Below are 101,971 nucleotides of genomic sequence, written 5' to 3'. Positions count from 1 at the left end.
CGTTGATCTCGACGAAGTTCTGTTGGACAGTGACTTCTACACCAGGGAAGTTCGCGCCGAGATCGACGGTCGTGGCTTGCTGTACACGATGCCAGTGCCGAGATACGAGCCGGATTACCAAGCGATCAAGAAAATCAAGAGCAAAGAGGGCGTTGACGCGGCTGTCAATCACGATATCCCCGTCGGGACCGACGGGGATATCGATCACACCGCCGAATACCTGTACGTTCCAGCAACCAGTGATGATGCCGAGGGAACCTACGCGGTGTTTGTAACGAACCGCGATCACGTCGATCCCGACGAGATCGCTCACGTCACCAATAGTTACAGCCGTCGCTGGGATATCGAGAACCAGTACAAGTCAGTGAAGGCGTTCCTCCCGAAGACCTCGTCGAAGGACTACCGCGTCCGGTTGTTCAACTTTACGTTTGCAGCACTGCTGTACAATCTCTGGCGGCTCACCGACTTTCTGGTGAAAGTCGGCATGGATCAGGAAATCAGATCGCCACCGGTCGTGACCGCCAGGACGTTCGTCCGGGCGGTCGGCCAGTCACTCCGAGAGGGTGGATGAGGAAACACTCTCCTCGCGCTCGCCTGCGGCAAGCCGCAGGACTCGCGTTCTGCACGTGAGTTCGGCTGCTGTCTCCCAATCGAGCCGTCTTTTCCCATCAGCTAGCGATGGAAAGAGAGACCGACCCCGATCACTCCTCAGATTGCGTTTGATTCCGCCGATATTCGTTTGTAGACGCTCTACATCCCGGAAACGTGGTGCGCAGACTTTCGGAGGATGGGGTTCTGATGCGTGCCTACCGGCAAGATAGGTAGGGGATTGTTCGAGTAGAGAATCGGCAGACGTAACTCAATTCATCGTGAGTAGCGTGAAAAGAAGGCACGCATCACCCGGCTAAACTCCGAAGTTGTGGGTGCGATGCCACTTCTGAGACGGCGGAGAGAGCGCCGGAACCCCCGTCGTCACCGACGCCATCTACGTCCCGATTTCCGGCGACGACGATGGGGTCGTGGCGCTCGACCTGGCATCCGGTGAGGAACGCTGGCGTGTTCCCATCCGTGACCTCGGAGGCTCGTGTCTCTCGTCCGCCGTCGACGACGCCGTTTACATCACCGACCGCGACGGGTTCCTCTACTCGCTGTCCGTTCCGGAGTGGTTGGCGTGGCGAGCGGACGTCACGGGGACGGTCGCCGTCGACGACTCGGTGTACGTAGCAGGTGGCCAACTGCTCGCGCTCGACACGGAGACTGGGTCGAAACGGTGGTCTGCGGACGGCGGAGAGACCCTTTCGGTCGGGGATTTCCTCTACGTGACGAACGGCGCGACGGTTCGCGCTTACGAACGAGACGGCAGCCAATGCTGGCAGACGGGGTGTGACGGCGAGATTGCGTGCGAGCCAGTCGTCACGAACCAGCGCGTCCTCGTCGGCGGCGATGGCTGGGTCAGTGCGTTCGACACGCGGTCGGGCGAGCACTGCTGGACGTACGACGGTGGCTGTGACGGACTCGGAACGGTCGATGTCCTCGCCGCACGCGACGAACTGGTGTTCGCGGCCGTCGACGGACGAGTCGTCGCATTCGATTCGTGCGGGGAGGTGTGGTCTGCTGGAGCGGACGTCTGTGCTCTCGCGGTGGACGACGCAGTGTACGTCGGAACGGAGGAAAACGACGTCGTCGCCTACGATTTCGACGGACGCGAGCAGTGACGAGGTCGAGAGCGTCGCGGTCGGCGAACGGGTGTACGCGTCGAGTGACGCAGTGTACGCCTTCAGATAGCCCTTCGCGTTTCTGGGTTGAAGACAGAGTCTTACTCCCCGAAGAGTTCACACGAGTACCGCCCATCGAAGAGGGGTCCGTGGTCAACTCCCACTCGGCGATAGACGACGGAAGGGATGGCGATGTCCGCGAGGAATATCTCGCCGGGAACGTCGGCGAGCCCAGTTTTCGGGAGCGCGAGCGTGAGCGTTCGGTCGGGCGTGACGGCGACGCCCGGCGTCTCTCCGGTCGAGGCGTCCACTCCCGATGGAACATCGAGTGAAAGAACCCTGTCCGCATCGTTACTCGCCTCTACGAGGTCAGCAGTACGACCGCGTGGCGAGCCGTCGAGACCGTATCCGAGCACGGCGTCGACGACGAGCGAGGTGTCAGCCCGTGATTCCGTCGTGAAGGGAACGTCCATCGAGTCGATGATTCGATACTGGGTGCGGGTCGCGCCCGTGAGTTCGTCGGGACTACGGTCGAGGACGACACGCACCGAGACGCCGTGGTTCGCTAGATGACGGGCCGAACAGAGGCCGCCGCCACCGTTTCCACCAGCACCTGCGAACACGACGACCGCCCCATCCGAGAGGTCAAGTGCGTGTCGAGCGAGCGTTCGTCCCGCATTCTCCATCATCGAGAGCAACGGCAGACCGACGTCCTCGACCGCCACTCGGTCGATTTCCCGCATCTCGTCCGCGGTGACTGCTGGCACCGAAACGCCGGATTCGGTTCGAAATTCGACCATGGTGAAACGACGTGGGCGTCCGACAGAAACCTCGCGGCCACTGCACACTCGAGACGGCAGGACAGCCGAAACCGGCGGGGGTTTCTCGATACTGGCGGTTTAAGCACGCCGAAGAGATTCGGGCGGAGAAAGCACAGTTCGCACACCGGATGGGAGAGTCCGATGATGACAACATTTCGCGCGCCGAGCCGTTTCGGATGTTCCAGTGAGTCACGACGGTGGTCGCTCGGACGCCTCCCGAACGACCGTAATCGTCGGGACACCACCGACCGGGCGGCGTTCCATCGGACTTATTCACACCAAACACGAACCGAATATCGATGGAGCGAAGCGTGGCGATCGAGCGCGTCGAGGAAATCGTAGAGACGGTCGAAAACGAGACCATGCCCGTCCCGGTCCGCGAGATATGGGTGTACGGCGACGTCGCGCTGGGACTCGACCCCATCGACCGACTCGACGTGTACGTGACGAAAGACATCCTCCTTCGGAGTGACGACCCGGACCGCGAAGCCGAGTTCGAAACCACTCACGGCGTGAAAGGCATCGGGAAGACGGTCCGTGCTGCGTGGGCCGACGAACATCCCGACCTGATTCGGGCGAACGACAATGGCTATGCCGCCCCGGAGAAGTGTCTGGCGACCCACCTCCTCCCCGAGGACGAACCGGTCCACCTCGAAGTCTGTAATTCGAGTTTCGAGGACAACGTCACGCAACGTCTGCGTGGTGCGATGGCTCGTGATGCATACGAACAGATTCTCGACCCACGCGGCGTCTGTCTCTGGGTAGACGGTCAGCGAAGCGAGGAAGCCTTCCGGAAGCTACACGCAAGCGAGTTCGCCTTCCCGACGCTTCCAGACGCGCTGGAGATGCTCGGGATGGACGAATCGGAGACGGCCGATGCCGCCGAAGCGGTCGAGTCCTATCGACGCCGACAGGACGGAGCGACGGTCCGCGGCGACGTGGTGTAGGTGTCGAAGGGCGAACGGGCGGCACGCTGTCCGCGCGAGGGCCGGGCGGTCGTGCGGCCCTCGCGCGGTGATTCTCAGGTCACGCCGACGTTGGGCACGTTTCGGTATGTAAATTCTCGGGCGTTCAGACGCGGCCGGTCGTGACGTAGAACGGGACGACCTCGGCCCGCCGATACTCGTCCGTTCGCATCTGGTCTACGACGGCACGGCCCATCTCGCGCCACTCGGTGCGGAGTCGGTCGTACTCTTCGGTGGTGAGTGGCCCGACCAGCGTCTCGCGCCTGTCAGCCAGTGCCCCCGCAGTCGCTTTGCGTTTCGCGGCTTCTACGTCGGATTCCGAGTAGGGCGGTTCGACCGTCTTCGAGTGATGGTGCGTCCGGGTCGAAACGGCTTCGAGTCCAGCGGCGTGGAAGGCCTCTCTCGTTCCCTCACCGCCGAGCGCGACGTCGGTCTCCACGCCCGCGACGTACGCCTCGCGTGCGCGGCGGGAGAGGTCTCTCTCCGCGGAAACCGTCGATTCGACCGACACCGCCGAGTTGTCCGGTTCGATGGCTGCGACGAGGTCTGAGGAGACGCGGGCGAACTCCCGCACTGCACGCTCCGGGTCGGGCAGGTTGATGAGCAAGGCCTGACAGACGACGAGGTCGAAACTGTCGTCCGGGAAGGGAAGGCGGTTGGCGTCACCGGCGACGACGGGGACGTGCTCTCGCGCGACCGAGAGCAATCGTGGGTCGGCATCGACGCCGACGACTTCGCCTGGCGTCTCTTCGGCGAGGACGGCGGCGAGTTCGCCCGTCCCACAGCCGACGTCCAGCATTCGCTCTCGGGTGTCGAGCTGGAGGTCACAGAGCGACTCGCGGGACTCCCACATCCCTGCTCGCGTTCGTCGGAGGTAGTCGGCGGAGAACTCGCGCACGGTCTCGTCTCATCGCTTCGAGCAGTGGCACAAAAAAACGGGGTGGTTCGGGTCGACGGCTTACCGACATACCAAGGTTGATAGCCGAAAGCGAACCTACGGTGAGACAGTGTCGTCATCACGCACCGATTTCCTCTCCGGCGTTCGAGTCACCCTCCCGATACTGCTCGGGGTCGCTCCGTTCGGAATGGTCGCTGGCGTCGCCGCGGTGAACGCCGGTATCCCAGCCATCCAGGCGATTGCGATGTCGGTCATCATCTTCGCTGGCGCGTCGCAACTCGCCGCTGCGGACCTCATCGGACGGACTGCACCCGTGGCGGTCGTCGTGTTTACCGCCCTCGTCATCAACCTCCGGATGATGATGTACAGCGCGTCCATCGCACCCTACTTCAAACGCCAGTCGGCGCGGTGGAAGGCGGGGCTCGCGTACCTGCTCACCGATCAGGCCTACGCCGTCTCCCTGCTAGAGTTCGAACACGACGAGACGACGAGTCGGCGGTGGTACTACCTCGGCATCGCCGTCCCCCTCTGGGTAACGTGGCAGATCGCCACCGTCGCCGGTATTCTCCTCGGGACGAGCGTCCCCGCGAGTTGGCGACTCGAGTTCGCCGTCCCCCTCGTCTTCCTCGCGGTGCTCGTCCCGAGCGTGACCGACCGCGCGACGACCGTCGCGGCCCTCGTCGGCGGGACGGTCGCCGTCGCCGCCAACGGGCTACCGTTCAATCTCGGACTCGTCACTGCGGCAATCATCGGTATCCTCGCGGGGATGCTGGTCGAGGAGGTGGCCTGAGTGCCACAGACGGAGTTCGGTACGGGGACGCTCTGGCTCATCATCGTCGCCGCGGGGCTCGGAACCTACGCGATTCGGCTGTCCTTTATCGCCCTGTTCGGTCGACTCGACGCCGTTCCGGAACGCGTCGAACAGGCGCTTCGTCTCGTCCCCGCGGCGGTACTCTCGGCGCTGGTCGTCCCACAGCTCGTCTACGTGGACGACACGCTCGCGCTCTCGCTCGACAACGCACGCCTGTTCGCGGGCGCGCTCGCGGTGCTGGTCGCGTGGAAGACGGAGGACATCCTGGCGACGCTCGTCGTCGGGATGGGCGCAATCTGGCTGTTCGGATTCGTACTGGCGTAGGAGAACGCAGATTTCGTCCACGAACTCGATTGGTCACCGAGCACGCAGAACCGTCGCCACGACCGCGACGACGACACAGACGATGGCGATGCCCGTGACGACCGGATTCTCCGTCGAATCGAATCGCCAGTCGAAGACGGTGTAGCCGACTCCACCGACGAGTTGGAGGAGTTTCGACTGAGAGCGCACACCGGGCGGTTTCAGTCGGGTGGCAAAATTATTTGCAGGTGGCGATTCTCAGCAGTCGCCGTTCTCGCGCAGTTCTTTCACGTGGGCGATGTTCCACGCGAAGCCCTTCCCGTTCTCGGTCGGCGTTTCGAGGACGAGCGGTACGTCTTCGAGTTCGGGGTGGTTGATGAGCGCGTCCATCCCCTCCTCGCCGATGAGACCCTTCCCGATGTGGGCGTGTTCGTCCTTGTTGGTTCCACACTCGTGTTTCGAGTCGTTCAGGTGGATACACTGGAGGTGGTCGAGGCCGACCACGTCGTCGAACTCCTCGACGACGTCTGCGACACCGTCGCGGGTGGAGAGGTCGTACCCCGCCGCGAAGGCGTGTGCCGTGTCGAGGCACACGTCCAGGTCCTGTTCCGACCGGGAGAGCACTTCGGCCAGGTGTTCGAAGTCGCCGCCGAGTTTTGTCCCGCTTCCGGCGTCGCTCTCGACGAGGACGGCCACCCCGTCCGGAACCTCCAGTTCGTCCAGCGCGCTGGCGGCGTTTTCGAGGCCGCCGTCGACGCCCGCGCCGGTGTGCGCGCCGAGGTGGACGTTCACGTACTCGACGCCGAGTTTCTCCGCGGCGTCGACTTCGGTCTGCATGCTGGCGATGGATTTCTCGCGGAGGTCGTCTTTGGGCGTACAGAGGTTGACGAGGTACGACGAGTGGATGACCCACGGGCCGTCGAGTTTCTCGTCGGTTTCGGCTCTGAACAGTTCCGCCTCCTCGTCGCTTATCTCCGGGTCCTTCCACACCTGTGGCGAAGTGGTGAATATCTGCCCACAGTTGCCGCCGAACGCGACCTGCCGGTGGACGGCGTCGGCGATGTTCCCGTGTGGAGGTTTCGACTCGTCACTGGAGACTTTCGAACTGGAGATGGAAACGTGTGCTCCGACTCGCATGTACGCCGACTACTAATCGGGGCGTCAAAGGTACTTCGAAGCGCGTGCGAATTGCCGAATCCGTAGATATTTAGACTGACAGAACAGTAGCGTGTTCGATTCGACGAAACCGATGGGAGACGGTCGCGAGTTTGGTCTCCACTCGTCGGAAATCTACGCTGTCGGGTCGGTACGCCGTTTCGTCCACGCGTCGCTTCCGAACTTCGCGTCCGCGTGTTCGCGCGCACAAGACAACTCGTCGTCCGTCCACGACCCGTCTTCGGCGTCCCCCCAGTCACGGAGCGCGTTTTCGAGGGCACTGACGGCTTCGTCGCGGTCGATACTCGCCCGTTCGTTTATCGTCGTCACGCGCTCGTGGAACGTCCTGGGCGTCGTTTGCGGGTCGGCGAAGGTCGACAGATGACGTTTCGCGTCGAGTGCGAACTTCAGCGACCCGTGCTGGATGACGGCGTCTTTCCGCCGGTACTGGGCGTTGCCGCTTATCTTCCGCCCGTTCGCCACGACGTCGTGGGCGGGGTGCAGTTCCCGAAGATAACACGCCGGTTCGTGGAGCACGGGCAGCGTTTCGTCGGTGAACTGGGCGTCGACTCCCATGCGCTCGAAGGCGTCGAAGATGGGGTCACAGAGCAGTTCGTACGTCTCCATCAGGTCGCCGGGGAGTTCCTCGGCGGGAGCGACGATGGAGTAAGAGATGTCACCGAAGTTGTCGTGATAGATGCCACCACCACCCGTCGGTCGTCGGGTGACGGTGATGCCCTCGCGCTCGCAGAACTCCCAATCGACCGTCTCGGGGTCCTGTCGGTAGCCCAGCGAGAGCGTACTCGGGTCCCACCGATAGACGCGGAGGGTACGCGGGCCGCCCTCGGCGGCCGTTTCGGCCGCTATCTCGTCCAGCGCCATGTTCAGTGGGCCGTCCCACGACTCCTCTCGAATCAATCGCCACTCCCTGTCCGCCAGCGTCATACACGTCGATTGGAGTAGACGGATAATGTGGGTTGCGGACGACGGATGGGCACGGGCGAGAAACGAAAGCGGAGACTCAACGCTCGAACGTCCCCGTGAACTGCGTCTCCGCGATTCGAACGCCGTCGAGTGCGTCGTCTACGTCGCGGCGGGGGACGCCCGGTTCCACGTCCAGCATCTCGGAGAGCGCGACGAGTCGGAACCGGTACTCGTGTGGACCGTGTCCCTCCGGTGGGCACGGTCCACGGTAGCCCAGTTCGCCGAAGTCGTTTCGGCCTTGACACGCGCCGTCAAGCGTGCCGACCGTCTCCGTCGGGGGGACGTCTTCGTGTATCTCGACGGTATCCGGCGGCAGGTTCCAGAGCAGCCAGTGGGTGAACGTCGTGTCCGGCGCGTCCGGGTCGTCGACGATGACCACGAGCGACTCGGCCTCCTCGGGGACGTTCCCGACGGTCAGCTCCGGAGAGACGTCCGCTCCCCCGCAGGTGAACTTCTCGGGTATCGACTCGCCGTGGGTGAACGACGACGTGCGAATCGAGAGGTCTGTCATGCGTGGGAGTTCGCCACCGAGTTCAATAGGCGTGACGGCCTCTGTGAGGGGGTCACCTACCCCGGCGTAAACGCCGAGGCTTGTGTATGGCCAGACCAGGCCAGGAACACAACTTCTTACCGGTGTTCTCTCGCTCTACCCCTGCTACGCACCCATATAGGGCTTCACAAGGACCGTCTCGGACGTGTCGCGGTCATCATTCCCGATTCCAGGGGGCAGGTGACAGTTACCCCGTCTCGACAAAGAACAGTCGCGTGGTCCGACCGAGAACGATAGCGACTGTAACCGCGTTCAGCTCTTTGGCCCTGCCGAGACTTGCTGTGGTTGCGCAACCAACGAAATCAGCGTCGACGACTTGTTCTGCCGCCTTCTTCCAACAAGAGTAGTTATGTAACGAGGGGTCCTAAGCCTGCCGGTTTCGGCGGTTGCGTAGTGAAGTTTACGCGATTCCCGCCCGGCCTAAAAGGCCGGGATTCCCTCGCTGATTGAAGATGGCGACGGAGATGGCGCATTCACCATCGTCGAAAGAGGAATCTTCCGCAGTAATCATTCAGTGGTCTGACCGGGAACGAAGACGACGTCCACGACGACGTCCCGTCCAGTCTCTCTGGTCATTCTGTCGTCGATTCGCCGTGCCACGTCGGGTGGAATCTCTTCGTTCGGGCGGTGTGCTGCGACGACGTTGACCTGGGCGGGCCTATCGAGTAGCACGTCGTCCACGTCGTATTCGACGCTGACAGACTCGGCTTTCAATGCACTGAACTGGCCGTCGTCGTCGAACATCGCATCGACTTCGACTTCCGCCACTTGCTCGACGTTTCCGACCTGGAAGGATGCCCACGTGACGGCACCGAGGGCGATGGACAACAGAGCGATGCCGAGAACGATGGTGCCGATACGGACCCGGACTCTCCGACGAGCCTCCTCGGCGTGTTCTCCTCTTTCGGGGCGGTATCCGGCGACCCAGAACAGGATGAGTGCCGAGAGGTTGATGGCGAGCAAGTTCACGAGCACGAGCACGCTTGCGGCGATGGTGACGCCGGGGTACCCCCACGCCAAACCGAGACCCGACGTCGCGGCGGGCGGGATGAGCGCGACTGCGATGGCGACGCCCACCAGTGCCGACCCCGCCCCCCGCATGATGCTCACGGCACCGGCGATACCCGACCCCAGCGCCAGAAAGAGCGAGAGGAAATTCGGCGTCGTCCGTTCGACGACCTGTGGAATCGTTCGAATGTCGACCGGAGGCAAGAGGACGGTTTCTTTCAATAACAGTCCGAAGATGGCGGCGGTGGCGATTGCTGCGAGGAGACCGGTCACCTGCAGCGTCACGCCTCGGGACGTCATGTCGGAGTCCGCGAGAACCGCCCCGACGCTGGCGGAGATGGCGGGTCCCATCAGCGGCGCGATGACCATCGCCCCGATGATGGTCGCCGCCGAATCGAGCAACAGCCCGGTCGTCGCGATGAGCGTGCTCACGACGAGGAAGATGAAGAACGTCGACGCCGCGGGTGCGAGGTCCTCGGCCCGGGCGACGAGTTCGTCACGCGAGATGCGATGACCGCCGTATCGTTCTTTCAGTTTCCCGAGTTTCTCGGAGACGACCGTCTCCGTCGGCACGACGATGGTGTAGGCGTCTTCCTTGATGCCCGCCGCGTACAGTCGGTCGAGCACGGGTTCGACGCCGGTTTCGGGCACCGGAAACGAGACCAGTGCCTCGAAGTCGCCGCGACCCGTCTCCTCCCAGACCGCATAGTCGATACCCTCGTCGTCGAGGACGGAGAGCACGGCCGCCCGCCCCCCCTCCGGAATGAGCACCTGAACGAGACGCATGGGGCTGATACGTGGCCAGAGAGTATAATTTATATGAAATAATAATTAACATATCATTGAGGTTTTGAAATTACGGTCGGACACGACGGTAGAGTTCGGCACAGCGGGAGCGATCCCTCGTGAGATCACACGGACCTGATGATTCGACAACGATTTCGTGCTATCGTGTGAGATACCCGTCATGGACAGCACTCAGTCAGGACTCCTCCATCACGTCGAACTGTACGCCTCCGATATCGAGACGTCGGCCTCGTTCTGGGGGTGGTTGCTCGGCAAACTCGGCTACTCTGTCTACCAGGACTGGGACGGCGGTCGGTCGTGGAAGCGTGGTCCGACCTACCTCGTCCTCGTACAGGCCGACGAGGAGTATCTGGACGTCCCCTACCACCGCTGTCGGCCGGGGCTGAACCACCTCGCCTTCCACGCCGAGTCGCGCGAGCACGTGGACGAGTTGACCGAGAAATTGCGGCAGCGGGACGTCCCGATTCTCTACGAAGACGACCACCCTCACGCTGGCGGCGACGACCACTACGCCGTCTACTTCGAAGACCCGGAACGGACGAAAGTCGAACTCGTCGCACCGGAGTGACGGTGTGGAAATTCGTCAGACGAAGAAATGCTCGAATCAACAAAGTCGGCGTAGAAAGCCCTCGTTCGCGTTGCTCACGAGAACACCAGGGGTAAGCAAAGCGAAGATAGCACGCCCCCGGCGGTTAGCCGGCGTGGGCCACCGGCGGTTGGTCGGCCTGCTACTATCGAGTAGCTGTCGTGGATTTCGAATCCTAGCCGATGCCGTACTGGCCGAGCAGTTCGATACCGCCGAACTCGAAGAGGAAGTAGTAGAGCTGGACGAGCCCGGCCACGACGAGCACCGCGCCAGCGACTCGCGTCAGTCTGCCCGACTGGCGAGAGAGACGGCGAACGAGCGTGTCACGACCGAGGGCGGCGAGGAGGGTGACGGCGACCATCAGCAGGCTCATCCCACCAGCGTACGCGCCCAGGGTCATCACCGCGGTGACCGACCCGGCGGAGAGGGCGCTCAGCGCGACGGCGATGAAGATGGGGGCGGTACAACCCGCCGCCGCCACGGCGTAGACGACGCCGAACAGCACGAACCCGGTCGCAGACCGCCGCCGTTCCGGGAGCGGAACGTGGAACGTCACCGACTTCCCCGCGAGCGTGCGTCGTGCCGGTGTCGTCAACGACGAAGTTGGCGGCAAACCGGTCGTCGTCGCCAGTGCCCCCGGCGAGACGCTGGTCGCTTACGACCGACGGGTCGACGGGACCACCTTCCGGTTCGAGGCAGACGGACGAACGCACCTGCGTGGTGGCGGGTCGCGCTGGCGACGAACCACCGGCAAAGCCGTGGATGGCACGCGTGAGGGGACGAAACTCGACCGAGCGACCGACGTGCCACCGTTGTTCTGGTTCGCGTGGCTCGACGCCCACCCGAAGACGAGCGTGTACGAACGATGATACGAGAGAGCGCGAACGATGACGTGGCAGGCCCCTGGACTCAGGGCGGGGGCGAGTGAACAGGAGGGGAAGGTCTTCGGCGCGACCGCCGAGAACGAGTCGGCCAGCGTCCGGAACTCGGGGAACCTCGTGCTGGCCGACGAGGCGACCGGCAGCTACTGGAGTCAGATACTCGCCGAAGCAATCTGTGGCCCGCGAACCGGCGACGAACTGCCGATTCGCCCGTCGACGCTCACGACGTGGGAGGAGTGGCGTTCCGAGCATCCGAACACGGAGGTGCTGTTGCCGCCACCACACTCGGGGACGCTACCGAAGTGACTTCGGGGAGCGTCTCTCGACTCGTCATCGTCGTCGGACGAACCTCTCGATGCGGTTCATCGCCTCGCGGAGGTCGGCCATGCCCGTCGCGTAGGAGACGCGCAGGTGGCCTTCGCCGCCAGCGCCGAAGACGTTTCCTGGCACGACGGCGACGTCCTGCTCTCGAAGGAGTTCTTCGGCGAACGTCTCGTCGTCGCCGTCGCAGGCGGGGAACGCGTAGAACGCACCGCTGGCGTCGAAACAGTCGAGACCCATCTCCTCGAAGCGCGAGAGCACGAATCTGCGCCGACGGTTGTACTCGTCACGCATCTCCGAGACCGCATCGTCGCAACTGCGGAGCGCTTCCAGCGCGGCGTACTGTGCGGTCACCGGAGCCGAGAGCATCGAATACTGGTGGATGCGATTCATCGCGTCGATAGCCTCCTTCGGGCCGAGCGCGTAGCCCAGGCGGAGGCCAGTCATCGCGTACGCCTTCGAGAAGCCGTTGAACACGACCGTCCGCTCGCGCATTCCGGGGAAGGTGGCGATGGAGATGTGGTCGCCCTCGTAGGTGAGCGCGGCGTAAATCTCGTCCGAGAGGACGAACAGGTCGTTGTCGCGGGCGAACGCCGCGATCTCCCCGAGTTCGTCGCGGGTCATCGTCGCACCCGTCGGATTGTTGGGATAACACAGCACGAGGGCCTCGGCCTCGTCTGCGCCTGCGTCCTCCAACGCTTCGTAGGTGAGCACGAAGTCGTTCGTCGCGTGGGTCGGCACCCGAACCGGCTCGCCGCCGGAGAAGACGATGCCCGGAACGTAGGAGATGTACGACGGCTGGTGGACCGCGACGCGGTCGCCGGGGTCGACCAGCGCCCGCATCGAGAGGTCGACGGCCTCGCTCGCTCCAGCGGTCACCAGAATCTCCTCGTCCGGGTCGTAGTCGAGGTCGTATCGCGCGACGTGGTCTGCGATGGCTTCCCGCAGGTCGCGTCGTCCGCGATTGGCGGTGTACGATGTTCGGCCGTGCTCTAATGCATCGATTGCGGCGGTACGCGCGGCCCACGGGGCGGAGAAGTCCGGTTCTCCGACGCCCAGCGAGATGATGTCCTCTCGTTCCTCCGCGAGTTCGAAGAATCGGCGAATACCCGACGGGGGCACCCGTTCGACGCGGTTGGCCGGTTTCATGGCGAGATGGAGAGACGGTCGTCATCGTCGTGGTCGTCGAACTCGATGCCTCGTTTCTTGTACGTCTCCATCACGAAGTGGGTCACCGTCTGAGTCACTTCTGGAATCGGCGCGATTTGCTCGGCGACGAAGTTCGACACGTCGTGCATCGACTCTCCTTCCACGTCGATAGCGAAGTCGTAATCGCCGCTGACCAGTCGAAGCGACGCCACCTCGGGGAACTTGGCGATTCGCCGAGCGATTTCTTCGTAGCCGGTTTCCCGGTCGAGTTCGACGTTCAACTCGACTTCCGCTTCGACGTGTTCGTCCGGCAACTGGTTCCAGTCCACGACCGCCTGATAGCCCCGGACTGCACCCTCGGATTCGAGTTCGGCGACGAGCGATTCGACCTCCGACTCCGAAAGACCGGTCTGCCGTGCGAGGTCGGCAGTGCTCTCACGGGCGTTCGAAAGTAGGGCGTTCAGCAGTTCCCGTTTCGAGTCCATGGCCTCTCTTGCTTGTGGGGACACAAGTAACTACTCGCACCTGCCAATTCTGCGTGAAGACGGTCTGAAAAGAGGTGGTCACGGGCCAGTCGACGTTCGAACCACTCGAGGGCAAAGGCGGTCTCTCACCTCGAATCGACCGTTACCCAGGGGGTCGTGTGTTCCACAGGTTCGGAGGATGTCGAAAATACAAACGAAATGGAGGTGTAAACCAGTATTTCGCGGCGGAGGTGAGTGTGGGTTCGACAGGATCAGTGTACCGATTGGGTGGAGAGTCGTGATATCCGAAGAGATGGAGTACCAAAGCGGGACTCGGGAGGGAGTTGTCACTCCCGAGTCCCGCGGTCTAGGCGTCTTTCACCGATCAGTCGGGCGGAGCGAGGCAGAAACCGATGAGTTCGACGACTTCGCCAGCGCGGAGTGGCGGCTTTGCGCCGAGGTTGACGGAAGCGCCTCACGAAGCAGGAGGTTCGTGAGGCGCCAGACGTTGTACATGACGACGCCAAGGACGAAGTACAGGAGCCGCACGCGGTAATCTGTCGAGGCTGTGGCGGGGAGGAAGTGATTCTTGATACTCTTGTACTCGCTTTCGATCTGCCACCGCCGGCTGTACTGTGCGGTGAGTCCCATTGCTTGGTCGGGCGTTACGTCGCGATTTGCCGTGAAGACGGCGTACGTCCCGTCTTCTTCAGTAGACGGGACGTACATGAAACTGAGCTCGTGTGAGCGACCGTCCACGGAGAGCGTCACCGCTCGCTCGACGGCGACGTCGGCGAGCGGGTGCGCTTCGATCTTCTCGATCTGATCGAGATCGGCGGCGTAGACTGGTTTGAGGGTGTCATAGAACGATTAGCACACCAAAGAGCAGGGTGAACGCTGATGTGGAATGAGTTCAGCGACCCTGCAAGATGATCCTTCGGTAGAGTCCTTCTTCAATGTCGTGGAGACAGAGACGCTAGCGCTGTTCGAGCACCTCTCCTTCGAGTTTCTCGAAGAGTTCGACGTGTTCGCCCCGGCGCAGACGGGGCGAACACGAGACCACGAACCACCAGAGCTGATGCGTGGCTTACTTCACTGCTACTACAAGGACATCTACGGCATCCGTCCTGTTGAACGAGAGCTGCGGAACGCGGTTGTCTGGCTGAGCTGTGGCTTCGATCGACCGCCGTCGAGAGACGCGGTCGATCGCTTTCTCACTGACCTCGAACACGTCGTTGACGAAGTCTTTGACCGGCTCGTCGAGCAGGCCGCCCGCGCCTGCTGGGTCGGTGGTCGTCCGAGTTCAAACCGGATGAATACGTAGGCTGTGCCCTTCAGGCGGCGATGAAGTTCGCTGTCGGTGAACCCACGAGCGTGTTGATACAGGAACATACGCACGACCGACTCGAACGCGAAGTCGGTCGTGCTGGCATGCGAATACTGGTCAGAGAACTCCTCTTCGGATATGTCGAGATCGGCAATAACGCGGGTGATATGGTCGTGAACCGCACAGAGAGATTCAGCTTGCTTGACCAGGGCGTCCACCGCGTCTTCGGTTTTCGGCGTCGTCATACCAGATGACGACGCCAGAACCGACTGAACGTGACGAAATCCAGTCGTATATCCGATCTAGTGGTTTGTATTTTTCTATCCTCCGAACCTGTTCGTCCGAATAGAATTTCGTATAGCAGAATGGAATTTATCGCGTGGCGAACCAGCTGGAATCAGGGCTGAGAAAATCAGCCAAAGACAGCGCCTGTCGGGCACAGAACCGGAGTTCTCGGCAGTGTTTCGAAGAATCGATCTCGTCGAAGGAAATCGAGGAACCGCGACACGCCGGGAACGTTAATTACATACATCTAATCACTGTATTGAAGGGAGTCGAGCGGTAAAATCGAGTGTGGTGATACGATGAGTTGACAAGACCTCGTCTTCCTCGCTGGAAACGTGTTCTCGCTCGTCGTACTCGTCCCCACCCTCCGTGACGAGATGGCGACGATTCCACTCGGAACCGACCTCCCGTCGGCAGTGATCGGATTAATCTACGGAACGGCTTTCGCCACTCTCGGCATGACGCTCTCCGCGTTCGGAGCGGTCCTCACGGGACTCAAGCGGTCCTCACGGGACTCATGTGGAGTGCGATTGCCCTCGTTCGGTCACCGAATCCCCTCAAAGGAACTGCCGACAAGCAACCTGGGACGCATTCCTCCCCTCGCTCGCCGGACACGCCGAGCGAGTAACACCACCCGGCCAGCACCGACCACCGTCGATGCGGTCTCGCTGTCGCAACTGCCTTACGCCGCGGCCAGCTAGTAGCCGGTAATGGTTCGGAACGTCGCGCCAGAGATGGCCGAGCTGGAGCCGGAAGACTTCTATCTCCTCTCCGGCGTCGAGCAGGGAATGCGCTTTAGCGAGTGGGTACAGAAGGAAAAAATCCCGAAGTTCTCGCGGTTGACAGCCGAAGAAGTCGATTACCGCGTCGATCGGTGTCTCGACCGCGAACTACTCGAGCGCAAGACCATCCAGTACGAAGGCTACACCCTCACCTTCGAGGGATACGACGCGCTCGCGCTTCGAACGTTCGCCGAGCGCGATACGATCCAAGGCGTCGGCTCGCCGCTCGGGGTCGGCAAGGAAAGCGACGTGTACGAGGTGCAGTCGTTCCGCCCGCTCGCGTTGAAGTACCACCGCGAGGGCTACACCAACTTCCGCGAGGTGATGAAAGAGCGCGATTACACGTCCGACCGCGAGCACGTCTCGTGGCTCTACACGGCGCGGAAAGCCGCCGAGCGAGAACACAGCGTGCTCGAAGCCCTCTATCCCGACGTGAGCGTTCCCAGACCCATCGACTACAACCGACACGCTATCGTGATGGAGAAAGTCGACGGCGTCGAACTCGCACGAGCAAAGTTCGAGGACTCCCAGGTCGTCCCGGTGTTAGACCTCGTTCTCCGCGAGATGAACGAGGCCTACGTGCACGGGTACGTCCACGCCGACATGAGTGAGTACAACGTGTTCGTCAGCAGCGAGGGCGTCACGGTCTTCGACTGGCCGCAGGCAGTTCCGACCGACCACCAGAACGCAGCGGAGTTTCTAGAACGGGACGTGCGGAACGTGGTGGGGTACTTCCGGCGGAAGTACCCCCAACTCGTCGGCGACGTGGACGTGGCTGGGTTGGCCCGAGCGATCACCGACGAGACGTTCGAGTCGGTGCGCGACCACTCAGAGGACGAACGATAGCACGGCCAGTACGAGGAAGACGATGACCAGCCACTTGGCGACGTCCATCGACAATCCGGCGACGCCACCCGCACCGAACGCTGCGGCGATGATTGCGAGGACGAAAAAGGCAACCGCTAGCTCGAGAATTGCCATCAGTGCACCACCTCGGATTCGTATCGGAGTACGAAGTTCATGACGTTAGATAACCACTGATACGCCTTTTCGATAGTGGCTGAATTTGCAAGTAAGGCATACCCTTTGTGGCCGATGGGCGATTCGACTCGGAAACACTCACGTTCGGTGGATGATTGGCACGTACGAGACGGAACTCACCTATCGCGGCCGTTCCAAGACGAAGCTCTTAAACCCACGAACCGGGAATCTCCGGTAACTCGCTGGACGACGGGCACCAGTGGGCACCTGCGAACGCAGGCCGGAATGTGGCGTGCGCGAGTCGAACTCGCATGTACGCTGAACCACTCGACGCCCGTGGTGATAGACCATGGCAAAAAGCTTCTACTCTCACATTCGAGACGCATGGAAAGACCCGGACGACGGCAAACTCGCCGAACTCCAGTGGCGACGAAAGCAGGACTGGCGAGACGAGGGCGCTATCGAGCGAATCGAGCGTCCGACCCGGCTCGACCGCGCCCGCCAACTCGGCTACAAGGCCAAACAGGGCATCGTCGTGGTGCGCGCGAGCGTCCGCAAAGGTGGCGCGCGCAAACAACGTTTCAAGGCAGGACGGCGTTCCAAGCGCCAGGGTGTCAACCGCCTCGGACGGCGCAAGAACATCCAGCGCATCGCCGAAGAGCGCGTCAGCAAGAAGTACCCGAACCTTCGCGTGCTCAACTCCTACTGGGTCGGCGAAGACGGGAGCCAGAAGTGGCACGAGGTCATCCTCGTGGACCCCGAGCACCCCGCCATCCAGAACGACGACGACCTCAACTGGATCTGTGACGACGCCCACCGTGGTCGCGCCCAGCGCGGACTCACGAGCGCGGGCCAGAGCAACCGTGGCCTCCAGCAGCGCGGGAAGGGTACCGAACACACCCGCCCGAGCAACTCGAAAGGCAAAGGCCGCGGCAAGTAACGTCTCCTGCAGTTTTTCGTGTGAACCGAATCGACAGCGACAGCGACTTCTGGAGAGAGGTGCTTTTCGACGGTTTCAGCGTCCGGAGAGTGCGTTCTCGCGGTTGTAGTCACCTACCGATAAACCGACATGCGCGATACGAAATAGGAACGGAGGCCACCGGGAGAAGCGATGGACGGTCGAGCAGTCACTCGGTGCTACTCCCGGCGTCGCCCGTCGCGGCGTCGTCGTCCGGAGAAGCGCTCTCGCGGACGGCATCGGGGGTCGTCCCGATGGATTCACCCATCGAGACGGTCGGCGTGAGCGGTTCGCCGTGGAGCAGTTGGGGGAGGACGATGCGGACCGCTTCGAGCATCAGGACGAACACGATGGGCAACAGGAAAAAGCCGTACCAGCCGAACAGCACCGGGCCGAGCAGGTAGGCGAACATCATCAACACCACGTCGAGTTGACGGCCGGTCATGTACGGCTGGACGAACGTCTGCGGGAGGATATCGAGGACGACGAAGTAGACGACGAGGACGCCCCCGACGAACGCGATGTGGTTCCCACCCGCGTTCAGCGCCTGGATTCCGAGGTAGCCGACGACGGGGAGATAGACGATTTTTCCGACGACGACGGGAACCAGACTGGCGACGCCGGTCAGGAACGCGAGCACGAAGACCATGGGAACGGCGAGCCCCTGCGGTGCGAGGAGGTTCGTCCCCCAGTAGGCCACCGCCGCGATGAGGGACATGACGATGACGAACAGGAAGTTTCCGAAGAAGACGGATTCGAGGTCTTCGTCGACGGCGGACGCGTACACGTGAGCCGTCGTCTCCCGCCCGCCGAACAACTGGGTGAGGCCGTCTTCGATGCCGTCGTCGTTCTTGAGGAGGAAATACGAGAACGTAAGCGACAGTCCTACCAGCAGGATGCCACCGATGAGCGCTGAAGCCGCTTTCATCCCGGTTTCGAGCAGTTGGCCGGGGTTCGTCACGAACTGACGTGGATTCTGCGTTGCAGAGAGCAGAGTCTGGCGCTGTTCGTTCGACAGTGCCCCGAGAAAGCTTCCCGGAAGCGGAACGCCACTGGTACTGCCGAGCATCTGTTGAACCTGATGAACCACGTGGATGCCAGCGTAGAGGGTGAGCAACACCACCGGAAGGAGGACGACCACGAGCGTCAGCGTGGCCACGATTCCGTCCGAGTCGGTGAGCGGACTGAGTCGTCGGTAAATCGGTCGCGTGGCGTAGTAGCCGAACACGCCGAGCACCAACATCCCGACGAACGAGTAGGCGATAAACCCCGCGACGACGGCGAGCGCGAGAACGAACAGCCACCAGCCGATACGAGAGCGGTTATCGAAGGGAGAGGATGGAATATTGCTCACTTCCTTTCGGGTAGTGGTTTCTTCCTCGAAACGGTTGTGGCTGCATTATGCGACGTGTATTTGTAGACGCGCACCGGATTCGAGGGACGGCCACGAACGAGAGACGGCCGACCGTGGCTCCGTATTACCCGCTCGACGTGAGTTCCAGTTCGACCTCCACGTCGCCACCCACCTCGATTTCGACCTCGAACGGCCCCCACTCGAACTCGAACTCGGCCAGTTCCGCATCGATTCGCCACTCCAGTTCGTTGACGTCGGCTTCCCCCACCTGTACTTTCATGATGACCGGCAGGACTACGACGCACTCCCTGAAAATTCTTCGTGCCGTCGACCGCTCCAACCACGGTCGTACCGACGGCCAGCAGATACTCTACTGAAACGGTCGACGGAGGGCGTCGAAGACGGCAGACCTTACGCGGACTCCGTTGTGTCGGCGTACACCAGAGCACCGCACCGTCGTCGGTCTCAGTCGGGTTCACGAACTCGTACCGGTCGGGTTCGACGCGCCGGACGACGCCGTCACCGACGAAGTAACTGACTTTCGCCGACCCGTCGGCGTGGACGCTCGCCGCGGTCGTCGTCCCGTCTCCACGGTGTTTCCCGTAGCCGAAATCGACCCGAACGTGAACGACGAAGCCGCCGTCGACACGGTTCGCGTCGGCGACGGAGAGCGACGTGATGTCCACGTAGGTGAGAGTGGAAAATCGCGTCCCTTCCGTTCGGATGATTTCGTTTTTCTTGTACGCTCGTTCGGTCGCTTCCACGAACGCGACGACCGGTTCGCGAGCGAGGCGTTCCGGCGGTTCGGGGTACGATTCCGGGGAGACGCGGTCGCTCGTCGTGACGGCGGTCGTCTTCGGCGGCGTCGGCGTGACCGGCTGGTCGCACCGTCGCCACTCGTCGGTGGTGGGCGTAACCCGTGTCGGCTGGTGTGTCGTGGTCGTCTCGACTGACGTGTCCCTCGTGGTCGGCGACGTACTCGTCCTGCCGGTCGACTCCGACGGCTGACCGCCGATGCAGTCAGCAACGAGCGCGAACGACCCCGAGGTGACGGCCGAAAGGAGCGAGCGTCGGGAAACGCGGGAGGTGGGCGGTGACATACTGCGAACGAAAATGCAGTCTCGTAAACATCTTCTGTTCAGTGACACTCGTGGCGAGAGCCGCGTGGCCGGGTCGGATCGGGGGATTCCGAAACGACACTACACCTCGCGTTCGCCGACCTTCACCAACTGCTTGCCGACGTTCTCGCCGGAGAACAGTCCCAGGAAGGCGTCTGGGGCGGTCTCCAGGCCCTCGGTTATCGTCTCCCGGTACGCGATGTCGTCCGACGAGACCCACTCGGCTAACTGTCGCGTCGCCTGCTCGAATCGTGGTGCGAAATCGCTAACGAGAAAGCCCTGCACCCGCGCTCTCTTCTCGATGAGCGTTCCGAGTTTGCGCGGCCCGGTCGGAATCGACCGTTCGTTGTAGAGTGCAATCTGGCCGCAGACCGCCACCCGTGCGTCGACGTTCAGTCTGGAGAAGACGGCGTCGGTTATCTCGCCGCCGACGTTGTCGAAGTACGCGTCCACGCCGCCGGGTGCGGCCTCATCCAGGGCGGCCCCGTAGTCGTCCGTCTCCTGGTAGTTGATTCCGACGTCGAAGCCACACTCGTCTTCGAGGAACGCGACCTTCGCGTCAGAGCCGGCGAAGCCGACGACACGAGCACCGGAGAGACGTGCTATCTGGCCCGCGACCGACCCTACCGCACCCGCCGCGCCGGAGACGACAACGGTATCACCCGCGTTCGGTTCGGCCACCTCTCGCATTCCGAAGTAGGCGGTTCGCCCCGGCATCCCGAGAACGCCGAGTGCGGTCGAGACGGGAGCGGGGTCGGTGCGTACCGGTTGGAGCGCACTGCCGGGGGCAGTCGCGTAATCGGCCCACTGGAGGTTCCCGGCGACGACCTGACCCTCTTCGACGCCCGCGCCGTTGGACTCGACGACTTCACCGACGACCCCACCCTGCAGCGGGTCGCCTACGTCCCACGGTTCGGCGTAGGACTCCGCGTCTCGCATCCGCCCGCGCATGTACGGGTCGACCGAGAGGTACAGTGTGCGGACGAGCGCTTCACCCGGTCCCGGTTCCGGGACGCTCTCTTCGACCAGTTCGAACGTGTCGCGGTTCGGTGTCCCGTCGGGCCGTTTCGACAGCAGGAACTTTCGGTTGGTCGGCATGGACGGACGAACGACCGGGAGACAGAACAACACTTCGGCAGCAGCCACCGTTGCCGCTTACAGGACGAGGAGGAGTGACGCGGCGACGACGACCACGTGAAACGCCACGTGCCCGACCATCGCCGATTCGAGGCTCTGTTGCCAGTAGAGCCAGCCGAATCCGATTCCGGCGACGGCGTTGAGCAACACGGTCCGCCCGACGAGCAACGGCGTCAGTGGTGCCGACGCAGCGAGCGCAGGGAGGTGTCCGAGCCCGAAGAACACCGCCGAAACGGCGATGGCCGTCCACATGACGCCGGCCGACGGTCTCTCGTCAGCGACCAGTTTCGAGAGCGTCCACGCGACGAGCGACATGAACCCGTAGCGCACGAGCAGTTCCTCGGTGATGCCGCCGTAGAGGAACCGAACTGGAACGCTCGCGAGGACGCTGGCGACGGTAGCACCGTCTGCCGATAGCGCAATGACGTCGGTCAGTTCGGGAACGAACGAGACGAACGCGAGATCCAGAGCGAGCGCGACGAGTGCGGCGATACCACCGACGCCGGCGGCGATCGGGACCTCCGCGGCGAACAACGTTACGGGTCGTGTTTCACCGGCCACGCGCGCCAGCACGTGCGAGCGCAGTCGGACGCGGTGAGCGAGTGCAGTGCCGACGAGACAGGCGATGGCGAGCAAGACGAGGGGCTGGAACACCGAGACGAGAAAGAACATCGAGGTAGACAGGTCGCTCAACTGCGAGAGTTCGCGGAGTGAATCTATCGACGAGACACCGACCGCTACGATGCCGGGGAGTCCGAGACCGAACGTCGTGACGAACCGTTTGAAGAAGGCGGATTGTCGTGTCTCGTTCGACACAGTCACGTTGTCTACCATATCTCGGCGCGTGTGTGCGAGAACGATAAACGATTTGGAGTGACGGCGGCGGACGACTCGTGTTCTACCGCGATTCTATCACGAGTCTTCGGTCTCCCCGAACCACGGGTTTATTGCCCGATGTACCCAACTGGCGGCCATGAGCGGCCTCTCGCTCGACCCGACACAGCTCGACCGTTACTCCCGGCACATCATCATGGACGAAGTTGGGCCGGACGGGCAGAAAGCACTCCTCGATTCCGCCGTCCTCGTCGTCGGAGCAGGAGGTCTCGGTGCACCGGTCATCGAATACCTCGCTGCGGCGGGCGTCGGAACGCTCGGCATCGTGGACGACGACGTGGTAGAACGAAACAACCTCCAGCGACAGGTCATCCACGGAGATGACGACGTGGGACGACCCAAAGTCGAGAGTGCGGCGGCGTTCGTCGCGGACCTGAACCCCGACGTAACCGTCGAGACGCACGAACGGCGGGTCGACCCGTCGAACGCCGAAGAACTCGTCGTGGACTACGACTTCGTCGTGGACGCCAGCGACAACTTCCGGACGCGCTATCTCGTCAACGACGTGTGTACGCTCACGGAGACGCCGTTCTCCCACGGCGCGATATACAAGTTCGAAGGCCAGGTGACGACGTTCACCACGGACGGGCCATGCTATCGGTGTCTGTTTCCCGAGGCCCCACCCGAAGGCATGGTCGCTGACTGTGCGACGACCGGCGTCCTCGGGGTGCTTCCGGGCACGGTCGGCTGTATCCAGGCCACGGAGACCGTGAAGTACCTGATCGGTATCGGCGAGGTACTGGACGGTCGGATGCTCTTTTACGACGCGATGGACATGAGCTTCGAGGAAGTACAGTATCGGCCGAATCCCGACTGCCCCGTGTGCGGTGACGACCCCATCGACTCCATCGCGGAGGTAGAGTACACCGACGAATCGTGTGCAATACGGGCGGATTGAGTTCACGACGCGATCGTTTGAGAACTTGTAGCACGAGACATCCGGTTATCGATTCTCACCGCGTAAGAACGGTTCTCAGTCCGTGGAACTCACCTTCTCTTTATATGGGGTCAGCAGTCGTCTCTTGAAATGTAGGTGAAGAACGATGGCAACTAAACAAATCAAATCCGAAGCGAACACGTTCGAAAGCAAGGTGGGCGGCCTAACCGTCCGTGGTGAGGCCCACAGTCTGAGTGCGTGGTTCGTCCTCGCGCTCCGTCTCATGATGGGGTACGCTTTCCTCCACGCCGGGTGGGTGAAAATCATGGAAAGTGGCTGGAGCGCAACCGGCTACCTGACCAACGCGGTGCCGGAAGCCAGTCCGTTCTATGGCACGTTCCAGTGGATGGGCACGACCGCCTGGTTCGCTGACTTCCTCGCCATCGCCGTCCCGTGGGGCGAACTCCTCATCGGTGTCGCCCTGCTCGTGGGTGCCTTCGTCCGCCTCGCGGCGTTCTGGGGCGCGTTCATGATGCTGATGTTCTACTTCGGCAACTGGGAGATCGAACACGGCATCATCAACGGCGACTTTGCGTACATGCTCGTGTTCCTCGCCGTCGCGGCGTTCGGTGCCGGCCACATCCTCGGCCTGGACACCCTCATCGAGCAGTACGAAATCCGCGGCGAGGCGTTAGTCGAGCGCTACCCCGTGCTCCGCTACGTCCTCGGCTAAGTTCGACTTTTCTGTACCGTGTTTCGATTCTGAGCTTTTCTGTACCACGTCCCGAGCACCAGCGACGATACTTCGTCCGAGCCCGTTCGACGGCCCGGTGTTCCTTACTCGCGAGAGCTACCGCTATCGTGTGAGCGGACTCGTCGAAGGGCCGCCTTCGACGACGTCGTATCCTGCGGTGGGCAGGTTCGAGAGTGAGACGTGAGTCCGGCATCGTGACCGTGCGGGAGAAGTACCGCTGGGGCGACCGGATTATCATCCGACGGTATTCGCCCGTGACTCGTTTTCGACACTGATTCTCATCCGTCGGGAATGGTTCCCGTCACACAGGAATCACCTTCTCTTTATATGGGATATCCAATCGTCTGTCGAAATGTAGGTGAAGAACAATGGCAACTAAAGAAGCAAAAACCGGTGTAAACACATTCGAAAGCAGATTGGGCGGCCTAACCGTCCGTGGTGAGGCTCACAGCCTGAGTGCGTGGTTCGTCCTCGCGCTCCGTCTCATGATGGGGTACGCTTTCCTCCACGCCGGGTGGACGAAGGTCGCGGAAGGGGGATTCAGTGCGACTGGCTACCTGACCAACGCGGTGCCGGAAGCCAGTCCGCTCTATGGCACGTTCCAGTGGATGGGCACGACTGCCTGGTTCGCTGACTTCCTCGCCATCGCCGTCCCGTGGGGCGAACTCCTCATCGGGTTGGCGCTCATCGTCGGCGCGTTCGTTCGCTTCGCGGCGTTCTGGGGCGCGTTCATGATGCTGATGTTCTACTTCGGCAACTGGGAGATCGAACACGGCATCATCAACGGCGACTTCGCGTACATGCTCGTGTTCCTCGCCGTCGCGGCGTTCGGTGCCGGCCACATCCTCGGCCTGGACAGCCTCATCGAACGCTACGAAGTCGGTGGCGAAGCACTGGTCGAGCGCTACCCCGTGCTCCGCTACGTCCTCGGCTGAACGAGCTTTTTTCGGAGAGACGGTGAAATTTTGCTGTAAAACGGTTCGTAATCGAGCAGCGTACTGAAACCCTCCTCGTCCACGATGTCGCCTCGTTTTCGCCGGTGAGCCGGCGGGGTGGTGTTGGCCGGAACTCCGGGGAGGTTCGCCAGTGAACGAGAGAACGCCAGCTCACCCCGACAACAGGTCGTCCACCAGTCGGGTGAACCGGTCTACCATGCGTGCCGGGAACGACGGCGTGACGGCGGCCAGCAGTCGCGCGGTCTCCTCGGGTCGCGTCGGAACGAGTGTCACTCGATTTTTCGCGTTCCGTCGCTTCTCGATGAGGTCCTGTTCTTCGAGGTGGCCGACGTGCCACTCGAGCGTGCTTCGGGCGATTCCGAGGTCGTCCGCCAGTGATGCGGGTCGTGCCGACCCACGTTCTAGCAGGGAGACGAGCACGTCGCGGGCGGTTTCCCGGCGGAGGAGTGCGAGCGTCGAGCGCTCCCACTCGTCATACTCGGGCGGGTAGTAGTGGGTCTTGCCGTACAGGTGCTCGCTCGTGAGTCGGTCGTCTGCGAGCAAGTCCCGGACGTGGTACTGGACCTGACCGGGTGCGAGTTCCGACCGCCGGACGAGGTCGTTGAAGTGGACGCCTGGGCGTGATTCGACGCAACGCTCTATCCGGGTTCGTGTCTCGGTCATCGCGTCTCCACCGTCCGTGCGTAGTACACCGCGCCGACGAGCAGGGCGACCACGACCACGTCCAACGCGTGCTCTGCGAGGTGATGTGTGCTCCCGGCGAGATAGTTCGCGGTGGTCAGTCCACCGACGAGCGCCTGCCCCGCCAACGCCGCGAACGCCAGCGTCACCAGCAGATAGGGGAGCGTGCGTCGCTGGCGAAACGCGACCGTCGCCAGCGCGAGGACGAGCACCGACCCCAGCGCGGCCAGCGAGATGACGGCCGGGAGGAGGAGGCCACCGCCGGACGTGACGGCGTGAAGCGGGAGGGTCACGAGTGCCATCTATCCCCGTTTAGTGCTCGACGTATCTCAGTCGTTCGGTTCCAGTCTCCCGCGAGTCGTGACGCGACCGAACGAACAGCGGCAACCACCACCGGAGTCGTCTTCTTTTACCGTTCCAGTCCACGAGTACCTAGCATGAGTGAACCACAGACGAACCAGCAGATCACCGTCTTCTCCGATTACGTGTGCCCGTTCTGTTATCTGGGCCGCCGGTCGCTCGACCAGTATCGAGCGACGCGCGACGAACCGCTCGAAATCGACTGGCGGCCCTTCGACCTCCGGAGCCAGAAACGGAATCCGGACGGCTCTATCGACCACGACGTACCGGACGGCAAAGACGAGGACTACTACGAGCAGGCGAAACGAAACGTGCGACGACTCCAGGAACGGTACGACGTCGAGATGGAACAGGAAATCGCCACGGACGTCGATTCGCTGAACGCGCAGGTCGCCTCCTCCTACGTAGAACGCGAGCGTCCCGACCGGTGGCTCGACTTCGACGAAGCCATCTTCGAGGCGCTCTGGCAGGACGGACGGGACATCGGCGACCCGGACGTGATAGCCGACCTGGCCGCCGACGTGGGGCTCGACGGCGATGCGATTCGAGCGGCGGTGGACGACGATGAGCTTCGAGAACGACTCTTCGAACGGTTCGCCGACGCACGAGAACGGGGCGTGACGGGTGTACCAACCTTCGCCTACGACGGGCACGCAGCACGCGGTGCCGTGCCGCCAGAACAACTGAAACGACTCGTCGAAGGGACGTAACTCGTCGGAGCGACTCGCCGTAGAAATCGACCCTGTGGGACGGTCGGCACGGGTCGATTCCGGGTGCTTATTGTCCCACGGGAACTGGGTTTCTCGCATGGACGCGGCGCTCGGGGCACCCGAGAAGATGGCCGAAAACAGCGAGGAACTGACGCCGATGATGCGCCAGTACTTCGAACTGTGTCGGCAGTACGACGACTCGCTGGTGCTGTTTCAGGTTGGAGATTTTTACGAGACGTTCTGTGAGGCCGCAGAGCAAACCTCCCGTCTCCTGGAGATTACCCTCACGAAACGCGAAGACAGTACCGGAACGTATCCGATGTCGGGCATCCCCATCGACAACGCCGAATCGTACATCGAGACGCTCCTCGACGCAGGCTATCGCGTCGCGGTCGCAGACCAAGTACAGGACCCCGCCGACGCGTCCGGCGTGGTCGAACGGGCCGTCACGCGCGTCGTCACGCCGGGGACGCTCACCGAAGACGAACTGCTTCACACGGACGACAACAACTTCGTCGCCTGCCTCACGCACGACGATGGGTACGGACTGGCCGTCCTCGACGTCTCGACCGGTGACTTCTACGCGACGACGGTCGAATCCGAGAGCGACGTCCGCGACGAAATCGGGCGATTCGCACCCGCCGAAGCCATCGTCGCCCCGGACGCACCCCGGTCGGCCTTCGACGCGGACTGCATGGTCACCGAGTACGACGAGTCCGCGTTCGACATCGACGGCGCGAGAACCCTCGTCGCGGAGTACTTCGGCCCGCCCGAGCGACTGCTCGCCACCGACGCGGAGATTCGGGCCTGTGGCGCACTCCTCGCGTACGCCGAATACGTTCGCGGTGGCGAAGGTGGCGAGGACCTGGACGACAGCCGCCTCAAATATCTCAATCACCTCACGCGCTACGACCCCCGGTCGTACATGCTCCTCGACCGCGTCGCGCTCGCGAGCCTCGAACTGTTCGAACCGCGAGCAGTGCACGGGCACGAGGACGCCACGGTCGTCGGCGTGCTCGACGAAACTGCCTGTGCACTCGGCGGACGGAAACTGAAAGACTGGCTCCGCAGACCCCTGCTCGAACGGGGGCGAATCGAGGCGCGACTCGACGCCGTAGAAGAGTGGACGACCCGCGTCCAGGCACGCGAGGAAGTCCACGACCTCCTGCGGGACGTATACGACATCGAGCGTCTCATCTCCCGTGTCGCGCGTGGTCGGGCGAACGCCCGCGACCTGCGTTCGCTAAAAGAGACGCTCGACGTGGTGCCGAACGTCGCCGCGGCGATGACTGACGTGGAATCGGAGAAGCTGACCAGTCTCCGCACGAATCTGGACGAGATGGCCGACGTGCGCGACCGAATCGGACGCGCCATCGCCGAGGAACCCCCCATCGAGGTCACCGAGGGCGACGTCATCCAGTCGGGCTACGACGACGAACTCGACCGACTTCGCGAGACGGAACGGTCGGGCAAGGCGTGGATAGACGACCTCGAAGCGAGCGAGCGCGAACGAACCGGCATCGAATCGCTCAAGGTCGGCTACAATCAGGTCCACGGCTACTACATCGAGGTGACCGACCCGAACCTCGACAGGGTTCCAGACGACTACACGCGCAGACAGACGCTCAAGAACTCCGAGCGATTCTACACGCCGGAACTCAAGGAACGCGAAGACGAGATCGTCCGGGCCGAACAGCGGGCCGACGAACTCGAATACGACCTCTTTCGGGACGTGCGCGATACGGTGGCCGAGGAGTCGGAGCGAGTCCAGTCGCTCGCCGACACGCTGGCCGAACTGGACGTGCTCGTCGCGCTGGCGGAGGTCGCCGCGAAACACGGCTACTCGCGTCCCGAAATCGGCGGCGACGGCATCGACGTCCGGAACGGTCGCCACCCGGTGGTCGAGCGAACCGAGACGTCGTTCGTCCCCAACGACACCCACCTCGACCGCGAGACGCTGGCGGTCATCACCGGGCCGAACATGAGCGGAAAGTCGACGTACATGCGGCAGGTGGCACTCATCACCCTCCTCGCGCAGGTCGGTAGCTTCGTCCCCGCCGACGAAGCGCGTATCGGACTGGTCGACCGAATCTTCACCCGGGTCGGCGCGAGCGACGACATCGCGGGCGGCCGCTCGACGTTCATGGTCGAGATGACCGAAGTCGCCGACATCCTGCGAAACGCGACGAACGAATCGCTCGTCCTGCTGGACGAAGTCGGGCGGGGCACGAGTACGACCGACGGGTTCACCATCGCGCGAGCGGTGACCGAGTACGTCCACGACGAAATCGGCGCGAAGACGCTGTTTGCCACCCACCACCACGACCTCACCGCGGTCGCCGACGACCTGCCGAACGCCATCAACCTCCACTTCGGGGCGACCGAACACGACGGCGAGGTCGTCTTCGAACACAACGTCGAACCGGGAGCGACGACGGCGTCGTACGGCGTCGAAGTCGCACAGGTGGCGGGCGTCCCCGACGCGGTGATTCGGCGGTCGAAGGAACTGTTGAGCGAGGAGATAGAGGGCAGAAGAGCGGAGGAATCGGCCTCGTCGGCGTCCGACGCCCCGGCGGAAGATGCGCTCGCCGAACTCAGACGGACCAACGTCGCCGACACGACGCCGCTGGAAGCACTCCAACTGCTCGACAGACTGAAACGGCAGTTGGACTGACACTCATTTCGTTCTATTCTCCTGTGGAGTCGTGGACGACCCCCGTCGGTCACGCCTCGTAAACGGTCACGGTCACATCACCGTCGTCGACCGATGCGGTCATCATCGTCGCAGTGACATCCTCGCCAACGCCCGTGGCCGACCCCGGATTCAACACCCGAACGCCGTCGTGAACCGTATCCTCGACGTCGTGTGAGTGGCCCCCGATTCCGACCGTCGGTCCGTCCGCTCGCACACGTGTCGTCTCCGCGATGGCGTCCAGCCAATCGTCGCGGTCGAAGACGACGCCTTCCGAACTGCAAACCCCTCGTTTGACGGGGTTGACGACGCCATGCAGGACGACGAACGTTACGCCGTCGACTTCGACCGACGCCACTGCCGGGAGGTCGATGTCGTCGGGGTCGGCGTTGCCGTAGACTGCGGTCAGGTTCGAGGCGAGGACCTGCACGTCGTCGAACGCGTCTTTCGACCCGAAATCGCCAGCGTGTACGACGAAATCCGCTTCTCGAATCCGTTTCCGGAAGGCGTCGGGAATCTCCCGTCTTCGGTCGGGAACGTGCATGTCAGAAAGGATTGCGATCTGCATAGCTATAACTGTCATCCAATCAACTAATAAATTACGGAACAGAAACTCGGTCGGTCGAAGCCTGCCGATGCAGTACCCTACTACTCATCTCCAGTGTTGCCACTGGCCACTACCGTACGACGACTGACTCTCGGAGCCTACGGTTCGAGCGAGACGAACTCCAGCCCGCTTTCGGCGAGCATCCGTCGGGCGCGTTCGGTCACCGAGGGTGCGACCAGCACGCCGCGTATCTCAGCACCGGCGTGGAGGTCGCGCTGGAGAGCGTCCACGTACCGCCGAAGCTGTCCGACGGCGTCCGGCCCGACGCGCCTGCGCTTGAGTTCCACGACCATCGTGGTGCCGGTGGCGTCCTTGCCGTAGATGTCGATGGCTCCGGCGGCCGTCTGGCGCTCGGTCGCCAGCGGGGTGAATCCCCGCTCTACGAGGTCGGGGTCTTCCAAGATACGCTGGCGGAGGTCTTCTTCGGTTCCGGCGAGCGAGAGCTCTTTCGCGTCGGTTACATCGAACGACGACACTTGCACGACGTGGTCGAAGTGAACATCGAGCGACTCGTCCGGGTTGGGTCTCGTGCTCCGGACGAGCAGGCGCTCGTCGTTCAGTTCGGTCTCGAAGGTTCCACCCGGTGGCTGCCAGTTGGCCGGCTTCTGTCCCGATTCGGTGTGGACGAGCGCGGTTCCGTCGGGTTTGAGCACGAGGAGGCGGTCACCCGGCCCAAGATGACTCTCCGCGCGTCCGTCGTACTCCACGGTACAGCGACCGAACAGGGTCACGAGGTCGTCGCGGTCGAGAGCCGCCTCGACGTGTGCCCGCGCCTCGCGGTGTGTCGGCGTCCGAACCGTGGTGGGGTCGCTTTCGGCGTCCGTCGTCACTGGCAGATGGTAGTCGGTGGCTGGATAAAAACCGACCGCTATCCGGCCGTCGAAATCACCTCCCGGCGGTCACCCGCCCACTCGGTGAGACGGGCGTCGAGATAGTCGGTCGCTTCCCGTTCGTCTATCGCGCCGCGACGAACCATGTCCCTGACTACCGCTCGCGTCGCGCGAAACCAGCGTCGGACGTGCGCTGCGTCTCGGTCGTCGGAGACGGCGACGAGGGCACCCGCTTCGGTTTCGGCATCCAGCGTGGCACCGAACCAGAGGGGGAGATACGCGGTGACGACCCACGCGAGCGAGACGACGTAGAACGCCTCTATCTGCTGGTAGTCGAACGTCGTGGCGTCTTCGAACGACAGTCGGGTGGCTTCGGGCGTCGGGTCGATGGCTGGAATCCACCGGTCGTCCGTCCCGTCGGCGAAGGGTGTCTCCGGCGTGATTCGGGTGTCTCCGGCGTGATTCGGTGACGAAGTGCGAGCGAGGTGGCTCCCCAGTGTGCGTAGTGACGGTCATAACGTCCATCGGGTCGCTCGTAGGCGACAAGTGCTCGGTGTGCCACGGGTACGCCGCAGTGGTCCCGTCATCACATATGAAGGTACGTGAGAACGGGCGCGAGCGACGAGGAGTCGGATGGGACTCACTCCAGCACTTCCGAAGCGTTGTCGCGGGGACGGTAGCCGAGTGCGCGTTCCGTCTGCAAAATCGAGAGGAACCGGTCGTCGTTCCGCGAGATGGCGTGGGCGGTGACGGCAGGTTCAGGAAGCGACGCGGTCGCAGCGGCCCGAATCACGTCGCGGCAGTCGCGGGGGCTGAGCCACATCGCTCGGGCGAATCGTGCGTGCGCTTCCGATCCGTCCTGCGTCTCGCGGAGGTCGTTTTCAGAGAGAAGCCAGCCGATACGGAGGTTGACGACCTCGATGCCGTGGCGGTCGGCGTAGTAGGTGCCGAGCGCCTCGCCGGTCACCTTGCTCACGCCGTAGTAAGAGTCCGGGCGCGGCGGGTCGTCCGGATAGACGGGGTGGGCCTCGCCGGTGACCATCGTCTCCGTCTCGGCCGGGTCTGCGGCGTTGTACATCCCGACCGCGTGGTTCGACGAGGCGAAGACGACCCGTGTGAGGTCGTGTTCGCGTGCGGCCTCGAAGACGTTGCGCGTCCCCTCGATGTTCACGTCTACCGTGCTCCGCCAGTCGGCATCGGGCGATGGGTTCGCGGCGAGATGGACGACGACGTCGTGACCGGCCAGTACGTCGGCGAGCGCGTCGGCGTCGGTGACGTCGCACACCTCGCTGTCGATGTCGTCGTGCTCGCGGTGGGTGATTGGCGTCACGTCGTGCTCTTCGAGCGCCGCCAGCGACTCGCGCCCGACGTTGCCCGCCGCACCCGTCACTGCGAACTTCGTCATGTGGGCCAGATTGGTGCCTGGAGACGTATAACTCCCGGCCAGCGAACTCCCGAGCGAACCACCACCGATTTGTGCCACTGGCCGATACTCCGAGTATGACCGACCTCGGGAAGGTAGACCGTGACTTCTTCGACGAGCACATCTATCCCTATCTCGGCGCGGAGCGCGACGACGTGGTGCTCGGGCCGAAACACGGGGTGGATTTCGGCGTCATCGAACTCGGCTCGCTGGCCAATCGGACTTCGTCCGATGACGGCATCGATGGAGGGGAACCGGTCGTCGCCCTCGCCACCGACCCCCTCTCGCTCCTCCCCGAACTCGGCTTCGAGCGTGCGGCGTGGTTCGCCTTCCACGTCGTGATGAGCGACGTGGCGGTGAGTGGCCTGCGCCCGACCCACCTCGCGGTCGATTTCAACCTCCCGCCCGAAATCACCGACGAGGAGTTCGCGACGGTCTGGAAGACGTTCGACCGCGAGGCCCGCGAGTTGGGCGTCAGCGTCGTCACCGGTCACACCGCCCGCTATACGGGATGTCAGTATCCGTGGGTCGGTGGTGCGACGACACTCGCAGTCGGCGAGCGTGAGAATCTCGTCCGACCGGACGGCGCACGCCCTGGCGACCGCGTCCTCGTCACGAAAGGACCGGGCGTCGAGACGGCAGGCTTCCTCGTCACCCTGTTCGAAGAGTACGTCGAACTCCCGCAGGAAACCATCGAGGCGGCGAAAGATCGCTTCTACGACATGAGCCCCGTCGAAGACGCGCTGGTCGCGGCGGAGGCGGGACCGGTGACCGCGATGCACGACGCCACGGAGTGTGGGATTCACGGCGCGCTGGTCGAGATGGCACGTGCGGCAAACGTTCGATTCGACGTCTCCCACGACGACGTGCCCGTCCTGCCGGGCGTGCTGGAAGCCTGCGACTTTTTCGACGTCGACCCCTGGGAGTCCACGACCGAGGGAACACTGGTTCTGACCGTCGCGCCCGAGGGGACGGACGACGTGCTCGCGGCACTGGAGGCCGCCGGGATACCGGCGGCCGAAATGGGTACGGTACGTGAGGGCGATGGAGTCTACGTCGATGGAAACAGAATCGAGCATCCCGACGTCGACCCCTCGTGGCAGGTGTTCGCCGAGTACGCAGACCGGGAGTGAACACCACTGGTAAATACTACCCAGTAATAAACTCACGCATGAGCAATCTCGGCAAAGTAGACAGAGCGTTCTTCGAGGAGTACATCTACCCGCACCTCGGTGCGGAGCGCGAAGACGTCACGCTCGGGCCACAGCACGGTGTCGATTTCGGCATCTTCGAGGTCGGCGAACGGGCCGTCGTGACCGCGACCGACCCCATCTTCGTCATGCCGTCGCTCGGCTTCGAGCGTGCGGCGTGGTTCGCCTTCCACATCGTGATGAGCGACGTGGCGGTGAGTGGCATCCGGCCGACCCACCTCGCGGTCGACTTCAACCTCCCGCCCGAAATCACCGACGAGGAGTTCGAGACCATCTGGAAGACGTTCGACCGCGAGGCCCGCGAGTTGGGCGTCAGCGTCGTCACCGGCCACACCGCACGGTACGCCGGCTGTAACTACCCCATGGTCGGCGGCGCGACCGCGATGGCCGTCGGCGACCCCGATGCAGTCGTTCGGCCCAACGGCGCACGCCCCGGCGACCGCGTTCTCGTCACGAAAGGCCCTGCGGTGGAGGCGGTCGGCCTCCTCTCCATCCGGTTCGAGGAACTACTCGACCTCCCGGATGAGACGGTCGAGGCGGCGAAGGCACGCTTCGACGACATGAGCCCCGTCGAAGACGCACTCGTCGCCGCTGATGCAGGCGACGTTTCCGCCATGCACGACGCGACCGAAGGCGGCGTCCACGGCGCGCTAGTCGAGATGGCCCGCGCAGGCGGCGTCCGCCTCGACGTCTCCCACGACGACGTGCCCGTCCTGCCGGGGGTGCTCGAAGCCTGCGACTTCTTCGACATGGACCCGTGGTCGGCCATCAGCGAGGGGACGCTCCTGCTCTCGGTCGCACCCGAGGATGCAGACGACGTCCTCGCCGCACTGGACGACGCCGACATCCCCGCCGCCGACATCGGCGAGGTTCGAGCGGGAGACGGCGTGACCGTTGACGGCGAGCGAATCGACCATCCGGAGGTCGACCCTTTCTGGGGAACGTTCGAGGAGTTCGTGGGGCGGTTGCAATGACGCGAACTCCCGCACCCGTCGAACCGCCGGTCGCGTTGACCATCGCCGGAAGCGACTCCGGGGGTGGCGCAGGGATACAGGCCGACCTGAAGACGATGGAGGCCCACGGCGCGTTCGGCACGAGCGTCGTCACGAGTATCACGGCCCAGAACACGCGGGGCGTCGAACGGTCGTTCACGCTCCCGGTCGAAGAAATCGAGGCACAGTGTGATGCCGTCCGCTCCGACTTCGACGTCCGGGCAGTCAAAACGGGGATGCTCGCGGAGGCGCCGGTCGTCCGAAGTGTGGCCGACCAGGTCGCGACGCTCGACGCGCCGGTCGTCGTCGACCCGGTGATGGTGGCCGCCTCGGGCGACCGACTGCTCGAACCGGAGGGTGAGGCGGCCTACGAATCGCTTCTCGACCACGCGACGCTGGTGACGCCCAACGTCGACGAAGCCGAGGTGTTGGTGAACGTGTCGCCGGAAGACGACGAGAGTGCCCGAGCGGCGGGCGAGGCGTTGCTCGAACTCGGTGCCGACGCTGCACTCCTGAAGGGTGGGCACGTCCCCGGCGAGACGGTCAAAGACGTGCTGGTGACCGACGATGGCGTCGAAATCTTCACCCACGAACGGGTCGAGACCGACGCGACCCACGGGTCGGGGTGTACTATCTCGAGTGCCATCGCCGCCCGTCTCGCACACGGCGACGACCTCCGGAACGCGGTCGCTGGTGCGACGGCTTTCATGGAACGCGCCGTACGCTACCCGATCGACGTCGGCGAGGGGCCGGGGTCGGTTCACCACCTCGTCGCGCTTCGGGAGCGAGCGGACCGCCACCCCACCGCAGAAGCGGTCGAGGAGGTGGTCCGGTCGTTCGTCGAGCGAGACGTCAGCGCGCTCGTGCCGGAGGTCGGGATGAACGTGGTCGGGGCGACACGGTACGCCGAGCGAGTCGACGAAACGGCTGCCGTCGAAGGCCGAATCACGCGTACCATGTCGGGCGTGAGCCCGAATCGAGGCGTACGCTTCGGTGCGTCGAGTCACGTCGCCCGATTTCTGCTCGCAGCGCGCGAGTTCGACGCCGACCTGCGATACGCCGTCAACTGCCGGTTCGACGGCGACGTGGAAGACGCGCTCTCGACACTCAGCGGTGACGTCGCAGCGTTCGACCGCACGGCCGAGCCGGAGAACGTGAAATCCAGAGAGGGAAACACGATGCAGTGGGGTGCCCGGCAGGCCTTCGAGTCGGCGGAGGAGACCCCCGTCGCCATCGTCGACCGCGGCGAGGTCGGCAAGGAAGCCATCGTGAAACTGATGGCCACGGACACGGAGTCGCTGGAACGACGGACGTTCGCGGTGCTCTCCGCGCTGAAGTCGTAATCAGGCGTCGTCCGAGTCGCCCATCCAGTTGTAACAGCGGAACGTCTCGCGGTCGGTCGTCAGCATCTCGATGGGGACGAACCCCGTTCCACCGCGTGCACCGACCTTCGGTTCGTCGGGGTCGTCCGCGACGAACATCGGTTTCGCCCGGAGTTCGAACGTCACTTCGAAGTCGCCGACACCGTCCTCGCCGGGGTCGAACGACATCCGAACCCCGGACGCCCCGACGCCGAAGGTGACGTATCCGTCGGGCGATTCGACCGCCACGTCGTGACTTGCCATCCCGCCGGCGAGGTCGGAGAGCCAGTCGGCCATCTCCTCGCGGCCGAGGTCGGTTTCGAGGTCGAACGACCCGTCTGCGTCGATATCGCCCTCCTCGAAGACGAACTCCGGATACTGAAGGTCTTCGAGTGGGAGGGCGTGGTCGCCGTCGTCAGAACTTTCCTCGTGGTCGTCCTCCTCTGTTTCGCGGTCGGCGCATGCTTCGCACTCGTCGGTCATAGTTCGGAGACGTGACCTGAAACACATGACTGTTCCGAGAACTGCTTTCCGGGGGTCACTGTTTCTGGAGTTGCAGTCGGTACTGGTAACCCCGGACGAGAAACGCGGCTGCGAGAGCGAAGAACGCAATCACCAGCGCGTTCGACGGCCCGTAGTGGCTCATCCGACCGACGCCGAGAAGCACCGACAGGACGGCAACAGCGAGCATGAGCTTCGGGACGTACTGATGCCATCCGCGAAGATTGGCGACGCCGACACCACCGACGAGCGTGAAGAGTATCGCGTACAAAATCAGGTCGAAGCGACCGAAGACGAGAATCCACGCCCAGACAGCACCGGCGACAAGTACCAAACTACCGTAGCCGAGGACGCGTCTCGTCCGTCGCCCTTCCATACGATTCGGTTCCGTTCCGGTGTAAAATGAGTGTCGGTCGTGAGAAGCGGAACTAAAATCGGCGAGACCGTTTACGACGCGACCATCGACCGACAGCTTTCGGCGCAGTCTTCTAACACGTCGGCACAGACCTGGCAGTGGTCGTGGTCGTGGCGCGAACACTCCTCGGCACACTCCTCGCACGCACCAGCACAGGCTTCCGCCAGTTCGACGCTGTAGTTCGAATCGCGCGCCATGAACCGGGCGTGCTGGGTGGCGATGTCGGCCACGTCGCGACAGAGGCGGATACACTGCGCCATGTCGCCATCTTCGTCGAGACACTCGTCGGCACACCACTCACAGACCTGTGCGGCCTCGAAGCAGTTGTCGATACAGTCCGCCTGTTCGTCGTTCAGGTGGTCGATCTGGGTGACTGCCATGTGGGGAAAGACGGGCGAGTCGCCGGTCGGTATTCTGGTTGCTCACGCAACTTACTTTTCACTCTCGGTGACGACCAGTCCGGCCCCCACGAGAAACGTCACGAGCGAGACGACCCCGACCGCGAGATGCCACCCCGCGAGCCAGTACGGCAGGTCGACCACGTGGCGAGCGCTAGCGAGCAGGTAGCTGAAGACGGGGAGTTTCGTCGCACCCTCCCCGACCTCACCACCCGAATCGTAGGGCGGCCCGGCGGGGTACTCCCCCGGAAGGCGGTCCGCTTCGTAGGGGACCGTCGGAACGCGAGCGCTCCAGACCATCGCCCCCGACTCGTTCAGTTCCACGACGCGGTTGTTCCGACTGTCCGTGACGAGCGTGTGCCCGTTCGGGAGGCGGTCGGCGTCGCGCGGCCAGTCGAACTCGATGCCACCCGCTCCCTTGGCCTGCCACGCGACCGTCCACTCGCTCTCGCCGTTTTCGCCGTTCGCGTTCTCTCGATGCAGTTCCACCACCCGGTCGTTCTCGCTGTCGGCGACGAGGATGGCGTTCTCCGAGAGCCACTGGGGATTGTGCTGTCTGTTCAACACGGTCGGGTCGCCGTCCTCGTTCACGACCTCCACGACGCCCGCCCCGCGTTCGACGACGACGAGTTGGTTGGCATTTCGAACCGACACGAGGTAGCGACCGTCACCGATTCTATCCACGTCGTTGATGTGGAGCCAGTCGGTCTTCGTGGGGTCTGTCGGTGCGTCGTAGAACTCGCTCGCGTTCCACTGCCACGTGACGCTCCCGTTCTGTGCGACCGTGAACACGCGCTCTCTGTCCATGTCCGCGACGAGCAGTTCGCCCGAGGGCAAAAACTCGGCGTCGTGTACCTCGCTGTTCAGACTCGTCCGAACGGGAAACGTCCACTCGAAGACGACGTGGGGGCTCGGTTCGGGGTCGACGATGCGAACGCCGGTTCTGGCACAGGGTGACTCGTACGGACCGCAATCGCGGTAGCCTCGGGCCACGAACGAGACGAGGACGGAGCCGTTCGGAAGCCGAGAGACGTCGTGATAGCTGGCGGCGTTCCCGTACTCCCAGGCCTGTCGTCCCTGGACGTCGAACGTCGCGATGCGTCCTTTCGTCGTCGTCGACTGCACGCCGACGACGGTTTCGTTCGGAGCGTCACGAAACGACGTGTTCGAGATGGGCGGGGCGAGGGCGGCGCTGACGACGAGCACGAGGACGAAACTGACGGCGGCGACGCTCATCAGACCGAGGCCGAGTCCACGCCGGGAGCGAGGAACCACCGACACCACGTGCGGAAATGTCGGCGAGCGACAAAACCATAGCGGCCGTCGAACCGTCGCGGTGACCGCCGTTCGCACCACGAACCCACACCGTTTTATTCGCGCTCGAACTTCTTCCGTACATGATTTCGGTTGCCCGTCTTCGGGGGTGTCCGTCGTGAGCGAAGGCGGCATCGTCGGGGAGTTTCTCTCGCTCAAAGCCGAGACGGACGCGGAGGTGCTGACGATGCAGGTCGGCGACTTCTACGAGTTCTTCGCAGACGACGCGGAACTGGTCGGCGACGTGCTCGACCTGACCGTCTCGCAGAAATCGAGCCACGGCAGTAGCTATCCGATGGCCGGCGTCCCGCTCTCGGAACTGACGCCGTACCTGAAACAACTGGTCGAACGCGGCTACCGCGTCGCCGTCGCCGACCAGTACGAGACGGAAAACGGTCACGCCCGCGAGATTTCGCGGGTCGTGACGCCCGGCACGCTCCTGGAGACCAGTTCCGCTGACGCCCAGTATCTCGCGGGCGTCGTACGCGTCAAGGAGGGCTACGGCCTCGCCTTCGCGGACGTGACGACCGGCCGGTTTCTGGTCACCGCGGTCTCCGGCCCCGACGCCGACGAACGAGCGCTGACGGAACTCTACCGGTTCGACCCGGCCGAGGTGCTACCCGGTCCCGAGGTTCGCAACGACGATTCCTTCCTCGAACGGGTGCGCGAGCGAACCGACGCCTCCCTCTCGGTCCACGACGCGAACGCGTTCGCACCGGGGAAGGCGACCCACCGAACCCGCGAGCAGTTCGGGAAGGAGACGCTGGCGAGTCTCGGACTGGACTCAGGCGAGGGGGCCGAGGTGCGGGCGGCGGGGGCCGTGCTCTCCTACGTCGAAGAGACGGGGGCGGGCGTCCTCGGGTCGATGACGCGCCTCCAGTCGTACCACGCGGACGACCACGTCGAACTCGACGCGACCACCCAGCGGAATCTCGAACTCACCGAGACGATGCACGGCGACCGGAAGGGGTCGCTGTTCGAGACGGTCGACCACACCCAGACGAGTGCCGGTCGCCGCCTGCTGAAAGAGTGGCTCCAACGCCCGCGCCGGTCGCTCGACCTGCTTCGGGAACGCCAGTCGAACGTCGCCGCCTTCGCGGAGTCGGCGCTGGCCCGCGAGGAGATTCGAGAGACGCTGTCCGAGGCGTACGACCTCGAACGACTGGCGAGCAAGGCGGCGTCGGGAAGCGCGGACGCCCACGACCTGCTCCGGGTGCGAGACAGTCTCGCCGTCCTCCCGAAAGTCTCCGACGCCGTTTCGAACGCGCCCTCGCTGTCGAGTTCGCCACTCGCAGAGCTCGTGGCGCGACCGAACCGGGAGCAAGCGGAGCGATTGCGCGAGGAGTTGGCCGAGGCGCTGGCGGAGGACCCACCGAACACCGTCACGCAAGGTGGCCTGCTCTGCCGGGGGTACGACGAGGAACTGGACGCCATCATCGAACGGCACGAGGCGAATCTGGAGTGGTTCGACACCCTCGCCGGGCGCGAGAAGTCTCGGACGGGCATCACCCACCTGCAGGTCGACCGCAACAAGACGGACGGCTACTACCTGCAGGTCGGCAAGTCGGAGACGGACGAGGTCCCCGAGGAGTACGAGGCGATCAAGACGCTGAAAAACTCAGAGCGGTACGTCACCGAAGAACTCCGGGAGCGAGAACGCGAAATCCTGCGCCTCGAAGAACAGCGCGGCGATCTGGAGTACGAACTGTTCCAGCGGCTTCGAGCGCGCGTCGCAGAGCACGCCGAACTCTTACAGGACGTCGGGCGCACGCTGGCCGAACTCGACGTACTGGCGAGTCTAGCGGTCCACGCCGTCGAGAACGGATGGGTTCGCCCGGAACTGGCCGACTCGGGACTGGACATCCAGCAGGGTCGTCACCCCGTGGTGGAGCAGACGACAGAGTTCGTCCCGAACGACGTGCGGATGGACGACGACCGCGAGTTCCTCATCGTCACCGGGCCGAACATGTCGGGAAAATCGACGTACATGCGGCAGGTGGCGCTCATCACCCTGCTCGCGCAGGTCGGCAGTTTCGTCCCGGCGCGGGAGGCGCGCGTGGGACTCGTCGATGGCATCTTCACCCGCGTCGGTGCGCTAGACGAGTTAGCACAGGGTCGTTCGACGTTCATGGTCGAGATGCAGGAGTTGAGCAACATCCTCCACTCGGCGACCGAGGACTCGCTCGTGATTCTGGACGAAGTCGGACGCGGAACCGCGACGTACGACGGAATCTCCATCGCGTGGGCGGCGACGGAGTATCTGCACAACGAGGTGCGGGCGAAGACGCTCTTTGCGACCCACTACCACGAGTTGACGACGCTCGCAGAGCACTTAGAACGCGTCGAGAACGTCCACGTCGCCGCGGACGAACGAGACGGTGACGTGACGTTTCTCCGCACCGTCCAGGAGGGACCGACCAACCGTTCCTACGGCATCCACGTCGCCGACCTCGCGGGCGTCCCGATGCCGGTCGTCGAGCGGTCGCGCGACGTCCTCGACAAACTCCGCGCGGAGAAGGCCATCGAAGCGCGTGGGTCCGGGACGAGCGAGTCGGTGCAAGCGGTGTTCGACCTCGGGTCGGGGAGTTTCCGAGGCGGTGCCTCCGCAGACGGTGGCGAGTCTGACGCGGTGGCAGCACCGTCGGGACGAGAGGTGTCGAACGGCAGCGACGACCGACCGCTCGACGCCGAAGCCGAGGCGGTGCTGGAGGACCTCGCGGGAACTGAAATCGCGGACGTCTCGCCGATAGAGTTGATGTCGAAGGTCCGCGAGTGGCAAGAGCGATTGGAGTGACGAGACGACTCGACTCGTACAGCAGGACTGAGAAACCGTCTTCGACGGACTCGGCGGTCACCGACGTCTCCCGAAAAGCGCCCGCGACGAGCGGCGTTCACTCCGGTTCGACGATGGAGTGTTCGAGGGTTCCGATGCCCTCGTACCAGATTTCGACCGTCTCGCCGGGACGGACGAGACCGGGGTTGGCGGGGCTACCGAACGAGACGACGTCGCCCGGTTGGAACGTGTACCGCTCCGAGAGGAAGGCGACTATCTCGTGGGCGTCGAACAGCATCTGCGAGGTGTTCGCTTCCTGCCGACGCTCGCCGCCGACGTGGGTCGTCATGTCGAGGTCGTTCGGGTCCACGTCCGTCTCTATCCACGGCCCCAGCGGCCCCGACCCGTCGAAGGCCTTTCGCGCAGTTCGCCCGTCCTGGTCGAGTGCGTCCAGGTCGTCGAGTATCGTGTAGCCTCGGACGGCGTCGTCGACGTCGCCGACGTCGAGATTCGTACACCGTTCGTCTATGACCGCCGCGAGTTCACCGGCGTAGGTCAGTTCGTTCGTCCAGGTGGGGTACGGTATCGCCGCCCCGTGCGGACGAACCGACACCGGCGGCTTGATGAACCAGTCCGGTCGCTCCGGCCGTTCGTAGTCCATCTGCTCGTTCGTCGCCGCGTAGTTTCGACCGACGCAGTACAGCGCGGACGGTTCGCAGGGAGCGAGCAGTTCGGCGTCCTCTCCGACGGTGTAGGACGTTCCACCGACGGTCACCGACCCGTTCTCGTACTCGCCGCTCACCACGCCGTCGGCAGTGCGAATCCGTGCCAGTCGCATACCTCGACCCATTCGAAGCAGCGGTCTATCTCTTTCGGTGAGACGACACCCACAGTCGGTAACGAGCGACGACCGTCGAGCGTCCTCGCTCGTGAGCTTCGCGTTGAGTCACGACTGGCTTCCGGTCACACGACCTTTCCTCCCGGTTACCTTTTGGCTACGGCACACCAAACGGTCGTCATGCAGCGGCGACACTTCCTCACGGCCACCTTCACTGGCCTCTCGGCGACGATAGCCGGCTGTAGCGGGTCCGATACGCTTCCGGACGATTCGAAGACGGACGGCACGACGCAGACCGGAACGATCGGAGAGACGTCGTCCGGTTCTGTCGGCCTGCAGACGCTTGCCAGCGGACTCCAGGCGCCGATAGCCATCACCTTCGCACCCGACGCCGACCGTCGCTTCGTCGCCGACCAGGACGGCCGCATCTACGTCCACGAGTCCGACGGCCTTCGCGACGACCCGTTCCTCGACCTGCGCGATTCGGTCGAGTTCGGCGGCGAGAAGGGATTGTTGGGCATGGCGCTCCATCCCGACTTCGCCGCGAATCGCCGACTGTTCGTCCGCTACAGCGTCTCGCGACGCCCCGGGACGCCCTCGGGGTTCAGTCACACGTTCGTCCTCTCGGAGTTCGAAGCGAGCGAGGACGGCAGGCGAGCGAAGCGCGAGACCGAACGCGCCGTCCTGGAGATTCCCGAACCACAGAGCAACCACAACGCGGGGGACATCACGTTCGGGGACGACGGCTACCTCTACGTGGCGGTCGGCGACGGCGGTTCGGGCGGCGACCAAGGCACGGGCCACGTCGACGACTGGTACGACGCCGTCGGTGGGGGGAACGGGCAGGACGTGACCGAGAACCTCCGGGGGAGCATCCTCCGCATCGACGTCGACGGGCGGACCGACGGAAAAGGCTACGCCGTCCCCGACGACAACCCCCTGGTCGGAACCGACGGCCTGGACGAGCACTTCGCGTGGGGGTTCCGAAACCCGTGGCGGATGTCGTTCGACGACGGCGACCTGTTCGTCGGCGACGTCGGCCAGAGCCGGTTCGAGGAGGTGAGCATCGTCGAGAAGGGCGGCAACTACGGCTGGAACGTGAAAGAAGGCACCCACTGCTACGAGGCGGGCGACTGTCCGGACGAGACTCCGACGAGCGTCCGGGGTGGTGAACCGCTCGTCGACCCCATCGTCGAGTACCCCCACTTGGGCGGGGCAGTCAGCGGGATATCGGTCATCGGCGGCTACGTCTATCGCGGGTCGGCACTGCCGTCGATGGACGGGACGTACGTTTTCGGCGACCTGCGGGCAAACGGGCGGTTGTTCGCCGCGACGCGCCCCGACGGCGGCGGCATGTGGCCGCCGCGAGTGATTTCGGTGGCCGGAGACGATAGTGCGAAGCTCGAACAGATACTCTCGTTCGGTCGCGACGCATCCGGAGAGCTGTACGTACTCGGCACCGGTGAGAACGGTGGTGGCGTTCACCGTCTCGTCCCCGCCGAATGAGTGTATCGTGTCGTTCGAAACGAACGCGTACGCGGTCGTTTCATGAGGGATGCGCACATACCTTGCGGCAATGCCGACCACTGCAGATCATCACATCACCGCAGCGGACGAACACGTCCACACGACGTGGAGCCGTGAACGCGAGCCGGTCCGAACGGTCGAATCCGGCGACGTCCTGACCTTCGAGTGTCGCGACGCGACGAACGGCCGACTCGACGCGAACGCGACCGTGGCCGACGTGTACTCGCTCGCAGACGACTCCACCGGCCACCCGTTGACCGGGCCGGTCGCCGTGGCCGACGCTCGTCCGGGGGACGTGCTCGCGGTCGACCTCCTCGAATTCGAACACGACGGTATCGGTTTTTCGTACTTCTACCCCGGCGACGAAGGGTGGGGCCTGCTCCCGGAGGATTTCCCCGACCCGGGGCTCCACGTCTGGGATCTCGACGACGGCGTCGGCACGTTCGTCGACGGCATCGAAGTCCCGCTCGATCCGTTCCCCGGCAATCTCGGCGTCGCCCCCGCCGAAGCGCGAGACCACAGCACGACGCCGCCACGTCGCGTCGGCGGGAATCTCGACGTGAAACATCTCACGGCCGGCTCGTCGCTGTACCTCCCGGTCGAGGTCGACGGGGCGCTGTTCAGCGTCGGCGACTGTCACGCTGCACAGGGTGACGGCGAGGTCTGTGTCACGGGAATCGAAGCGTCGATGACGGTGACGGCACGGCTCCGAGTGCTCTCCGACGTGGAGGTCGAACAGCCACAGTTCGAGACTACGGGCCCGTTCTCGGCAGACGGCGACCCTATGTACGCGACCACCGGCATCAGCGACGACCTGATGGATGCGACGAAGAAGGCGACCAGACACATGATTACGCATCTCCACGAGCGACACGAGTTGACGCGCACGGAGGCGTACTTGCTGTGTTCGGCGGTAGTAGACCTGAAAATCAACGAAGTCGTCGACGAACCGAACTGGGTCGTCTCGGCGTACGTTCCACAGTCTATCTTTCCGGAGCGAAGCGGCCGGTGACCGTCTGACGGAGAACGGGAGGAGTTTCCTGTAGTCGGTGACGACTCCCGCGACGACCCTTCTGGGGGTGCCAGACGGTCGCTGTGACGACCCGCGTCGAATCTGGGACCGCGAGGAAACCGATAGTCGGTCCCTAGCGAATCGTCTCGGGGCTTTCTCATCGACGACAATCTGGGGTTCAACCGGTAGAAGGCCTTAGAGAGACCCTTTCGTTCCACGAGTGAGCGCCTATCGACCCGTAATCGAGCGCATATATTCGATACTCACTGGAGAACACCGGTTCGTTGCCCCCTGCCAACGAGGGTCGTCCGCCAACGAGGCGGAGACACCGTGGTCGGGGCACACAACCAACGATGTCAGACAAGAAATTCGAATTCTCACGACGGAAAGCACTGCTCGGTCTCAGCACCATCGGTGCCGGTGCCGCCTTCGGCGGCGCAGGGACGATGGCGTTCCTGAACGACCCCGAAATGATAGAAAACAACGTGGTGACTGCCGGGAACCTCGACCTGAAGATAGACTGGGAAGAACACTACAATGGCGAGATTATCGAAACACAGCCACCGGCCGACAACCCCGGCCCCATCTTCGAACTCGACGACGTGAAACCGGGCGACTACGGTGAGGCGACCATCAGCCTCCACGTGTACGACAACCCCGCGTACATCTGGCTGGCCGGCGAGTTGACGGCGAGCGAAGAGAACGGCCAGCGCGAACCCGAACTGGAGACCGAGGGCGAAGACGGTGACGGAATCGGCGAACTCGCAGACGCCATCTACGCACGCCTCTGGTACGATGACGACTGTGACAACAAGTTCGACCGCGTCGCGGGCGGACAGGAACTGGAAGTCGCGCTCGTGAGCGACGACTCCGGGTCGATGAGGGGAAGCAATCTGACCGCACTCAAGACCGCGGCGACGGGCTTCGTCGACAACTTCAGTTCACCGGACGAAGGGGCTGCCATCTCCTTCTCGTACGGTGCCACGGTCGACCAGGAACTCACGACGAACTACGAGGCGATCAAGTCCGCGATTGGTGGCTACACGGCGGGCGGCGGGACGGACATCGCCGCAGGCATCGAGGCTGCGAGGGATGAACTCCTCAACGGGACGAACGCGACCGCGAGCGCCACGAAGGTGATGGTGCTATTGAGCGACGGCAGAAGCGACGAGGCGGCCGCTAAGGACAAGGCCACCATCGCGAAGGGAGACGGCATCCGCATCATCACCGTCGCCCTCGGGTCGGGCGCGGACACGACCCTCATGGAGGAAATCGCCAGTTCACCCGACGACGCCTACGTCGGCGGCATCGACGACCTCGGAACGATTTACTCCAGCATCGCGACCAGCATCTTCAGCGGCGAGCAGGTCATCACGGAAGGGACGCTCACGGAAGTGCTCGCCTATCTGAACGGCGATATCGCACTCGACGGCGACCGGAGCACGGAGGAGGTCGACTGTTACACCGCGAACACGAAACACTGCCTCGGGTTCGAGTGGTGGCTCCCGAAGGAGGCGGCAACGAAGTTCAGTCCGACAGCGCGACGTTCGACTTCGACTTCTACGCCAAACAGTGCCGGCACAACCCGTCCCCCGCGAATCCCTGGGCTGCCGACAGCTGAGCATGCCGAACGAACGGTCGAACACAAGGAGACGACGCGGTCGGCGGCCACGCCCCTGTTCGTCTCGGACGAACGGTTCAGAACTCGGTGACGACGGGGATACCGACCGTGTCGTAGTCACCCAACGAGGCGACCGTCTTCGGAACGTCTTCGAGCGCTATCGTCTCGGCGACGATTTCTCCCGGATCTATCGTTCCGTGTTCCATCATCCGGAGTATCTCTCCGTACCTGCTCGGCGGCATCCCGAACGCGCCGTAGAAGTCGCGTTCGTCCATGGCCATCACGTCGACGGGCAGCGACACCTCGCCTTCCTCTTCCTGCGTGGTCAGTCCAATCTGGAGGTGCTGGCCGGCTTTCCCCAGACTGTTCACCGAGTTCCGACAGGTCTCGGCGATGCCGAGCGCGTCGACGGAGACGTCGACCCCGCGACTTCCGTCAGTGACCTGTTTGACGGCCTGTGGGACGTCTGCGACTTCGGTCGCGGGAATCGTCTCGACCGCTCCGAGCGACTCGGCCTTCGCGAGGGCCTGGTCGTCGATGTCGACGGCCACGACGTTCGCACCGAGTGCGTCGGCGATGTGAACCGCCGAGAGGCCGACGCCGCCACAGCCGTGTACCGCGACCCAATCGCCCGGCGTCAGTTCGACGCGGTGGGCGAGTCCGTGATACGCGGTGGCGAACCGACAGCCAAGACCGGCGACGCTCACGGGGTCAACGTCGTCGGGGAGGAGGACCGCGTTCTGGTCCGCTGCCCGGACCGGGAACCGCTCTGCGAACCCGCCTGGTGCCATCTCCAGAAACCCCATCGGAACCATCCGTTCGCAGATGTTTCCTCGTCCGTTTCGACAGTGAACGCACGTCCCGTCGCTGAGGTTGAACGGTGCGGTGACCCGGTCACCTTCACGGATTCGCTCGACGTCGTCGCCGACGTCGACCACGCGGCCGACGGCCTCGTGGCCGAAAATGAGTCCCTCGGTCGGGATGACGCCGATCCAGTCCCAGTCACCTTGCCAGGCGTGCCAGTCGCTCCGACAGACGCCACAGGCTTCGGTTTCGACGACGACCTCGTCGTCGGCTGGTTGCGGTTCATCGACTTCCTCGACCTGGAGCGGTTCGTTCGCCCCTTTGAATACGGCGGCTCGCATGATTCGTCGTCGTTCAGAGCGTCGATGAAAGTTGGGCACGGTATACGAGGTACGTTTTAGGGAGAGCGATTCCACCACATCACGGGGCCGACTCTGCGGGCAGAACCGGCGTCCCCGAACGTCGAACGGGGTTCGGGGCGGTCCAGTAGCTGGAGATGACGTTCGCTCACGGGAGGATTCGTAGCGAGAAGGCACGGAGAACGGGCCACGAACGGTTCGTATAAACGCCCCAGTAATCGGGGGCTCAATCCTTAACGACGTACCGTCACACGCTACGAAGTGGTACTACCACACCACGAACGACTGAGACGGAGGACGACAAGCTATGACATACGATTTTCCATCCGAAGAATGGATCGAACGCTGGGAACAGGTCGTCGCGAACGACGAGGAGTATCGACAGAAGGGCCAGGGCTGGGGCGTCGGTTTCAACGGAGACTTCGTCTTCCACCTGCAGGCGGACGACCGGCTTCCCGAAGACCGGTATTTCTTCATCGGACTCGAAGACGGGGACATCTTCGACTGCCACGAGATAGACGGTCTCGACGAAACTGATTACGGATTCGTCTTCCGCGGCGATTACGGCGACTGGGTTCGCATGACGCAGGGAGAGGTCGGTGCAATCGACGGCATGATGAGCGGAACCTTCGACCTCGAAGGCGATATGCAACGGCTGTTGCAGTACTCCGACGCTGCGTCCCGCCTCGTCGGCTGTTCGAGCGAGGTCGAGAGCGAATACGTGTACTGACGCCGCGGCGTCGGCGAGTTTCCGAGCGATGAATCAGGTTTTCGTTCCGATCGTGACGAGTTCCGAGAAGATGTGCGATTCGATTTTGCGCAGGTGCTCCCCGACGGTGCTGGGGTTCAGATTCAAACTGGTGGCGATGTGTTCGTGCGTCGACTGTCTGGGGACGCGGTAGTATCCCGCCTCGACGGCTTCGACGAGAATCTCGCGCTGGCGGTCGGTCAGTTTCGTGTACGAATCGTCGATAGCAGCGTGATAATCGCCGTTCGATTCGAGCGAGATGACGAGGGGGTCCGGAATCTTGCCGATAGCGGACTGTAACGTCGAATCGTCACCGACGAGTCTGACGCGGACACCGCCCCGTTCGATGCACTCTATCGGTGTGTCGAGGACGATTTCGTGCATCTGGACGATCGTGAGCAGTGCTTCGACGGTGAAGTTCGTCTCGAAGTGGACGTAGACGAGTCCACCTTCGCTATCGGAGACGTCGACGGCGATGATGTCCGGGTGAGACGACAACAGTTCGTCCACCTTGTGGAAATCACCGCGGAGTTCGTAGAGAACGACGCACGTGCCGTCGTTCAGGAGGTTGATCTCTCGAATCGACTCTCGTGTCACGTCGGGGTCGGTGTACAGTTTCCAATCGGCCGGATGCAGTCCCCCGTCGTCCGGCGTGATGGTGATGGTAGCATAGCGCATATAGGGAGAAGACCGAACGGTGTGAACTTTCTTTTGCCGTGTAGACGCGGTACTATATATGCGGCCGCCGGAGTCGGCTCTCAGCGTCGGGGTGCGGCCGGGTCGTCCGTCGGTCGACCGCTGGCATTCCGACCTTCGGTGCTGTATTAAATTCGCCGTGTATCGATGGCATCACTGCTATCGTGGCCCGTGATAACACACGACCGTCTATGACACAGGTCAGAGATACCAGCCGAGACCTCAGACTGAACCCGGACGGTATATCCGGCGGATACTTCCGTCACGCGGTGTACAACCACTGGGATCCGTACGAGGACATCCCACAGGAGATGATTGAGCAGGACTTAGAGAACCTCCTCGCCGACGACCAGCTGACGGCCGACGAGTTCTACGAACTCCAGAAGGTCGTCGCCCTCTTCGGCGCTGGCGAAGAAGCGGTCACTGAGGACCTCGCACCGTTGATGTCGGTACTGGAGAACATCGACGACCAGATGTTCATCTCCTCACAGATATACGAGGAGGCGAAACACACCCAGTTTTTCGACCGGTACTGGCGCGAGGTGATAAATCCCGCCGCCGAGGAACTCGGATGCGAGCAGCTAAAGCCGACGAATCAGGAGTTTTTCAACGATGCGTACATGGGTATCTTCGACGACACCGAGGCGGCGATGCAGCGATTGCGTTCGGAAGATACGCCCACGAACCGCGTGAAAGCGTACAGTCACTACCACCTGGTCGTCGAGAGCGTCCTCGCACAGACCGGCTACTGGGGAATCACGTCGACGTTCAGCGACCGCGGTTCGGACGAGGTGCCGACGCGCGACCTTCCGCACCTCGAAGGCCTCGTCGACGGCGTCAGTTACATCAGAGCTGACGAAGGCCGGCACGTCGGCTTCGGAATGCACAAGGTGCAAAGTCACATCCGCGAGGACGGCGTCGACCCGCAGGTCGTCCACGACACGCTACAAAACCTGATGGGCAACGTGGCGAACGTCGTCTCCACGTTCGGTGACGCGACCAACCCGGTGCCACTCGTCGATTACGCACGAAACAAACTCACTCGCCGCATCGAGATAATCACGAACGACGAGAACGAGATTCCCAAGGTAGAGGAACTGGTCAAACTCGACGACGAGCCAGTGGCCGGCCGGGTTTCGGCCAACGACTGAGAGTCCAATCGGAGACACGACGCCATGCAACACGAAAACCACCGTGAGCACGGAGCGGTACACGAGGATATCAGGGAGCACCATCGGTCCATCGCCGACCGGATACTGCCGGACGAGCCGTACGGACTACTCGTCGGCGGCGAGTGGGTCGACGCCGACGGCGGGGAGACGAGCGAGGCAGTCGACGCGACGACGGGGGAGCGACTGGCGACCTATCAGTCCGGAATGCGAGACGACGTCGACCGGGCGGTCGCGGCCGCACAGGAGGCGTTCGACGGCCCGTGGGGGGAGCTATCCGCAACACAGCGTGGTGAGGCGCTGTCGGATATCGCCGACGCAATCGAGGAGCGGAAGGTCGAACTCGCCCGCCTCGACTCGCTGGAGATGGGCAAACCGAACCAGCACTCGTTGTTCGTCGACATGACGATAACCATCGAGCAGTTCCGCCACTTCGCGGGCGTCGCACGGACGGCCGACGCGGGTCGCCACCCCTCCACGAGCGACGACAAACTGTGTTACACGCGGAGCGAGCCGTACGGAGTCGTCGGACAGATAAGCGCGTGGAACTTCCCGTCGATGTTCGTCGCGTGGAAGACCGCCCCCGCTCTCGCGGCCGGGAACACGGTCGTGTTCAAACCCGCGAATCGGGCGGTCCTCTCGACGCTCGAAATCGGGCGACTGATGGACCGAATCCTCCCGGATGGGACGGTCAACGTCGTGACCGGGAAGGGTTCCGAGGTCGGCGCGGCGATAGCAAACCACGAAGGCGTTCGGAAGGTCGCACTCACCGGTTCGACGGCGGCCGGGCGGTCGGTGATGCAGGACGCCGCAGAGACGATTACGCCGGTGTCGCTCGAACTGGGCGGGAAGAGTCCGAACATCGTCTTTCCCGACGCCGACCTGGAGAAGGCCGTCGAGGGGACGCTCATCAGCATCTTCTTCAATCAGGGCGAGCAGTGTACGGCCGGTTCACGATTGTACCTCCACGAGGACATCGCAGACGAGTTTTTGGAACGATTCACCGCCGAGATGGACCGACTCACCGTGGGCGACCCGCTCGATTCGACCACCGATATCGGCCCGCTCGTCGACTTCGACCACCTCGAAAGCGTCCGTTCGTACGTCGAGACGGCGAAAGCAGAGGGTGCCGAGGTGCTCGTCGGCGGGGGGCGACCGGAGGAACCGGAGACGGACGGCGCACCGTTCTTCGAACCGACCGTTCTCGTGGACGTCGAACCGGACCACTCCGTCGCGCGCGAGGAGATATTCGGGCCGGTCGTCTCCGTGTTCGAGTGGAGCGAGAAAGACGAGGTAATCGAACTGGCCAACGACACGGAGTTTGGCCTGACCTCCGGCGTCTGGACGACGGACCTCGAAACGGCACACGAGATGGCCGCCGCTATCGAAGCCGGGACCGTCTGGATAAACACGTACAACGAACTCTTCGACAACGTGCCCCACGGCGGGTACAAACAGAGCGGCATCGGACGAGAACTCGACGTCGAGGCGTTCGAAGCCTACCGTCAGACGAAGACGGTCGTGTGTAACTTCGGGAATCTCCCGCGACTCGGGTGAGTTCGCTCGAATCGACGGTCGACGGTCGACTCCCGTCCACCGGATCGTCTGCGGAGTATCGAGGCGGGGAGGTCACCACCGTGCTCTGGGGTGACCAGCGGCCACGCTCGGTGAACGCTTATGATACCTGGCGAGCAACTGTCTCCGATGGCAGAGGAGACGGTCGAGCGAACCGGGGAAGAACAACTCGACTCGACTGACGTGTTCTCGTTGCTGGGCAACGAGACGAGGATGGAGATTACGAGCGTCCTCCACGACGGTCCCGTCGAGCCACCCGTCTCGTTTTCCACCCTCTACGACCACGTCGATATCGGGTACACGTCGAAGTTTAACTATCACCTCGGGAAGCTCACGCCACACTTCGTCTCGAAGGGCGACGACGGCTACGAGTTGACGTCGGCGGGCAGACGACTCGCACGTGCGGTGGCAGCCGGAACGTACACCGAGATTCCACGCCTCGACCCGTTCGATATCGACGGTGCCTGCTACGCCTGTGGTGAGCCGTCGTTGTCGGCGTCCTACGAGGACGAGATTTTCACCATCGAGTGTCGGGACTGTCGCGAAGTCGTCCTCAAAGCGCGTGTCCCACCGACCGTAGTGCGCGGACGGGACCCCGACGACGTCGTCGACGCCTTCGAACAGTGGTCTACGTTCCAGGTCCGGCAGGCACAGCGGGGCATCTGTCCCGACTGTGGCGGGCCGGTCGACGGGTCCGTCACCGACGACCTCTCGGAGACCATCGAGTTCGACGCGGCCGTGGTCTTCGAGTGTGCGATTTGCGGGCGGCGGGCGATAACGTCGTTCGGTGCGGTCGCCGCCCGGCATCCGACGGTTCGAGCGTTTCACCGACGACGAGGGGAACCGCTCCGAGACCGACGACTCTGGGAGATCGACCAGTTCATCCGCGGCGAGCACGTCGATATCCGCTCCCGAGACCCGTGGTTGGTCCGGGTCTCGTTTTACGCCGACGGTGACGCCTGCCACGTCGAAATCGACGAGACGCTCGAGGTCGTCCACGACGAAATCGTATCCGACGACCGACCCGACAATTGACCGCCGTCCGTCGCGGTGACCGATTCAGACGACGGCCGACCGTCGACCGGTCGTTCCGACGGTGCGAACCGATGGAATTGTAACCTACGTTTCAAAACCCGATTTGTGAAGTTATCAGTACAAAAATATATTCAGCGAAAAGTGATATGCTCGGCCGATATACGAAGTGCACGTGGGAGAATAGAAACGGGTCATCTGGACGTATTACCTCTTCAAAGCGACTACCTCGTACGGGTTCATCGTCCCGTTCTCCGTTCTCTATCTCCGACAGCAGGGGTACGGACTCGACGTCATCGGGTACACGCAGGCTACGTTTCTGTTCGCTATCGTCGCGATGGAGATTCCCGCGGGGTACGTCGGAGACCGAATCGGGCGACGAGCGAGTCTCGCCGTGGGGAACGTCGTCACCGTCGTTGTCATGGGTGGCTACCCGTTCGTCGAGTCGGTGGCCGGCTGGGTCGTCCTCTACGTCCTCTGGGGTGTCGCCTGGTCGTTCCACTCCGCGACCGGTGACGCGTGGTTGTACGACTTCCTCGACCAGCGTGCCGACGCGTCCGCGTTCGCGCGTGCGAGTGGTCGAAGTGAGAGCGTTCAACTCGCCATCTCGGCGGTCGCCGCGGTCACCGCGGGCGTCCGCTACACCGTCGAGCCCGACCTCCCGTTCTTCGCGAACGCCGCGCTGGCTGCGACCGGCGTCCCGCTGGTCGCTTCGCTCCCGGCCACACGCGTTAAACGAGACACCGTCGTGACGGTACGGGAAGTGCTTCAGGCCCTCCGCCTCCAGCTCCACCGGTCCGAAGTTCGGTGGCTCGTCCTCTACTCCGCACTGTTCAACGTTCTCTTTTCCGCGACCCGCTGGCTCGAACAGCCCACACTCGAAGCGGTCGGGTTCCCGCTGGCCGGCTTCGGCGTCCTCTACGCCAGTTTCAAATTCGTCACGGCGGGCGCGATGTTGAAGACGGGATGGGTCCAGGACCGCCTCGGACCGCGACTGCTCTTCCTGTCGCTCGTTCCCATCTGTGGACTCGCGTACGGAACCGTCGCACTCCTCCCGGCGTTCGCCGTCCCGGTGATATACTTGCGGCGCGTGCTGGACCGCATCTCCACCCCGATTCGAAACCAGTATCTGAACGACAGGCTGGACGGCGTCGGCCGCGCGACCGTTCTCTCGGGCGTGTCGATGGTGCTGAGTCTCGCCAGCGGTCTCTTCAACGCAATCCTCGGGCGGGCAGCGGAGGCGACGGGACCGACCGCCTTCCTCCCGATACTCGGACTCGCGGTCGTCCTCGTCGCCGGGGTGCTCTGGGTCGGGACCGCACCGGTTCGACCCACGAAGCGGTCGACGACCGGCACGCAGCGGGGCGCTCGGTCGGACTAGCCGCCCGGTCGGTTCCTCGTTCACATGTTAACCCGGCGATTCATCCCGACCGCCGACGCAGTGTTCGTATGCCAGTCGCAGGTGTCGGAGACTCGACGGCGAGCACGCTCGAAGTGACACAGGAACGAATCGACCAGTTCGCGGCCCTGACCGGCGACGACAATCCACTTCACGTCGACCCGGCGTACGCGTCCGAGGGACTGTTCGGCGGCCGTGTCGCACACGGCGCGCTCACGGCGAGCGTCGTCAGCGCCGCACTCGCTAAACTCGACGGAGACGTCGTCTTTCTCTCGCAGAACGTCGCGTTCGAGAACCCGGTGCGGCCCGGCGAGGAGGTCACGGCGACTGCCACCGTCGTCGAAGCCCTCGGTGACGACCTACTCGAAGTCGAAATCGGTGCCGAGACGAACAGACCGGTGCTCTCCGGGGAGGTGACCGTCCTCTCACTACCCCACGAGAAAGACGACTGAACCCGGAGAGAGTACCGTAAGCGAGGACTGGACGGGGCAGACGTACTCCGGGGGAACGGAGACGGGAAACGCGACAGGGGTCGGCGACGAAACGAACGGAAAGAGGAAACGTGTCCCGGTTCGCTCCGTGATTGTTTCGTCGTCAGCGCGTGATTTCGATGTCGTCGGCCTCGCCTGCGACAGTCCAGTCGTCGTCGCCGAGACTGTAGTGGCGAACTTCGGGCGTCGTCCACTCGCCTTCGACGTACTCCGCACTGACCTCGCACCGCCGAATCTGCTTCTCGCGCGGTTCGATCTCGAGACGGAACCGGTCGTCGGGCATGTAGTCTATCGGACTCGCTGGGCCCTCGAACGCCGTTCCATCGGTGAGTTCGATTCTGACGTGGTTGCCTAGAGTTACGACTTCTAGTGTCTCAGTGAACGATTCCATGTCAGGCGTTCACACGGGTGGGGTAAGAGTAAACGTTGTGGCCCGCATCGACGGGGATTCGTGATAGGTTAGTCCCTCTCGACGCGAACGAGTACGGGAGAACCGTTCGAGCCTCGAAGAGACCGGCGAGAGCACACGAACTTTGAAGAAGCCAGGACGAAACGGTACGAGAGATGACCGACGGCGAGACGAACATCCGCCCGCTTTCCGAGACGACCGTCCAGCGAATCGCGGCAGGGGAGGTGGTCGAGCGACCGGCCTCAGTGGTCAAGGAACTGGTCGAAAACAGCCTCGACGCGGACGCATCGCGCATCACGGTGCGGGTCGAGGGCGGCGGAACCGAGCGAATCGTCGTCACCGACGACGGTGTGGGAATGAGCGAAGCGGACGTACAGGTCGCCGTCGAAGAGCACACGACGAGCAAGATTCGAGACATCGACGACCTGGAATCGGGGGTCGCCACGCTCGGGTTCCGCGGCGAGGCGCTCTACACCATTGGCGCGGTGTCGCGGACGACCATCCGGACCAAGCCGAGGGGTGGCGAACGCGGCACCGAACTCCGACTCGCGGGGGGTGACGTAACGCACGTCGGGCCGGCAGGCTGTCCGGAGGGAACGACCGTCGAGGTCACGGACCTCTTTTTCAACACCCCGGCCCGCGAGAAGTACCTGAAGACCGATACGACCGAGTTCTCGCACGTCAATCGCGTCGTCACGCAGTACGCGCTGGCGAACCCTGACGTGGCGTTCTCGCTGGAACACGACGGGCGCGAGGTGTTCTCGACGACCGGGCAGGGAGACCTCCAGTCGACGATTCTGTCGGTGTACGGGCGCGAGGTCGCGACCGCGATGATCGCCGTGGACGGTTCACAGGAGGTGGACGTCTCGGGATTCGTCAGCCACCCCGAGACGACCCGGAGCACCCGCGAGTACGTCGCAACCTACGTCAACGGGCGGTACGTCCGGTCCGCGGTCGTCCGAAAGGCCGTCCTCTCGGCCTACGGCAACCAGCTCGCGCCCGACCGCTATCCGTTCGCCGTCCTCTTTCTCGACGTGCCGGGCGACTCGGTGGACGTCAACATCCACCCTCGAAAATGGGAGGTCAGATTCTCTAGCGAGGGGACGGTTCGCCGGAGCGTCCGCGACGCCGTGGAAGACGCCCTGCTGGACGAAGGCCTCGTCAGGTCGTCCGCACCCCGCGGTCGCTCCGCACCCGGTGAAACCGACGTGACGCCCGAAGGGGTGCAATCTGAACTCGACGCCGGAGATGCCGGTGACACAGGCGACGGTAGCGACGCCACGAAGGACACGGACGATGCGCAAACAGAGCGAGCGGAGACGGCCGGAACACCGCAGACGCGAACCGACCGGACGCCCAGTTCGAACCACGCCAGCAGTTCACAGACTCGTCGGGGAGCGACCGACTTCGAGAGTTCCGAGACTGGAGCACACTCGAACCCGACCGGCGGTGGCTCCGCCACCGCGAGCGAGCGACACGAGTCGGTACCGTCACGGTCGGAGACCGACGAGAACCGACGTTCGACGACGGAACACGACTCGACGACGGGTGACGATTCGCCGTCAGCGCGTCACCCTCATCGGGACCCCGAGCGGAAGTTCCGCGCGCCGACCGAAGCGGGAACGTTGGACGACTCGTCCGATGGAGAGGCCGACGCGGAACGCGAGGAGTTCGACCTTCTCCCACCGATGCGCGTTCTCGGACAACTGCACGAAACGTACGTCGTCGCCGAGACGCCCGACGGGTTGGTGCTCGTCGACCAGCACGCCGCCGACGAGCGCGTCAACTACGAACGACTCCGTGAACAGTTCGCGGGTGACACGACGACGCAGGTGCTCGCCTCGCCGGTGGAACTCGAACTGACCGCGGCGGAGGCTACACTGTTCGACGAGTATCGGGAGTCGCTGGCACGACTCGGGTTCCACGCCGCACGCACGGGAGACCGGACGGTCGAGGTGACGACGGTGCCAGCCGTGTTAAGCGAGACGCTCGCACCGGCCCTCCTGCGGGACGTACTGAGCGAGTTCGTCTCGACCGACCCGGACGAACGCGACAGCAATTCGGCGGCGGCGGTGGCCGACGCGCTCATCTCCGACCTCGCGTGTTACCCGTCGGTCACCGGAAACACGTCGCTCCGCGAGGGTGACGTAGTGAAACTGCTCTCGGAACTGGACGACTGTGAGAACCCCTACGCCTGTCCACACGGGCGGCCGGTCGTCATCGAACTCGACCGTGCGGAAATCGAAGACCGATTCGAACGCGACTATCCGGGTCACGCGGGGCGTCGGGCGGAGTGAGCGTCGCAGGAGGCGTGAGGCAAAAGGCGAGTAAGAGAGTGGCCCCGAGGCGTTCGTCGTCGATGAACGTGGCCGGACGGGAACGAGTGAATCGAAACTTAGTGGTCTTTTTTTCGAACCGGTAAGGGGAAAGTTCTTATCTGCTGGCCGAATCAAGCCACAGTATGGCACGCGGGATGAGTCAGGGAGGACTCATCGACGCGATACGGTACGACATACGACAGTTACACACGGGGTGGATGTCGCTTTTCTTCCCACGTTAGCGACAGCAAGCACACTCCGTCCTCGGGAAGTGGGAGCCACAGAGCACGTCCGGCAAAGTAGCCTATCGTGGATGGAGCGTGGTCGGGACGGTCGTCGTCGCCCTGCTCTATCCGTTCGTCCTGTTCGGATTCGCGGCTCGCTACTACACGAGTCGCATCGACCGGACGGCGGCGAGTCTCGGAGTGCTGGGGGTCATCCTGCTCTCGCTGGTCGTCTGGGGCGGCCTCGCGGCACTGACGCGAGTCCGTTTCTCGCAGGAGGGGTTTTTCGCCGTGGTCGCCGCCGGCGGCGTCGCCACCGTCGCGGCCGTGCTGGCGTCCCTCACCAGTACGTACGGTGGCCGGACGACGACGGTGCTGTTTGCCTACCCGTTCGGCATGACGGACTGTTCTTGCCCCCGTCGTCGCGGCGTTGTAGTCGCCGACGCTCTCGCAGGTCGTCTTCCCGAACAGCGAGTCCATCGCGGTGTGGCTGCTCGACAATGTGCTCACCTACGGCGACGTGAACGACTACCTCCGGACGCGGTACGCCCTCGAAGGGCTGGCCTACGTCGGCATGTGGTTCGGCATCGCGGTGCCACTCGGCTGGTTGCTGGGCTTTCTGGTGACGCTGGCGAATCTCATGCGCCTGAAATCGGAGTAAGCCTTTTCAACGAGTCGACTAACCCTCTCGTATGAAGTTCGACGAAGTTACGACGGCGGTCGCGTTCCTCGTCCTCCTGGCAGTCGTCCTCGGCGGGACGCTGACGAGTGGCATGCCACAGACGATTTCGATGATGGTCAGCGGCGGACTGGTCGTCTTCGGCGCACTCGTGCTGGGACTGGGCGTAAAACACGGCGAGTACCGAGCAACGCGGTGAGTTCGGGACAAAACACTTATACTACCGATTAGGAACGAAAGCATGGAGACGACGTGAGCGGCGTTCGGACTCGTCACGATACTCGTTGGCGTGGTGAGCGTCCGGTACGCTCACGTCCTCGCCGGCTGGAGCGATCAGATGGACGCCATCGGTAGCAAACGCGACTCGCGCGAGGTCGAGGCCGCCGAGTGGAAGATAGCGCTCTACCTCCTCGGGGCGCTCGGTATCGTTCTCTTCGGCCTGTATCTGCTCGTGACGGCCCTGCTCTGAGCAGGTTCCGTCACGCCGCCCGTCCGACTGCGAGGATATAATTCGACGCTGACAAATACTGGCCAGGATAGTCGGTCGTGTTCGCGAACTCAAGCGAGTTCTTGAACGACGCTTCAAGGCGCTCCACTCGATTTCGGCGAGACGGTCGTAGCAGTTCGTCGGACCTTCGCCACTGGGTCGTCTGACATCTTCACACGCGGATACCAGCAGCACGTTAAAATCCTTTCTCGAAACACGCTAGTAAACCGCACCATCTGCCGAACAGCGACCGAGTGAAACGAGGGAGCGATAGGCAGACCGACCAACCGCCGAAAAGCCCGCGAATCTTCACCGACATCCGGAATCGAGCAATCTTCACAACCACCAGAAATCAACCGGTGACGTAGCCGCCAGAGGTCAGCAATCTCCACAACCACCAGATATCGGCAAGTGATACGACCGCCAGAGGCCAGCGCACCCTCCGCGAGCGAGGAACGTAGTGACGAGCGAGCGGGCCGACGACTGAGCGGAACGGTAGTGGAGCGAAGAAGGAGTGCTTTTGGTCCAGCTTTTACAGGGAACCAGCGAGCACGGCGATGACCGCCATCGCCGTGCTCGCCTGTGACCGTCGTAAAAGGTGGTAGCTAAAAGGTCGTTCTCACATGTAACCGAGGTCGCGCAGACGCTCCATCAGGTCCTCTTTGTCCTGGGCGCGGCCTGCGCGCTCGGTCGTGTTCTCCATGTCTTGCAACCACGCGGGGTCTTCGTCGCTCTTCTCGGTGCTGATTTCGCTGCCGAGCGAGCGGAACCCTTCGAAGTACTTGGGCGAGACCGGGATGTCGTCCTGCGTGAGACCGTTCGGCAGGTCGTCGTAGGACTCCGGCACGTAGCCCTCGTCGGGGTAGTCCTCGACGGTGTCCGGCACGACGAAGTGCCAGAAGGCGTCCCAGACGGCCGCCTCGTCGAACTGGAGGATGGGCTGGATGCGGTCGTGGGGCGGGTAGATGTCGGGGTCGTGGCGTGGGCTGAAGAACGTCTCGTCGGCGCGGGCTTCCTGTTCGTCCCAGCGGACGCCGGAGATGACGCCGTCCACGTCGTACTCTTCGAGCGCGTCGTTCAGCGCGACCGTCTTCAGCAGGTGGTTGCCGACGTAGGTGTCGAGCAGGAAGGGGAACGTGTCCTCTTCGTACTCGAGGAGGTTACGCACGTGGTGCTGATTGTGCTCCGAGAGTTCGGAGATTTCGATGTCGTCGCCCGGTTCGAGACCGTGCTCGTCGACGTAGTTGCCGACGTCCTCGTTGCGTGCGTAGATGACGTCCAGGTCCCACTCGTCTGCCCAGCGGTCCACGAAGTCGTGAATATCCTGGAAGTGCTGGAAGTGGTCGATGAACACCGCAGGGGGTACTTCGAGGTCGTATCGGTCCGCGACCTCTTTGATGAAGTACAGCGTGAGCGTGGAGTCTTTCCCGCCAGTCCACATGACGACGGGGTTTTCGTACTGTTCGAGACCCTTCCGCGTTACGTCGATGGCCTTCTCGATCTTGTCTTCGAGCGAAGGGTAATCTTCGGGATTCTCGCCTTCGCCGTCCGTGTAATCTACATCGAGGTAGTCTGGGAACTGGTCTGGCATGACTCGTAATTACATATAATTAGACGGCTAAAGTGCTTTTCGGCTCGGCGTGAACAATCATTTCAATTCTACACGAGGTACAGTTCGATTTTCGGACTGATAATGACAGAAACTGGGAAAGAACACTCCGTCGACCCAAGACCGCCGATAGCTCCGATGGGCGAAATCAGGAGATGAACTTGTTGTCGCGCCAGTTCACACCGCTAGAGGAGGAACTCTCTTTCCGTGGCCCCTCAACCACTTCGATGGAGGCGGGACGGTCGTCCCCGTCCACGATTCGAGTGGCTTCCAGTTCGCCCCCGACCTCCGAAATCGCGGTGAGCGTGCCCTTTTCGGCCTTGCGGGCGAGTGCACAGAGCACCTCGAACATCGGGTACTGGAGTGCGGTGTTCTGGAGCACCGTCTCGCGGTCGCCTTTGAACGCGGCCATCTCGATGAGTTCGCCCGTCGGTTCTTCTTCGTCTTCGTCGTAGTCCTCACCCCACCTCGGAGCGTTGCGTCGTGCCTCTTCCTCTTCGGTGAAGACGCGCGTCTCGGAAACGCTCGCTTTCAGTTGCGCGGTCGGCGTGTATTTGCTGATGCTTTCGTCCGTCGAGACAGCACTGATGATGAGTGTGTTGTTACGGCGTGTAATATCGATGCTGTCGATTCCATTCGGTAGCGGAGGATTGCTTTCGAAGTAGTCGTAGACGGTCTCAAGCGGCAGTTCGAGCGTCGAATGCAGTCGGTATACCTGGCTCATTTGTGGTCGGTGGTTCCGTCTCCCGTCGGTTGTCCAGTCGTTACTACGCGCCCCGAACTTATAGGGTCTACTCTTTCGGTTGTAGCTGTAACCACTGAAACGACCTTAGTCGGTACGGAGCGTCGTCTCTAATTCGTCGCGCTCTTCCATCTCCGCCAGCACGTCGCTTCCGCCGACGAACTCGCCATCGACGAACGTCTGTGGAATCGTCTCCCAGCCGCTGTGACGGGAGAGCTCCTCGCGGTAGGCGTCCAAGTTGTCGAGGACGTCGACCGTCTCGAAGTCGTCACCGCGGTGTTTACCGATGAGTTCGAGCGCTCGCTGGGAGTAGCCACACTGGGGCATCATCGGCGTTCCCTTCATGAACAGGACGACCGCTTCGTTTTCGATGGTCGAATCGACCCGCTCGGTTACTTCGTCGGAAGAGAGCTGGTCGCCGGGTGTGAATGTCATACGCTTGCGTAGGAACCGACGCCGCAAAGAAGTTCCGACCGAGACGCACGACGGTCGTCCGACCCCGACGTGGGCGTCACTCGTTCAGCCGTCGTACCGATCGTTCTATCTCGTGTGCTTGGTCGGACTGTCGTTCGGTGGCGACGGCGATGTCCCGTATCTCGGTCGATATCCGTGCCGCCTTTCCGGACACTTCGTCCACCATCGCGGCGACCTCCTCCGCGCTCGCCGCCTGGTTGTCGGTCGCGTCCGCGACTTCCTCGATACCGTCGGCGGTTGCGCGGACGGCTTCTTTGATGTCCGCCAGCTGGTCGAGCGACGACTCGATGTGGTCGATGCCCTGTTCGATTCGGTCGTCGGTTTCGCGCAGGCTCTCGACCGTTTCGTCGGTGTTCGTCTGCATCTCGTCTATCATCTCCTCGATACGTCCCGCTTGCGTCTTCGACTCCTCGGCGAGTTCTTTTATCTCGTCGGCGACCACGGCGAACCCGTTACCCGCCTCGCCCGCACGAGCGGCCTCGATGTTCGCGTTCAGCGCGAGTAAGTTCGTCTGGTTCGCGATGTCGTTGATGACTTCGACGACCTCGTCGACCTCGCCCGCGTTCGACTGGAGGTCGTCCATATCTACCGTGACCTGATGGCTCGCGTCGTCGATGTCGTGCATGGCCTCGATGGCGTCCTGTGCCGCCGTCTGACCCGTCACGGCGAGTTGCTCTGCCTCTTTGCTCTCGCGCTTGACTTCGGTGGCACTGGCCGCAATCTCCTCGACCGTGGCGCTCATACTCGACACCTCGGTGGCGACCGCCTCCATATCGTCGGACTGGTCGTCGGAGAGTTCGGTTATCTTTTCGGTGCCGCTCGTGACCTCGGCCGTCGTGTCGCGGAGTTCGGAGACCGACGCCTCGATTCGTTCCGTCACCTCAGACCGGCGTTCCAGTTCCGACTCGACCTTGGCGTTGTAGGAGTCGATGTACGTGTTCATCGCCACCTGCTGGTCGAGGTTGATGAGTCGAAGGACGGACATGATGCGCTCGACGGTCTCCTCGACGGCGAGTTTCACCGCGTCGTCGTTTCCGTAGGTCTCCGTCACGTCGTCTGCGATAGCACCGAAGATGCCGTCGTAGTAGATGGTGTACGTGCCGAAGTAGATTTTCGGTCCGAGGTCGAGGAGGTCGTGAATTTTCCCGATGCGCGCCCGACTCTGGAAATACTCCTCGCCGTACTCGCCGTTCCCGAGGTCCCGGAGATACTGGATCTGTGCCGCTTTCAATTGCGGTAGCGGCCGCGTAGATTTGTCGAGGATGGCGACCGTCTCGTCGCGTTGCTGGAGGTGAGAGTAGAACTCCCCACGAGTTCCTCGCTTATCTCCGCGAACAGACCCGACATCTCCGACAGTCGCTCGGCGTCCGTTCGGTCGAATCCGGTGTAATCCTTGCGCCAGCGAATCTCTTCCCGGTCGATACCGATATGCCGTAACAGTTCCAGTCCGTCCACCCGTGAAGCGAGGCTCCACCTATATTTTATTACATAACACACCATACACAACAGATCCTTGAAATTTATTCCCAACTCGATCAGCAGAAGACGGTCGGTTGACGCGGAACGTAACGGCCGCGATACGTCAGTGGAGTTCTTGGAGGTGCCTAAAATTAGACTATTTCGAAGAACGCAGTTACTCCTCGCTTCCCACACCGATGACCTGCACGAGCGAGTAGACGGGAACGCCGTTCAGTTCCTCCACGCCCTGCTTGTCGGCGAGGACGATGCAGGCGACGGGTTCGCCGCCGCGTTCTCGAATCGCATCGATCGTCTCGGTCATCGTCGTCCCGCTGGTGATGGTGTCGTCGACGACGTAACAATCGCGGTCACGAATCTGCGCGAAGTTGCGCGAGAAACTGCCGCCGTGTTCGTCGATGTCGCCTTCCTCCCACTGGTGTTTTCGTGGGGCGTACGTCCCCAGGTCGGTGTCGAGTTCGCGTGCGACCACCGTCGCCAGCGGTGCGCCAGCCTTCTCGATTCCGATGGTGAGGTCGACTTCCTCCCCGTGTTTCGAGAGCAGGTCTGCCATCGCCGCCCCGATGTGAGAGAGTCGAGCGCTGTCCCGGCCGACGGCGCTCCAATCGACGTGGATGTCCTGCGGGCCGCCCGACGGTTCGGGTGCCGTCGCACTCCCACTGCGCTCGACCAGCCAACTGGCCGTCTCGCGCGACACGTTCAGTTCGTCCGCTATCTCGCCTTTCGAGAGGCCACGCTCCGCGAGTTCCGCCGCACTCTCGATGAGGTCGTCTACGTTCTTCATTGGGTGTGGAATTTTACCGCCGTCTTTATTGTCGTTTCGTCGTCCGCAAAGGCGTCCTCGAAATTCGACACGTCGAAGACGCCCGTGACGAGGTCGTCCAGCAACCAGGTGGGGAGGTCCGCGAGCGTCTCGACGGCCGCCTCGAAGTGCCGATAGTTGGAGTTGACGCTCCCGACCAGCGCCTTGTTGCCCATCACGAGTTCTCGGTGGAGTGTCCCGCCGTCGACCTCGAACGACCACGACCCGGGCACGCCGAGCAGCGTTGCGACGCCGTTCGGGGCGAGCGCCTCGATGGATTCGAAGGCGTGTTTCGCGTACCCCGTCGCTTCGTAGACCAGGTCCATCGATTCGTGGGCCTCGGGAATCTGGGAGACGGAGGTCACACGCGAATCGACGTACGTCGCCCCCAGTTTCTCGATGACGTCGATGGTCGGGTCGGGTCTGTCGCGCCGTCCGAGACAGTAGGTCCGGTCGAACTGCTGGCCGAGCATGGCGAGCGTGAGCAGGCCGAGACTGCCGTTGCCGAGGACGAGCGCACTCTCGGCTTGCCAGTCGAACGCCGACCGTGACGCGCGCGCCAACTCGAGTGCCTTCTCGGAGATGCTTATCGGTTCGACCAGAAAGCCCCACTCGACGACGTCGTCCGAGACGGGAACCAGAAATTCGGCGGGACTGGTGAAGTACTCGCTCATGAACCCGTGTGCGCCGGAGATTCCACGCTCGGCGGTTTCGTCCGCCGGAGCCATGTCCGGTTCGCCGCGCTCGAAGTAGTCGGTCGGCCCGTCCGGTAGCGGTCTGCGCACGGTCGGGACGACCACGTCCCCCGCTTCGAACGCCGTCCCGTTCGGGTCTGCCACGACGCCGACTGCCTCGTGGCCGAGCACGAGATGGTCGTCGTCTGCGGGAAAGCCACCGTGGTGACCGGCGATGACCTCGTGGTCGGTGCCGTCGACGCCGACCGTGAGCGTTCTCACCAGCGCCTCACCGGAGTCCGGTTCCGGGCGGGGTTTCTCCAGAAGTTCGGGGGCGTCGGCCCCGCGTCGAAGTGCGACTGCGTGCATAGCCTACCTTGGCCGCGCTCGCTCAAAAGATTTATTCTTTACCGAGTAAATTCTCTCCGGCCCGGTGGCCGACGGCGACCGGTGCCTTCGTTCGCGTTCGAACCCGAACGACTGTCAGGCGTTTCGTTCCGTGGCGAGACTCTCCGCCGCACCGGTCGAACCGCTTCGATTTCGGTCCAGCCCTAAATCGGCACTCGCTCACTGGTCTCGGCTGATTCGTAGATGGCTTCGATGGCTCGCATGTCCACCAGTCCGTGTTCGCCGTCGGGTTCGGGATTACGACCGGCCAGCAGGCAATCCGCGAAGTAGTCGAACTCGGCTGCCACCTCGTCTACCGGTTCGACCGTGAGGTCGGCCGTCACGTCGCCGCGTTCGACCGTCAACTGCGCTTCCCCGAAGAACGCCGGATCGAGGGTCAGTCTGCCCTCGGTTCCGGTGACGGTGAACGTGCTTCGCTGCTGTGCCAACTGGCTCGCGGTGCAGGCGGCCGTGACGCCGTTCTCGAACTCGACTTCGAAGGAGACGTGCTGGTCAACGTCGGTGAAGTGTTCGTGTGGACTCGCGGTCGTCCCCTGCGCGCTCACGGGGTCCGTGTCGAGCACGAACCGCGCGGTGTTGAGCGGGTAGATGCCGAGGTCGACGAGCGCAGACCCGCCGGCGAGGTCGGCGTCCAGTCGCCACTGGTTCGGGTCGGGCGAGACGGTCTCGAAGACGTTCTGGTACATCGCCCCCTCGACCAGTGCGGGGTCGCCGACGAACCCTTCCCGGACGAGTTCGCGCATCCGACGCACCGCCGGGTTGGTGTGCATCCGGTAGCCGACCATCAGCGTCACCCCGGCGTCGTCGCAGGTCTCGACCAGTCGCTCGGCGCGCTCTCGCGTCGCCTCCATCGGTTTCTCACAGAGCACGGCTTTTCCGAGGTCCGCCGCCATCTCCGTGAAATCCAGATGCGTCGCGTTCGGCGTGGCGATGTAGACGGCGTCGTAGGCTTCGACTCCCTCCCCCTCGTGGAACTCGTCGTAGGAGAGCGCCCGGCCCGCCCCCGTCTCCTCTCGAACGCGAGCGGCCTTTTCCGAACTGCTACTGACGACGGCCCCGATCTCACACAGGTCGCTCTCCTCCAGGGCCGGGACGACCACCGTTTCGGTGAACCAGCCGATACCCACGAGGGCGACCCGGATTCGCCCGTCCGGGTCGACGACGGTCTGCCAGTCGCGTCGTGTAAACTCGGCGAGGTGGGCTGCGATATCCATAATCGGTACGACGGGCGGTGTTCGGTTAGAAGTTGGGGCGACGAGAACGGTTCGATGAAGGTTCCGAGACGCCCTCGGTGACCGAATCGCGCTCGTGTCCCGAGGTTACATCCCCAGTCCGCCCATACCGCCCATACCGCCGGGTGCACCGCCCATCTCTTCTTCGTCCTCGCTACCGCCGAGGTCGCCGGCCGAAATCACGTCGTCGATGCGGAGCAGGAGTTCCGCGGCGTCGGTCGCGCTCTGGATGGCCTGCGTCTTCACGCGGAGCGGTTCGACCACGCCCGCGTCGAGCATGTCCGTTACGTCACCCGTTTCGGCGTCGAGGCCGGCAGCGTCGTCCCTCACGTCGTGGCGACTCCGGAGGTCGGTCAGCGCGTCGATGGGGTCGACGCCGGCGTTCTCGGCGAGCGTGCGCGGGATGGCCTCCATCGCGTCGGCAAAGGCTTCGACCGCCAACTGTTCGCGGCCCCCGACGCCGTCGGCGTAGTCGCGCAGGGCGAGCGCGAGTTCCGTCTCGGGTGCGCCACCGCCCGGTAAGACAGCACCGTCCTGGATGGCGACCCGAACGACGCCGAGGCTGTCCTCGACGGCGCGTTCGACCTCCTCTACGACGTGTTCGGTTCCGCCGTGCAGGAGCAGGGTGACGCTCTTTGGATTCTCACACTCTTCGACGAACGTCATCGTCTCGCCCGCCACGTCGCGTTCTTCGACTACTCCCGCCGTCCCGAGGTCGTCGGGGTCGATGTCGTCGAGACCGGAGACGACTCGGCCACCCGTCGCCCGTGCGAGGCGTTTCATGTCGCTCGCCTTCGTCCGGCGGACGGCGAGGATGCCTTCCTCTGCGAGGAAGTGCTGGGCCACGTCGTCGATGCCCTTCTGACAAAAGACGACGTTCGCACCGCTCTCTGCGATTCGCTCGACCATCTCGCGCAGTTGCGCCTCTTCCCTGTCGAGGAACGTCGTCAGTTGGTCGGGACTGGTGACGCTCACCGCGGCGTCCGTCTCCGTCTCGCGTACCTCGACCGGCGTGTCGACGAGCGCGATGGTCGCGTCCTCGACGCGCCACGGCATGTTGTCGTTCGCACGGTCCTTGTCAACGACGACGCCGTCCACGAGTTTCGAGTCGGCGATGCCGCCCCCGACGACCGTCTCGACCGAAACGTTCGAGAGGTCGATACCGTCTTCGGTTTCGTCTTCGACCGCTCGAACCGCCTGCACGACGAGTTCCGACAGCGCCTCTCGCGCCGCTTCCGCACCCTTCCCGGTCATCGCGGTCTGGGCGATTTCCGTCAACAGTTCGCTTTCCTCGACCGGATGCGCCTTCGATTCGAGGACGCGCTGGGCTTCCTCGCGGGCGAGGCGATAGCCGCGGGCGAGCGTCGTCGGGTGGACGTTCTGGTCTAGCAGGTCTTCGGCGCGTTTCAGCAGGTCGCCAGCGAGGATGACCGCGGTGGTGGTTCCGTCGCCCGTCTCATCTTCTTGCGTTTCGGCGACTTCGACGACCATCGTCGCCGCGGGATGCTCGATGTCCATCTCTTCGAGGATGGTGACCCCGTCGTTCGTGACGACGACGTCGCCCATCGAATCGACGAGCATCTTGTCCATCCCTTTCGGGCCGAGCGTGGTCCGTACCGCCTCCGCAACCGCCTTTCCGGCGGTCACGTTCATCTCTCGGGCGTCTCGCCCGCTGGTTCGCTGTGCGTCCTCTCCGAGTATGAAAATCGGTCCGGTTCCGAGTTGGTTCGCCATGGTACCCCCAGACCGGGTACGACAGCAGCCACAAAAGAACTACTCCCGGTCGACACCGGGAGACGGTACAGCCGTGGCGAAACGCCCATTGGTACGCCCTGAGAACGTCGCGACATGATCGGAAAGCTCGACCCGGAGTTGCTCGCGACGGTCGTCTCGCGCACGGGGGCGGCGGACAACGACGTGCTGGTCGGCCCGGCGTACGGCGAGGACGCCGCCGCGCTTCGGATAGACGACCGCATCCTGGTCGTCAGTTCCGACCCGCTCTCGTTGGCCCGCGAGCGACTCGGAACCCTCGCGGTGACCGTCGCCTGCAACGACGTGGCCGCCTCCGGAGCGGACCCACGCTGGCTGACGAACGTCGTGTTCCTGCCCGACGACGACCCCGAGACGCTGGACGTGGTGACCGCCCAGATAGACGAGACCGCGACCGATCTCGGCGTCGCCATCGTCGGCGGACACTCCGAGTACGCCCCCGACCTCTCGCGCCCGACGGTCACGATGACCTGCATGGGACTGACCGACCAGTTCGTCCCGACCGGAGGCGCGCAACCGGGCGACAGACTCGTCCTCACGAAGGGGGCCGGAATCGAAGGGACGGCCATCCTGGCCTCCGATTTCCGCGAGGAAGTCGGCCCCGCCGCGGCGGGGGGCGAGGCGTTCTTCGACGAGATTAGCGTCGTCGAGGACGCCCGCATCCTCCGTGAGTACGCCACCGCCATGCACGACCCGACCGAGGGCGGCGTCGTCACCGGCTTGCTGGAGATGGCCGAAGTCGCAGGGGTTCGCCTGGAAGTCGCACGCGAGGACGTGCCCGTTCGGGACGTCACTCGGAACTGCTGTGAGGCGATGGGGGTCGACCCCCTGCAGATTTTCGGGTCGGGGTCGCTCCTCGCGGCGGTTCCGGGAGAATCGGTTACGGCGGTGCTCGACGAACTTCAGAACGCGGGCATCTCGGCCGCCGAAATCGGGCGAGTCGATGCGGGAGGCGGGGAACTCGTGATGGACGGTTCGGTCGTTTCGGAACCGCCGCGAGACGACCTCTATGACCTCTGGGAGTAGTGTGGGGTCGGGAGTCGGCGGTGGTGCTCTCGATGGGCGTCTCGCCGGTGAACTGCACTTATGTCGTCCCCACGTCAACCTCCGGGCATGGAGTTTACCACCGCCGAAATCGACATCGGGACGCGGTCGCCGACCGTCCTCCTGAACGTCGTAGACGCGAAGGAACTCGGCGCGAACCCCCTCGACAGGGTGCAGATTCGCCGGGACGGCAAGACGACCATCGGTATCGTGGAACTGACCGAAGAACTCGTCCCGGCGGGGACGCTCGGGGTTACGGAACGGCTCACCCACCTCGACGGGGAGGTGGAGGTGACGCTCGCGCCGAAACCGGATTCGGTCCGGTACATTCGCAAGAAACTGGACGACGTGGAACTCGAATCCGACGAACTGCGAACCATCGTCAGCGACATCGACGAAGACCGCCTGAGCGACGTAGAACTGGGTGCGTACGTCTCGGCCACCTACGCAAACGGCATGTCCCTCTCCGAGACGATGCACCTCACGGAGGCGATGACCGGCGCTGGGGCGGCTATCGAGTGGGGTGAGGCCGTGGTCGCCGACAAACACTCCATCGGCGGCGTCGCGGGGAATCGCGTGACGCCCATCGTCGTCCCCATCGTCGCCGCGTGTGGCGTCAAGATTCCGAAGACGTCGTCGCGGGCGGTCACCTCGCCGGCCGGGACCGCCGACACGATGGAGGTCTTCTGTGACGTCTCGTTCTCACTCGAAGAGATACGCGACATCGTCGGGAAGACCAACGGCTGTATGGTCTGGGGGGGCGCGGTCAACCTCTCGCCCGTCGACGACAAGATAATTCGAGTGCTGACACCGCTCTCTATCGACCCGCCGGGACAGGTCATCGCGTCGGTGCTCTCGAAAAAGAAGAGCGCGGGGTCCTCTCACGTCCTCATCGACATCCCCTACGGCGAGGGTGCGAAAGTGCACGGACTGGACGGCGCCAGAGAACTGGCGGAGGATTTCCAGCGCGTCGGCGAGGACGCCGGACTGCACGTCGAGTGTACCATCACCGACGGCGGACAACCCATCGGACGCGGCATCGGCCCCATCCTCGAAGCTCGCGACGTGCTGAAAGTGCTCGACGGAGACGGCCCGGACGAACTCCGTCTCAAGAGCCTTCGTATCGCGGACATCCTGCTCGACCTCTGTGGGGTCGACGAGCAGGCCAGCGACGTCCTCGAATCGGGGCGAGCACGGGCGAAGTTCCGCGAGATAGTCGCGGCCCAGAACGGCGACCCGGACGTGGAACACGACGACCTGCGGCCGGGCGGCGAACAGCGAACAGTCCGAGCAGAACGCGGCGGCGTCGTGACGCACGTCGACAACCGACTGGTCAGCGAACTCGCGCGCAGAGCGGGCGCACCCAAGGACGCGGGCGCGGGGCTGTTTCTCCACCAGACGGTCGGCGCGGAGGTCGAGCCGGGCGACGAACTGTTCACCCTCCACGCCGAGAAGGCGAGCAAACTGAACGACGCACTCTCGCTGTCGGCGCGAACCGAACCGGTCAGGGTGCGCGACCGGGGAGAGGCCCTCGTCGAGCGCGTCTGACGCCGACGGCGTTTCTCGGTTACATCGACGGGGTTGCCGGTTTGGTTTCACCCCTCGCGTGGTAGTCCTCCGAAAGTCTCTATCGAGGTGTCTCCGTACCCCACTTGTCCAACGCGGTCTGCAGTTCGGGGTGGTCTTCCGCATACTCCTCGATTGGCGTCCCTGCGACCGTGGCGTCGACCGCCTGCCGGAGCGCTGCCGCGCCCGCCCGCGTTCCGTCGGGGTGGCCGTGGACGCCGCCACCTGCCTGGATGGCGATGTTCTGTCCCTCGCGCTCGATGAGTTCGGGGACGAGTCCGGGGTGGAGACCACCGGAGGCGACCGGCAGCACGTCGTTCTGGCCGTAGAGGTCGGAGTAGAGCCACTCGTTGATACCGACCGTGTCCTCGTTGGCGAGTTTGCCAAGGTCTGCGGTGCCAGTGTGGAGCTGGTCGACGCCGCAGATGCGAGAAATCTGTGCGAGGACGCGCATCGAGACGCCGTGGGTTTCCAGGCGGTCGAACGCGGCGTGCATGGCGCGGTGGGCGTGGATGGCGAGACCGAGTTCTTCACAGCGTTCGCGGACGGCCTGTACCGCGCCCCAGCCAGTGGTGATGACGTCCACCATCACGTACTCACACCCCTGCTCGGCGACCATGTCGGCGCGTTCGAGCATCGTGTTCGTGTCGGCGGTGATGTTGACGAGGTAGCTCTTTTTCTCGCCCGTCTCGTCCTGTGCGTCGTCGCGCCGGGCCAGACTCTCCGTGAGGCGGTCGTGGAAGGGATTGAACGTCTGGTCGGTCAGGTTCTCGTCGTCTTTCAGGAGGTCGAGACCACCCATCCACGCCTCGTAGCCGATCTGGGCGTGCTGGTCGGTCGAGAGACCGACCTTCGGTTTCGGCACCGTCGCGGTGATGGGTCGGTCGCCCACGTCGAATATCTCGTTCCGGACGCTGCTTCCGAACTGCGGACCGAGGAACGAGGTCGTGAGCGACTCGGGCCACTCGCAGTCGAGCAGGCGGATGCGGTTGACCGCCTTCATCCCCATGATGTTGCCAGCGATGCAGGAGAGAATCTGTGGCATGTTGCCGTCCTCGAACAGTTCGTCGGGGTAGGCCACCTTGACCTCGTTGCCGTCGATGTCGAACGTCGTGGCGCTCAGGTCGGTGATGTTGCCTTCGACCTGTAGTTCTGCCCACGTTCCATTGGAACTCTCGCTCGCCACGCGCGAGGCGGCGGCCTCCATGTCCATGTCTGCCGCAGGTTCGACGTAGAAGGTGCAAACGAGGTCGGAATCGGCGGGGTCGTACTCCAGGTTCAGGAAGTCCTCGTAAGTGATGCCGGGCATAACCCGATTCTTCGTCGTCATGGGTTAAAAAATCGACCGCCGATTCAGAGCGTGGACGAGTCCGGACTCGACCCTGCGGAGTAACGTTCGCGGCCGGAGATCGTTGAATTTCGACGGTTAAAGCACGGGACATCCACGAGCGTCACGTCCGACGACGACGTATACGGGGTATGGACATCAGTGAGATGGTATCCAGCGAGTTCGAGGAAGTCACGGCTGACACACCGGTATCGAAGCTAGTGGGGCGGTTCGAGAGCGAGGAGTTACAGGCGGTCGTGGTGACCGAAGACGGGGAGTACCGTGGACTGGTCACGCGTCGCCAGTTGAACTCCGCGCAGCGGCACGCCGACGAGAAAGCACGGAGCCTCGTCTGGCACGTCGCGCGCGTCGCGCCGGACGAGAGCGTGCGCGAGGTCGCACGCCTGCTCGTCGGCAGTCGGTCGAACGTCCTGCCGGTGTTCGAGAACGGCCACCTCTCCGGCGTCGTGACCACCGACGCCATCCTCTCGGCCGTCGAATCGTTCCTCGGTGTGTTGACCGTCGGCGACGTGTACACCCACGACCTCGTGACGGTCGAGCCGACGACGACGCTCGGCGAGGCGTTGAACGTCCTCCGGGAAAACGACATCACGCACTTTCCGGTGGTGGAAGACGGCGAGAGTGCGAGCGGGGAAGCTGTCGTCGGCGTCGTGAGTCTCTTCGACCTGCTGGATTTCTCCGCACGCGAGATTCGAAAGGAAGAGGGCGGGTCACCCGGCGGATTCGGCGACCGGTCACACGGCGGGTTCGGCGAACGACGCGGCGAACTGGACCGTCTGCTCGACCTCCCGGTACGGAACGTGATGTCGGAGCCGGCGTTGACGGTCGACCCCGACGACGAGCTGGACGAAGCAGTCGGACGGATGCTGTCGGCGGGGGTCTCATCGCTGGTCGTCGCGGTGGGCAGCGAACCGACCGGCATCGTCACGAAAACCGACGCGCTCAGGTCGCTGACCTGGACGGGCGAAGAGCACCTCACGGTCCAGATTGACGGTATCGACCTGCTGGACGACACCTCGCGCGAGGAACTGGTCGAGATGATAGAGCGCGTCGCCGGGAAGTTCGGTCGGATGACCGTCTACGACGCCCGCGTCTACCTCCACGAACACGACGAGACGTTCCGCGGGACGCCGCTACTCCTGGCGCGGATTCGCCTCTTCACCGACAAGGGCCACTTCGTCGGAACCGGCGAGGGGTTCGGCGCGGGCCACGCGCTTCGACTGGCGCGAAACCGCCTCGAACGCGACATTCTCGAGGGCAAGGAGTACGGCCGGTCGAAGAAACATCCGAGTCCGGAGGAAAAAGAGAAACTCCTCGGCTGGTGGCTCTCCGGGTAGCGACCGGCGTCGACCGCCGACTCGCCCTACCAGACGGTACGATCGGCGTCGTCCATACGTCCGACCCAGAGCAAGTGTGCGTACGGAACAAACGCGAGGAACTCGCGGTCCTCTCCGTAGAGCGTGACCCCGAACTCTCCGTTCTCGTAGTCAGCACACGGTATCTGTTCGCCGTCGGATATCTGCGCCTTGAACATGGGTGAGTAGACGACGTCCTCCGGGTAAAAGCTACCCCCGGCAGAGCTTTGCCACCGAGCGTCGTGTCAGGACTATGGCTCGAAGCTACCAGTTCGAGGGGGAAGAACCGTCCGTCCACGAGGACGCCCACGTCAGTCGAGCGACGACGCTCGTGGGCGACGTCCGCATCGAGGCCGACGCGAGCGTCTGGCCGGGTGCAGTGCTCCGCGGCGACGTCGCTCCCGTGCGGGTCGGGGTGGAATCGCACGTCGGCGACAACGCCACCATCCACGCCTCGGTCGTCGGCGACCGGGTGATGGTCGGTCACGGCGCGGTGGTAAACGACGCGGAAATCGGTGACGGAACGCTGGTCGGCTTCAACGCGACGGTGAACAGCGACGTGCGAGTCGGCGAGCAAAGCATCGTCGCGGCGGGAACCGTGACCCCCGAAGCGTTCACGATTCCGCCGGAGTCGTTCGTTCGGGGAGTTCCCGCACAGGTGACCCCCATCGCGGAGACGGCCATCGACCCGGACGAAACGTTCGAGGCGTACTCCTCCGGTGCGTACACCGACCTCGCGGAGCGTCACGACGACCTGTTCGACCGATAAGCAGGAGAGACTCGAACGACCCTCGTTCCGCCCGGCGATTTCTCTCCGTGCGAGGGCGTCCTCTCGACATAAAGGAACTTGCGAGTGCAACCCATGAGGTGAATGGGCTGTCCGTGCAATCGATGGACAGACGACGTAGACGAACTAGACCAATGGACAAAACTATAGGAGCGACGACGAACGTGAACCGAAACGCGGCATCGACATCGCAACCGTTCGAGAACCGTGAACTGGTGCTCGTATCGAACAGAGAACCGTACACGCACGAGCGAGACGACGGCGATATTCGAGTCGTTCGGCCGACCGGCGGACTCACGTCGGCGCTCGACCCGATGATGGCGAGCACGGGCGGAACGTGGGTCGCGTGGGCGAGCGGTGACGCCGATACCGAGGTGACCGACGAGAACGGCTGTGTGCGGGTCCCACCCGAGTCGCCCGCGTACGAACTGAAACGCGTCTCGCTCACCGACGAACAGGTGATCAACTACTACTACGGCTACAGCAACAAGGTGCTCTGGCCGCTGTGTCACTCGGACACCGCGAAGACGACGCCGAAAGCCCGGTACTGGCGACACTATCGGGAGACCAATCAGCAGTTCGCGGACGCGATTCGAGAGCGAATCGGCGACTCGGACGCGGTCGTCTGGTTCCAGGATTACCACTTCGCGCTGGCACCGCGGATGGTACGCGAGCAGGCACCCGACGTGTTCTGTATGCAGTTCTGGCACATCCCGTGGCCCTCGTGGGACGTGTTCCAGAGCTGTCCACAGTACGACGAACTACTAGAGGGGCTACTGGCGAACGACCTGCTCGGCTTCCACCTCGACCAGTACTGTCAGAACTTCATCGACTGCGTCTCGAACGCACTTGACGTGGAGGTAGACCGAGAACGCGGTCGAATCCACTACGACGGACGAACCATCCATGTCGCCGCGTTCCCCCTCGGCATCGACGCCGAAGAACGGCGAACCCTCGCGGCGTCGAGTGACGCCGACGAACAGTGGGAGTCACTGCGCGAGACGTATCCGCTGACAGCGGACAGACAACTCGCCGTCGGCGTCGATAGACTTGACTACACGAAGGGAATCGAACAGCGACTCGCCGCGCTCGAACACCTCTGGGAGTGGTATCCCGAGTTCCGCGAGCGACTCACGTACGTCCAGAAAGCCAGCGAGAGTCGGAGCCGAATAGACGAGTACCAGCAGGTGCAGTCGAACGTCACCGAGCAGATAGACCAACTCAACGACCGCTTCAGGACGGAGTCGTGGCAACCGGTCGTCTACATCGACGACTACCTCCCGCAGTCGGCGCTGGCCGCACTGTACCGCGAGGCCGACGTCTGTCTCGTGAGTTCGCTCCGCGACGGGATGAACCTCGTGGCGAAGGAGTTCGTCGCCTCGCAGGTGGCCGACCCCGGGACGCTGGTGCTCAGCGAACTCGTCGGCGCGCACGAAGAACTCGGAGACGAGGCGTTGACCGTCCATCCGAACGACACCGAAGCGTTCGCCGCCAGCATCCAGCAGGCGCTAGAGATAAGTCCGGAAGAGCGTTCGAACCGAATGCAGCGGATGCAGAGACAGGTCGAAGCGAACGACATCGACCACTGGAAACGAAACGTACTTCGGCAGGCGAGCGAGATAATCGCGGAACGCGACACGAACGCGGGAGCGTGAGAACGACCGTCATCGTCGGTCTCTCGCTTCGACGACGACGTTCGGCGCGATCAGCCCGATCCCGACAAGCACTGCGAGTTGAACGACGGTGCTCTCGGTCAGGAGCGTCGTCCCGTACCAACAGAGTACGCCGAGAACGACGAACGTCGCTCGAATTTTCGTCTCGGCAGATGCCATAAGTTCAACAATTGCCTGCCCGTCAAAAGCTCTTTTCTGGGTGCTTCGTCGATAGATTCGAGGTACGGAGTGGTCCTCAGTACTTCGGTGCCGCGCCGGTCGTCGCGTACACCTCGTCCATCAGGTCGTCACGGGCCTCTTGCCACGCCGGAAGGCCGCGGGGGTCGGTCGGATAGTGGTCGTAGTGGTCGATGACCTGGTCGGCCAACTTCTTCGTCCTGTACAGGTCGTAGATGAGTCGCCAGTGGTCGCGGGCGTCGATGGCGGTCTGGAGCTTGAGCCGCCAGCCGATGTTCGCGCTTCCCGAGTAGAGCGCCTCGGAGAGCTTCTCGGTCGGAAGCGCCCCGAGCATCCCCATCAGGTCGTCGACGTCCACGGCGGTCGTGAAGACGTTGTAGATGTCCAGTCCGGCGTAGCGCGACCCGAAGTGGTCCATGACGCGCTGGTTGTACCGCCAGAGGGTATCCTCGCTCACGTCGCCAGCCTCCAGCGCCTCCATGGCCTGCTCGCCGGCATACTTGCCCGCGTAAGCCGCGCCCGCGATGCCGCCGCCGGTCGTCGGATTGACGTGGCCTGCGGCGTCGCCGACCGCCATGTAGCCGGGCGCGACGGCGGAGTCGTAGGGGCGTCGGGTCGGCAGGGCCGCGCCGAGTTTGTCCTCGACGGTCGCACCGTGGAACTCGGGACGGTTTTGCAGGTCGCGTTTCAGGTCTTCGACCAGCTTCATCGGCTCTTCGTTCATCTGGAAGCCGAGTCCGGCGTTGATTTCCGTGCTCGTGCGCGGGAAGTACCAGAGGTAGCCCGCGGAGCGAGTGGTCGGCTTGAACACGAGAGCGTCGTCCCACGGAACCGGTTCCTCGACGTGGACGATTTCGCGGTAGGCAGAACAGAACTGCGAGTAGGTGACGTTGGTGTCGAACGTCGAGTCGGAGAAATCCGTCTTGTCCTGTAGAATCGAGAGCGACCCGGCGGCGTCGACGAGTATCTCCGATTCGTACTCCACGACGTTCCCATTGCGTTTCGCGCGAACGCCCGTGACGCGGCCGTCGTCGTCCTGCGTCACGTCCTGGACGACGGTGTCGTAGTGGAACTCGGCTCCCGCCTCTTTCGCGCCCTTGATGATGCGTCGTCCGTACTCCCAGCGGTCGATGACCGCGAGTTCGCCGGGAACCGGGATTTCGAGGACGGTGTCCTCTTTCGGAATCTCGAATCGCCCGTGGTCGACGTCGGTGTTCGTGAACGCGGCTTCGATCTTCTCCTTTGGGATGGCCTCCGGGAACGCGTCGGCACCCTTCAGTGCGTCACCGCACGCGATGTGTCCCGCTTCTTCCTCCGACTTTCGCTCGACGACTGCGACGTCGTACCCCTCGCGGGCGACGGTCGCCGCGGCGTAACACCCGGAGGTTCCCGCGCCAACGACGACCATATCGTATCGTTCAGTCATGCATTTCGCTACGAGAGGGAACCGAGAAAACTCTTTATGGACGGTGTCGGGCGTTCTGCGTCGTTTTCGAGGGGACACAATAGGGGATAAAGAGTTTTGCCGAGGTCGTTCGTACGCCGGGGTATGAACGAGTATACCGTCGAGTTCGTCGGGACGGGCGAGACCATCACCGTCTCGGACAAACAGACGATTCTCAGCCGATGCATCGAGGAGGGAATCGCACAGGAGTACTCCTGCCGCGTCGGGATGTGTCTCGCCTGTTCTGCGGAGATAGTGGAGGGCGAGGTCACCCAACCGGCCGCCCGTGGACTGACCGACGAAGAGGCAGAGAAGTACGCGCTCACCTGCATGGCCCGCCCGCAAAGCGACCTGATACTCGACCGAGGGAAATATCCGCCGAGCATCGAGTCGGACGTGGAAGCGATGGACGCCGACACCGCGGCGGCAGACGACTAGCGGTTTCGACCGAACCACTCGCTTGCGAAGTCCACCAGTTCTCTCTGACCCATAATCGTCGTTTCGGCACCACCGACCTGTCCATGAGCGACCGCGTCCGGACACTCGCGTTCGAACGCCTCGCCGACCGCCTCGAAATCGCCGTCGTCGATAGCCGGTGCTTCGAGCGTGACCCACTCGCGCTCGCCGTCTTCCAGCACGGGTGCGCCGTCCGTGACGGTTTCCTTCTCGAACTCCCCGCGATATTCGGCGAGATGGAGCGACGTGTTGGTCTCGTAACTCGTCCCCAACTGTAGAACCGTCCCGTCCAACTCGTGCAGTCGTGCGAGCGGCGACGCCTCGCCGAGTCCGAAATCGTACTCGTGGTCGGCGACGACCGATTCCGCGTCCCCACCCCACGCCGCGAAGGAGTAGTGTGGGTGCCGACTCCGGACGACGCCGGGATAGTTCCGGAAACACTCCGGAATCGCACCCATCCCGCGCGTCGGGGTCACGTCGGGGCGATACGGGGGCATCGTCGCCCGTATCTCGGGCACCCAGTCGTCCGGGACCGGTGGGTTCTCCCAGTCTGCCGGGTCCGACAGGCCAGTGTGGGTCGGCATCACCACCGTTCCGTCTTTGGTGACGACCGAGCGCAGTGCGTCCACGACCGCCGGCGCACCGCCACAGACCCAGCCGAGCGACGAGAGCGACGAGTGGGCCAGCACAGTGTCGCCCGCCGAGAGACCGAGGTCACGGAGGTCGGCTTCGAGGCGGGTTACGGTGACCGGCGCGTCGGATTCGTCGATGACGTCGCCTTCGGTCATGGTGGTCGCTCCATCGAGAACCGGTCGCCCGTCCGGGTGTACAGGCTTCCTGAGAGACGGCCGATAGAATCGATTTTCGTCACGTCGACCCTGCCGTCGGTCGTCACCTCGTCCGCGACGTGAACCCACTCGACCTCGCCGAGCACCATCGTGGACGCGCCGATGGAGACCATCTCGTATAGCGAACACTCGAACGCGACCGGCGAGTCGGCCACGCGCGGGGCGTCCACCGTGGTCGACTCGGCACGGTCGAGGCCGGCGTGGTCGAACTCGCTCTCGCCGTGCGGAAGCGTCGCACTCGTCGCGTTCATCGCCTCCGCGAGCGGTTCGGTCACGATGTTGACGACGAACTCCTCGGTCTCCCGAACGTTTGCGGGCGTGTCTTTCAGTCCGTCCTCACCGTCCACCGGCGCGAACATCACGACCGGAGGTGCGACGCTCACCACGTTGAAGAAACTGTACGGTGCGAGATTGTCCACGCCATCCGGACGCCGGGTGCTCACCCACGCGATGGGTCGCGGGACGACGGCACCCGCAAGCGTCCGGTAGAGCGACCGCACCTCGGTCGGGTCGAGTTCCATATCGTGTCGTGGAAACGAGACGACAAACCAGTTCCGGGTACGGTCGGTTCTGCCGGGTTCGAGTCGTGCGAACGACGGTGACACCTTCTCTTCGCGAACCCCTCACGACACATCATCGTTCGCATGGCCGAACGAAACTTTACGACGGAGCGTGTGGTTGCCCTATGAGCGTTGTCTCGACGGCACGGTCGGTGGTCGACGTCGTGCAGGAGCGAAACGTGACATTTCTCGCGGCGAGTTTCGCGTACTACGCCTTCGTCTCACTGTTTCCGCTGGTCCTCCTCGCGCTGGCGGTCGGGACGCTCGTCGGCGGCGAGGCGTTCGCCAACCAGCTCGTCACCCGAGCAGGACAGTTCCTCTCCGAAGAAGGCAAGGCACTGTTGAACCGAACGTTACAGAACACCTCGGGCAGTGCCGGAGCATCCGTGGCGAGCCTCGTCGTCCTCCTCTGGAGCAGTCTGAAACTGTTCCGCGGGCTCGTCGTCGCCTTCGAGGAGGTGTACGAGACGTTTCCCGACGTCGGAATCGTCGAGCAGCTGAAGAAGGGTATCGTGACCCTCATCGCGGTAGTTCTCGGCGTCGCACTGATGATTGCCGTCGGTGCCGTGCTCGGGACGCCGATTCTGGCGTGGATTCCCTTCCTCAACGTCGCCTTCAGTTCCCTCCTTCTGGTTGGACTCGTGCTCGTCTTCCTCCCGCTGTACTACGTGCTCCCGCCTGTTGACGTATCGATTCGAGAAGCGATACCAGGGACACTCTTCGCTGCCGTCGGCTGGCTGGTCCTCCAGTTCGGCTTCCAGATGTTCATGAGCGGGTCGAGCAAGTACGGTTTCGCCGGTATCCTCGGGACGGTCATCGTCTTCCTCACGTGGCTCTACTTCGCGGGCGTCCTCCTGCTGGTCGGAGCCACACTGAACGTCGTCCTCGCCGGACGGTGAGCCACTACGCCAAAGTACGCGAGGACGCTATCACCACTGCAACGATGGCTGAAGACAACCGTGACCGCGAGCGACAGATGAAAGAAGAGCGCGAACGAGAGGTCGAAGCCGAACTCGACCGAGTGGACGAAGAGATGGATTCGGCGGAACTCGAACAGTCGGACGCCGAAGGCATCCCAGACGAAGACGTGGACGACGGCGACCGGGCGGACGGACGACACGTCGACATCGACGAGGAGACCGACCGCGCTTAAACGGCACAGTTGTTCGGCCCGAGTTCCAGTCCGAACGCCGTTTCTTCTTCGACACTGCTCTCGCCGAGGTTCACCGCCACTATCTCCTCGTAGTTCGCGGGTCGCGGCGGTAACTCGCCAGCGACACGCGCCACGAACCGCTCGCGGTCGAGTTCGAGCAGCGGGACCGACTCACGCACCGTCGCCAATCGCGCAGTGAAAGTGCCCTCGTCCGCCCGTGGCGTCTCGGCGTGGACGTGCCCCGGCGCGACGAGCGTCGAGTCGGGGAGCGTGAGCACGCGGTCGTGGAGCGTCGTGTAGAGGTCGTCCGCCAGTGCTGCTGCACTGTCTGTCCCGGCTCGCGAGTCGCTACTCGGAGTTTCACCGCTCGGAGACTCCGCAGGAGTCTCACCCTCCCCGCTCGCTCGTTCCGAGACGCGACTCGCCTCGTGTTCGAGGTCGGGCCGCCCGATTCCATCCAGAAACAACGTGTCAGCACTGAACAGCGTGGTTCCGAGTCGGAACAACGTCGTCTCACTGGTGTGGCCGGGCGCGTGAATGGCGGTCAGCGCGGCCTCTCCGACCGAGAGTTCGTCGCCGTCGTCCACGGGCGTCGCGTCGAAAGCGAGACCGCGTTCGCTCGCGCCCCGCGGTAGAACCGGTTCCGCACCGGACGCCTCGGCGACCTCGCGGATTCCGCTGACGTGGTCGGCGTGGACGTGCGTGTCGATGGCGTAGCGGAGGGCGGTACCGCGTTCTTTCGCGTCCTCGACGTATCGGTCGGCGAACGCCCGGAGCGGGTCGACGACGGCGGCCTCGTCGCCAGAGACAACGAAATACGACAGACATCCACTGGAGGGGCGTTCGTACTGGACGACGGTTTCGTCGCCTTTCTCACCCCCATCGATTTCCCGGGCGACGTACACCCGTGCCCAGCCGTTCATCCCGTCGTCCAGATTCATCGCGTCGATTCCGGTATCACGGAGCAGTTCTGCGACCTGTTCGCTCGCTTCGCCTCGGGGACACACCGCGACGACCGGTTCGCCGCCGTCACCCAGGTCGAGCGACGCCGCGAGTTCGGGAACCTCGTCGCGCACCTTCGCGCTCACGAACTCGGCGTAGGGCGTCTGTACCGTCTTCGGCGCGTTGATGTGCCACGTCTCGAACTCGTCGCGGTTGCGAACGTCAAGCACCGTCACCGGGTCACCGCGCTGGAGGCGGTCGTACAGTTCGCGGGCGGAGAGGGCGTCGGCCATGTACCGACTACGAGATTCGAGGGCAAAAGCAGTCGCCCAATCCTGTCGTCTCCCCGTCGCCAGTCCGCCCAAACGTTTTGTCGCGTGTCGTCGTCTCGCTGCTATGGACGCAGACGACTTCGCCGACTCGGTACGGGACGCGAGAGCGACCGAACTCGACCGTCTCGGCTCACAACAACTGCTCGTCGCGCTCACCGGGGCGGACCTCGAATCGGAGGTGGTGCTCACGGCCGCGGCGAAAAGTGAGCACACCGCTGCCGAGACGTTCTCCGCGTGGGCCACGTCGAACGACGCCTTCGGGCGATTTGCCGAACAGGAGCGAGACCACCTCCGTCGGGTGAGAGAAAAGTTAGACGAGTTCGAAGCCGCCGACCCCGACCCGATGCACGCGTTCCTCCGCGAACTCGACGACGACGTCTCGCGGGCGGGTGGACTCGTCGGGCGGTCGCTCGTGGGCGACCGGACGCTCCTGCAGGTCGTGAACTTCTTCGTCAACCAGTCTGACGAACGACTGGCGAACCTGTTCCGCGACCTGCGCGCCGACACGAACGAGAACGTCGCAGACAGTGTGTCGCTGCTCGCAGAGTGGTGTGAGAGCGAGGCGGACTGGGAGCGAGCGCACGACGTGGCCGAGGAGACCATCCAGGTCGCCTACGACGACTATGCCGACACGCTGACCGGGATGGGACTCGACCCGAAGCCGATCTGTTGACCTGACGCTATCTGCTGACCTGACGGGGTGTGCAGGCCGGTTGCACACTCGTATAACTGTTAACCGCCATCTGGTGCTATGACAGAACATGGCACAGCAAGCTCGGCGCAGATTTATAGCGACGACCGCCGCAGGGGGGATAGCGGCGCTCACGGGTTGTCTCGGCTCCGACTTCGGTCGAGGCAGTGCGGATAAACGACAGACAACGACGGCCCCGTCCACGACCGGCCCGACGATGAAGGGTCTACCGCTCGCGGCGAATCCGCTCACCGTCCAGTACTCGATGAAGAAGCTCCGAGAAGAGGTCGTCTCCGGCGGCCCGCCCAAGGACGGTATCCCCTCCATCGACGAACCGTCGTTCACGAACGCGAAGAAGGCGAACGACCGCCTCTCTGCAGACAGTGTCGTGTTCGGCATCGCCCGCGACGGGGATGTGAAAGCCTACCCGCAGGAAATCCTCGTCTGGCACGAGATTACGAACGATACGCTCGACGGGAAACCGGTCACCGTCTCCTACTGTCCCCTGACGGGAACCGCGATGGGCTTCGAACGCGGAGAGACGACCTTCGGCGTCTCGGGGCGACTGTTAAACGACAACCTCGTGATGTACGACCGGAAGACCGGCAGCAGGTGGCCCCAGATGCTCGGGACGGCCATCTCCGGGACCTTCGAAGGTCGCTCGCTCCGCGAGTTCCGACTCGTCTGGACGACGTGGGGCAGGTGGCGGGACGCACACCCCGACACCCGCGTCCTCTCCGAGGACACCGGCTACGTCCGCGATTACGACCGCGACCCCTACGGGTCGTACACCCCCCGGGGCGGCTACTACGCCGGCGGTGCGCCCCTGTTTCCCCCGCTCGAATCCGACGATCTTCTCCCAACGAAGAGCGTCGTCGTCGGGGTTCGCACGCCCGACGGGGCCGCCGCGTTCCCGAAAGACGTACTCCGGAAGGAGGGCATCGTAACCGGAAAACTCGCGGGAACGCCACTGCTCGCCGTCTACGACCCACCGCTCGACACGGCGTACGTCTACCGCAACCCGGAGAAGAAGACCTTCGAGTCGCGTGACGGGCGGGCAGTCGGTCCGGACGGAACGGCTCACGCACCCGAAAAACTCCCGCTCGACCGCCAGTACGCCTTTGATGCGATGTGGTTCGCGTGGGCGGGATTCTACCCGGAGACGAGTGTTCATGACTGAGGCGATTCACCGCGGACGGGTAGGTGAGACGCTCGCTCGAACCGGATTCGCGGTCAGGGCGACGCTCCATCGAACCGACGCACTGTTCGTGTTCGTGGGAGTGACTGTCGGCTATCTGGCCGCCTACCTCTTCGCCATCGGTCACCTCACGGCCGGGAGCGGCGAGTTCGGACTGCTCGTCGTGAGCGACCCGCTCTCGCGGGCGTTCGAACCCGTCGGGTCGCTCTCGTGGGAACCGGTCGCTCGCCTCGACGCCGGCGTCGCAACCCTGCTCGTCTCGCCGCTGAACCTCCTGTTAGGATGGATACTCGCGACCCTGGTCGGGGTGAACCTCGCGGTGACCTATCTCGCGTGGCGACAGCCGAAAGCGTGCGGGATCTCGGGGTCGTCGGGCATCCTCGCCGGGATACCGGCACTCCTCTCGGGTGCGGCCTGTTGTGGCCCGGTCGTGCTCATCGTCCTCGGCGTTCAGGCGTCGGGAATCATCCTGACCGCGTTCTCGGCGCTCGTCCCCCTCGCTCTGGTCTTGCTCGTCGGGAGTTTGTTGTGGGTCGGACGGAAGGTCAAACCTGCTGCAGTGTGAGAGAACCCGTTTCCCGGTCCCGGTCTATCACTGTTAAACAAACTGTGAGATGACAGTGTAACTCGTGAAGGTAAAAGAGACGATAGACGCGAGCGACGTCGGAACGGTCGTGCGCGTCGCACCGGACTCGCCAATCGCAAACATGCAGATGGACAGGGCAGGCGACGTCCAGTACACCACAGAAGTTGCGAGCAGCATCGAAGAGGCGAACGCGATACTCGACGAGAAGGCGTAGGCCGACCTTCGCCGTCGCTCTGTCACGTACAGATTTTTGGGTGCTATCGGCGAGCGTCGATGGCTCGGCGCAGTTCGTCTGCTCGCTGTGAACCGACGAGCAGTGGCCGCGCGTCTGTTCGCTCGATACGGACACCCCTCGCACCACTGACGACGTACGCCATTCCCTTCTCATCCCACGTGAGTCCCCGCCGAGAGAGCGAAACGCCCAATCTGACCCCCCATCCGCCGTAGTCGCGTATCGGACTGTAACTGGTCGATTCGACGTGCGTCATCGCGTCGAACCGAACGTGCCGGTATCGAAGATGAAACGGGAAGAACTTGCAGTACAAGCCGTCGTCTCGCACCTCGGTCACGAGTGCAGCTCTGTGGATAGCCACCAGTGGAAGCACGAGCGCGAACACCACCAACACGATGGTCGTGACCGCTTCTCGGGTGAATCCGCCGGATTCGTCGACGATTATGACGGCGACCAGTAGTCCAACCGGAACGTTCGTGACGAGCAAGAACGCCCATAGCCAGCCCTGTCGGAACCGCTGTACTTCGCGGTAGTGGGGATCGTCGTTCATTTGTTCGCCCTTCAACATATAGATTTAGAAATTCTTTTAGGAATAGTTATCGTCCGCGACCAGGAATCGATGCCATGGTCAGTGTCTTCAGAGTCGTGAGCGTCACGGTGGCGCTACAGTTGGCGCTCGTGACGCTCATCGGCCCGCTGGCCGACGCCCTCGACGTGCCGAATCCGATCTGGTTCGTCGGTTACGTCGGACTCCCAGCCATCGTCGCGTACGCGCTTCTCTCGTACAACCCGGCGTTGTACGTCGATGGCGTCTGGCACTTCGGCTTTCTCGCCTTCTTGCTCTCGCTCGGGGGTCATCTCCTCCTCGGAACCGGGTTGACCGCCGGTCGGGCGACCTCTCTCGAAATCGTGGCGGTGTGGCTGTTCGCCGTCTGTGCGGTCGTTGCCGTCTTCAGAAAATCGGTCGGCGAGCAGTTGCGAGCCTGAAACCGCCGAACCACGCGTCGAATTCGGCTTGCGTGTTGCAAGGAACCAAGAACCCCCGAGAGCGGAGATTACTCGTCTTCGAGACGGGTTCGGAGGTACGCACCTACGCCCGCGAGTCCACCGACCGTAGTGAGGATACCGAATCCCGGTTGGCCGTCAGTCGCAGTCGTGGTGGTCCCCATCCCGCCGCCTGCCGACCCCGTCGTCTCCGTCGTATTCGTCCCCGGCGCTTCCGTCCAAGTCGTCGTCGTTGTCGTTCTCTCGGAGCGTTTCGTAGTCGCCGTCGTCGTCTCGGTGGCCGATTCCGTCGTCTCGGTGGTGGCTGTCGTTTCTGTAGTCGTCTTCGTGGTCGTCTCTTCGCCGGTCGTGGTCGTTTCCGCAGTCGTCGTGGTCGTCTCTGTCGTCTCTTCGCCGGTCGTGGTCGTTTCTGCCGTAGTGGTTTCCGTCGTTTCTGCCGTAGTCGTTTCCGTCGTTTCCGTGGTCGTCTCCGTCGTTTCGTCGGCGAAGAGAACGTGGAAGTCGCCGTACTCGGTGTAAACCCAGTCGGTGGTCGACCCCTTCGGGAACGTGGCGGTGAACACTCTTCCGTCGGCGACGACGGGCGTGTTGGCTGCGGGACCGTAATCTTCGAACTCCCAGCTTCCGAAGGTGTAGTCCCACCTGTGCTCGCCCGACGCCGCATCGATGGCGACGACGGTGGCGTCTCCCGAATCGGACTCGGGGTTCGTCCGGCCACCGGTGAGGAGGGTGCCGTCGGCCACCGTCAGGGCACCCGTGAGTTCTGCGTCCGCCTCGTACGTCCACGCTTCCTCCCCCGTCGTCGCGTCGAGTGCCCGTATAGTGCTGTTGATTCGGAAGAAGACACGCCCTCCAGCGACCGTCAGTCGGTCTGCCCACCAGTAGCGCTCGTTTCCGAGGGAGTACGACCACTGAACCGCTCCGTCGGCAGTCGACCGCGCCTTGACGACTGCGTCGCCGCCGCTCTCGTTTACGACGCCGAACACCAGCCCGTCGGCGACCGTCTGCAGTTCGTCGTCGTCCCCAGACACGTCCCAGAGAACAGAACCGTCGTCGGCGCTCAGGGCGACACCCCCGCCGTAGAAGAGCGTTCCGTCGGCGTAGCACGCACTGCCGCCGATATCGTCGGTCTTCCAGACGTCCTCCCCCGTTTCGGGGTCGAGTTCGCAGGCGTTCCCCCCCATCTTGCTGTACAATCGGCCGCTTGCGACCAACGGGTCGCCCACACCGGACGAGGGCACTTTGTGCCACTTCGTTTCACCGGTCTCGCTATCGACCGCGAAGAATCCGGTCGAATCGGCGTCTTCGGAGCCCCTCGTGTCGAAATAGACGGTGCCATTACCGACAGTCGGTGTCGCCGGGGCAGAGATGTCGTCCCGTTTCCAGCGTTCGTCGCCCGTCGCCGGGTCGTAGGCGGCGACGTACCCCTCACTGACCGAAGGGGAGTTGGCCGTGGTCACGGCCAGATACAGCGTGCCGTCCCCGACGACCGGTTCGACGCCGTACATTTCACCACCCATATCGAACGACCAGTCGGTGGTCACGTTCGAACCGGGTCCGCTATCGGTGGTCGCCCCTGTCCGTCCGGCGTTTCCGCGGTACGTCGTCCACGGCCCGGTGGATTCGCCGGTACCCATCGCGGTGTGTGCGAACTCGGTTCCGACCGTGGCTGACGCACCGAGGATACCGACCGCTTTGAGAAACTCCCGCCGATGTGTTCTCGCCATGTCCAATTTAGAGTTATTATCGTCGAATAAGCTTTGTGTCGGAACATTATAAAAAATAGTTTCGGTAGTTGATGATCCCGTAATGTGTCGGGGGTATTTAGTACGGATGCGTAATTCCTCTATCGATGGGGTAAGAGGCGAGAGTAGACGGTGGATATTTTCTGTTTGTCGTGTGGAATGCGCGATTCGAAGAAACCGTTTGAATCGTCGTATCACCCTCTCTAATTAGAAGATTCGAAATTTCCTAGATTGACGAGGCTATTCCTCGTCGAACAACTCCTCACCGGCGACCATGTGTTCCGCCACGACGTCCATGTCGAGGGTCACGCCGAGTCCCGGCTTTTCCGGAATCTCGATGTAGCCCTCTTCGATGACGTCCTCTTCGACGAGGTCTTCCCACCAGCCGAGTTGGTAGGAGTGGTACTCGACCGCCAGCGCGTTCGGGATGGCGGTGCCGACGTGGGCGCTCCCCATCGTGGCGATGGGGGAGGCGACGTTGTGCATGGCGACCGGGATGTAGTAGGTGTCCGCGAGGTCGGCTATCTTCCGCGTCTCACGCATGCCGCCGACCTTTGGCATGTCGGGCGCGATGATGTCCACGGCCTGCTTTTCGAGGAGTCGGCGGTGGCCGTGCTTGCGGTAGACGTTCTCGCCCGCCGCGATGGGCGTCGTCGTGTTCCCGGTCACCTCGCGTTGAACGTCGTGGTTCTCCGGCGGAACGGGGTCTTCGAGCCACCACACGTCGTACTCTTCGAGTTGGTGGGCCAGTCGCTTCGCGCTCCCGGCGGAGAACGTCCAGTGGCAGTCGAACGCCACGTCGGCGCGGTCGCCGACGCGCTCGGTAACCGCCTCCACGATGTCGACTTTGTGCTCTATCTCCGGATTCCGAAGGTGGCGGTTCCCCCGGTCTTTCTCGTGTCCCGAGGGAACGTCGAGGTCGAACTTCAGAGCGTCGTAGCCCAGTTCCTCGACCACGCGCTCCGCTTCGTCGGCGTTCGACTCGGGGTCTGCCTCCTCGCCGGCGTGACAATCACAGTACACCCGAACCTCGTCGCGGTACTTGCCGCCGAGCAGTTGGTAGGCGGGCACCTCGAGCACCTTCCCCGCCACGTCGTGGAGTGCGACGTCGATACCGGAGATGGCCGTCACGGTGACGCCCTCGATGGAACCTTCGCCCGACATCTTCTGGACGAGGTGTTCGAACAGACGGTCGATGTCCAGCGGATTCTCGCCGACGAGGAACGGTTTCATCCGCTCTATGAGTTCGGGGACGCCCGCGCCCCAATAGGCCTCGCCCGTTCCGACGATTCCGGCGTCGGTGTAGATGCGAACGAGCGTCCACGGGAAGTTCCCGTCCACCATCGTCGTCTGTACGTCCGTTATCTCGATGTCGCGTACACCGCTCCGCTCGCCCGTGACGCCCATCGTCTCGGCCGAGAGGTCACGCATCGTGTACTCTGCGTTGGGGTCGTGCAGCTTGGCGTACTCGCGTCCCATGCTAGCGGGGACTCTCTCCGTAGTAAAAGTTCGACTGGTATCGACTGTTCCGTCGGCGGATACCGACGACGCTTATTGAAGAACGTCTATCGGATTCTCCGCGCTAATCCACGCGTTGATGGAATCTTCTGCTCGGAGTTCGTACCGTCCGCGGCGGTAGTAGCCAACGACCCGAGTGGCAGTCTGCTGGTCAGGCATCTCGTCTCTGCCTTCGGTTCCGGGTACCCTTACTATTGACCAGTTAACGAGTAGCACGGAGGCATAAGTGGGTCGTTCCAGTCCGTTTCTCACGACGGACCTTCGATAGAACGCCGACCCCGACTCGTCCGTTCGGGGTGCGATTAAGAGGTGTCTAATGTTCGTTTGAGGACGTGGAAAACCGTACTCGACGGTCAGACCCCGTCGAAGACGAGGTATCCGACCGACTCGGTAGTGTGGTCGCGTTCGCTGTCGTCGCTTCGCTCTTCTTCGATACGCACTTCGACGCCGGACGACGAGAGGTTGCGGTACCGGATCTCGGACGAATCCCAGCCGTGGTACGTCTGGATGTCCGCTACGAACTGCGGACTGTCGTACGAGCGGTCGAACAAAAGCCGGGGCCAGTCTTCGGTGACCGAATCGGACGTCCGGCCCGCCTCGAACGCCGACCCACCGAGCGTTCCGTGCCCTTCTTCGACTGCGAGGTAGCCGACCGATTCGTTCGTGTGCCACCCGTAGCTGTCCTGTTCTTGTAGCCGGACGCTCATCCCGTTCGACGTCACGTCTCGGTTACGCGTCACCACCGCGTGAGGGCCGTGGTACGTCTGGGCCTGGCTGAAGACGACCGGCGTTGAGGAGAAGTCCTGTTCGAACCGAAGCGACTGGAAGGTTTCGTCCGTCGTCACGCGACCCGCCTCGGCTTTCGCGCCGTCGAGCGAGTGCGTCCCCGATTCGAGAACCGTGTAACCCAACCGCTCTTTGGCGTGCCAGCCATCCTTGTAATCCCACTCTTCGAGTTTGAACTCGAAGCGACCACCGCCCACGTTCTGCAGTCGGACGTGAGTCGGGTGGTTCCCGTTGTAGGTCAGCGATTTGGCGATGACGACCGGTGTGTCGTAAGATTCCGCCAGTCCGACGCCGAACCAGTTTTCTGGGTCGCTCTGCTGGACGGACGCCGACCAGGATTCACCGACGACGCTGCTGGTGCTGTTCTCGGGGAGGTGGCTTTCTATCCAGTTCAGCACCTCCTGGGTGTCGTGGTGCGGTGCCGTCGTGTCCCCGTTCAGTTCGAGCGTCGGCGTGAACGGGACGTCGTCGTCCCCGGCCGCGTATCGGGTCTGAAAAACCGGGTCTTCGTAGCGTCCGTCTTTCGCCCGCGAGATGGTCGTGCCCCGCTCTTCGAGGTCGGACTGGCGCATCCGGGCGCGCATGTCGTCGTAGGTCACGGTACCCGAAACCTGGTCTTCGAACATGTCGCGGAAGAACGCCCAGTATTCGCCCGGTTCGGCGTCCCACGCGCCCATCGCACACTCTGAGATGCGTGGGTCACTGTCCAAGATGTAATAGTACGACGACCCGTGTGAGGACTCCCCCGGGGGGGTCGTACGCCAGTGCCCGGTAGCGCAGGTCGAGGCGGCCGGGCTTGACGAACTCCTGAATGACGTCCTCCATGTTCCCGAGGACGAACTCGCGGATGTACGGGCACTTGAAGTTCCCATACAGCGTCGCGGTCGGGTTGTTACCCTCGCCCATCGTCGCGTAGGTGAACTGACCGGGGTCGTCAGGTACCGGTGCGCCAGAAACTGGGTCGCTCGTCGTGTGATTCGCACTCGCAGTGCCCGCAAAACCGAAAAGCGCTGCATCGCCAGAGAGCTGCACGAACTGCCGTCGTGTCGTCTTTCGCGTCACAATTCCAGGCAAACGGGTGTTTGATATAAATAGATAGAATCATTCACCGTTGCTAGATGCCGTCTAAGGCGTTAGAGACCGTTGCAAACCGTTGTTTTACGATTTTCGTAATACCACACCAGTATAAACTGTATTTTGTAACGACCGTTCGACCCTGCCATCAGGTTGAATTAGTTCGACGTCGTCAGCGGTTCCATGAGCCGTCGGTGTACGAGACGGAGGTTTCTCGCTGCCGGAATCGCATCTGCCGTTCCACTCGCAGGCTGTACAACGCTCGCCGCCGACCCGCCGGTCGACGTCCGAGGGGCGATGTACATTCCAGCCCGTGCGTTCAACTTCTTCCAGATGTGGCACACGTACGAACGTGGTGTCACGGAACGCGACATGGAGTTCGCCTCTCGCCTCAACCTGAACTCGCTCCGAACGTGGTTGAGCTACGAAGCGTGGCTCGAAGACCCCGAAGGGCTTCGACGAGCGATAGACCACTTCCTCGATACGGCGGAGTCCCACGAAATCGAAATCCTGCTCGGAATCTTCGAGGGAGTCGGACGGAAACCGACGCCCAAGAACCTTCACAACACCGACCCGTGGACTGCCACGGGCGTGTTCTCGCCGAGCGCGGACGTGATGAAAAACGAAGGCCAGTGGGACGAACCGAAGCGGTTCTCCCGGTGGGTGATGGACCACTACGGGGACGACGAACGACTTCTCGCCATCGAGGTAATGAACGAACCGGGATGGAAAACGTGGAAGAAGCGGTTCGCCCGCGGGATGTTCCGCGTCATCCGCGAGCGACGGGGGAGTGTTCCACTCACGGTCGGTTCGACGAGTCTGGCGAACGTAGCAGACTACATCGATTGGGGTATCGACGCGGTACAGTTCCACTACAACTACCCGGACACGAAGGAAATCTATCGGAATCTACTCCAGCAGGCAGTGCAACTTCGGCGCTCTATCAGTATACCCGTCTGGCTGACCGAGTGGCAGCGCGTCGCCAACTTCGGCTGGGGAAAGAAAGACATCTCACCTGCGCAGGCGACGCCGAACTACGCGTCGCTCGCGCCGGTCATCCGGGATGCGGGCGTGGGGAACTTCTTCTGGTCGCTCATGCTCCAACCCGCGTACGCACTCGTCCAGCGCAGACGTGGCGTCCTGAACGGCGTCTTCCACGAGGACGGCGCGGTCTGGAGTACGGACGACGCCAGCGCCATCAAGTCGATGTCCGGCGATGGGGCGTTCGACGGAGAGGAACGCCAGGAGTGGCCGGAGTGGGCTTCGGAAATCAAGCGCCGCTCGTGAGTCCAGCGTAGGCCAACACGTCACCGTGGTCGAGACCACCGTCACCGTCGAAATCGAGTGCGGTTCGGTGTTCTGTCAGTACGTCGCCGACGCCGACCATGTCTGTCACCACGACGAGCGGAAACGCCACCGCGTCCCAGAACCCGGTGTGACCGTTTCCGGTCAGGTCTTCGTACCGTCCGTCGCCGTCGGGGTCGAGCGGCGGGCCGAGCGTGAGTCTGACACCGAGTACGTCCACGACCGAAATCGGAGCCTGAACGTCGAGTGCGCGGTTCTCCCCGATGTCGTTGTTCTCGATTTCGTCGTCCCACGGGTCGTCGAGGACGACGCCGTGAAGGTTACCAGTGGCGGTGGTTCTGGTGAGTCGAGCGTCCGTGTCCTGGACGTCGATACCGATAGCGTTGTTCGACGCTTTCACACCTCGTATCGTCACGTCCGCAGAGTTCCTGACTGCGATGCCCCGATTCCAGTCTTTCACGTGAACGTTCCGAACTGTCACGTCCGAGGCGTTCTCCACGAGGATACCGCTCGTGTCACTGACGCCGAATCCGTCGAGCGTGCGACCCTGTCCGTCGAGGACGACGCCGTCGGCCTTGATTTCGATACAGCCGGTCGAGATACGCGTTTTCCCGTCGTGGATGTCAGTTCCGAGGACGTAGTAGCCGGACTCGGTTATCGTCGTACATGAGTCGATGGAGGGAGCGGACGGGCGGGCAGTTGCAGGTGAAACGATGCTACCGAGGACGAAGACGACGACGAGCGTTACCGCCAACACGCGCGAGGCGACCATGCGGTGACGAACGCCGTCCTCCCTGTTATAGCCTATCGCCAACGAGCGACACGTCACCGTGAAAATTAGAGGAGGTCGAGTGCTCGAAGGTCGGATTCCAGCGCCGTCCGGTCTGCGTCGTCCATCTTTCGGAGGGGACTTCGGAGCGGGCCGGGCGAGAACTCCGTCTCTCGCAGGTCGAGAGTCGTCTTCACGCCGGCCATGTACGACCCACCTTTGAAGGCGTCTCGAACCGCGAACACCTCGGTCTGGAGCCGTTGGGCGCGGTCCTCGTCGCCAGCGTCGTAGGCGTCGTAGAGGTCGACGACCAGTTCCGGGAAGGCGTTCGCGACCGCACTGACCATCCCCGTACAGCCGATTTCGAGCCCCGGGAAGAGCAGGGAGTCGGACCCCGCGAGGAAGGTGAGTTCCGGGTAGGTGGCGATGGCCTGCGCGAGCCACGGAACGTCCTTGCTCGAATCCTTGAGTCCGGCGAGATTCGGGATGGCGGAGAGGTCGCCGAGGGTGTCGAGCGACAGCGCGTTCCCGGTCTTGCTCGGAATGTGGTAGACGTACACCGGGAGGTCGACCGCCTCGCAGACGCGCCGATAGTGGGAGACGGCGGCGTCGTGGTCGAGCGGGAAGTAGTACGGCGTGACGACCACGATACCGTCCGCGCCGACCGACTCGGCGTGTTCGGCGTGGGCGACGGTCTCGCGCGTGCTCGGTGCGCCCACGCCCGCGATGACGGGAACGTCGTCCACGGCGTCGGTGACTGCCTCGACTACCCCTCGTCGTTCCTCGCCCGTCAACAGGGGAAACTCCCCGTTCGTGCCGAGGGGAAAGACGCCGTGTGCGCCGCCGTCCACGACGAACTCGGCGTGTGCCGCCGTCGATTCGTAGTCGACCGACTCGTCCTCGTAAAACGCCGTGATGGTGGGCGGGATGACCCCGTGAAGCGAGAGCGGGTCGTCCGAACCGGGTTCGGGTGCGTGCTCCATGGGGGATAGTCGTGGTTCGAGCCAATAAGCAGTTTTGCCCACGGCAGGACTTTTTCAGTAGTGAGTAAACTTTTTATCGACCGCCTCGTAAGTACGAGTATGAACGTCACAGTCAAACTCTCCGGTACGCTGGTCGCGCGAACCGGAACCCGCGACGCCCGCGTCGCAGTCCCTGAGGAGGCGACGGTCGAAGACGTGGTGAACGAACTCGGCGAACGGTACGGCCCGCAGGTCCGCGCCGGAATCGTCGACGGTCTCGGTCTCCGTTCGGACACCAAAGTTTTCCGCGAATCCGGACGCGACGTGGAACCGCTCTCGGTTCGCAGCCCCCTCGAATCGGGCGACACGGTGCGCGTCCAACCGAACGCCTGAGCGAGGCGTCGAACTCCTCGGTTCCTTCTATCTTCTCGGTCTTCCGTTCCTCAGTCTTCTCCCCCTTGCTTTCTTCCCTTCTTGACTATCACAAAATATATGTCATCGACTGACAACTCTGTCGGCATGGTTCCCCGACGAGAGGTGTCCTCGTGAACCGGCGACTCGTGGGCCTGCTCTGTTTCGTGCTGGCACTCGCGTTCGCCGCGAACACGCTCTGGCTGTTTCCCCACGCCGACGAACCGCGATACGAGTACCGTGCCGTGGAGTTGAACGAGTCGAACGCACGCCACTACATCGACGCACATCCGTCCGTCCGTCGATGCATCACCGAGAACTCTCGCACCTGTGGGTTCGAACTGCGAGCGAGAGACGAACCGGTCGCGCTCGACGTAAACGACACGGAACTGTACGCTGACTACAAGTACGTCGCTACCCGCGATGGGTACGTCGCGCCGACCGTTCAGAAGCAGAACGGAACGGTGTCCCTCTCGTCTCGAAACGCGTCCGAAGCGGCCGTCCTCTCGGATATCGCGTACTCTCCCACTCCGTCAGTCACGCGATACGACAGAACGATACAGAAGGCTATCGAGGACGGGCGGGCGGTCTCGTCGCGCGAAGTTGACGGGTTACACCGCATCGTCCGTGACGGTGGCCGTTACTACGTCGTCCAAGATTCGTGGATATCCGACCCGCTCTCGTCGGTTCAGCTTCTCGCAGTGCGAACGCTCCTCTGGCTCACCACCGTCCCGCTTTCGACTGTCGGGTTCGTCTACCGGTACGGCTAATCGCTGGCGTGTTCGCCCGGCGCACGCTCGAACTGGTCTCGATGGACTTCCGAGCAGAACCGATACTGCTGTCCGAGGTGGCGAGTGACGAACTCCGATTCACGGTTCTCGTAGAGGTCCGTCCCGCAGACTGGACACTGTTGCATACCGCTCGATTGGGCTGACGGCCGAAAGTCCTCTCTGGTTGCGATGGCAAGGCTACCCTAATCGGGCGAGTCGATTCAGTGCGTACACCGACCGGAGGACGTCGCCCGCCTTCCCACGGTCGAAGATGAGTTCGTCGGTTCGAATGACGTGGTCCAACACGTCGCGGGAGGCGTGTTCGGGCGCGGCACCGATTCCCGCGTCGTTCTCCGCCACCCACTTCATCACCCGGAGGTCGCTCTTGCTGTCGCCCATGACGAGCGTGAAGGGGTCGTCGACGCCGAGGACGTCCAGCGCGGCCTCCACGCCGACCACTTTGTTCAACTCCCGACTGCCGATTTCGGCGGCGTCGCCCTCGTAGTAGGCCACGTCGATCCGGTCGAAGGTGTCCCGTACGTCCGCCGGAATCGCCGCGACATCGTGGTCGGGGGTCTCGCCGTGTTCTTCGAGAACACCGCGAATCTCCGGGTCGCTGTCGGCGTAGTAGGTTCGCGCCCAGTAGCTTCCGTCGTCGGCCACCGTCTCGCCGAGCAAGTCGAGCAAGTAGACCAGCGCGTCGTCGATGACCTCCACTGCGCGCGCACTCCCCGTCTCGAAGTTCGGCTTCATCGTGACGTTGAACTCGTTGCCCTGCAGGTGGGTACATCGCCGGAGTTCGTCGGAGGCGGCCGAGAGGACCTGCGAGCGCACCGTGTCGAAGACGTTCCGGATGTCGTCGTCCAACTCCTCGTAGAGCAGGCGCTTCGTCTCCGCGCCGTGGCCCGGCGTGAACACTCCAGTACCCGCCTCGTAGACGATGCTCAGGTTCCCGGAGTGGACTATCTCGTTGCCGAGTCCCTGGATGGCGAAGCCCTTGACGTTCTCCAACGTCTGGCCCGTGCAGACGACGATGGGGACGCCTTTCTCGTGGAACTCGGTGAGCAGGTGAAGCGTCTCGCGGGGAATCTCGTTGTCCGTCCCGCCCGCAGAGCGCAGGGTCTCGTCCACGTCCAACACCAGCGCGTTCACCGCCCTTCCGTACTTCGAGTAGAGGTCGAGCGCGGTAAACGACTGGTCGCGCGTGGCGTGCGCGGCGATGTCGGCGTAGGTCTCGCCCGCGTCGAACGCTCCGCGAATCTCGTCTCTCTTGGCGTCGAGTTCCTCGCTGACCGACTGCCAGTGTTCCAGCGCGACCCGCGAATCGACCGGTGGAAAGAGGTTCACGAAGTCCTGGTACGCTCTCAGCGTCTTCGTGTCGAACTCGTCGTAGAGACGATAGAGGGCGTCGTAGCGTTCCATACTGAACGTGAGTCGTTTTCGGGGATAAAGTTCGGGGAACCGGTCGGGACTCGGACGTGGTTCCATTCTGCAGCGCGGCGCATCGTGCGTCGTGGCGGTCGAGAACCGGTTGTTCTCGGAATCGGTTCCCACCGCACATGCTAGGGAGGGGGACTAAGCCGCCGGATAGATGCATGTCACCATATGTCATCCTCACACGACAGCGCACAGGAGAGAGACGACAACAGTCTCTCACGCGACATGGGACTGTTCGGAGCGATGAGTACCGTCGTGGCGGGAACGCTCGGTGCCGGTCTGTTCGTCACGCTCGGCACGGCGAGCACCACGACCGGGCCGAGTGTCATCCTCGTGGTGGTACTCTCGGGAATACTGGCGATGGCCATCGCGGTCAACTACAGCTGGATGGCGACCATCTTCCCCGCCGCCGCCGGGTCCTACGCCTACGTCTCGCGGACGTTCGACAGTCGGCTCCCTGGCTTTCTGGTGACGTGGTCGAAGTGGCTTGGGTACATGGCCGCCGACGCGGTGCTGGCGCTCGGGTTCGGGAGCTACTTACAGGTGTTCTATCCGGGAATCGACCCGAAGGTCGCTGGCTTCGCGTTGCTCACCGTCCTCTTTCTCGTCAACCTCGTCGGCACGAAAGAGTACAGCGTCTCGCAGAACGCCATCTTCGCCGTGCTGATGCTCGCCATCCTCGTCCTCGTAATTCCGGGGTCGTTCAGCGTCAACCCCGCGAACTACCAGCCGTTCTTCACGGGCGGGTTCGACGGGTTCATCGCCGCCGCCGTCCCGCTGTTCTACGCCTACATCGGCATCGCGGTCGCGGGGCAGATGGGCGCAGAAGTGAAAAATCCCTCTCGAAACCTTCCGTTGGCGATGGTCGGCGGAACCTTCGTGCTCATCGTCCTCTACATCTGGACGGCAGCTGTCATCTACGGCGTCGTCGGGGACTACACCGTACTGGCGAACTCGGAACGCCCGCTTGCGACCGCGGCGGAGGCGTTCCTCGGCGACAGCGCCACGGCGGTCGTCGCCTTCGGCGGTCTGCTCGCCACCGCGTCGAGCGTCCACGCGGTGATGGCGGCGGGCATCAAGATGCCCTACTCGTGGTCGTGGGACGAAGTGTTCCCCAGTTTCTTCTCGTCCGTGAGCGACCGGTTCGGGACGCCTCACTGGTCGCTAGCGACGCTGTACTTGGTGGCGGCAGGCCTCACGTTCTGGAGCACTGGCCTGGACCAGGTGCTCGCTATCGCCACGTTCAGCTACCTCATCGCGTACGCCTCGGTGTCGATTACCCTGCTGTACGTCCGGGCGAGTCGCGCCGACCTCGCTGAGCAGGCCGGATTCGATTACGGCTGGCTGACGCCCGTTACCGGACTTATCGGGACTATCGGTGCTGTCGGACTGCTGACGGAGGCCTACAAAGATTCGCTCCAGATTTACGTCCCGTGGCTGCTCGTCGGTATAGTCATCTTCGGTATCTTCTGGTACATCGGCAACCGGCGCGGAACCGACGTGAGCGCGATTCTGGACACCCTGCCAGGCGTGCCGAGCGACGAGTACGACCCGGACGTTCGGGAAGTGACGAGCGATGACTGACGAGGGGAGGGAAGAAGCGCCGAGTTCGACCGTCCGAACCGCGAATGGCGGTGAACTCGGCACCATCGACCCCGACGCGACCATCGACCTCCTCCAGGAGATGGTTCGCATCCCGAGTCCGTACTTCGAAGAACACGAACTGAGCGAGTTCGTCTACGACTGGCTCGACGCACGAGACCTCGATCCGGAGTACCACCACGTCAGCGAACCCGAGATGACCGAGTACGAGGGTGACAACGTCGTCGCGCGACTGGAAGGAAGCGACCCTGACGCTCCCACCCTCCTGCTCAACGCCCACATGGACACCGTCCAACTCGTCGAAGATTGGGAGGAAGACCCCTGCTCCGGTCGAATCGAAGGCAGAAAGCTGTACGGACAGGGAGCCTGCGACATGAAAGGCGGACTCGCCGCCATCATGGTCGCCTTCGATGCACTGACCGAGACGGACCTCGCGGGCGACGTCCTCTTTACCGCCGTCGTGGACGAAGAAGGGCCGTACGGGCTCGGCACCGACCGACTCATCCGCGACGGTCTGACCGACGACTGCGACGCCGCAATCGTCACCGAACCCGGCCCCATCCTCGCACAGGAGGATATCGAGAACCCCGCACTCCTCCTCGGCGCTCGCGGGCGCGTCCTCCTCGACATCGAAGTGCGAGGGAAGGCCGCCCACGGGTCACAGCCTCACAGGGGCGTCAACGCAATCGTCGACGCCGGAAAAGTCGCCGACACGTTGGCGAACCTCGACGTCGGAACGCATCCGAAACTCGGCGACGGGTCTGTCTGTCCGCTCTTGCTGGAAGGTGGCAGTACGACCCTCTCGGTTCCCGAACGCGCCCGACTCGTCGTCGACCGCCACATCGTCCTCGGCGAAACCGAGGAACTGGTATGCGAGCAGGTGGAGGCGGCCATCGAGGGGCTCGACATCGAGAGTGAGGTCGTGGTCGGACTCCGCGAGTCGCCAGAGCCAGACATGCGATACGGCCCCTACGTCACGCCGACCGACCATCCGCTCGTCGGCGCACTCTCCGGTGCGACCGAATCGGTCGCGGGCGTCGAACCGGCGGTCGGTTACTTCGCCAGCGTCGGCGATTTCAACTACCTCGGCGACCGGGCCGACCTCCCGACGGTCATCGTCGGCCCGGACGGCGAGAACATCCACGGGGCTGGTGAGTTCGTCTACACCGACGAAGTGGTTGAGACCGCGCGAATCGTCGCCGAGGGGGCGCATCGATTCGTGGGGTGACGGCCGGGACGGGCAGGACGTGATACGTCTTCTCTCCCGCAGAGTCCCGATGCTCCGATCACGAGTCACTATTCGAGGTCGTCGTTCCGTTTCGTCTCCCGCAGGATGAACGGCCCGATGGAGAGCGTCCGTTTTGCCACCGTCGCGATGCGCAGGATGTACGAGAGCAGGATGACGAACGGAACCACCGCAATGGTCGTCGCCAGACTCGTCACCAACACGTCGTTGCTGATGCCGACGGTCGCGCCGGGAACCGCCTTCGCGTCGAAGTAGATTATCATCGCTACGGTGACGACGAGCGCGGGAACCGCCGTGTACAGCATCGCCCGCGAGAGATTGACGAGTTCCCACTGGAAGTACAAAGTCTTGAAATGCTCGCGCGCCGGTCCGAAGAAGTTGAGCGATTCGATGATGTCGTTGAACGCCTCGTCTACCTCCTCGGTGATGTCGTCTGCGTGTTCGCTTCGAATCTTCCGTGCGAGAAATATCTTCCAGGAGTAGTTGAAGTTGAGGATGGCAGAGAGCACGTCGAAGGTTCCGAACTGCGTATTTTCGAGCGTCTCGCTCACCTCGTCCGCGTTCTCGCTCAAGCCATCGACGTAGCTTCGAATCGTCTCTTTCAATTCATCGTCCTGACTCTCCTCGACCACGTCTGCGAGCGCGTTCGCCCGGTTCTGTGTCTCTTCCATGAGCGCCTGCATGAACGACGCCGGTTCGGGTGGTGCGGTCTGGAGGTCGAGTACATCCTCGACGTCGCGCCGAAACTCCATCGCACCCTCCATCCGACTCCGCTGGTCGGCGACCGGGCCGAGTTCCTGTGAGAGCACGAGCTGGTTGAGCGTCACGACCAGCGTCACGCCGGTGATTATCGCGCCGACGAGCCCCTGAAAGAGCGTGTCTACGGGGTCGCTCGGCCCGATGTACTGTTGGAGTGGGGACGGGTCGAGCACCCCGAGAACGAGCAGTGTGAGAAAGAACGCGACCAACACACCGCCAGCGACGACCCACCGGTTCGCTTCCATCAACACCCACAGTTTGAGACGACTCTCGTCAACCCGTTCCCGCATGGTGTCCCCGGGTTGTGAGTTCCCCTCTGACGCACTCATACTACACATGTGGTTGAGCGGACTCAAATAGGCGTTGCTGGCCGCTCAGGACTTGTCTTCTTCGGTGGCCTGTTCGCTCTCGTTCGAATCTTCGGCCGCGACTTCGGCTTCGAGGTCGGCGAGGTCGACCTCCTCGTCGGCCGATTCCGTCTCCGTCGTTTCTTCCGAGTCGGTCTCGTCTTCGATACCCATCTCGGCTTTCAGCGTGTCCAGTTCGGCGTCCACCTCGCCACCGGTTCGTAGTTCTTCGAGTTCGCGGTCGAGTTGGTCTTTGTCCGAGAGGACGTCGTCGAACGCGCCTGTGTCGTGGAGTTCGTCCATCGCTTCGGCCCGTGCTTCCATCTCCTCGGTGCGCTGTTCGGCGTTTTCGATGGAGCGCGAAACGTCTTCCATCTCGTCGCCGACGCCCGTCATGGCCTCCGAGACGCGGGTGTTCGCCTCCGCGGCCTCGTAGCGTGCTTTCATGCTCTCTTTTTTCGTGCGGAACTCCTCGATGCGGTTCTGGAGGGTGTCTTTCTTCTCGACGAGGTTGTCCTGCGTGTTCTGGAGTTGCGCGATCTGACCCTCCAACTCCTCTATCTGGTTCATCTTCTGTTTTTTCTTCTCCAGCGCTTGCCGAGCCAGATCCTCGCGGCCCTGTTGGATCGCCTCGCGGGCCTGTCCGTTGTGTTTTTCGACGTTCTCCTCCAGGTTGCGCTTCTGTATCTGGAGACGCTTTTTCTGCGTCGTGAGGTCGGCGATACCTTTCTTCACGTCTTGCAGTTCGTCACGCATCTGCTCGTACGAGTAATCGAGCGTCTCCGTCGGGTCTTCGGCCCGATTCAATACGGCGTTTATTTTCGAGCGGACGATGTACGACATGCGCGAGAGTACTCCCATACCTCTACATTCAGAACCAGACCCTTAAAATCCTCACCACGCAAACACCCCACCATGAAGTCGAACAAAGTCGTCATCCCCGGTGTGCGGGACGTACGCGGGACTATCGACGTTCCCGAGGGGGGAGATGTAGAAAGTCACGCCGCCCCACCGTCCGACGGTTCCGGGCCGCGGAACGGTTCGTGCGTCGTCGCCTGCCCGCCCCACCCCCAGTTCGGCGGCAACCGGAACGACAACCGACTCGTCGCGCTCGGCGAGTACCTCACGGACCACGGCGTCGCCTGCCTGCGATTCGACTACGGCGACTGGGACGAAGGCTACGGCGAGCGCGAGGACGCCCGCAACGCGCTCCGCTGGGCAGCCGAACGCTACGATTCGGTCGGTATCTTCGGCTTCAGCTTCGGCGGCGCGATTGCGACGCTCGCAGGTGCAGACGAGGGTGCGAAGGTCATCGGTTTGCTCGCACCAGCCTCCCGACTGACGACGGACCTGGATGCCGCCGCCGTCCTAGACGAAGTGGCCGTCCCCTTGAAGGTCGTCTACGGGACGCGCGACGACACCGCGAACTGGAAGCCGCTGGTCGAGCGCGCGAAAGAACTGGGATTCGAGACCGAGGAGTTCAGTGCCGACCACTTCTTCGTCGGGCAGGAACGGAAGGTGGCGCGACGGTTGGGTGAGTTCTTCGTTGCACAGCTTTGAAGGGAAATAGAGTCGTCTCGCCCACCGCCGCGTTCTCCTGGTAGTGCTGGTTCGTACTCTGTTGCTGGTTCGTACTCTGTTTTTCTCGTAGTGTTCGTCGCTCGTCGAGTCGATAACCGAGTGAACAAGTCGTGTTCGTACTCCGTTTTCTTCGTAGTGTTTGCTGTTGCCGACTCCAATCATACCGTAACCGCGCTCGCGGCAGTGCCGCTCGCAATCGAGGTCGCGGAGCGACCTCGCATGCCACGCCAGCGCGCGCCACGTCGCCTGATTACCCAGCCGAAAGGTTGCACCAGCGCGTTCGCACGAGCGACGAACGAAGTGAGGTGCGAGTGCACTCCCGCGCTGGCGGGGAGGAGTGGGGACACTGGCGGAACCGGATGGAAGAAGGACGAACGAGCGTTAGCGAGTGAGGGCCGGAGAAAACCGTAGTTTTTCACGGGTGAGCAAACCACCGCGTTTGCGAGCTACGGAAAACCATAGTGATTAACGTAACTTCTGGATGAATCCGCTGAGATGATTCTCAATCCACGAGCCTGCGAAACTCAGTCGGTCGGTCAATTTCGTGAAGATTTCATCGAGGAGGGCGCGGTACTCGT

At 63.2% G+C, this 101,971-nt stretch carries 114 protein-coding genes and 1 pseudogene; 55 read left to right on the top strand and 60 right to left on the bottom strand.

Going from position 1 to position 101,971, the window contains the following annotated elements; translation table 11 throughout:
• Positions 1 to 571 (top strand): transposase (locus ACR3FF_RS03825; RefSeq protein ID WP_458186199.1); only part of this gene is annotated, 571 nt, incomplete at its 5' end.
• Positions 572 to 1,019: 448 nt separating this feature from the next.
• Positions 1,020 to 1,715, top strand: a complete 696-nt coding sequence (locus tag ACR3FF_RS03820) for an outer membrane protein assembly factor BamB family protein (RefSeq protein WP_458186196.1) — start codon at positions 1,020 to 1,022, stop codon at positions 1,713 to 1,715.
• Positions 1,716 to 1,816: 101 nt separating this feature from the next.
• On the opposite strand, the gene ACR3FF_RS03815 is transcribed toward ACR3FF_RS03820, so the two are convergent.
• Positions 1,817 to 2,515, bottom strand: a complete 699-nt coding sequence (locus tag ACR3FF_RS03815; protein ID WP_458186195.1) for an NAD(P)H-hydrate epimerase — start codon at positions 2,513 to 2,515, stop codon at positions 1,817 to 1,819.
• An 11-nt stretch (positions 2,516 to 2,526) separates the two neighbouring features.
• Here ACR3FF_RS03815 and ACR3FF_RS03810 point away from each other — a divergent pair, with 11 nt between their 5' ends.
• Positions 2,527 to 2,724 (top strand): hypothetical protein, encoded by a 198-nt coding sequence (locus ACR3FF_RS03810; protein ID WP_458186193.1) that lies wholly within the window; start codon positions 2,527 to 2,529, stop codon positions 2,722 to 2,724.
• 111 nt (positions 2,725 to 2,835) lie between these two features.
• The gene (locus ACR3FF_RS03805; protein WP_458186191.1) at positions 2,836 to 3,483 is read left to right on the top strand and encodes a DUF7095 family protein; all 648 of its coding nucleotides are present in this window, start codon (positions 2,836 to 2,838) and stop codon (positions 3,481 to 3,483) included.
• Between the two features lie 124 nt (positions 3,484 to 3,607).
• On the opposite strand, the gene ACR3FF_RS03800 is transcribed toward ACR3FF_RS03805, so the two are convergent.
• Positions 3,608 to 4,399, bottom strand: a complete 792-nt coding sequence (locus ACR3FF_RS03800) for a class I SAM-dependent methyltransferase (RefSeq protein WP_458186189.1) — start codon at positions 4,397 to 4,399, stop codon at positions 3,608 to 3,610.
• Between the two features lie 109 nt (positions 4,400 to 4,508).
• Here ACR3FF_RS03800 and ACR3FF_RS03795 point away from each other — a divergent pair, with 109 nt between their 5' ends.
• Both ACR3FF_RS03795 and ACR3FF_RS03790 read left to right on the top strand, forming a co-directional pair.
• The gene (locus ACR3FF_RS03795) at positions 4,509 to 5,189 is read left to right on the top strand and encodes an AzlC family ABC transporter permease (protein ID WP_458186187.1); all 681 of its coding nucleotides are present in this window, start codon (positions 4,509 to 4,511) and stop codon (positions 5,187 to 5,189) included.
• Positions 5,190 to 5,534 carry an AzlD domain-containing protein gene (locus ACR3FF_RS03790; protein ID WP_458186185.1) on the top strand — a complete coding sequence of 115 codons (345 nt, stop codon included), beginning with the start codon at positions 5,190 to 5,192 and terminating at the stop codon, positions 5,532 to 5,534. It abuts the gene before it with no gap.
• 33 nt (positions 5,535 to 5,567) lie between these two features.
• Here ACR3FF_RS03790 and ACR3FF_RS03785 read toward each other — a convergent pair whose 3' ends face one another.
• The 5 genes from ACR3FF_RS03785 to ACR3FF_RS03765 form a co-directional block, all read right to left on the bottom strand.
• Positions 5,568 to 5,723, bottom strand: a complete 156-nt coding sequence (locus ACR3FF_RS03785) for a hypothetical protein (protein WP_458186183.1) — start codon at positions 5,721 to 5,723, stop codon at positions 5,568 to 5,570.
• A gap of 48 nt (positions 5,724 to 5,771) precedes the next feature.
• On the bottom strand, positions 5,772 to 6,650 hold the full coding sequence (locus tag ACR3FF_RS03780) for a deoxyribonuclease IV (RefSeq protein ID WP_458186181.1): 879 nt from the start codon (positions 6,648 to 6,650) through the stop codon (positions 5,772 to 5,774).
• 153 nt (positions 6,651 to 6,803) lie between these two features.
• Complete coding sequence (locus ACR3FF_RS03775; protein ID WP_458186179.1) at positions 6,804 to 7,613, bottom strand: lipoate--protein ligase family protein; 810 nt, start codon at positions 7,611 to 7,613, stop codon at positions 6,804 to 6,806.
• A gap of 76 nt (positions 7,614 to 7,689) precedes the next feature.
• Positions 7,690 to 8,163, bottom strand: a complete 474-nt coding sequence (locus ACR3FF_RS03770) for a YbhB/YbcL family Raf kinase inhibitor-like protein (RefSeq protein WP_458186177.1) — start codon at positions 8,161 to 8,163, stop codon at positions 7,690 to 7,692.
• 546 nt (positions 8,164 to 8,709) lie between these two features.
• Positions 8,710 to 9,996 carry a TIGR00341 family protein gene (locus ACR3FF_RS03765; protein ID WP_458186175.1) on the bottom strand — a complete coding sequence of 429 codons (1,287 nt, stop codon included), beginning with the start codon at positions 9,994 to 9,996 and terminating at the stop codon, positions 8,710 to 8,712.
• Positions 9,997 to 10,177: 181 nt separating this feature from the next.
• Here ACR3FF_RS03765 and ACR3FF_RS03760 point away from each other — a divergent pair, with 181 nt between their 5' ends.
• Positions 10,178 to 10,585, top strand: coding sequence for a VOC family protein (locus ACR3FF_RS03760; RefSeq protein WP_458186174.1), 408 nt, complete (start codon positions 10,178 to 10,180; stop codon positions 10,583 to 10,585).
• A gap of 193 nt (positions 10,586 to 10,778) precedes the next feature.
• Here the strand turns inward: ACR3FF_RS03760 and ACR3FF_RS03755 are convergent, their stop codons facing one another.
• Positions 10,779 to 11,198, bottom strand: a complete 420-nt coding sequence (locus ACR3FF_RS03755) for a hypothetical protein (RefSeq protein WP_458186173.1) — start codon at positions 11,196 to 11,198, stop codon at positions 10,779 to 10,781.
• Here ACR3FF_RS03755 and ACR3FF_RS03750 point away from each other — a divergent pair.
• Together ACR3FF_RS03750 and ACR3FF_RS03745 are read left to right on the top strand one after the other, a co-directional pair.
• Positions 11,176 to 11,472 carry a DUF3179 domain-containing (seleno)protein gene (locus ACR3FF_RS03750; protein WP_458186172.1) on the top strand — a complete coding sequence of 99 codons (297 nt, stop codon included), beginning with the start codon at positions 11,176 to 11,178 and terminating at the stop codon, positions 11,470 to 11,472. The two genes, ACR3FF_RS03755 and ACR3FF_RS03750, sit on opposite strands and share 23 nt — an antisense overlap.
• Before the next feature lie 18 nt (positions 11,473 to 11,490).
• On the top strand, positions 11,491 to 11,790 hold the full coding sequence (locus tag ACR3FF_RS03745; protein WP_458186170.1) for a DUF3179 domain-containing (seleno)protein: 300 nt from the start codon (positions 11,491 to 11,493) through the stop codon (positions 11,788 to 11,790).
• A gap of 24 nt (positions 11,791 to 11,814) precedes the next feature.
• On the opposite strand, the gene ACR3FF_RS03740 is transcribed toward ACR3FF_RS03745, so the two are convergent.
• The 3 genes from ACR3FF_RS03740 to ACR3FF_RS03730 all read right to left on the bottom strand — a co-directional run bounded on the left by ACR3FF_RS03740 (position 11,815) and on the right by ACR3FF_RS03730 (position 14,189).
• Positions 11,815 to 12,954 carry a pyridoxal phosphate-dependent aminotransferase gene (locus ACR3FF_RS03740; RefSeq protein ID WP_458186168.1) on the bottom strand — a complete coding sequence of 380 codons (1,140 nt, stop codon included), beginning with the start codon at positions 12,952 to 12,954 and terminating at the stop codon, positions 11,815 to 11,817.
• Positions 12,951 to 13,439: an Lrp/AsnC family transcriptional regulator gene (locus tag ACR3FF_RS03735; RefSeq protein WP_458186166.1), complete on the bottom strand. Its 489-nt coding sequence runs from the start codon at positions 13,437 to 13,439 to the stop codon at positions 12,951 to 12,953. Before ACR3FF_RS03735 ends, ACR3FF_RS03740 begins: the two co-directional genes overlap by 4 nt.
• A gap of 357 nt (positions 13,440 to 13,796) precedes the next feature.
• Entirely contained in the window at positions 13,797 to 14,189 is a 393-nt protein-coding gene (locus tag ACR3FF_RS03730; RefSeq protein ID WP_458186164.1) for a hypothetical protein, read from the bottom strand.
• Between the two features lie 136 nt (positions 14,190 to 14,325).
• On the opposite strand from ACR3FF_RS03730, the pseudogene ACR3FF_RS03725 reads away from it, so the two are divergent.
• From ACR3FF_RS03725 to ACR3FF_RS03715, 3 genes and pseudogenes are all read left to right on the top strand, one after another.
• Positions 14,326 to 14,691 (top strand): annotated as a pseudogene (locus ACR3FF_RS03725) (IS5/IS1182 family transposase); the annotation flags it as partial.
• A gap of 674 nt (positions 14,692 to 15,365) precedes the next feature.
• Positions 15,366 to 15,731 carry a hypothetical protein gene (locus ACR3FF_RS03720; protein ID WP_458186162.1) on the top strand — a complete coding sequence of 122 codons (366 nt, stop codon included), beginning with the start codon at positions 15,366 to 15,368 and terminating at the stop codon, positions 15,729 to 15,731.
• A 9-nt stretch (positions 15,732 to 15,740) separates the two neighbouring features.
• The gene (locus ACR3FF_RS03715) at positions 15,741 to 16,658 is read left to right on the top strand and encodes a serine/threonine-protein kinase RIO2 (RefSeq protein ID WP_458186160.1); all 918 of its coding nucleotides are present in this window, start codon (positions 15,741 to 15,743) and stop codon (positions 16,656 to 16,658) included.
• On the opposite strand, the gene ACR3FF_RS03710 is transcribed toward ACR3FF_RS03715, so the two are convergent.
• Positions 16,641 to 16,787 carry a DUF1328 family protein gene (locus ACR3FF_RS03710; RefSeq protein ID WP_458186207.1) on the bottom strand — a complete coding sequence of 49 codons (147 nt, stop codon included), beginning with the start codon at positions 16,785 to 16,787 and terminating at the stop codon, positions 16,641 to 16,643. The genes ACR3FF_RS03715 and ACR3FF_RS03710 overlap by 18 nt on opposite strands.
• A 355-nt stretch (positions 16,788 to 17,142) precedes the next feature.
• Between ACR3FF_RS03710 and ACR3FF_RS03705 the strand changes: the two genes are divergently transcribed.
• Positions 17,143 to 17,733 (top strand): 50S ribosomal protein L15e, encoded by a 591-nt coding sequence (locus ACR3FF_RS03705; RefSeq protein WP_458186158.1) that lies wholly within the window; start codon positions 17,143 to 17,145, stop codon positions 17,731 to 17,733.
• Positions 17,734 to 17,920: 187 nt separating this feature from the next.
• Here the strand turns inward: ACR3FF_RS03705 and ACR3FF_RS03700 are convergent, their stop codons facing one another.
• Both ACR3FF_RS03700 and ACR3FF_RS03695 read right to left on the bottom strand, forming a co-directional pair.
• Positions 17,921 to 19,105: an AI-2E family transporter gene (locus ACR3FF_RS03700; protein ID WP_458186157.1), complete on the bottom strand. Its 1,185-nt coding sequence runs from the start codon at positions 19,103 to 19,105 to the stop codon at positions 17,921 to 17,923.
• Positions 19,106 to 19,229: 124 nt separating this feature from the next.
• Entirely contained in the window at positions 19,230 to 19,385 is a 156-nt protein-coding gene (locus tag ACR3FF_RS03695) for a hypothetical protein (RefSeq protein WP_458186155.1), read from the bottom strand.
• A gap of 145 nt (positions 19,386 to 19,530) precedes the next feature.
• Between ACR3FF_RS03695 and ACR3FF_RS03690 the strand changes: the two genes are divergently transcribed.
• Positions 19,531 to 20,058 (top strand): hypothetical protein, encoded by a 528-nt coding sequence (locus tag ACR3FF_RS03690; protein WP_458186153.1) that lies wholly within the window; start codon positions 19,531 to 19,533, stop codon positions 20,056 to 20,058.
• Between the two features lie 246 nt (positions 20,059 to 20,304).
• On the opposite strand, the gene ACR3FF_RS03685 is transcribed toward ACR3FF_RS03690, so the two are convergent.
• Together ACR3FF_RS03685 and ACR3FF_RS03680 are read right to left on the bottom strand one after the other, a co-directional pair.
• Positions 20,305 to 21,321 (bottom strand): NADP-dependent oxidoreductase, encoded by a 1,017-nt coding sequence (locus ACR3FF_RS03685; RefSeq protein ID WP_458186151.1) that lies wholly within the window; start codon positions 21,319 to 21,321, stop codon positions 20,305 to 20,307.
• A gap of 57 nt (positions 21,322 to 21,378) precedes the next feature.
• Positions 21,379 to 22,194: a CPBP family intramembrane glutamic endopeptidase gene (locus ACR3FF_RS03680; protein WP_458186150.1), complete on the bottom strand. Its 816-nt coding sequence runs from the start codon at positions 22,192 to 22,194 to the stop codon at positions 21,379 to 21,381.
• 139 nt (positions 22,195 to 22,333) lie between these two features.
• On the opposite strand from ACR3FF_RS03680, the gene ubaA reads away from it, so the two are divergent.
• The 3 genes from ubaA (at position 22,334) to ACR3FF_RS03665 (ending at position 24,820) form a co-directional block, all read left to right on the top strand.
• Positions 22,334 to 23,152, top strand: coding sequence for an SAMP-activating enzyme E1 (gene ubaA / locus ACR3FF_RS03675; RefSeq protein WP_458186148.1), 819 nt, complete (start codon positions 22,334 to 22,336; stop codon positions 23,150 to 23,152).
• 145 nt (positions 23,153 to 23,297) lie between these two features.
• Positions 23,298 to 23,864, top strand: a complete 567-nt coding sequence (locus ACR3FF_RS03670; protein ID WP_458186147.1) for a DoxX family protein — start codon at positions 23,298 to 23,300, stop codon at positions 23,862 to 23,864.
• Positions 23,865 to 24,253: 389 nt separating this feature from the next.
• A complete protein-coding gene (locus ACR3FF_RS03665; RefSeq protein WP_458186145.1) occupies positions 24,254 to 24,820 on the top strand; it encodes a DoxX family protein in 567 nt (188 codons plus the stop codon).
• Positions 24,821 to 24,991: 171 nt separating this feature from the next.
• On the opposite strand, the gene ACR3FF_RS03660 is transcribed toward ACR3FF_RS03665, so the two are convergent.
• On the bottom strand, positions 24,992 to 25,504 hold the full coding sequence (locus ACR3FF_RS03660) for a winged helix-turn-helix transcriptional regulator (protein WP_458186143.1): 513 nt from the start codon (positions 25,502 to 25,504) through the stop codon (positions 24,992 to 24,994).
• On the bottom strand, positions 25,501 to 25,824 hold the full coding sequence (locus tag ACR3FF_RS03655; protein WP_458186141.1) for a DUF7471 family protein: 324 nt from the start codon (positions 25,822 to 25,824) through the stop codon (positions 25,501 to 25,503). Before ACR3FF_RS03655 ends, ACR3FF_RS03660 begins: the two co-directional genes overlap by 4 nt.
• Before the next feature lie 135 nt (positions 25,825 to 25,959).
• Between ACR3FF_RS03655 and ACR3FF_RS03650 the strand changes: the two genes are divergently transcribed.
• Positions 25,960 to 26,592 (top strand): DsbA family oxidoreductase, encoded by a 633-nt coding sequence (locus tag ACR3FF_RS03650; RefSeq protein ID WP_458186140.1) that lies wholly within the window; start codon positions 25,960 to 25,962, stop codon positions 26,590 to 26,592.
• A gap of 97 nt (positions 26,593 to 26,689) precedes the next feature.
• A complete protein-coding gene (gene mutS, locus ACR3FF_RS03645) occupies positions 26,690 to 29,266 on the top strand; it encodes a DNA mismatch repair protein MutS (protein ID WP_458186138.1) in 2,577 nt (858 codons plus the stop codon).
• A gap of 49 nt (positions 29,267 to 29,315) precedes the next feature.
• Here the strand turns inward: mutS (ACR3FF_RS03645) and ACR3FF_RS03640 are convergent, their stop codons facing one another.
• The 5 genes from ACR3FF_RS03640 to ACR3FF_RS03620 all read right to left on the bottom strand — a co-directional run bounded on the left by ACR3FF_RS03640 (position 29,316) and on the right by ACR3FF_RS03620 (position 32,126).
• Entirely contained in the window at positions 29,316 to 29,852 is a 537-nt protein-coding gene (locus tag ACR3FF_RS03640; RefSeq protein ID WP_458186136.1) for a metallophosphoesterase family protein, read from the bottom strand.
• A 137-nt stretch (positions 29,853 to 29,989) separates the two neighbouring features.
• Positions 29,990 to 30,721 (bottom strand): endonuclease NucS, encoded by a 732-nt coding sequence (gene nucS / locus ACR3FF_RS03635; protein WP_458186134.1) that lies wholly within the window; start codon positions 30,719 to 30,721, stop codon positions 29,990 to 29,992.
• A 38-nt stretch (positions 30,722 to 30,759) separates the two neighbouring features.
• A complete protein-coding gene (locus ACR3FF_RS03630) occupies positions 30,760 to 31,083 on the bottom strand; it encodes a DUF6735 family protein (RefSeq protein WP_458186205.1) in 324 nt (107 codons plus the stop codon).
• Positions 31,041 to 31,283 (bottom strand): DUF6735 family protein, encoded by a 243-nt coding sequence (locus tag ACR3FF_RS03625; protein ID WP_458186132.1) that lies wholly within the window; start codon positions 31,281 to 31,283, stop codon positions 31,041 to 31,043. Before ACR3FF_RS03625 ends, ACR3FF_RS03630 begins: the two co-directional genes overlap by 43 nt.
• A gap of 78 nt (positions 31,284 to 31,361) precedes the next feature.
• On the bottom strand, positions 31,362 to 32,126 hold the full coding sequence (locus tag ACR3FF_RS03620; RefSeq protein ID WP_458186131.1) for an NAD-dependent epimerase/dehydratase family protein: 765 nt from the start codon (positions 32,124 to 32,126) through the stop codon (positions 31,362 to 31,364).
• A 95-nt stretch (positions 32,127 to 32,221) separates the two neighbouring features.
• Here ACR3FF_RS03620 and ACR3FF_RS03615 point away from each other — a divergent pair, with 95 nt between their 5' ends.
• Genes ACR3FF_RS03615 through thiD form a run of 3 tightly spaced genes read left to right on the top strand, consistent with a single transcriptional unit; the run spans position 32,222 to position 35,690 of the window.
• Positions 32,222 to 33,277, top strand: coding sequence for an AIR synthase family protein (locus tag ACR3FF_RS03615; protein ID WP_458186129.1), 1,056 nt, complete (start codon positions 32,222 to 32,224; stop codon positions 33,275 to 33,277).
• 38 nt (positions 33,278 to 33,315) lie between these two features.
• Complete coding sequence (locus tag ACR3FF_RS03610; protein WP_458186127.1) at positions 33,316 to 34,329, top strand: AIR synthase family protein; 1,014 nt, start codon at positions 33,316 to 33,318, stop codon at positions 34,327 to 34,329.
• A complete protein-coding gene (gene thiD, locus ACR3FF_RS03605; RefSeq protein WP_458186125.1) occupies positions 34,326 to 35,690 on the top strand; it encodes a bifunctional hydroxymethylpyrimidine kinase/phosphomethylpyrimidine kinase in 1,365 nt (454 codons plus the stop codon). Before ACR3FF_RS03610 ends, thiD begins: the two co-directional genes overlap by 4 nt.
• Here the strand turns inward: thiD and ACR3FF_RS03600 are convergent, their stop codons facing one another.
• The 4 genes from ACR3FF_RS03600 to ACR3FF_RS03585 form a co-directional block, all read right to left on the bottom strand.
• The gene (locus tag ACR3FF_RS03600) at positions 35,691 to 36,191 is read right to left on the bottom strand and encodes a hypothetical protein (protein WP_458186123.1); all 501 of its coding nucleotides are present in this window, start codon (positions 36,189 to 36,191) and stop codon (positions 35,691 to 35,693) included.
• A gap of 55 nt (positions 36,192 to 36,246) precedes the next feature.
• Complete coding sequence (locus tag ACR3FF_RS03595; protein ID WP_458186121.1) at positions 36,247 to 36,585, bottom strand: hypothetical protein; 339 nt, start codon at positions 36,583 to 36,585, stop codon at positions 36,247 to 36,249.
• A 71-nt stretch (positions 36,586 to 36,656) separates the two neighbouring features.
• Complete coding sequence (locus ACR3FF_RS03590; protein ID WP_458186120.1) at positions 36,657 to 37,004, bottom strand: four-helix bundle copper-binding protein; 348 nt, start codon at positions 37,002 to 37,004, stop codon at positions 36,657 to 36,659.
• Between the two features lie 51 nt (positions 37,005 to 37,055).
• Positions 37,056 to 38,258: an arylsulfotransferase family protein gene (locus ACR3FF_RS03585; RefSeq protein ID WP_458186203.1), complete on the bottom strand. Its 1,203-nt coding sequence runs from the start codon at positions 38,256 to 38,258 to the stop codon at positions 37,056 to 37,058.
• Between the two features lie 187 nt (positions 38,259 to 38,445).
• Between ACR3FF_RS03585 and mutS (ACR3FF_RS03580) the strand changes: the two genes are divergently transcribed.
• The gene (gene mutS / locus ACR3FF_RS03580) at positions 38,446 to 41,130 is read left to right on the top strand and encodes a DNA mismatch repair protein MutS (RefSeq protein WP_458186118.1); all 2,685 of its coding nucleotides are present in this window, start codon (positions 38,446 to 38,448) and stop codon (positions 41,128 to 41,130) included.
• 97 nt (positions 41,131 to 41,227) lie between these two features.
• Here mutS (ACR3FF_RS03580) and ACR3FF_RS03575 read toward each other — a convergent pair whose 3' ends face one another.
• A complete protein-coding gene (locus ACR3FF_RS03575) occupies positions 41,228 to 41,947 on the bottom strand; it encodes a fumarylacetoacetate hydrolase family protein (RefSeq protein ID WP_458186116.1) in 720 nt (239 codons plus the stop codon).
• 180 nt (positions 41,948 to 42,127) lie between these two features.
• Between ACR3FF_RS03575 and ACR3FF_RS03570 the strand changes: the two genes are divergently transcribed.
• The 3 genes from ACR3FF_RS03570 to ACR3FF_RS03560 all read left to right on the top strand — a co-directional run bounded on the left by ACR3FF_RS03570 (position 42,128) and on the right by ACR3FF_RS03560 (position 46,198).
• The gene (locus ACR3FF_RS03570; protein ID WP_458186114.1) at positions 42,128 to 43,453 is read left to right on the top strand and encodes a PQQ-dependent sugar dehydrogenase; all 1,326 of its coding nucleotides are present in this window, start codon (positions 42,128 to 42,130) and stop codon (positions 43,451 to 43,453) included.
• Between the two features lie 70 nt (positions 43,454 to 43,523).
• Complete coding sequence (locus ACR3FF_RS03565) at positions 43,524 to 44,486, top strand: acetamidase/formamidase family protein (protein ID WP_458186112.1); 963 nt, start codon at positions 43,524 to 43,526, stop codon at positions 44,484 to 44,486.
• Positions 44,487 to 44,839: 353 nt separating this feature from the next.
• The gene (locus ACR3FF_RS03560; protein ID WP_458186110.1) at positions 44,840 to 46,198 is read left to right on the top strand and encodes a vWA domain-containing protein; all 1,359 of its coding nucleotides are present in this window, start codon (positions 44,840 to 44,842) and stop codon (positions 46,196 to 46,198) included.
• On the opposite strand, the gene ACR3FF_RS03555 is transcribed toward ACR3FF_RS03560, so the two are convergent.
• Positions 46,185 to 47,252, bottom strand: a complete 1,068-nt coding sequence (locus ACR3FF_RS03555) for a zinc-dependent alcohol dehydrogenase family protein (RefSeq protein WP_458186108.1) — start codon at positions 47,250 to 47,252, stop codon at positions 46,185 to 46,187. The genes ACR3FF_RS03560 and ACR3FF_RS03555 overlap by 14 nt on opposite strands.
• A 325-nt stretch (positions 47,253 to 47,577) precedes the next feature.
• Between ACR3FF_RS03555 and ACR3FF_RS03550 the strand changes: the two genes are divergently transcribed.
• Positions 47,578 to 48,000 (top strand): SCP2 sterol-binding domain-containing protein, encoded by a 423-nt coding sequence (locus tag ACR3FF_RS03550; RefSeq protein ID WP_458186106.1) that lies wholly within the window; start codon positions 47,578 to 47,580, stop codon positions 47,998 to 48,000.
• A 33-nt stretch (positions 48,001 to 48,033) separates the two neighbouring features.
• Here the strand turns inward: ACR3FF_RS03550 and ACR3FF_RS03545 are convergent, their stop codons facing one another.
• Entirely contained in the window at positions 48,034 to 48,696 is a 663-nt protein-coding gene (locus ACR3FF_RS03545) for a helix-turn-helix domain-containing protein (protein WP_458186104.1), read from the bottom strand.
• Between the two features lie 209 nt (positions 48,697 to 48,905).
• Here ACR3FF_RS03545 and ACR3FF_RS03540 point away from each other — a divergent pair, with 209 nt between their 5' ends.
• The 5 genes from ACR3FF_RS03540 (at position 48,906) to ACR3FF_RS03520 (ending at position 54,341) form a co-directional block, all read left to right on the top strand.
• The gene (locus ACR3FF_RS03540; RefSeq protein ID WP_458186102.1) at positions 48,906 to 49,865 is read left to right on the top strand and encodes a ferritin family protein; all 960 of its coding nucleotides are present in this window, start codon (positions 48,906 to 48,908) and stop codon (positions 49,863 to 49,865) included.
• A gap of 24 nt (positions 49,866 to 49,889) precedes the next feature.
• Positions 49,890 to 51,440, top strand: a complete 1,551-nt coding sequence (locus ACR3FF_RS03535; protein WP_458186100.1) for an aldehyde dehydrogenase family protein — start codon at positions 49,890 to 49,892, stop codon at positions 51,438 to 51,440.
• Between the two features lie 147 nt (positions 51,441 to 51,587).
• Positions 51,588 to 52,493, top strand: a complete 906-nt coding sequence (locus ACR3FF_RS03530) for a DUF7351 domain-containing protein (RefSeq protein ID WP_458186099.1) — start codon at positions 51,588 to 51,590, stop codon at positions 52,491 to 52,493.
• A gap of 193 nt (positions 52,494 to 52,686) precedes the next feature.
• A complete protein-coding gene (locus tag ACR3FF_RS03525; protein ID WP_458186201.1) occupies positions 52,687 to 53,871 on the top strand; it encodes an MFS transporter in 1,185 nt (394 codons plus the stop codon).
• Positions 53,872 to 53,939: 68 nt separating this feature from the next.
• A complete protein-coding gene (locus ACR3FF_RS03520; protein ID WP_458186097.1) occupies positions 53,940 to 54,341 on the top strand; it encodes a MaoC family dehydratase in 402 nt (133 codons plus the stop codon).
• 142 nt (positions 54,342 to 54,483) lie between these two features.
• Here ACR3FF_RS03520 and ACR3FF_RS03515 read toward each other — a convergent pair whose 3' ends face one another.
• Entirely contained in the window at positions 54,484 to 54,771 is a 288-nt protein-coding gene (locus ACR3FF_RS03515) for a hypothetical protein (protein ID WP_458186096.1), read from the bottom strand.
• Positions 54,772 to 54,944: 173 nt separating this feature from the next.
• Here ACR3FF_RS03515 and mutL point away from each other — a divergent pair, with 173 nt between their 5' ends.
• Positions 54,945 to 57,086 carry a DNA mismatch repair endonuclease MutL gene (mutL, locus tag ACR3FF_RS03510; protein ID WP_458186094.1) on the top strand — a complete coding sequence of 714 codons (2,142 nt, stop codon included), beginning with the start codon at positions 54,945 to 54,947 and terminating at the stop codon, positions 57,084 to 57,086.
• 224 nt (positions 57,087 to 57,310) lie between these two features.
• Here mutL and ACR3FF_RS03505 read toward each other — a convergent pair whose 3' ends face one another.
• Positions 57,311 to 57,811, bottom strand: coding sequence for a hypothetical protein (locus ACR3FF_RS03505; RefSeq protein WP_458186092.1), 501 nt, complete (start codon positions 57,809 to 57,811; stop codon positions 57,311 to 57,313).
• Positions 57,812 to 57,815: 4 nt separating this feature from the next.
• On the opposite strand from ACR3FF_RS03505, the gene ACR3FF_RS03500 reads away from it, so the two are divergent.
• The 3 genes from ACR3FF_RS03500 (at position 57,816) to ACR3FF_RS03490 (ending at position 58,479) form a co-directional block, all read left to right on the top strand.
• Positions 57,816 to 57,992: a hypothetical protein gene (locus tag ACR3FF_RS03500; protein ID WP_458186090.1), complete on the top strand. Its 177-nt coding sequence runs from the start codon at positions 57,816 to 57,818 to the stop codon at positions 57,990 to 57,992.
• 31 nt (positions 57,993 to 58,023) lie between these two features.
• Positions 58,024 to 58,209 carry a DUF7333 family protein gene (locus ACR3FF_RS03495; RefSeq protein ID WP_458186088.1) on the top strand — a complete coding sequence of 62 codons (186 nt, stop codon included), beginning with the start codon at positions 58,024 to 58,026 and terminating at the stop codon, positions 58,207 to 58,209.
• Between the two features lie 93 nt (positions 58,210 to 58,302).
• Complete coding sequence (locus tag ACR3FF_RS03490) at positions 58,303 to 58,479, top strand: hypothetical protein (RefSeq protein ID WP_458186087.1); 177 nt, start codon at positions 58,303 to 58,305, stop codon at positions 58,477 to 58,479.
• A gap of 637 nt (positions 58,480 to 59,116) precedes the next feature.
• Here ACR3FF_RS03490 and ACR3FF_RS03485 read toward each other — a convergent pair.
• The 9 genes from ACR3FF_RS03485 to thsA form a co-directional block, all read right to left on the bottom strand.
• A complete protein-coding gene (locus tag ACR3FF_RS03485) occupies positions 59,117 to 60,088 on the bottom strand; it encodes a phosphoadenosine phosphosulfate reductase family protein (RefSeq protein WP_458186086.1) in 972 nt (323 codons plus the stop codon).
• Between the two features lie 166 nt (positions 60,089 to 60,254).
• The gene (locus tag ACR3FF_RS03480) at positions 60,255 to 60,830 is read right to left on the bottom strand and encodes a DUF7110 family protein (protein ID WP_458186084.1); all 576 of its coding nucleotides are present in this window, start codon (positions 60,828 to 60,830) and stop codon (positions 60,255 to 60,257) included.
• A 105-nt stretch (positions 60,831 to 60,935) separates the two neighbouring features.
• Entirely contained in the window at positions 60,936 to 61,283 is a 348-nt protein-coding gene (locus ACR3FF_RS03475) for a glutaredoxin family protein (protein ID WP_458186082.1), read from the bottom strand.
• 76 nt (positions 61,284 to 61,359) lie between these two features.
• Entirely contained in the window at positions 61,360 to 62,586 is a 1,227-nt protein-coding gene (locus ACR3FF_RS03470; protein ID WP_458186200.1) for a globin-coupled sensor protein, read from the bottom strand.
• A complete protein-coding gene (locus ACR3FF_RS03465) occupies positions 62,550 to 62,777 on the bottom strand; it encodes a hypothetical protein (protein WP_458186208.1) in 228 nt (75 codons plus the stop codon). The genes ACR3FF_RS03470 and ACR3FF_RS03465 overlap by 37 nt, the downstream gene beginning before the upstream one ends.
• Positions 62,778 to 62,955: 178 nt before the next feature.
• On the bottom strand, positions 62,956 to 63,582 hold the full coding sequence (gfcR, locus tag ACR3FF_RS03460; protein WP_458186080.1) for a transcriptional regulator GfcR: 627 nt from the start codon (positions 63,580 to 63,582) through the stop codon (positions 62,956 to 62,958).
• Positions 63,579 to 64,643 (bottom strand): glucose 1-dehydrogenase, encoded by a 1,065-nt coding sequence (locus tag ACR3FF_RS03455; protein WP_458186078.1) that lies wholly within the window; start codon positions 64,641 to 64,643, stop codon positions 63,579 to 63,581. The genes gfcR and ACR3FF_RS03455 overlap by 4 nt, the downstream gene beginning before the upstream one ends.
• A 182-nt stretch (positions 64,644 to 64,825) precedes the next feature.
• Positions 64,826 to 65,896, bottom strand: a complete 1,071-nt coding sequence (gfo6, locus tag ACR3FF_RS03450) for a D-xylose 1-dehydrogenase Gfo6 (RefSeq protein WP_458186076.1) — start codon at positions 65,894 to 65,896, stop codon at positions 64,826 to 64,828.
• Positions 65,897 to 66,001: 105 nt separating this feature from the next.
• Positions 66,002 to 67,648 (bottom strand): thermosome subunit alpha, encoded by a 1,647-nt coding sequence (gene thsA / locus ACR3FF_RS03445; protein ID WP_458186075.1) that lies wholly within the window; start codon positions 67,646 to 67,648, stop codon positions 66,002 to 66,004.
• 114 nt (positions 67,649 to 67,762) lie between these two features.
• Here thsA and ACR3FF_RS03440 point away from each other — a divergent pair, with 114 nt between their 5' ends.
• Together ACR3FF_RS03440 and ACR3FF_RS03435 are read left to right on the top strand one after the other, a co-directional pair.
• Positions 67,763 to 68,710, top strand: coding sequence for an AIR synthase family protein (locus tag ACR3FF_RS03440; protein WP_458186073.1), 948 nt, complete (start codon positions 67,763 to 67,765; stop codon positions 68,708 to 68,710).
• Between the two features lie 87 nt (positions 68,711 to 68,797).
• Positions 68,798 to 70,276 (top strand): AMP phosphorylase, encoded by a 1,479-nt coding sequence (locus tag ACR3FF_RS03435; protein WP_458186071.1) that lies wholly within the window; start codon positions 68,798 to 68,800, stop codon positions 70,274 to 70,276.
• Between the two features lie 79 nt (positions 70,277 to 70,355).
• Here the strand turns inward: ACR3FF_RS03435 and rbcL are convergent, their stop codons facing one another.
• Positions 70,356 to 71,603 (bottom strand): type III ribulose-bisphosphate carboxylase, encoded by a 1,248-nt coding sequence (rbcL, locus tag ACR3FF_RS03430; protein WP_458186069.1) that lies wholly within the window; start codon positions 71,601 to 71,603, stop codon positions 70,356 to 70,358.
• 170 nt (positions 71,604 to 71,773) lie between these two features.
• On the opposite strand from rbcL, the gene ACR3FF_RS03425 reads away from it, so the two are divergent.
• A complete protein-coding gene (locus ACR3FF_RS03425; protein WP_458186067.1) occupies positions 71,774 to 72,979 on the top strand; it encodes a CBS domain-containing protein in 1,206 nt (401 codons plus the stop codon).
• A 26-nt stretch (positions 72,980 to 73,005) separates the two neighbouring features.
• On the opposite strand, the gene ACR3FF_RS03420 is transcribed toward ACR3FF_RS03425, so the two are convergent.
• Positions 73,006 to 73,176: a hypothetical protein gene (locus ACR3FF_RS03420; protein ID WP_458186065.1), complete on the bottom strand. Its 171-nt coding sequence runs from the start codon at positions 73,174 to 73,176 to the stop codon at positions 73,006 to 73,008.
• Positions 73,177 to 73,250: 74 nt separating this feature from the next.
• On the opposite strand from ACR3FF_RS03420, the gene ACR3FF_RS03415 reads away from it, so the two are divergent.
• Complete coding sequence (locus ACR3FF_RS03415) at positions 73,251 to 73,766, top strand: gamma carbonic anhydrase family protein (protein WP_458186063.1); 516 nt, start codon at positions 73,251 to 73,253, stop codon at positions 73,764 to 73,766.
• A 152-nt stretch (positions 73,767 to 73,918) separates the two neighbouring features.
• Entirely contained in the window at positions 73,919 to 75,439 is a 1,521-nt protein-coding gene (locus ACR3FF_RS03410) for an alpha,alpha-trehalose-phosphate synthase (UDP-forming) (protein ID WP_458186061.1), read from the top strand.
• A gap of 9 nt (positions 75,440 to 75,448) precedes the next feature.
• On the opposite strand, the gene ACR3FF_RS03405 is transcribed toward ACR3FF_RS03410, so the two are convergent.
• Positions 75,449 to 75,616: a DUF7987 family protein gene (locus ACR3FF_RS03405; protein WP_458186059.1), complete on the bottom strand. Its 168-nt coding sequence runs from the start codon at positions 75,614 to 75,616 to the stop codon at positions 75,449 to 75,451.
• 76 nt (positions 75,617 to 75,692) lie between these two features.
• Positions 75,693 to 77,060: a geranylgeranyl reductase family protein gene (locus tag ACR3FF_RS03400; RefSeq protein ID WP_458186058.1), complete on the bottom strand. Its 1,368-nt coding sequence runs from the start codon at positions 77,058 to 77,060 to the stop codon at positions 75,693 to 75,695.
• Positions 77,061 to 77,183: 123 nt separating this feature from the next.
• On the opposite strand from ACR3FF_RS03400, the gene ACR3FF_RS03395 reads away from it, so the two are divergent.
• A complete protein-coding gene (locus tag ACR3FF_RS03395) occupies positions 77,184 to 77,516 on the top strand; it encodes a 2Fe-2S iron-sulfur cluster-binding protein (RefSeq protein WP_458186056.1) in 333 nt (110 codons plus the stop codon).
• Here the strand turns inward: ACR3FF_RS03395 and ACR3FF_RS03390 are convergent.
• Together ACR3FF_RS03390 and ACR3FF_RS03385 are read right to left on the bottom strand one after the other, a co-directional pair.
• A complete protein-coding gene (locus ACR3FF_RS03390; RefSeq protein WP_458186055.1) occupies positions 77,513 to 78,322 on the bottom strand; it encodes an AAC(3) family N-acetyltransferase in 810 nt (269 codons plus the stop codon). The genes ACR3FF_RS03395 and ACR3FF_RS03390 overlap by 4 nt on opposite strands.
• Positions 78,319 to 78,903 carry a flavin reductase family protein gene (locus ACR3FF_RS03385; protein WP_458186054.1) on the bottom strand — a complete coding sequence of 195 codons (585 nt, stop codon included), beginning with the start codon at positions 78,901 to 78,903 and terminating at the stop codon, positions 78,319 to 78,321. Before ACR3FF_RS03385 ends, ACR3FF_RS03390 begins: the two co-directional genes overlap by 4 nt.
• 164 nt (positions 78,904 to 79,067) lie before the next feature.
• Between ACR3FF_RS03385 and ACR3FF_RS03380 the strand changes: the two genes are divergently transcribed.
• Positions 79,068 to 79,841 carry a YihY/virulence factor BrkB family protein gene (locus ACR3FF_RS03380; RefSeq protein ID WP_458186051.1) on the top strand — a complete coding sequence of 258 codons (774 nt, stop codon included), beginning with the start codon at positions 79,068 to 79,070 and terminating at the stop codon, positions 79,839 to 79,841.
• A complete protein-coding gene (locus ACR3FF_RS03375; RefSeq protein WP_458186049.1) occupies positions 79,838 to 80,095 on the top strand; it encodes a hypothetical protein in 258 nt (85 codons plus the stop codon). Before ACR3FF_RS03380 ends, ACR3FF_RS03375 begins: the two co-directional genes overlap by 4 nt.
• On the opposite strand, the gene ACR3FF_RS03370 is transcribed toward ACR3FF_RS03375, so the two are convergent.
• The gene (locus ACR3FF_RS03370; RefSeq protein WP_458186047.1) at positions 80,092 to 81,330 is read right to left on the bottom strand and encodes an MBL fold metallo-hydrolase; all 1,239 of its coding nucleotides are present in this window, start codon (positions 81,328 to 81,330) and stop codon (positions 80,092 to 80,094) included. The two genes, ACR3FF_RS03375 and ACR3FF_RS03370, sit on opposite strands and share 4 nt — an antisense overlap.
• A gap of 103 nt (positions 81,331 to 81,433) precedes the next feature.
• Here ACR3FF_RS03370 and ACR3FF_RS03365 point away from each other — a divergent pair, with 103 nt between their 5' ends.
• From ACR3FF_RS03365 to ACR3FF_RS03350, 4 genes are all read left to right on the top strand, one after another.
• On the top strand, positions 81,434 to 82,042 hold the full coding sequence (locus ACR3FF_RS03365; RefSeq protein ID WP_458186046.1) for a rubrerythrin family protein: 609 nt from the start codon (positions 81,434 to 81,436) through the stop codon (positions 82,040 to 82,042).
• Positions 82,043 to 82,130: 88 nt separating this feature from the next.
• The gene (locus ACR3FF_RS03360; protein WP_458186045.1) at positions 82,131 to 83,240 is read left to right on the top strand and encodes a DUF3179 domain-containing protein; all 1,110 of its coding nucleotides are present in this window, start codon (positions 82,131 to 82,133) and stop codon (positions 83,238 to 83,240) included.
• A complete protein-coding gene (locus ACR3FF_RS03355; RefSeq protein ID WP_458186042.1) occupies positions 83,233 to 83,823 on the top strand; it encodes a hypothetical protein in 591 nt (196 codons plus the stop codon). Before ACR3FF_RS03360 ends, ACR3FF_RS03355 begins: the two co-directional genes overlap by 8 nt.
• Positions 83,824 to 83,887: 64 nt before the next feature.
• The gene (locus tag ACR3FF_RS03350) at positions 83,888 to 84,058 is read left to right on the top strand and encodes a hypothetical protein (RefSeq protein WP_458186041.1); all 171 of its coding nucleotides are present in this window, start codon (positions 83,888 to 83,890) and stop codon (positions 84,056 to 84,058) included.
• A 43-nt stretch (positions 84,059 to 84,101) separates the two neighbouring features.
• Here the strand turns inward: ACR3FF_RS03350 and ACR3FF_RS03345 are convergent, their stop codons facing one another.
• A complete protein-coding gene (locus ACR3FF_RS03345) occupies positions 84,102 to 84,626 on the bottom strand; it encodes a hypothetical protein (protein ID WP_458186039.1) in 525 nt (174 codons plus the stop codon).
• A 74-nt stretch (positions 84,627 to 84,700) separates the two neighbouring features.
• On the opposite strand from ACR3FF_RS03345, the gene ACR3FF_RS03340 reads away from it, so the two are divergent.
• Positions 84,701 to 85,063 (top strand): hypothetical protein, encoded by a 363-nt coding sequence (locus tag ACR3FF_RS03340; RefSeq protein WP_458186037.1) that lies wholly within the window; start codon positions 84,701 to 84,703, stop codon positions 85,061 to 85,063.
• Positions 85,064 to 85,131: 68 nt separating this feature from the next.
• Here ACR3FF_RS03340 and ACR3FF_RS03335 read toward each other — a convergent pair whose 3' ends face one another.
• From ACR3FF_RS03335 to ACR3FF_RS03315, 5 genes are all read right to left on the bottom strand, one after another.
• A complete protein-coding gene (locus ACR3FF_RS03335) occupies positions 85,132 to 86,808 on the bottom strand; it encodes an outer membrane protein assembly factor BamB family protein (protein WP_458186035.1) in 1,677 nt (558 codons plus the stop codon).
• A 258-nt stretch (positions 86,809 to 87,066) separates the two neighbouring features.
• A complete protein-coding gene (locus ACR3FF_RS03330; protein WP_458186033.1) occupies positions 87,067 to 88,305 on the bottom strand; it encodes a mandelate racemase/muconate lactonizing enzyme family protein in 1,239 nt (412 codons plus the stop codon).
• Between the two features lie 72 nt (positions 88,306 to 88,377).
• Entirely contained in the window at positions 88,378 to 88,503 is a 126-nt protein-coding gene (locus ACR3FF_RS03325; RefSeq protein ID WP_458186032.1) for a hypothetical protein, read from the bottom strand.
• 194 nt (positions 88,504 to 88,697) lie between these two features.
• Positions 88,698 to 89,840, bottom strand: a complete 1,143-nt coding sequence (locus ACR3FF_RS03320; protein ID WP_458186030.1) for a DsbA family protein — start codon at positions 89,838 to 89,840, stop codon at positions 88,698 to 88,700.
• Positions 89,830 to 90,192, bottom strand: a complete 363-nt coding sequence (locus ACR3FF_RS03315; RefSeq protein WP_458186029.1) for a thioredoxin domain-containing protein — start codon at positions 90,190 to 90,192, stop codon at positions 89,830 to 89,832. Before ACR3FF_RS03315 ends, ACR3FF_RS03320 begins: the two co-directional genes overlap by 11 nt.
• Positions 90,193 to 90,387: 195 nt before the next feature.
• Between ACR3FF_RS03315 and ACR3FF_RS03310 the strand changes: the two genes are divergently transcribed.
• Positions 90,388 to 91,491 carry a glycoside hydrolase 5 family protein gene (locus ACR3FF_RS03310; RefSeq protein ID WP_458186028.1) on the top strand — a complete coding sequence of 368 codons (1,104 nt, stop codon included), beginning with the start codon at positions 90,388 to 90,390 and terminating at the stop codon, positions 91,489 to 91,491.
• On the opposite strand, the gene ACR3FF_RS03305 is transcribed toward ACR3FF_RS03310, so the two are convergent.
• Both ACR3FF_RS03305 and ACR3FF_RS03300 read right to left on the bottom strand, forming a co-directional pair.
• A complete protein-coding gene (locus tag ACR3FF_RS03305; RefSeq protein WP_458186027.1) occupies positions 91,475 to 92,281 on the bottom strand; it encodes a NosD domain-containing protein in 807 nt (268 codons plus the stop codon). The two genes, ACR3FF_RS03310 and ACR3FF_RS03305, sit on opposite strands and share 17 nt — an antisense overlap.
• A gap of 65 nt (positions 92,282 to 92,346) precedes the next feature.
• Positions 92,347 to 93,261, bottom strand: coding sequence for a dihydrodipicolinate synthase family protein (locus tag ACR3FF_RS03300; RefSeq protein ID WP_458186025.1), 915 nt, complete (start codon positions 93,259 to 93,261; stop codon positions 92,347 to 92,349).
• 99 nt (positions 93,262 to 93,360) lie between these two features.
• Between ACR3FF_RS03300 and ACR3FF_RS03295 the strand changes: the two genes are divergently transcribed.
• Together ACR3FF_RS03295 and ACR3FF_RS03290 are read left to right on the top strand one after the other, a co-directional pair.
• Complete coding sequence (locus tag ACR3FF_RS03295; RefSeq protein ID WP_458186024.1) at positions 93,361 to 93,633, top strand: MoaD/ThiS family protein; 273 nt, start codon at positions 93,361 to 93,363, stop codon at positions 93,631 to 93,633.
• 152 nt (positions 93,634 to 93,785) lie between these two features.
• Positions 93,786 to 94,421, top strand: coding sequence for a hypothetical protein (locus tag ACR3FF_RS03290; protein WP_458186022.1), 636 nt, complete (start codon positions 93,786 to 93,788; stop codon positions 94,419 to 94,421).
• Here ACR3FF_RS03290 and ACR3FF_RS03285 read toward each other — a convergent pair.
• On the bottom strand, positions 94,418 to 94,567 hold the full coding sequence (locus ACR3FF_RS03285; RefSeq protein ID WP_458186020.1) for a YHS domain-containing protein: 150 nt from the start codon (positions 94,565 to 94,567) through the stop codon (positions 94,418 to 94,420). The genes ACR3FF_RS03290 and ACR3FF_RS03285 overlap by 4 nt on opposite strands.
• A gap of 52 nt (positions 94,568 to 94,619) precedes the next feature.
• Complete coding sequence (locus ACR3FF_RS03280; protein WP_458186018.1) at positions 94,620 to 95,843, bottom strand: HAD family hydrolase; 1,224 nt, start codon at positions 95,841 to 95,843, stop codon at positions 94,620 to 94,622.
• 183 nt (positions 95,844 to 96,026) lie between these two features.
• Here ACR3FF_RS03280 and ACR3FF_RS03275 point away from each other — a divergent pair, with 183 nt between their 5' ends.
• The gene (locus ACR3FF_RS03275; protein ID WP_458186016.1) at positions 96,027 to 97,442 is read left to right on the top strand and encodes an APC family permease; all 1,416 of its coding nucleotides are present in this window, start codon (positions 96,027 to 96,029) and stop codon (positions 97,440 to 97,442) included.
• The gene (locus ACR3FF_RS03270; protein ID WP_458186014.1) at positions 97,435 to 98,688 is read left to right on the top strand and encodes a M20 family metallopeptidase; all 1,254 of its coding nucleotides are present in this window, start codon (positions 97,435 to 97,437) and stop codon (positions 98,686 to 98,688) included. The genes ACR3FF_RS03275 and ACR3FF_RS03270 overlap by 8 nt, the downstream gene beginning before the upstream one ends.
• Positions 98,689 to 98,756: 68 nt before the next feature.
• Here the strand turns inward: ACR3FF_RS03270 and ACR3FF_RS03265 are convergent, their stop codons facing one another.
• Positions 98,757 to 99,794 (bottom strand): DUF7972 family membrane protein, encoded by a 1,038-nt coding sequence (locus tag ACR3FF_RS03265; RefSeq protein WP_458186012.1) that lies wholly within the window; start codon positions 99,792 to 99,794, stop codon positions 98,757 to 98,759.
• 45 nt (positions 99,795 to 99,839) lie between these two features.
• A complete protein-coding gene (locus ACR3FF_RS03260) occupies positions 99,840 to 100,673 on the bottom strand; it encodes a PspA/IM30 family protein (protein ID WP_458186010.1) in 834 nt (277 codons plus the stop codon).
• A gap of 54 nt (positions 100,674 to 100,727) precedes the next feature.
• Between ACR3FF_RS03260 and ACR3FF_RS03255 the strand changes: the two genes are divergently transcribed.
• Positions 100,728 to 101,372 carry an alpha/beta hydrolase gene (locus ACR3FF_RS03255; RefSeq protein WP_458186009.1) on the top strand — a complete coding sequence of 215 codons (645 nt, stop codon included), beginning with the start codon at positions 100,728 to 100,730 and terminating at the stop codon, positions 101,370 to 101,372.
• Positions 101,373 to 101,971 lie beyond the last annotated feature (599 nt).

This window comes from Haladaptatus ordinarius, assembly GCF_054177595.1.
This window is presented reverse-complemented; position numbering and strand designations above follow the sequence as displayed.

What these genes read in the sequence shown, in the direction of transcription:
- ubaA (WP_458186148.1), top strand. Translation starts at nt 22,334, where the DNA reads ATGAGCGGCCTCTCGCTCGACCCGACACAGCTCGACCGTTACTCCCGG.
- ACR3FF_RS03565 (WP_458186112.1), top strand. Translation starts at nt 43,524, where the DNA reads ATGCCGACCACTGCAGATCATCACATCACCGCAGCGGACGAACACGTC.
- ACR3FF_RS03325 (WP_458186032.1), bottom strand. Translation starts at nt 88,503, where the DNA reads ATGCCTGACCAGCAGACTGCCACTCGGGTCGTTGGCTACTACCGCCGC.
- ACR3FF_RS03515 (WP_458186096.1), bottom strand. Translation starts at nt 54,771, where the DNA reads ATGGAATCGTTCACTGAGACACTAGAAGTCGTAACTCTAGGCAACCAC.
- ACR3FF_RS03355 (WP_458186042.1), top strand. Translation starts at nt 83,233, where the DNA reads ATGACTGAGGCGATTCACCGCGGACGGGTAGGTGAGACGCTCGCTCGA.
- ACR3FF_RS03410 (WP_458186061.1), top strand. Translation starts at nt 73,919, where the DNA reads ATGGACAAAACTATAGGAGCGACGACGAACGTGAACCGAAACGCGGCA.
- ACR3FF_RS03530 (WP_458186099.1), top strand. Translation starts at nt 51,588, where the DNA reads ATGGCAGAGGAGACGGTCGAGCGAACCGGGGAAGAACAACTCGACTCG.
- ACR3FF_RS03770 (WP_458186177.1), bottom strand. Translation starts at nt 8,163, where the DNA reads ATGACAGACCTCTCGATTCGCACGTCGTCGTTCACCCACGGCGAGTCG.
- ACR3FF_RS03780 (WP_458186181.1), bottom strand. Translation starts at nt 6,650, where the DNA reads ATGCGAGTCGGAGCACACGTTTCCATCTCCAGTTCGAAAGTCTCCAGT.
- ACR3FF_RS03535 (WP_458186100.1), top strand. Translation starts at nt 49,890, where the DNA reads ATGCAACACGAAAACCACCGTGAGCACGGAGCGGTACACGAGGATATC.
- ACR3FF_RS03650 (WP_458186140.1), top strand. Translation starts at nt 25,960, where the DNA reads ATGAGTGAACCACAGACGAACCAGCAGATCACCGTCTTCTCCGATTAC.
- ACR3FF_RS03685 (WP_458186151.1), bottom strand. Translation starts at nt 21,321, where the DNA reads ATGCCGACCAACCGAAAGTTCCTGCTGTCGAAACGGCCCGACGGGACA.
- ACR3FF_RS03330 (WP_458186033.1), bottom strand. Translation starts at nt 88,305, where the DNA reads ATGGGACGCGAGTACGCCAAGCTGCACGACCCCAACGCAGAGTACACG.
- ACR3FF_RS03545 (WP_458186104.1), bottom strand. Translation starts at nt 48,696, where the DNA reads ATGCGCTATGCTACCATCACCATCACGCCGGACGACGGGGGACTGCAT.
- ACR3FF_RS03740 (WP_458186168.1), bottom strand. Translation starts at nt 12,954, where the DNA reads ATGAAACCGGCCAACCGCGTCGAACGGGTGCCCCCGTCGGGTATTCGC.
- ACR3FF_RS03380 (WP_458186051.1), top strand. Translation starts at nt 79,068, where the DNA reads ATGAGCGTTGTCTCGACGGCACGGTCGGTGGTCGACGTCGTGCAGGAG.
- ACR3FF_RS03475 (WP_458186082.1), bottom strand. Translation starts at nt 61,283, where the DNA reads ATGACATTCACACCCGGCGACCAGCTCTCTTCCGACGAAGTAACCGAG.
- ACR3FF_RS03280 (WP_458186018.1), bottom strand. Translation starts at nt 95,843, where the DNA reads ATGGAACGCTACGACGCCCTCTATCGTCTCTACGACGAGTTCGACACG.
- ACR3FF_RS03300 (WP_458186025.1), bottom strand. Translation starts at nt 93,261, where the DNA reads ATGGAGCACGCACCCGAACCCGGTTCGGACGACCCGCTCTCGCTTCAC.
- ACR3FF_RS03615 (WP_458186129.1), top strand. Translation starts at nt 32,222, where the DNA reads ATGACCGACCTCGGGAAGGTAGACCGTGACTTCTTCGACGAGCACATC.
- ACR3FF_RS03340 (WP_458186037.1), top strand. Translation starts at nt 84,701, where the DNA reads ATGGTCAGTGTCTTCAGAGTCGTGAGCGTCACGGTGGCGCTACAGTTG.
- ACR3FF_RS03440 (WP_458186073.1), top strand. Translation starts at nt 67,763, where the DNA reads ATGATCGGAAAGCTCGACCCGGAGTTGCTCGCGACGGTCGTCTCGCGC.
- ACR3FF_RS03265 (WP_458186012.1), bottom strand. Translation starts at nt 99,794, where the DNA reads ATGAGTGCGTCAGAGGGGAACTCACAACCCGGGGACACCATGCGGGAA.
- ACR3FF_RS03420 (WP_458186065.1), bottom strand. Translation starts at nt 73,176, where the DNA reads ATGTTCAAGGCGCAGATATCCGACGGCGAACAGATACCGTGTGCTGAC.
- ACR3FF_RS03610 (WP_458186127.1), top strand. Translation starts at nt 33,316, where the DNA reads ATGAGCAATCTCGGCAAAGTAGACAGAGCGTTCTTCGAGGAGTACATC.
- gfcR (WP_458186080.1), bottom strand. Translation starts at nt 63,582, where the DNA reads ATGAAGAACGTAGACGACCTCATCGAGAGTGCGGCGGAACTCGCGGAG.
- ACR3FF_RS03400 (WP_458186058.1), bottom strand. Translation starts at nt 77,060, where the DNA reads ATGACTGAACGATACGATATGGTCGTCGTTGGCGCGGGAACCTCCGGG.
- ACR3FF_RS03275 (WP_458186016.1), top strand. Translation starts at nt 96,027, where the DNA reads ATGTCATCCTCACACGACAGCGCACAGGAGAGAGACGACAACAGTCTC.
- ACR3FF_RS03540 (WP_458186102.1), top strand. Translation starts at nt 48,906, where the DNA reads ATGACACAGGTCAGAGATACCAGCCGAGACCTCAGACTGAACCCGGAC.
- ACR3FF_RS03455 (WP_458186078.1), bottom strand. Translation starts at nt 64,643, where the DNA reads ATGCACGCAGTCGCACTTCGACGCGGGGCCGACGCCCCCGAACTTCTG.
- ACR3FF_RS03270 (WP_458186014.1), top strand. Translation starts at nt 97,435, where the DNA reads ATGACTGACGAGGGGAGGGAAGAAGCGCCGAGTTCGACCGTCCGAACC.
- ACR3FF_RS03390 (WP_458186055.1), bottom strand. Translation starts at nt 78,322, where the DNA reads ATGACCGAAGGCGACGTCATCGACGAATCCGACGCGCCGGTCACCGTA.
- ACR3FF_RS03405 (WP_458186059.1), bottom strand. Translation starts at nt 75,616, where the DNA reads ATGGCATCTGCCGAGACGAAAATTCGAGCGACGTTCGTCGTTCTCGGC.
- mutS (WP_458186138.1), top strand. Translation starts at nt 26,690, where the DNA reads ATGGACGCGGCGCTCGGGGCACCCGAGAAGATGGCCGAAAACAGCGAG.
- ACR3FF_RS03395 (WP_458186056.1), top strand. Translation starts at nt 77,184, where the DNA reads ATGAACGAGTATACCGTCGAGTTCGTCGGGACGGGCGAGACCATCACC.
- ACR3FF_RS03715 (WP_458186160.1), top strand. Translation starts at nt 15,741, where the DNA reads ATGGTTCGGAACGTCGCGCCAGAGATGGCCGAGCTGGAGCCGGAAGAC.
- ACR3FF_RS03345 (WP_458186039.1), bottom strand. Translation starts at nt 84,626, where the DNA reads ATGAACGACGATCCCCACTACCGCGAAGTACAGCGGTTCCGACAGGGC.
- rbcL (WP_458186069.1), bottom strand. Translation starts at nt 71,603, where the DNA reads ATGCCCGGCATCACTTACGAGGACTTCCTGAACCTGGAGTACGACCCC.
- ACR3FF_RS03370 (WP_458186047.1), bottom strand. Translation starts at nt 81,330, where the DNA reads ATGGCCGACGCCCTCTCCGCCCGCGAACTGTACGACCGCCTCCAGCGC.
- ACR3FF_RS03680 (WP_458186150.1), bottom strand. Translation starts at nt 22,194, where the DNA reads ATGGTAGACAACGTGACTGTGTCGAACGAGACACGACAATCCGCCTTC.
- ACR3FF_RS03745 (WP_458186170.1), top strand. Translation starts at nt 11,491, where the DNA reads ATGACGTGGCAGGCCCCTGGACTCAGGGCGGGGGCGAGTGAACAGGAG.
- ACR3FF_RS03550 (WP_458186106.1), top strand. Translation starts at nt 47,578, where the DNA reads ATGACATACGATTTTCCATCCGAAGAATGGATCGAACGCTGGGAACAG.
- ACR3FF_RS03585 (WP_458186203.1), bottom strand. Translation starts at nt 38,258, where the DNA reads ATGAGCGTCGCCGCCGTCAGTTTCGTCCTCGTGCTCGTCGTCAGCGCC.
- ACR3FF_RS03640 (WP_458186136.1), bottom strand. Translation starts at nt 29,852, where the DNA reads ATGCAGATCGCAATCCTTTCTGACATGCACGTTCCCGACCGAAGACGG.
- ACR3FF_RS03335 (WP_458186035.1), bottom strand. Translation starts at nt 86,808, where the DNA reads ATGGCGAGAACACATCGGCGGGAGTTTCTCAAAGCGGTCGGTATCCTC.
- ACR3FF_RS03295 (WP_458186024.1), top strand. Translation starts at nt 93,361, where the DNA reads ATGAACGTCACAGTCAAACTCTCCGGTACGCTGGTCGCGCGAACCGGA.
- ACR3FF_RS03365 (WP_458186046.1), top strand. Translation starts at nt 81,434, where the DNA reads ATGGACGCAGACGACTTCGCCGACTCGGTACGGGACGCGAGAGCGACC.
- ACR3FF_RS03670 (WP_458186147.1), top strand. Translation starts at nt 23,298, where the DNA reads ATGGCAACTAAACAAATCAAATCCGAAGCGAACACGTTCGAAAGCAAG.
- ACR3FF_RS03385 (WP_458186054.1), bottom strand. Translation starts at nt 78,903, where the DNA reads ATGGAACTCGACCCGACCGAGGTGCGGTCGCTCTACCGGACGCTTGCG.
- gfo6 (WP_458186076.1), bottom strand. Translation starts at nt 65,896, where the DNA reads ATGGATATCGCAGCCCACCTCGCCGAGTTTACACGACGCGACTGGCAG.
- ACR3FF_RS03760 (WP_458186174.1), top strand. Translation starts at nt 10,178, where the DNA reads ATGGACAGCACTCAGTCAGGACTCCTCCATCACGTCGAACTGTACGCC.
- ACR3FF_RS03505 (WP_458186092.1), bottom strand. Translation starts at nt 57,811, where the DNA reads ATGGACTCGCTGTTCGGGAAGACGACCTGCGAGAGCGTCGGCGACTAC.
- ACR3FF_RS03655 (WP_458186141.1), bottom strand. Translation starts at nt 25,824, where the DNA reads ATGGCACTCGTGACCCTCCCGCTTCACGCCGTCACGTCCGGCGGTGGC.
- ACR3FF_RS03285 (WP_458186020.1), bottom strand. Translation starts at nt 94,567, where the DNA reads ATGCAACAGTGTCCAGTCTGCGGGACGGACCTCTACGAGAACCGTGAA.
- ACR3FF_RS03590 (WP_458186120.1), bottom strand. Translation starts at nt 37,004, where the DNA reads ATGGCAGTCACCCAGATCGACCACCTGAACGACGAACAGGCGGACTGT.
- ACR3FF_RS03480 (WP_458186084.1), bottom strand. Translation starts at nt 60,830, where the DNA reads ATGAGCCAGGTATACCGACTGCATTCGACGCTCGAACTGCCGCTTGAG.
- ACR3FF_RS03665 (WP_458186145.1), top strand. Translation starts at nt 24,254, where the DNA reads ATGGCAACTAAAGAAGCAAAAACCGGTGTAAACACATTCGAAAGCAGA.
- ACR3FF_RS03255 (WP_458186009.1), top strand. Translation starts at nt 100,728, where the DNA reads ATGAAGTCGAACAAAGTCGTCATCCCCGGTGTGCGGGACGTACGCGGG.
- thsA (WP_458186075.1), bottom strand. Translation starts at nt 67,648, where the DNA reads ATGGCGAACCAACTCGGAACCGGACCGATTTTCATACTCGGAGAGGAC.
- ACR3FF_RS03305 (WP_458186027.1), bottom strand. Translation starts at nt 92,281, where the DNA reads ATGGTCGCCTCGCGCGTGTTGGCGGTAACGCTCGTCGTCGTCTTCGTC.
- mutL (WP_458186094.1), top strand. Translation starts at nt 54,945, where the DNA reads ATGACCGACGGCGAGACGAACATCCGCCCGCTTTCCGAGACGACCGTC.
- ACR3FF_RS03600 (WP_458186123.1), bottom strand. Translation starts at nt 36,191, where the DNA reads ATGACCGACGAGTGCGAAGCATGCGCCGACCGCGAAACAGAGGAGGAC.
- ACR3FF_RS03520 (WP_458186097.1), top strand. Translation starts at nt 53,940, where the DNA reads ATGCCAGTCGCAGGTGTCGGAGACTCGACGGCGAGCACGCTCGAAGTG.
- ACR3FF_RS03310 (WP_458186028.1), top strand. Translation starts at nt 90,388, where the DNA reads ATGAGCCGTCGGTGTACGAGACGGAGGTTTCTCGCTGCCGGAATCGCA.
- ACR3FF_RS03735 (WP_458186166.1), bottom strand. Translation starts at nt 13,439, where the DNA reads ATGGACTCGAAACGGGAACTGCTGAACGCCCTACTTTCGAACGCCCGT.
- ACR3FF_RS03570 (WP_458186114.1), top strand. Translation starts at nt 42,128, where the DNA reads ATGCAGCGGCGACACTTCCTCACGGCCACCTTCACTGGCCTCTCGGCG.
- ACR3FF_RS03575 (WP_458186116.1), bottom strand. Translation starts at nt 41,947, where the DNA reads ATGCGACTGGCACGGATTCGCACTGCCGACGGCGTGGTGAGCGGCGAG.
- ACR3FF_RS03435 (WP_458186071.1), top strand. Translation starts at nt 68,798, where the DNA reads ATGGAGTTTACCACCGCCGAAATCGACATCGGGACGCGGTCGCCGACC.
- ACR3FF_RS03415 (WP_458186063.1), top strand. Translation starts at nt 73,251, where the DNA reads ATGGCTCGAAGCTACCAGTTCGAGGGGGAAGAACCGTCCGTCCACGAG.
- ACR3FF_RS03260 (WP_458186010.1), bottom strand. Translation starts at nt 100,673, where the DNA reads ATGGGAGTACTCTCGCGCATGTCGTACATCGTCCGCTCGAAAATAAAC.
- ACR3FF_RS03425 (WP_458186067.1), top strand. Translation starts at nt 71,774, where the DNA reads ATGGACATCAGTGAGATGGTATCCAGCGAGTTCGAGGAAGTCACGGCT.
- ACR3FF_RS03765 (WP_458186175.1), bottom strand. Translation starts at nt 9,996, where the DNA reads ATGCGTCTCGTTCAGGTGCTCATTCCGGAGGGGGGGCGGGCGGCCGTG.
- ACR3FF_RS03815 (WP_458186195.1), bottom strand. Translation starts at nt 2,515, where the DNA reads ATGGTCGAATTTCGAACCGAATCCGGCGTTTCGGTGCCAGCAGTCACC.
- ACR3FF_RS03495 (WP_458186088.1), top strand. Translation starts at nt 58,024, where the DNA reads ATGAAGTTCGACGAAGTTACGACGGCGGTCGCGTTCCTCGTCCTCCTG.
- ACR3FF_RS03485 (WP_458186086.1), bottom strand. Translation starts at nt 60,088, where the DNA reads ATGCCAGACCAGTTCCCAGACTACCTCGATGTAGATTACACGGACGGC.
- ACR3FF_RS03555 (WP_458186108.1), bottom strand. Translation starts at nt 47,252, where the DNA reads ATGCGAGCCGCCGTATTCAAAGGGGCGAACGAACCGCTCCAGGTCGAG.
- ACR3FF_RS03620 (WP_458186131.1), bottom strand. Translation starts at nt 32,126, where the DNA reads ATGACGAAGTTCGCAGTGACGGGTGCGGCGGGCAACGTCGGGCGCGAG.
- ACR3FF_RS03660 (WP_458186143.1), bottom strand. Translation starts at nt 25,504, where the DNA reads ATGACCGAGACACGAACCCGGATAGAGCGTTGCGTCGAATCACGCCCA.
- ACR3FF_RS03560 (WP_458186110.1), top strand. Translation starts at nt 44,840, where the DNA reads ATGTCAGACAAGAAATTCGAATTCTCACGACGGAAAGCACTGCTCGGT.
- thiD (WP_458186125.1), top strand. Translation starts at nt 34,326, where the DNA reads ATGACGCGAACTCCCGCACCCGTCGAACCGCCGGTCGCGTTGACCATC.
- ACR3FF_RS03805 (WP_458186191.1), top strand. Translation starts at nt 2,836, where the DNA reads ATGGAGCGAAGCGTGGCGATCGAGCGCGTCGAGGAAATCGTAGAGACG.
- ACR3FF_RS03775 (WP_458186179.1), bottom strand. Translation starts at nt 7,613, where the DNA reads ATGACGCTGGCGGACAGGGAGTGGCGATTGATTCGAGAGGAGTCGTGG.
- ACR3FF_RS03595 (WP_458186121.1), bottom strand. Translation starts at nt 36,585, where the DNA reads ATGGAAGGGCGACGGACGAGACGCGTCCTCGGCTACGGTAGTTTGGTA.
- ACR3FF_RS03705 (WP_458186158.1), top strand. Translation starts at nt 17,143, where the DNA reads ATGGCAAAAAGCTTCTACTCTCACATTCGAGACGCATGGAAAGACCCG.
- ACR3FF_RS03695 (WP_458186155.1), bottom strand. Translation starts at nt 19,385, where the DNA reads ATGAAAGTACAGGTGGGGGAAGCCGACGTCAACGAACTGGAGTGGCGA.
- ACR3FF_RS03360 (WP_458186045.1), top strand. Translation starts at nt 82,131, where the DNA reads ATGGCACAGCAAGCTCGGCGCAGATTTATAGCGACGACCGCCGCAGGG.